Origin of the sequence: Nonomuraea soli (assembly GCF_013761175.1) — a bacterium.
Taxonomy (GTDB): Bacteria; Actinomycetota; Actinomycetes; order Streptosporangiales; family Streptosporangiaceae; genus Nonomuraea; species Nonomuraea soli.
Genome location: NZ_JACDUR010000002.1, coordinates 171,307 through 286,649, shown reverse-complemented (window position 1 = coordinate 286,649; position 115,343 = coordinate 171,307). Strand labels below are relative to the sequence as shown.

The window sequence follows — 115,343 nt, the reverse complement described above, 5'->3', positions numbered from 1 at the left end:
TGGGCGATGCCCAGGCAGGCCCAGGCCTGCACCTGACGCAACCACAGCGGCCAGGCGCGCAGATCGTCGAACGGCAGGGCCGGCGGGTGCACCATGACGCCGAGCAGCTCGTCGAGCGAGGTCGCCGCCAGCCGTACGGCCTGGTCGAACGCGCCGGGAAGGTGCGGCCAGGGCTGCTCGGCCAGCACCGCCACGGCCTGCACCGCCTCCTGGCCGGGCGGCGCGACGGCGGGGACGGCGCCGGTGCCCTCGTAGCGCCACACCCGCTGCGAGACCGAGCGGACCGGCCCGTCGAAACCGGTCTCCGGCACCGGCAGGCGCGGATCCGGCTCGGGCACCGCCTCGACCACCAGCGTGAAGCCCGGCAGCGCCCGCCCGAAGGCGAGCATGGCGCTGGGAGGCTCGGGCGCCGAGACCCGCAGCGAGCCGCCCTCGACCCCCTCCTCCTGCTCCAGCACCTGGAAGAGCACGTTGATGACGGCCTCGGAGGCGTCGGCCGGGCGGCGCAGCCACGGCCGGGTGCCCGACTGGTTGGCCAGCACCGAGTAGGCGTGCGTGTTGCCGGGATGCTCGGCCAGATAGGCGGCCAGGTCGAGCAGGTGGCGCAGGTCGCCGTCGGCCTCGAAGCGCATGCCGCAGGCGGTCGGATAGGCCGACTCGTGACGCGGATCGGCGTCGAGCACCTCTTCCGCCCAGCGCAGCGCCTCCCCCGGACGGCCGGCCCGGTGCACCAGCTCGGCCAGATCGGTGCGCACGTAGAGGTTGCCGGGCTCGATGCGCAGCGCCTCGTGCATCGCCGCCTCCGCCTCCGTCCAGCGCTCCAGGTTGCGGTAGGCGCAGGCCGCCGCGACCGCCGCCTGCAGCGACGGCTCCAGCGCCGAGGAGTGCTCGGCCAGCTTGACCGCCTCCTGCGCGCGCCCCGCCCGGCGCATCAGCATCGAGCCCGCCCACCACAACATCGCCTCGCCCGGATAGGTCTGCGCGGCGTTGCGGACAAGCTGGACGAACGGCTCCAGGGCCGGGCGTTCCTCCTCGTCGACGGGGTCGTGCAGCGCCTGCGCCAGGCCCACGATCACCGTGCACAACGTCGCCGGCGACACCTTGCCCGGCAGGTCGGGCCCGGCCATCCAGGGCACGTCCGCCCAGTGGCCCCGCGGCTCGTGCTGCTGCACCGAGCCGATCAGGGCGAGCGCCTCGTCGAGGCCGCCGCGTGCGGCCAGCAGGTGCGCCCTGGCCAGCGCCGTGCCGAGGAAAAGCGGCTCGGCCAGGGGGAAGTCGTCCAGGCTCAGCCGGGCCAGCAGCAACTCGTGCGCCGCGGGCAGGTCGGGGGCGTGCAGCAGCGCGGTGGCCACGTGCTGGGCGGCATGCCCCAGCTCGCCGTCGTCCAGTGCCAGGCGCGCCATGGACAGCTCGCCCTCGGCCTCCTGGTACGGGTCGTTCAGGCCGTCATGACCGTCTGGTGCCACGTTCGTCTCCCCACGCATGGATCGCGACCCCAAACCCTGCCACAACCCTCGCGTCAGTCGCACCCTTCGAACTGCGGCATGAACGGGGTCAGCTCCAGGCCCGTCGCGCCGAACCGGTCACGCAGCAGTTTCGCCGCGGCGCCGCTCTGGTACATCACGGTGATCGCCCGGTTGATCTCCTCGCAGCCCGCCACGTCGCCCGGCCGTACGGCGATGCCGTACCTCTCCTCGGTGAACGGCGCGTTGACGATGGTGAAGGCGCCCTTCTCGCGGGCGGCGTACCCGGCCAGGATCAGGTCACCGGTCGAGACGGCGTCGACGGCTCCCTTCTTGAGCAGCTCGACGCACTCGCCGTACGTGCCCGCAGGGACCAGCACGGCGGCGACGCCGCGCGCGTCGACGACCCGCGAGGTCGAGATGGAGCCCGACGCCTCGCACAGCCTGCGCCCGGCCAGGTCGCGCACGCCACGGATGCCCCTGGTGCCCTTGCGGACCAGGATGTCCTGGCGGGAGACGTAGTACGGCCCGGCGAACATCACCTGCCGCTTGCGCGGCGGGCTGATGGAGTAGGTGGCCACCACCATGTCCGCCTCACCGGAGCGCAGCTTGTCCTCGCGGCCCTCGGAGGTCGTCTCGACGAAGCGCACCTTCTTGCCCAGGTGGCGGGCGACGTAGGTGGCCACGTCCACGTCGAAGCCCTCGAACGCTCCCCCACGGGTCCTGACGGCCAGGCCCGGCTGGTCGCCCTTGACTGCGACGACGAGCTCGTCGCGGTCGAGGATGGACGCGCCCCCACCGGCCCCGCCCGCGCCGCAGCCCGCCGTCAGGAGCAGCGCGGCGGCCAGGATCGTCCTCATCACCCGCACGGTAGGAGGGGCCGGTGAACGCGGGATGAAGCGCGGCTAGAGGTCCTCGGACAGAAGGGTGACGAGCTCGACGAGCTGCTCCCTGCTGAGGTTCTTGCGCAGCGCCTTGGCGGCGCTCTCGGGGCGGGAGACGGGGACGCTGATCGTGCGGGCGCGGAAGCCCGCGGCGACCATGGCGGCGTGGGTGCTCAGCTCGCCCGCGAGCACCTGGTGGTGCAGGGCGGGAGCCTCCTCGCGCAGCCGCCTGAGCGCCGGGGTCTCCTTGGGAGCGGCGGGCTCGGGCTCCTCGGGCTGTCGGGGAGACTCGGCCTCGATCGCCACCGGCTCCTCGGGCCGCTCCTCGTCGAAGGACTCCCCGTCCGGCGCTTCCTCGCCCAGCGGTCCCTTGTCCGGCGTCTCCTCGTCCGGCGTCTCCTCGTCCGGCGTCTCCTCGTCGGCGGGCTCCCACACCACTTCCTCGACGCCCGGCAACGCACCGGGGGGCAGCGCGCGCAACGTCTGCTCCAGCCGCGCCGCCACCGCCTGGTCGGTGGCCGCCAGCCCCCTGACCAGCCCCAGCGTCACCCCCAGCCCGCGCGGCGGATCGGCGGTCACGAACTCCACGAAGTCGTCGTGCTCCACCAGTTCGCCGCCCGGCCCGGTGAACTCCCGCCAGGCCTCCAGCTTCAGCACGTCACGCAGACCTCGCGTGGCGAGCTCGACGGCCGGTCGCGCCTCGTGGACGACCGCCGACAGCTCCGCCACCCGCTGGCCGTACTCACCCAGAAGGTCCTCACCAGGCACGCTGATCCTCCCCCGCCGCGTGTCAGACCGCTTGAGTATAGGGAGCACGGGCGCCTAACGCGCCGCTGATCGGGCAGTGGGCGAGGCGTGGAATCCAAGGAACGCACTCCAGAGGACCTGCCGCCCGCCGAGGCCGGAGTGGAGGGCGAGAGCGACGTCGTGGCGGAACGCTCGGGCATGAAGCTGCACCGCCCCCGTCGCCCGATCCCCGCCGGCCTCGTCGAGGTCGGCGGCGGTGAGAGTGAGGAAGGAGAGGAGGAGAAGGATCTGTCGTAGGGTGTTTCCTACTGTGTAACGTTGTTTCCCATGGGACCTCATCCGCACGGCTGGTGGATCGTCCTCCACCTCCTCCTGTTCGTCTTCTGGCTCGGCGGCGACCTCGGCGTCTACTACTCCAGTAGGTTCGTCCTGCGCCCTTCCCTCACCCCTGAGGCCAGGACCACCGCACTCAAGATCATGAGTGGGCTGGACCTGTGCCCGAAGATCTGCCTGGTGCTGTTCCTCCCGAGCGGGGTGACCCTGATGGCCCTGGAGCCTCACGGGGCGACCCTTTTCGGGGTTCCGCTCTTCCAGCCGTGGCTGGTGGTGCTGGTCTGGGTCTTCGCGCTGGCCTGGCTCTGGATGACGGTGAGCGACCATCATGCGCCTGGCCGGCGGCGATGGGTGAGGCGGGCCGACTGGACGGTGAGGATCGTGCTCATCGCGGTCATCGCCGGGGCGGCCGCCTACACGATGATCGCCGCGACGCCGTTCGGGGTGGAGACCAACCCCCGGTGGCTGGGGGCCAAGCTGGCGCTCTACGCGCTGGCCATCGGGGCGGGGCTGGGGATCCGGTTGATGTTGCGGCCGTTCGGGGCGGCCTTCGGGATCCTGGTGACGACGGGGTCGACGCCCGAGGTGGAGAAGGCGCTGAAGCGGTCGGTCGACGGCTGCGTGCCGTACGTGTGGCTCATCTGGGGCAGCGTGGTGGTCGCGGCGGTGCTCGGGGTGCTCAAACCGGGCGCGAACCTGTGACCCGCGCCCGGGCGCTCACGCCCGGGCATCAGCCAGGCGCGAGCCCGGGTGCTCACGCCGGAGGCGAGCCCGTGGCACCCGGTCGCGGGGCTTACGGCTCGCGGTCGCCGGTGGTGCCGTGGTAGCCCGTCGCGGGGGCTTACGGCTCGCGGTCGCCGGTGGTGCCGTGGTAGCCGAGCTGGGCCGACAGGCGGGCGGCGGCCTCGACGATGACGGGGGCCTCGGCCTGCATGCGCGGCTTGAAGCGGGCGCCGGGCCCCGACAGGCTGACGGCGGCGATCACGACGCCGTCGTGATCGAAGACGGGCGCGGCGACGGAGGCGGAGCCCTCCTGGCGTTCGCCGAGCGAGGTCGCGTAGCCCCTGCGGCGGATCGCGGCCAGCTCCGTGCGGAGCCTGGCGGCGTCGGTGATGGTGCGCGGCGTGAGCGCGGCGAGCTTGTGCCTGGCCAGGTAGCCCTCGACCTCCTCCTCCCGCAGGAAGGCCAGGATGACCTTGGAGGAGCTGCCCGCGTGGAGCGGGTAGGGGATGCCCAGCGACACCTCCATGCGCAACTCCTGGTCGGGGACGACCTGCTCGACGTACATGCGCGTGTCGCCGCGGCGCACCGACAACGTCGCCGTCTCGTGCACCTGGGCGGCCAGGCGGCGCAGCTCCGGGCCGGCCATGGCGCGCAGGTCGGTGCGCGCCAGGTAGGCGCGGCCGAGCGCGATGGCGGCATGACCCAGGGAGTAGCGCCTGGTCACCGGGTCGAGGTTGATGAGCTCGCGGCTGCGCAGCGCGGTGAGGATGCGATGCACGGCCGCCTTGGTCAGGTCGAGCTCGGTGGCGATCTCGGTCACCCCGAGATCGGGACGGGTGCTGCGTCCGAACAGCAGCAAGACGTCCATCGCCCGTTCCACGGCGGCGATCGAGCGGCTCTGGTTCTCGGAGTCCACCTGCGCGGTCACCGGGACAGTGTATTTCGCTGAGGGAAACATCGTCACGTTGACACCGTGACGGCCTGCTCGTTACCTTCAGCGTGACAGCGTTTCCATTATCGAAACGGTGAGACCGTGGACGGTGAGATCTTCCGCACGGTCATGGCCCAGTGGCCCAGCGGCGTGGTTCTGGTGACGACCGGATCCGGGCAGCAGTGGCACGGCATGACCGCGAGCGCGTTCGCCAGCGTGAGCCTGTCGCCGCCCATGGTCCTGGTGTGCCTGGCGCGGGGCACGCGCACGCACGAGCTGGTGAGCTCCAGCGGGTGCTTCGCGGTGAACATCCTCGGCCAGGACCAGGCGCGGCTCGGGCGCGTCTTCGCCGGGCAGGGCGAGGTGGCCGACCGCTTCGCGCACGGGCGGTGGACCGCGGGGGTGACCGGGGCCCCGCTGCTGGCCGACGCCGCCGGGTGGCTCGACTGCCGGGTGAACCAGGCGCATCCGGGCGGGGATCACACGATCTTCGTGGGTGACGTGCTGGCCGCCGCCTCGCCGCGGCGGGTGGCGCCGGTGCTGTTCCACTCGCGGGCGTGGAGCCGCCTGGCCGATCCGCTGCCGGAACGGGTGGCGGTCGCCGACACCGGCGTGCTCGGGGCGCTCCAGGCTCAGGGCGTCGACGGGGCCCGGCTCGCGGCACTGGCGCGCGGGATCCGGCTGACGGGCGCACGCGTACGGCTCCCGGGCGAGGGCTCGGGTGGGGGCTGGTCGGCGCGTTCGGGCTCCGTCGGGGGCTTCGAGCCGGGCTCGACACCGGGCGCGACACCGGGCTCGCGTGAGGGCTCGAGTGGGGAAGACGACCTTGATCCGGCGACCGCCTCCGTGTTCGTGCGCGAGCCCGGCGACGTACGGCGGGCGGCCGCGAGGGGCGTGGGGGTGGTGGAGTTCGACGCGGGCGCGGGCGCGGACGATGACGGTGCCGTGCCCGAGGCGGCGCGGCGGGCCGGGCTCACGACCGTCGCCCACCTCCGCGACGCCTTCGCGCCGCACCGCGCCGAGCACGTGCTCGCCTCCATCACCCGCCTCGCCGAGGCCGGGTGCGACGAGATCGCGCTCGCCGAGGGCGCGGGCGCCGCGACACCCATGCACGTGCGCGCCCTCCTGGGCGACGCCTGCGCGAGCGCCGCGCTCCGGGTGGGCCTGCGAGGCGGCGACGGCATGGGCCTGGTCAACGCCCTCATCGCCATGAAGAGCGGCGTCAGCCGCTTCGACACCACGTTGGGCGGCCTGGACGGCGCGCTGCCCGCCGAAGACCTGCTCCTGCTGGCCGGCCAGCTCGACGTGGCGTGTACGGCCGACCGCGAGGCGCTCCTCGCGCTGAAGCACTGAACCAAGGAAGGGACCACCCGTGGCTGACCAGTTGACAGGCGAGCGCCTCCTCGACGACATGAGTGAGGCCGAGCGGGCCAGAGCGGAACGGGTCGAGTCCGTGCTGCCCGCGCTGCGCGCCGCCGCGGAACGGGCCGACGCGGAGGGCGACTTCCCCGTCGAGCACGTGGCGTTGCTGCGCGAGGCGGGGCTGCTCGGCCTGGTGGTGCCGCACGAGCACGGCGGGCTCGGCGGGACCCTGCGGGACCTGGCGGCGGCCACGTTCGCCATGGGTACCGCCTGCCCGTCGACCGCGCTGGCGTACTTCTTCCACAACACCAGCGCCTCCCGCGGCCTGCTTCCGCTGGAGGCGATCGAGGCGGGGCTCTTCGACGAGGAGGAGATCCCGCCGGTGCGCGCCTTCGCCGCGAAGGTGCTGGACCGGATGGGGTCGGGGGTGTGGCTGGCCAACTTCGCCTCGGAGTCGGTCAAGAGCTCGGCCGCCAACATCACGATCGCCACCACCGCCCGCCGTACGGACGGAGGCTGGGTGCTGGACGGCGAGAAGTCGTTCGGCTGCGCGACCGGCGTGGCCGACTACTACCTGACCACGGCCAAACTGGAGGGCCACGAGACGGCCGAGGGGCTGGCCACCTTCTTCGTGCCACGCGACGCTCCAGGGGTCTCCACCAGGGCCGCCTGGGACGGGCTCGGCATGCGCGCCACCGCCAACAACGGCATCAGGCTCGACGGCGTCTTCATCCCGGAGGAGGAGGCGCTGACGATTCCCGGCGCGTTCACGCGGATGCTGCGCATGAGCCGCGGCAGTTTCGTCGGCAACCAGCTGGCCATCGCCGCCGTGTACACGGGGTGCGCGCAGAACGTCTTCGACGAGGTGGTGGGGCAGCTGACGCGCAGGACGTTCGCCGACACCGGGCGGCCGATCGCCTCCTCCCCCATGCACCAGCAGCTCATCGGCGAGATGTCGGTGAACCTGGAGACCGCCTACCTGTGGGTGCGGCGGCAGCTGGATCTGGAGACGTCGCAGCCTCCGCTGCGGCCCAAGCCCGAGGTCTTCCGCCAGTGGCGCATGGGCAAGGGGTCGGTGACGGAGGCGTGCTTCCAGGTGGCGCTGGGGGCGTTCAAGGCGTCGGGGACGAGCGGTGCCATGATGGGCGGCGTCGTGGGCCGGGCGCTGCGTGACCTGGCGATGGGGCTGGTGATGACCTTCCCCGCCGAGCGCGGAAGGCTGGAGGTGGCCCAGATGGTGACGCAGGCCAAGGAGAACGAGCTGTTCACGACGGCGGAACGGCCGTGAGCGGCCCCGTGAGTGGCAAGCCGCCGCTGGTGGTGGGGCCGGCCGCCGACCTGGTCGGCGGCGTGTGGGCCGCGGCCACCGAGGACCTCGGCTTCGACCTGGAGTACCCCGCCACCGGCGAGCCCGTCGTCCGCGCGCTCGGCTCGTCCGGCGCCCGCGTGGAGGCGGCGCTGGCCGCCGCCGAGCGGGCCGCGCCGGGCTGGGCCGCCACCTCCGTCGAGGAACGCGCCGCGCTCCTCGACGACGCGGGCGCGGCGCTGGCCGGGCGGGTGGCCGAGATCGTGGCGCTGGAGGCGTTCGCGACCGGCGTCCCGATCCGCCAGACGACCCCGCTCGGCTTCATCGTGCACGGCGCCTTCCCGCTGGCGGCCGCGCAGCTGCGTGCCGGGCTGCTGCTGTCGGAGCGTGACGGCGTCGAGGTGCACCGGCTTGCGCTCGGCCCGGCGTTGTGCCTGGTGCCGTGGAACGCCCCCGCGCCGATGGCCGCGCACAAGGCGGCCAGCGCCCTGGCCGCCGGCTGCCCGGTGATCCTCAAGGTCAGCGAGTTCGCCCCGTACGGCACGCAGCTCCTGGCCGAGGTGCTGAACGAGGTGCTGCCGCCGGGCGTCTTCCAGCTGGTGCACGGCGACGCCCGCACCGGGGCGCTGCTGGCGGCGGATCCCCGCGTCCGTGCCGTGTCCTTCACCGGCGGCCTGGCCGGCGGCCGCGCGGTGGCCGCGGCCTGCGCCGCCCAGCTGCGTCCCGCCCAGCTGGAGCTGGGCGGCAACAACCCGCTGGTCGCCATGCCCGACGCGGACGTGGAGCGGATCGCCCACGCCGCCACCGAGCTGCTGACGACGCTCAACGGCCAGTGGTGCCGCGCACTCGGACGCCTCATCGTGCCCCGCCCGCTGCTGGACGAGGTGGTGGAGGCGACCGGCGAACGGCTGCGGGCGCTGCGTGTCGGGGACCCGCTCGCCCCGGAGACCGACTACGGGCCGCTGGTGCACTCCCTGCATCGGGAGCGGGTGCGCGCCGAGACCGCCCGTGCGGGCGGTCACGCCGTGCCGTACGGCATCATGCCCGGCAATGGCAGCTTCCTCGCGCCCACGCTCATCACCGGCGCCGACCTGCCTGACGAGATCTTCGGCCCGGTCGCCTCGGTCGTGCCGTACGACACCGTCGAGGAGGCCGTCGGCCTCGCCAACGCCACGCCGTACGGGCTGGAGGGCTACGTCGTCGGCGCCGACGAGGAGCGGGCCCTGGCGCTCGCCCGACGGGTGCGGGCCGGCGAGGTCAAGGTCAACGGGTCGAGCGTGATGAGCCTGCACCTGCTCACCCCGCGCCCCGCGTGGGGGCTTTCCGGGCTGGGCGAGGAGGGGACCACCGAGACCATCCTGTTCTTCACCGGCGCGCGCGTCGTCGGCGTCGAGGGGCGGTCATGAGCGACGTGCTCGTGGCCGGGGCCGGGCCGGTCGGGCTCGCCGCCGCGCTGACCCTGGCCAGGGGCGGGGCGTCGGTCACCGTGCTGGAGGCGGGGCCGGGACTGGCCGCCGAGTCGCGCGCCTCGACCTTCCACCCGCCGACGCTGGAGATGCTGGCCGGGCTGGGCGTCCTCGACCGGCTCATGGACAGGGGGCTGGTCGCGCGCACCTTCCAGTATCGCGACCGGGCCACGGGGCCGATCGCCGTGCTGGATCTGGGCGTGCTCGCCGGCGACACGCCGTACCCGTTCCGCGTGCAGTGCGAGCAGAGCAAGCTCACGCCGATCCTGATGGAGGAGCTGGTACGGCACGGCGGGCGGGTGCTGTTCGGCCGCCGCGTCACCGACGTGCTCGCGCACGCGGGAGGGGTGGTGGTGACGGCCGGAGGCGGTCGTCACACGGCGCGGTGGCTGATCGGCGCGGACGGCGCGCACTCGGCGGTACGGCGGAGCCTGGGCATCGCGTTCGAGGGCCTGACGTATCCGGAGCGATTCCTGGTCGCCTCGGTCGAGGAGGACGTGGCGGCGCTGCTGCCAGGGCTGGAGCCGATCAACTACGTGTTCGATCCCGGTGAGTGGCTGGTGGTGCTGCGCACGCCCGACCACTGGCGGGTGCTGCTGCCCACACCTGGGGGCAGCTCCGACGCCGAGGAGCTGGGGAGGCTGCCCGGGCGGCTCCGGGCGGTGGCCGATCCCGGCCGGGACTGGGCGCTGGCGCACGCCTCGCTGTATCGGGTGCACCAGCGGGTGGCGGCGCGGTTCCGTCACGGGCGGGTGCTGCTGGCGGGGGACGCGGCGCACGTCAACAATCCGCTGGGCGGGCTGGGGATGAACAGCGGCATCCACGACGCCGTGCTGATGGCTCGCGCCTTGCTCGGCGACCCCGCAGGGGTCGACGGGGTCGACGGGGTCGCGGCGCGGCGGCGGGAGGTGGCGATCGGGCACGTCCGGACGATCAGCCACGGGAACTGGGAGCGGATGCGGTCCGCCGACCCCGCGGCCCACCACGCCGAGCTTCGCGCCCTGGCCGCGGATCCCGGCAAGGCGCGCGCCTACCTGCTGCGGGCCTGCCTGATCGACTCGCTCAGAGAAACGGGAGGGGGAGCCGCGACGGAATCGGCGACGGCGAGGGGGGCGGGAACGGGGACGGCGACCGGAGCGGCGACGAGAGCGGGGACGGAACCGCCGACCGGAGTGGGGCCCGGGGCTCGGGCGGGGACCTCGTGATCGTCAGGGAGAACCCCGCCCGCGTCACCGAGATCGTCGGGCGCAAGCCCGTCTCCTCCCCCGAGGCGGTCGATGCCGCCGTGCGGCGCGCGGAGGACGCCCGGCACGACTGGGCGGCGCTCTCCCTCGGCCGGCGGATCACCGCCCTGCGCGCGGCCACCGATGCGATCGAGGAGCGCCACGACGAGCTGGCCGTCCTGCTCGCGCGCGAGTCCGGCAAGCCGCTCCCCGACTGCCGGGGCGAGATCGCCTTCGCCCTGACCTATGCCCGATGGGTGTGCGACCAGGCCCCCCGGGTCCTGGCGCCCGTCGAGCTGGACGACGCGGCCGGACGCCTGCTCGTGCGACGCCTGCCGTACGGCGTGGTGGCCTGCCTGACCCCATGGAACGCCCCCGTCATCCTGGCGCTGCTTAAGCTCGTCCCCGCCCTGGTGGCGGGCAACGCCGTCGTGCTGAAGCCCTCGCCGCTGGCGCCGATGGCGGTGAGCGAGGTGGCGGCGGCGCTGCCGGCCACGGAGGTGGTGCACGGCGGGGCGGGAACCGGGCGGGCGCTGGTCGGCCACGCGCTGGTCCGCAAGGTGGCCTTCACCGGCGGCGAGGCGGCGGGGCGGCAGATCGCGGCGGCGGCGGGCGGCATGCTGACCCCGTCGGTGATGGAGCTGGGCGGCAACGACCCCGCGTTGTTCCTGCCGGACTTCGAGCTGTCGGAGCCGGGCTACGAGCGCCTGGTCATGGCCTCCTTCGCCACGAGCGGTCAGGTGTGCATGGCGGCCAAGCGGCTCTACGTGCCGCGCTCGCGTGCCGGGGAGTTCGCCGGGGCCTACCTGGCGGCGGCCTCGCGGGTGCTGGCGGTGGGCGATCCCCTGGCCCCGGGTGTCACGATGGGGCCTGTCGTCTCGGCCGAGGCACGGGAGCGCATCAAGGCGCTGGTGGCCGACGCGGAGCGCAGGGGAGGCACGGCGTTGCGGCTCGGGCGGGCCATCGGCGACCTCGACGCCGGATATTTCGTGACCCCTGTCCTGGTGACCGAGGTGCCGGAGGACGCGCCGCTGGTGCGTGAGGAGCAGTTCGGCCCCGCGGTGCCGCTGCTCGTGTACGACACCGAGGAGGAGCTCCTGGCCAGGGCGAACGCGGGCGAGCTCGGTCTGGCGGCCTCGGTCTGGTCGGCCGACGAGGAGCGGGCCTTCGCGGTGGCCGGGCGCGTCGAGGCGGGCTTCGTGTTCGTCAACACCCACAACAGGACCGGGATGTCGCTGCGCGCCCCCTTCGGAGGGGTCAAGCGCAGCGGCTACGGGCGTGAGTACGGCGAGGAGGGCATGCTGGAGTACGTCCAGAGCGGTGTCGTGCACGCGCCCGCCGCCTTCCGTGCGGGCGGTGCCGGATCGGCGCCCGGCGCCTACCCGCTCTGAGCCACGAGCGCCTCGCACAGCGACCAGGGGCGGCCGTCGACCAGGTCGGTGCCGCGTGACACGTGCCGGTTGACCGCGCGGGCGGGCCAGATCTCGGCGTGCACGATGGTGTCGCCGTTCTTCACCTCGGTGACGATGGGGTGGCTGATGCGGCCGGTGAAGGGTCCCTGCCAGGCGGTCCAGAGGGTGAAGTCGGCGGGCAGGCCGAGGATGGCGCCGGCCTGGCCGTCGGGGCCCTCTCCGCCCGCGGCGACGACGTTCAGCCGGTTCTCCGCCGATCGTTCCAGCAGGCCGAGGCGGAGCTCCCAGGACTCGCGCGGGGTGAAGGGCACGGCCACCACGTCGGCGTCGGCCAGGGCGGCCAGGCGGAACTCCTCGGGATGCCTGGCCGCGTCGCCCGCGATGATCGCCAGCCGGCCCCAGGGGAGCTCGTGGACGGGGCAGGAGGGGTCCGGGGGCGGTGTCGCGCCGTCCTCGCCCACCAGGGCCCCGCCGCCGGTGACCGCGTGGGCGCCGGTGCCGCTCACGGCCAGGCGTGCCTCCGTCTCCGACACGGGTGACCCCTCGGGCAGCACGATGAGCCGCGCGCCCTCCTGCGCCGCCTGCCGTACCGAGGCCGCGTCCCCTCGTACCACCGCGACCTTCAACGACGGCGCTCCTGCGGGGGCGCGGCGTCCGCGGGGGCGCTCGGCGACGGGGCCGTAACGTTCCGGGCGGCGCGTGGCGAACAGGCGTGCCCGCGCGGCGTCGGCCGCGCCGGGGTCGATGTCGGCCACGACGACGGCCTCGCCCTCGCGGGGCGCCTTGGCGACCACGGTGCCGTCGGGCGCGACGATCTGGCTCTCCCCCGCCCCGTGCAGCCACTGCGGCGGCACCTTGAGCCCGGCGCTGACGGCGTCGAGCCGGTCGGCGGGGATCAGCGGCCCGACCTTGTTGGCGGCCACCACCCACACCTTGTTCTCGGCGGCGCGCACCGGGATGTGCAGCGACGCCTCGTCGGTGGCGAAGGAGTTGAGGCTGTTGAGCAGCACCTGGGCCCCGCGCAGCGCGAGCCCTCTGGTGACCTCGTTGATGACGCCCTCCATACACGCGTACAGGCCCAGGCGCCCGAGCGCCGTCCGCACGACGGGACCGGCGCTCACGCCCCGGTCGAGGTGGTCGTTCTCGGCGCCCATGAGGATCTGCTTGTCGGCCTCGCCCAGCAGCGTGCCGTCGGGGCCGTACAGGAGGGAGGCGCCGGTGGTGCGGCCGTCGTCGCGGGCGAGCGTCACGCCGATCTTGACGTGGATCGCGTGGCCGGCGGCACGCCGGGCGATCGCCGTCAGGAAGGCGTCGTCGTGCCTGCACGCCCGCTCCCTGGCCTGTTCGCGGCTTTCGTACCAGGACAGGTGGTTGCAGAACTCCGGCAGGACGACCAGCGCGGCGCCCTGCGAGGCGGCGGCGTCGATCGCTCGGAGGCAGGACGCGAGGTTGGCCGCGCTGTCGGTGCCGACCTCGAACTGGGCTGCTGCGACCCGGACCACATGGCCTCCACGTTACGTCTGGTGAAACTCTGTTTCCATTCTTTAGGATTCCGGCACAAACGTCCAGAGGAGGCCCCCGGTGCTCACCCACGTCGTCCTGATGAAGTTCACCGACCCCGCCGACGCCGCGACGGCCAAGGACCTGCTGGAATCACTGGAGGGCGCGGTGCCGCAGATCGCCGCCATCCACGTCGGGCTCGACGTCGTCGGCTCCCCCGTCTCCTACGACCTGTGCATGACGACCACCCACGACTCGCTGGAGGCGCTGCGCGGCTACCAGGAGCACCCCGCCCACCTGGAACTGGCCGGCTGGCTGCGCCCGCGCCTGGCCGCCCGCGCCGTCGTGGACTACGAGCCGTGATGCCGCTGGTGTACGGCGCGCTGGCCTGCGTCCAGGCCGGGCTCGCCCTGCTGCTGCTCTCCCGCAAGGCGTGGATCCCGGGAATCGTCGGGCTGGGGATCGCCGCCGACTGCGCGATCATCGCCCTGAGCGCCGGGGAGTCGCTCAACTTCGCCAGGTTCGCCATCCACGCGGCGCTGACGCCGCTCCTCATCGTCTACGCGGCGATGCTCCACGGCGTGCTGGTGCGCACCGCCTGGATCGTGGCGGCGGCGCTGATCGTCGTCGACACGGTGGCCCTGGCGGACCTGCGTCTGGAGCCGCGCGCTTGGGCGGGCACCCTGCGCTACGTCTCGGCCGAGTCGTCGCCGCCGGTGGCGGCCCTGATCACCACGGCCGTGCTGCTGGCCGCGGGGGTGGCGACCTGGCGCAGGCACGGCTCGCCGTGGTTGTTCCTCTCGGCGCTGTTCCTGCTCGTGGCCTCGGGAGCGGGCGTGGTCGTGCCGATCCTCGGCAACCTGGGCGAGGCCGTCATGCTGGCCGGGCTCTGGACAGCGGCCACCGTTTCGCGACATGCTGCTGAAAGGAAACAGCGTTCCAGTGAATGAAACAGAGGTGCACGGGTGAAGGAGACGCTCCAGCATGTCGAGCAGATGCTCGACGACTCTCCGGTCATCGACGTCACGCAGACCTTCGAGCAGCTACGCGGCATCCTGGCCGACCTCAAGGCCATGATCGACGCCAGGTTCCGGGTGGAGCGCGACCCCTGCAGCCTCGACAGTTACGGCAGCCCTGACGGTCCGGGCGGCAGCCTGGAGGCCTACAGCGGGCCCGAGGTCGACTGGATGGTCCACTCCTGGCTGGGCAACCCGAAGGCCAGCTTCGCCAACCTGCACCTGACGGTGTGGCTCGGGCCGCAGGTCAGGGTGCCGCACCTGGGCATCGCGCTGCTGGTGTGGCCCGAGGGCTGGTTCTACGTCGACCACCTGCCGCGGGTGAACCTGGTCGAGGACGGCGGCTACTTCGACCGCCACTACGCGGAGCAGGACGCCTCCTGGGTGTCCTTCCGCGAGGAGAACCCCGACTTCACCTGGTTCACCAGCCGCTCGGGCTTCATCAGGGCCAGCCTGTCGCCCACCGCCCACTGCTACTCCTTCCCGCGCACCCAGCCCAACCTGGAGGTGGTGCGCCAGGTGACGCGTGCGAAGGTGGAACAGTGGCTGCGCTGGGTGGACGAGGCAGAACCGGTGCCGGAGGCGGAGCGCCCGGCACTGGCCGCGACCGACCTCGCCATCCGGCGCAACATCGCCGAGCGCGACCCGGCCAACGTCATGGGCGTGCGCTTCTTCGGCCAGGAGCTCACCGACCAGCTGGTGCGGGCCCTGTGGGGCGGCGACCGCACGCTGCCGAGGCCGTCGTGATCAGGTCGCTGTGGTGGGCGGCCGACACAGGAGGCGAGCCGCCGTTCGGCACCGCCCACCTGAAGGTCTACTACCCGGCGCGGGAGCCGGGCAGGCTCACCGGCACGGCCGCGCCGGACGGCGGGCCCTACCCGGTCGTGCTGTTCGTGTCGGGCATCAACGTCGGCCAGGACTCCTACCGCTGGCTGGCCACCGAGGTCGCGCGGGCGGGGTTCGTCTGCGTGACCTTCGACCGGGTGGCCGAGCTGTTCGGTGGCGAGTACGGGCTGACGCCCGGCGTGGACCTGGAGGCGGCGACGCCCGAGTGGTACGGCACGCGCCCGACCTGCCCGGCGATCGGCTCGATCCTGTCGTCGCTGGAGCGGATCCCCCTGCTGAAGGGCGCGCTGGACCTCGACAGGGTGGCGCTCGGCGGCCACTCGGCCGGCGGCTCGGTCGTGCTGCAGTCGGCCAGGCACTTCCCGCAGGTCAAGGCGGTCTTCGCCTACGGCGCCCACACCATGGTGGCCACGATGCTCGGCTGGCCGGCCGGCACGGTCCTGCCCGCGCAGGTCGACTGCCCGGTCCTGCTGGTGGGCGGCACCCGCGACGGGGTCATCATGGGCAGCGCCGACCGCTACGGCGAGCGGCGGCACGCCTCCGACCCGGTGACCCGCACGTTCGAGGAAGCCCTCACCGACCGCGACGGGCAGCACGTGCTGGCGCTGTTCGAGGGCGCCAACCACTTCGCCGTCGCCGACCCGGTCGACCCGACGGCGGCCAGGGCCTTCCTGGACCTGGAACCCGAGACCGAACCACGTTCGGAGATCGCGCAACTCATCACGGCGTTCCTGCGAACACACCTGTACGGCGAGGCCCACAGCCTCCCGGGTGCCTCGCGACGCCGGTAGGAGAGCCCATGCTGAAGAACTTCTGGTACGCCGTCGAGTTCAGCCACGCGGTGCAGCACAGGCCGCGCAAGGTCACCTGCCTCGGACAGGACTTCGTGGTCTGGCGCAGGCGCGACGGCCAGGTGGCGTGCCTGTCCGACCTGTGCGTGCACCGGGGCGGCGCGTTGTCGATGGGAACGCTCACCGACGACCGCATCACCTGCCCCTACCACGGCTGGGAGTACGAAGGCGACGGCGCCTGCGTGAAGATCCCGGCCAACCCGCCCGGCCGGGGCATCCCGAAGAAGGCCAGGGTCGACGCCTACCCGGTGGTGGAGCGCTACGGCATGGTCTGGGCCTTCCTGGGCGACCTGCCCGAGCAGGAGCGGCCGCCGATCCCGCACATCCCCGAGCACGACGACCCGGCCTTCCGCGCCGTCTACTGGGAGACCACGGTCGAGGCCAACTACGAGCGCACGATGGAGAACGTCGTCGACGCCGCGCACACCCCGTTCGTGCACGGGACCGCCTTCGGCAACCCCGACAAGCCGGAGATCCCCGACTTCGAGGTGACCCAGAAGGAGTGGCAGGCCGAGGCCGACATCCTGCTCAGCCCGCCGCTGCCCAAGGGCCTGTGGGGCGCGCTGGCCAGGCGCCGGCCGAGGCCGGAGCACGTCGTCGTCACCAACGGCTGGTACCTGCCCAACATCGTCAAGCTGCACGTGCGCCTGCCGTTCGGCGACCTGATCCTCTACGACTACAACATCCCGCTCAGCCAGGAGCGCACCCTGGTGAAGATCGTGGGCTACCGCAACTTCTTCACCGGCAAGTGGGCCGACGGCAACGCCGTCAAACGCATCCAGAAGATCTTCGAGCAGGACCGGCCCGTGGTCGAGTCGCAGCGGCCCGAGCTGCTGCCCTTCGACCTGGCCGCCGAGCTCCACATCCGCAGCGACGCGCTGCAGGTGGCCTACCGCAGGCGGCGTCAGCAGCTGATCGACCAGGGCTGGTGGGTCGACGGCGACGACATCGTCACCGGCGACGTGCCGCGCCGCCAGGCCACCGTGATCGCCTCACCCGCCCGCCGCGACAACCCCGACCTGGCCCGTGCCTGGGTGCACAAGGCCCGAGGAGAACGAGATGAGCCTGCCGGAAGCGCTGAGTGAGCGCACCCTGGAGCGGCTGAGCGCCGCCCTGGGCCTGGCCGCGTCCGAGGACGTGCCGCTGACCTCACCGATGTCACCGCATCCGGTCGGGCGCCTGCGCGTCCTGCGTGGCGGCGACGACGGGGTCAAGGTCGTCACGGTGGGCCTGGTGGTCGCGCCGATCGGCCTCGACAGCCACATGATCTTCGTGTTCACGCCCCCTGGCTCCGCCGTGCCGCACTTCACGCTGGACGCGGTGGCCTCGGCCGACTACCACGCCATGCACCTCGACCTGATCCCCCGGGCGGAGCTGGCGGTCAACCTGGCCTACCTCGACGCCTGCTTCCTGCCGCTCACGACGCACCTGGAGCAGGCCTGGCAGCTCGACGGCCTGTCCCCCGCCGCCGTGGGACCACGCCAGCGGGCCATGATGTCGCCGTGGATGCTGGTGTGCCGCGCCACCGAGGAGGCCTTCGCCAAGCTCGGGCCGACCGTCGACGCCTACCTCGACCACTGGCTCGACCTGCTCGACCGCGGCGTGCCCGAGGCCGGAGGCGACCTGGCCGAACGCGACCTGGCCGAACGCGACCTGGTCAACCGCGCCAACCTGTTCTCGCCCGACGTCGACCCGGTCTGGCTGCAGGTCACCCGCCTGCTCGGCCAGGAGCAGGCCGAGCGGGTGCGTGGGGAGCTGCTGCGGTGAAGCCCAGCCAGTGGCAGCAGCGTATCCAGGGCGAATGGGTCGGCAGGCCGTCGTTGTTCGACGCCACCGGCACCTGGCAGGGATACGAGGACATCCGCCGCTCGTCGATCTTCGAGGACGGCACGACCACCTACGTCATGGACGGCGGCCTGACCGGCGGCGGCCCGCTGGCCGGGCGTTTCCGCCTGGGCGCGCCGTTCGCCTTCGGCGTGGTCGACTCCGACGCCGACCGGCTCTACACCGGGCCCGACTTCCACGGCAGCGGCCGGCCCTACGGCGCCTTCGTGGACGCCCACTACTACGGGCCCGGCTGGCAGGTCGGGCTCAACACCTGGAACCAGACGATCGGCGACACCCAGGTCTACTCCTCGCTGCTGTCGCAGGGACCCGCGATCGTGGGCTGCTTCAACGGCCTCTACACCCGCGACGCCGCCCTGGTCGACGAGTGGCTGGCCGCCGAGACCACCAACGGGCCGGTGCCGTACATCCTGCCGACCAAGGCGGCGGGCGCCTACTCCGGCGTGTGCGAGGTGTACGGCGCCGACCAGAAGCCGCGCGGCACCCTCGACGTCTCCATCGAGGTCGAGCCCGTCGACCTGCTGCGCGCCAGGCACCGGATGACGCTGGGCGAGCCGTACACGACCGAGGTGCGGCGCGACGGCTTCCGCTCCTTCTACGAGGGCCCGCAGGTGTGGGGCAACGCCCAGGCGTACGGCAGGGCGAGCTACCCGGTGCTGCACCTCGGCGGCGCCCGCAGGGTGCACGGCCGCGAGTTCATGATGGACGCCGCGCCCGGCATGGGCGCCGGATCCATGCTCGCCGTCGTCTACGAGGTCTTCGCCGGCAACCGTCTCGACGAGGTGATTCACGGAGTGCTCACATGGTCATCGTCATAACCGGCGGCACCCGCGGCATCGGCCGCGGCCTGGCCGGGCAGTTCACCGCGATGGGGCACACGGTCGTCGCCTTCGGCAGCGCCACCTGCGACGTCAGCGACCGCGACCAGGTCCAGGCGGCCTGGGACGCGGCCGTCAAGGAGCACGGCCAGGTCGACGTCTGGATCAACAACGCCGGCATCACCCACGACCGGCTCCCGCTGTGGGAGCTCGACCGGCTGCAGGCCGAGCGGGTGGTCGCGGTCAACCTGCTGGGGGTGATCAACGGCTGCGCGGTCGCGCTCGCCGGCATGGCCGCCCAGGGGCACGGGCACGTGTGGAACATGGAGGGCCTGGGCAGCGACGGCCGGGCCGTCGCGGGCATCTCCGTCTACGGCGCGACCAAGAGCGCCCTGACGACGCTGACGAAGGCGCTGGCCAAGGAGGTGCCCGCGGGCGTCTCCGTCGGGCTGCTCAGCCCCGGCATGGTCGTCACCGACCTGCTGGTGCGCGACCTGACCCCGCAGTCGCGCAAGATCTTCGACATCCTGGCCGACCGCGTCGAGACCGTCACGCCCTGGCTGGCCGTCCAGGCCGTGGAGCGCAGGACCAACGGCGCGCACGTGCGGTGGCTGACCCGCCGCAAGGTCATGGCCCGCTTCGCCTCCGCCCCCTTCACCAAGAGGAAGGTGCTCCCGTGACCGACGCGCTCGGCTGGCGCGCCAAGCTGGGCGTCATCGCGCCCTCCACCAACACGATCGTCGAGCCCGACTTCTACCGGATGACCGTGCCCGGCGTGACCGCGCACTTCGGCCGCATCCACATCCGCGACCAGAACATGGACGGCGACGAGGGCATGGAGCGCCTGCTGGAGCAGATCCGCTCCGAGATCGGCGCGGCCTGCGAGCGGGTGCTGACCTGCGAGCCCGACTCCATGGTGATGGGCATGTCCGCCGAGACCTTCTGGGGCGGCGTCGAAGGCAACCGGCAGTTCGTCAGCCAGATCAACGCCATCACCGGCCTGCGGGTCGCCACCGGCGCCGAGGCCTGCGAGCGGGCACTGAAGCTGTACGGCGCGCGCAGGATCGGCGTGGTCACCCCCTACCAGCCGGTCGGCGACGAGAACGTGGTCAGGTTCTTCTCCGAGATCGGCTTCGACGTCGTCGCGATCAAGGGGCTCAAGTGCCCCACCGCGGTGTCGATCGCCCACGTGGGCGAGGACGAGTTGCGCGCCGCCCTGCTCGAGGTGAACTCCGCCGAGGTCGACGCGCTGGTGCAGTGCGGCACGAACCTGTCGATGGTGCGGCTGGCCGATGAGGCCGAGCGGTGGCTGGGCAAGCCGGTGATCGCCATCAACGCGGCCACGTGGTGGATGGCCCTGCGCGACAGCGGGATCACCGACCCGGTGTACGGCGCGGGCAGCCTGCTGCGGGAGCACTGAGGGAGGCTCCGGCACGGCCCGCGTCAGCCGTGCCGTACCAGGGTGCGGCCCCCTTCCGGCGGGCCGGTGTCGCGCGGTGACCAGCGCCAGTCGCCGACGGTGAGCGTCTGCGCCGGCTGCGCCGGAGGGTGGTCGAGAAGCCGGGTCGCACGGCCCAGGGCGAGCCCGCCCGGCGGGACGTCGGCCTCGGCGAGCCTCACGTGCAGGCAGCCTTCTGCGGGCGGCTCGCCCTCGCCCGCCACCCAGCGGGGCGGCGCGTCGAACCAGGCGACGGCGAGGGCGCCGTCCGGTGTCGCGCTGGCGGCGCGGGGCGTGCGCGCGGGCAGCCAGGCGTAGTCGCCCGGACGGTAGCGGCGACCCGACACGTGCAGCTCCCCGTCGAGGAGCACGAACTCCTCCCCCGCCAGGTAGTGCCCCTTCTCCGGACGGCTCCAGCCGGGCGGGAAGCGCACGAGCATCGCGCCGCCGCCGAGCTCGGCCAGGCCGACCGGGGTGGTAGAGCCGGGGATGAGGAAGGGCCGGTCGGCGGCGACGGCCGTGAGCCGGACCGCCACGGGGCCTGGTGCTGTCACCCCGCCACCGTAATCGTCTGACGTTTTGCCGGTCAACGCCGCTTCTCCCGCCATACCGCAAATAACGGGACATTTCCTGCAACCTCCTGCCCGCAAGAGGTCGACATCGCCACAGTTACCTCTCCTTGACGGAGTGTCGCCGCCGGTGGATCGTCCGCATGTCAGCGGTGAGTCGGGGTGGCAGAAAGAGAACCGTCGTGCGACGTATTAACGCACTGCCGAATTACGAGCTCCTCTTCGGAAGCCTGGACTTCCGCCGCGGGGACGAGGCCCGCTCGGCGCTCTCGCCGGCCGCCTACCTCACCGATCTGCTCCGGCTCGTGGAGGAGATCGACGGCAGCGAGCTGCGTCAGCGACGCCCCGACCTGTGGGAGGTCCCGCTGGAGGAGGGGAGCGAGACCGCCTACCTCGACGTGGTGGTCGAGATCCTCGAACGGCTCGTCGGCGAGCAGCCTTACGAGCGGTTGCGGACCATGCGCTTCCCGTTCGACAAGCCGTTCAACCTGGACCATGAGCAGCTCGGGCACTTCCTCAAGGCGCGCGGGGTCGGCAGGGAGGAGCTGCCGCGCCTGTTCGGGGCGGCGCGCGCGCAGCTGGCCCGCGAGTTCCTGGGGCTGTCGCCCGAACTGGCCGGGGAGATCACCCAGGCCAGGACGAGCGAGGCGGATCTGCGCGAGGCCTACCACCTGGGCGACCTGGACAAGCTCGACGACCTCCAGGAGGCGGCGCGCCTGCGCCGGGCGACCGGCCTGTCGGTGCCGGAGCTGGCCGAGCTGACCGGCGGCGGCTACGCGCCCGCCACGGCCGACGGCGGGCGGCTGGTCTTCTCCGCCGACCTCACCCAGGCCGCCTGGCTCGACCGGGCGGCCAGGCTCGTGCGGCTGGCCCGGCGCACCGGGCTGCCGATCGCCCACCTGGACCTGGTGCTGACCGCGCTGTGCTGGTCACGGCTGGACGGCGTCGCGCTGGAACGGCTGGCCGCCGTACGGCACGCGGAGAAGGCCCTGGGCCTGCCGCTCGACGTCGTGGTCAGCCTGGCGGCTCCGATGGCGCCCGCCCTGGCCGCCCAGGTCTTCGCCGGGCAGGGTGCGCCCGGTGAACTGCTGGAGGTGACCGATCCCGAGGTCGCCAAGGCGCTCGGTATCGGGCAGGCCACGCTGGAGCGCCTGCTGGCAGGTCTGCCGGGAGACGCCTCCCGCGACGCGCTGCACCGGGCCGCCCGCTACCTGACCTCGCTCGGGCTGACCGCCGACGAGCTGTTCGGCTTCCTGGACGTGCTCGACGCGAGCCTGCCCGTCCCGTTCGGCCCGCCGCCGCCGAGCGCCGAGGGGCGGCGCATCGTGGCCGAACCCGACCCGGCCACCGGGTTGTGGCTGGCCCAGGCGCTGCCGGCGCTCGTGGCGTGGGCCCGCGCCAACGGGCTGTCGCCCGAGGACGTGGCCGCCTTCGCGGGCGGACCCCGCGCCCTGGAGCAGGAGGAAGGGGACGAACGCGGGGCCGCGGCCCGCCAGGCCCTGGCCGCGCAGGAGGCGGCGCTGGAGCGCGACCTGGCCGAGCGGCTGGCCGAGCGGCTGGCCCAGGTCGCCGACGGCCCGGACCTGTTCCTGTCGCCGCGTTTCGGCCGCCGCGCCTCACGCGCCCTGTTCGAGTCGTTACCCGGCTCCACCCCCTACGAGGCGCTGACCGGCCTGTCGTCGGTCGCCGCCTCCGACCTGCTGGGCGCGGGCCTGGGCGACCGTCTGGCGGCCAAGGTCTTCACCAACCTGGTCCTGCGCGGCCATCTCTCCTCCGACGGCACCCTCCTGGACCTTCCCACCGCCTTGACCACGGACTTCTCCCCCTACCGGGACAAGCTCGCCGAGCTGGTGTCCGGCCTCGACGGCCGCTGCTTCCCCTCCGACCTGGCCACCCTGCCCGGCCTCAGCGCCGGCCAGCGGGCCGAGCTCTACGACAACCTGGTGTTCAACGGCCACGTCGCCCCCGACGGCGAGATCCTCAACGCCCGGGTGCGCCGCCCCAACGCCGACCTGTCGCTCGTCGAGGCCGACGTGCTCGCCCTGATCCGCGGCAACCTCACCCGCTACGCCACCGAACCGCTGCGGGCGCGGGTGCCCGCGGCGACGGCCGACTCCCTGATCCACAATCGCCATCTCACCCCCGCCCTGGACGTCCGCGACAAGGAGGGGCTGCTGGCGCTCACGCCCGCGACCTTCGCCCTCGATCCCCGGTTCGAGGCGGACAAGGCCGACCTGCTGGCCGATCTGCAGGGTCAGGTGGCCGCGCACCGCGCCGCGCTGCTGACCTTCCCCGCCGAGGCGTTCGCCGCCCTGGCCGACAGGGCCGTGGCGCGGCGGATCGTCGCCGCCGGCGAGAGCGACGACCCCGTCGTCGTCGCCCTCGTCCAGGAGATCGCCGAGCAGCAGCGGCCCTACAGCCTCGATCTGGACGCCCTGGCCGGGCTCGGGCTCGGCGCGCGGGAGCGCGAGTACCTGATCACGGTGCTGACCGAGGCGGGCGACCTGGACGAGTCGCTGGCCGTGGCCGAGGACCGGCTCGACTTCTTCACGCGGCCCTCCAGCGTGCTGGACTTCTACCTGCCGGGCATGGAGGACTACATCGCCGAGGTGTTCGGACTGCTGCACTCGGTCGCCGCCGAGTTGCGGGCCGGGGTGGCGGAGATCGAGGCGAAGGTGGCCGCGCGGACCGCCCGCCGGGAGGGCGCGCTGCTCACGGTCGCCCAGGAGGTGCTCGGCGTGCCCGCCGCCGTCGTGGCGGCCGTCTGCGCGGGCGCCGGGGTGAGGCTCGCCGACCTGGCCACGCTGCCCAGGCCCACGCCCGCCGTCCCCGTCCCGCTCGCCGTACCCGGTGTGCCTGCCGTACCCGGTGTGCCTGCCGTACCCGATGTGCTCGCCGTGCCCGGTGCGCCGGGCGGTCCGGCCGGGCCGGGGCTCGCGTTCCGGCGCGTGCGGGCGTTCACGCTGCTGGCCGCCAAGCTAGGCCTGAGCGCCGCCGAGACGGCGCTGCTCTTCGAGGACCTGCGCCTGGCCGACCGTTTCCCCGAGCCGCTCGCCCTGCCCCCGGACGTGCGGCGCGTCGACGCTCTCCTCGACGGCTCCGACGGTCACGTCTACGTCTTCAGCGCCGACCGCTTCTGGCGCTACCGCGACCGCGTGCTCGTCGGCGACGGCACCATCGCCACCCTGGTCCCCGGCCTGAGCCGGGTGGACGCGGCCTTCCGCCACCCCGACGGCTCCGACTGGCTGGTCAGCGGCACCCGCTCCTACGTGCGCGCGCCGGGCGGCGAGCGGTGGGCGCCGCGCGAGCAGGTGTGGGGCCGCATCCGCGACGAGTTCTCCCGCCACCCCGTGCGCGCGGCGATGGTCGACCGCGAGGGCCACGTCCACCTGTTCGCCGGCGACCAGCACGTGCGCTACTCCGGCACCGGCTTCGCGGCCGTCGACGAGGGCTTCCCGCGCCCGGCGAAGGACTTCGGCGAGCTCGGCTTCCACGGCCGCGACGGCGAGTTCCACCCGTTCGACGGCGGGCACGTGTGGGGCGCCTCGGCCGCCGAGGGGCCGCCGGGCGCGGTCTTCTCCGACGCCTCGGGCGTGCACGTGATCAGGGACGGCCACGTCGTACGGCACAGCGACGGCCTGGAGTTCGGCGAGCCGCGTGCCGACGACGGCTACCCGCTGCGCATCGAGACGGCCTTCACCCCGGTGCCCGCCGAGTTCGAGTCGGGTGTCGAGGCGGCCTTCGTCGACGAGCGGGGCGTCCTGCACCTGTTCAAGGAGGGCGACACGGTCGCCCTGACCGGCACGTCGCAGATCGTGCGCACGGCCGCCCGCTGGGGGCGCGGCCGGCCCGCCTTCCCGTCGAACCAGGTGGACGCCGCCTTCGTCGGCCGTGACGGCCGCACCTACCTGTTCAGCGGCGACACCTACCTGCGCTACTCGGGCACCGACTACTCGCGCGTGGACCTCGGCTTCCCTCGCGCGATCGCCCCCGACTGGGGCGGGCTCACGCAGGTCGACGCCGCGATGGTGCTCGACGGCGAGACGTACCTGTTCGGCGGCGGCCGTTTCGTGCGCTACTCCTCCACCGATTACGCCACCCCCGACGAGGGTTTCCCCAAGCCGCTGCCGGGCGACTGGTGGAACCTGCCCGACGCCTTCCGCGGCCGGATCGACGCGGTGTACACCGCGCCCGACGGCCGCACCTACGCCTTCTCCGGCGGCCTGTTCGCCCAGTTCGACCTGCGCCGCCGCTGGTGGTCGGCGCCCAGGCCGCTGGAGGACGGCTGGGACAGCCTGCCCTTCCCGGGCGTGAACTCGGCGTTCGTGGGCCGTGACGGCCGCACCTACGTCTTCCACGAGCGGGAGTACGTGCGCTACAGCACCGCCGACCACAGCCAGGTGGACGACCGTTACCCGGCGCCGGTGGCCTCGTTCTGGGGGCAGGTGCGCGACAACCTGGCCAGGACCGGCCAGGTCGACGCCGCGCTCGCCCTCGGCGGGCACGTCTACCTGTTCTCCGGCGACCAGTACACCCGCTTCACCGGCGAGCGGGCGGACCTGGGCTATCCGCGCGGCCTCGATGCGCTGCGCCAGGAGCCGAGGCTGGCCGCCCTGAAGGCGACGCTCGGCCGGGTCGACGCGGCCTTCGCCGACCGCGGCAACGTCTACCTGGTGAGCGGCTCGACCTGGCACGTCGTCTCCGACCGGCGTTACCGCGTCTACGACGCGCCAGGCGTGGCCTGCGCGTTCGTCGAGGACGGCAGGCTGCTCGCCGAGTCGCCCGCGGGCTGGGCCCGGCGCGGCGCGGTCGAGGGGCTGGGCGAGGTCTCCGAGCCCGTCCAGCCGCGGGTGCTGCGCGACGTGCCCGAGCGCTTCCGCTCCGGGCTCGACGCCGTGCTGATCGGCACCGACGGCGCGAACTACCTGTTCAAGGGCGAGTCCTGCTACGACACGCTGCTCGACCGTGAGTACCCGGTGGCGCAGATGTGGGGGCGTCCGCGCGGTCTCGGCACGGTCGACGCCGCGTTCGCGGGCCGTGACGGCAGGACGTACCTGTTCGGCGGCGAGTACTTCACCGACGGACGCGAGCCGCGCCGCATCGACGAGGTGTGGGGCGGCCTGAACAGCGTCGGCGTCGCCTACGTCTGGAAGGACGCCACGTACCTGTTCGAGAAGCCCGACGCGTCGGGCGTCATGCGGTACCTCGTCTACTCGGGCGAGGACTACTCCGCGCCCGATCCCGGTTACCCGCGCACCACCGACGCGGGCTTCTGGGAGACCTCGGCGATCCCCCGGGCGGTGATCGCCCAGGGCGACACGCTGGTGCTCATGAACGGCGAGACGTTCACGCTGCCGGGCGGCGGGCCCGTGCGCCCGATCAGCCAGGTGTGGCGCGGCTTCGAGGGCACGCTCACCTCCGCTTACACCATGGCCGACGGCTCGACGTGCTTCTTCTTCGGCGACCGCTTCCGCCGTCACGCCGACGGGCAGCTGGGGCCGCTCACCGCGCCCGCCTCGGACTCCTTCACGCGCGTCGACGCGGCCTTCACCTGGGAGGGCACGACCTTCGTCTTCAGCGGCGACCGCTACGCGCGCTACTCCACCGGGGAGTACGGGCAGGCCGACCCCGGCTATCCGCGTCCCGTCGCGGGCAACTTCCGCGCCGAGTGGCCGGGCCTGCCGGAGAGCTTCGAGGACGCGATCACCACCGTGGACGCGGTCGTGGCCGACCGGCGCACCCTCTACCTGTTCATGGGCGGGCGCTGCCACGTCGCCTCCCGGGCGCTGACCGCCTCCTACGACACGCCGCTGGGCCGTACGAGCCCGCTCCAGGGGCCGCTCGACGCCGCCCTGATCGTCGGCGAGCGCACGTACGTGCTGGCCGGCGACCGCTACGCCCGGTACAGCGGCCAGGACTACGCCGCCGCCGACGAGGGCTACCCGCGCTCGCTGGCGCTGCTCCACGACGACCTGGGGGTCGGCCAGCTGCCCGACGCCTTCCTCGGCGGCGTGGACGCGGCCTTCGCCACGTCCGGCGGCATCCACCTGTTCAAGGGGGCCGCGCACGTGCGCGCCGACGACCGCACCCGGCCCTCGCCCGCGTGGGGCAGGGCCAGGAACGCCTTCGACGGCGGGCTCGACGCCGCCTTCGCCTCCCCTGACGGCGCGATCTACGCCTTCCGCGGCGACCAGTACGTGCGGTACGGCTCCGGCACGCTGGCCCTGGCCGATTCCGGCTTCCCCCGCACGATCAAGGACGACTGGGGCGACCTGCCGAGGTTGTTCGAGGACGGGATCGACGCCGCCTTCACCCTGGCCGGCAGGACCTACCTGACCAGGTCGGACGACTACGTCTCGCTCGACGGCGAACGGGCCGGCGGCCCGGCCAGGCGAATGGACGAGGGCTGGTCGGACGGCCCCGACTTCCGGCTGGCCGACCTGGTGACGGTCACCCGCTTCGCCTCGCTCAACCCCGCCGTGGCCACCGCGCTGACCACCCCGGACGAGGATCCCTATGCCACCATGGCGGGCCTGTTCGGCTGGGACACCGCCGAGCTCATGTGGGTGCAGCGCACCCTGCCCGCCGATGGCGACGTGGAGTTCGCGCTCAAGGCGGTCGAGCTGTTCCGCCTGGCCGAGCGGCTCGGGGCGCCGCCGTCACGGCTGGGGCACCTCACCGGCGAGCCCGTCAACACGATCAAGCGCGACGCGCTGCTGTCGGCGGTCCTGTCGCACGGCGACGGCGACTCGACCGACCTGTTCGAGCGGCTGCTCATCGACGTGGAGATGGGCGGGCTCGGCCTGACCACGCGGGTGCGCGAGGCCATCGCCGCCGTCCAGCTCTACCTGCACCGCTGCCTGCTGGACCTGGAGCGGCTGGAGGAGGACGACAGGGAACGGCTGCGCCGCTGGTGGGGCTGGATGCGCAACTACCGGGTGTGGGAGGCCAACCGCCAGGTCTTCCTCTACCCGGAGAACTACCTGCGGCCCGAGCTGCGCGGCACCAAGACGCCCGGCTTCGTGGCGCTGGAGAACGAGCTGATGCAGTCGGGCGTCACCGCGACCACCGCGCAGCGCGCCTACAAGCGGTATCTCGACGAGTACACCGAGGTCTCGCGCCTGGCCATCGCCGGCGGCTACGTGGAGGCGACGGGAGACGGCGCCCGCAGCCTGGTGCTGTTCGGCAGGACCAGGACCGAGCCGCGCCGCTTCTACCATCGCGACGCGCTCTTCCGCGACGGCGACCGGCTGTCGGCGTCGTGGAGCCCCTGGCAGGAGGTGGACGTCCGCATCGACGCCGAGCGCGTGCACCCGGTGCGCGCCTTCGGCAGGACGTTCGTCTTCTGGGCCGGTGTGGAGGCGCTCCAGCCCAGCGAGGGCTCCGCCGTGGTGGCCGTGCGCTCCACGGACGAGAGCACCCAGGAGGTCACCTCGCCGCCGGTGTGGCGGCAGGTGAAGATCTTTTACTCCTTCCTCAACCTCAACGGCGAGTGGGTGCCCGCCCAGGTGCTGGCCTCCGGCGCGCCCAGGATCGACCCGATCACGGCCGTCACGCTGACGGTGCGGACCGGACCGCTGCCCGGCACCGAGCACGACGCGATCATCGTGGCCTACTCCTCGATGACCGTCACGGGGCCGGTCGGCGCGCAGTTCGCTCTCACCCCCGAGCTGTACGCCGTGCCGATCGAGGGCGTGGTGATCCCCCCGCCCGCCGGCGACGTCACCACGATCTTCCACGCGGACGAGGAGGTGAACCCGGCGTCGGTGATCTGGTTCGACAGGCCCGCCGGGTTCGACCGGGGCTCGTGGTTCAGCGTCGACCTCAAGGGCGGCAGCTTCCTGTGCCGTCCGATGCTGCCGCCGCCCGGCGAGATCCCGGAAGACAAGCCCATCCGCGGCAACCGGGAGGGCCTGCCCTCCTGGGACCGGATCGACGCGGCCGTGGAGCTGCCCAACGGCAACCGGCTGATCTGGGACAACGTCGGCAACCAGTACGCCATGCTGGTGCGCGGGCGTGACAGGGTCGAGCGCATCCAGCAGATCGACCACGTGTGGGGCTTCACCGAGGACGAACCACCGCCTCAGCCCGGCGGCTCGACGGTCATCCTCATCGGGCCCGACGGCCAGCCGGTGATCGGCGTCGTCGTGCCGCCGCCCACCCTGCCCTTCCCCGTTCCCACGCAGCCGCCTCCCGGCCGATCGGGCAACCCCCTGAACCAGGACGACGACTTGGGCGGGATCTGGACGCCGCCTCTCCCCGCCGCATCCGCGCAGCCCGCCACCAGCGCCGGCTGGCGCACGGTGGACGCCGCCTGGATGGAGGGCGAGCACCTGTTCGTCACCAGCGGCACCCGCCTGGCCCGCTACAGCCTCGACGACGAAGGCCATCCCAGGGCCGTGATGGACGAGGCCGACGGCTACCCGATGACCATCCCCCGTCCCATCACCGGCGTGATCGGCGGCTACGCCCTGCGCAGCGGCGGCTACGCCAGGGTCGGCGAGTGGATCTTCCGGCCGCTGCGCGGCGAGTGGGCCAACCTGCCCGCCTCCATCAGAGGGATCATGGAGTCGCGCGACGGCCTGTACATCTTCCGCAACACGACCTACCTGCTCTACCGGGGCGACGCGGGCATCCCCTACCCCCTGACCGGCCTGCCGCACGACATCGTGCGCCTGACCAGCAGCACCGCGTCCAAACTCAACCAGCGCCTGCTCACCGGCGGCGTCGCTGCGCTGCTCGACACCACCACGCAGGAGACCGACGAGCTGCCCGCGCTCGACACCGGCACCTCCGACGCGACCACGATCCGGGTCAAGGAGGAGCGGGTCGTCAAGGAATGGCTGCCCGGCCGCTCCCACCTGGACTTCTCCAGCGCCAACGGCTCCTACTACTGGGAGATCTTCTTCCACGCTCCGCTGCTCATCGCCCAGGCGCTCAACGCCGCGCAGCGCTTCGAGGAGGCGCGGACCTGGTTCGAGCACGTCTTCGACCCGACCAGATCCGACCAGTACTGGCGTTTCCTGCCCTTCCTCGGCGCCGACCCCGGCGCCCTGGCCGAGGCGCTGCGGCTGCGCGAGGACAGCGGTCTCGACGACGCGGTGGCGCTGCTGGAGTCGCTGGTGCCGGTCTTCCGCGGCGAGGGCGAGCTGACCTGGGCCGACCGGCAGGCCCTGGCCGAGCTGCCCGACCTGGCCGCAGGGCGCGACCCGTCGGTGGGCGAGGACCTGGCGGTGGCCGCCGGGCTGGCACGCGCCTACGACCTGGCGGGTGACCGGCAGGCGCTGCTGCACGCCTACCTGGAGGATCCGTTCGACCCGCACACGATCGCCGCCCTGCGGCCGGTCGCCTACCGCCGGGCCGTGGTGGCCGGGTACGTCGACAACCTGCTCGACTGGGGCGACCTGCTGTTCCGCCAGTACACGATGGAGAGCGTCGACGAGGCCAGGATGCTCTACCTGCTCGCCCACGACCTGCTGGGCCGCCGTCCGGGCGACCTCGGGGCGCTGCCCTCGGTCGCGGCGCTGCCCTTCACCGGGCTGGACCCCGAGCTCACCGAGGGCGACGCGCTCGGCGGGCTGGTGCGGGCGCACGCCGGAGCGGTCGACCCGTACTTCCACATCCCGGTCAACCCGTCGCTGGGCGGCTACTGGGACCTGGTCGCCGACCGGCTCACCAAGATCAGGGCGTCGCTCGACATCCTGGGCGTGGCCCGGCCGCTGCCGCTGTTCGAGCCGCCCATCGACCCGGCCGCGCTCGTCGTGCGGGCCTCGGCCGACGGGGCCGCGGTGCCGTACGGCGAGACGGTCGCGGCCGAGGTGCCGCACTACCGGTTCACGACGGTGCTGCGGCGGGCCCAGGAGCTGGCCGACCGGGTGCGCGACTTCTCCGGGCTGCTGCTCGACACCCTGGAGCGGCGCGACTCGGAGGCGCTCGGGCTGCTGGCCGACGAGCACGAGGCGGTCCTGCTGCAGATGACGCGTGCCGTACGGCAGGCGCAGGTCGTCATGGCCGAGGAGAACGTGACCGCGTTGCGCGCCGGGCTGACGGCGGCCGAGAACCGGGTGGCCGCCTACGAGGCGATGATCGCGGCCGGTCCCTCCGCGCTCCAGCAGGCGCAGATCGGGCTCATGGCCAGCGCGGCGGCGGCGCACTTCACCGCGAGCGGGCTCAAGATCGGTGCGGCGATCGCGCACGGCGTCCCCCAGGTCCTGCTCGGCCCGTTCATCCTGGGCACGATGTACGGCGGCGACCAGGTCGGCGACGCCCTGGCCGAAGGAGCCGAGGTCGCGGAGTCGCTCGGCGAGGGCCTGCAGGTGCTCGGCGAGGTGCTGGGCGTGCGCGCCGAGCACGAACGCTCGGAGCAGGACTGGCGGCTCCAGGCCGACACCGCGCGCGGCGAGGTGGCCCAGATCGCCGCGCAGGTCGCCGGCGGCGAGGCGGGCGTGATCTCGGCCCGCCGCGAGCTGGAGATCCTGGAACGGCAGATCGGCCAGCAACAGGCCGTCTCGGCGTTCCTGCGCGGCAAGTTCACCGGCGGCGAGCTGTACCAGTGGATGGCCTCGCGCATGGCCGAGCTGAGCTTCCAGGCCTACGGCACCGCCCACGACCTGGCCAAGGCGGCCGAGCGGGCCTTCGAGTTCGAGCGCGGCACGCCCGCCCCGGCGATCAGGCCCGCCGCCTGGGACAGCAGGCGCGCCGGCCTGCTGGCCGGCCAGACGCTCGGCGCCGACCTGGACCGGCTGGCCCGCGCCTACGCCGACTCCGACGGCCGCCGCCTGGAGATCACCCGCCGGGCCTCGCTGCTGGAGGTCGACCCGGTCGCGCTGCTCACCCTGGTCAGGACGGGCTCGTGCGAGTTCGCCCTGTCGGAGGAGTTCTTCGACCACGACTTCCCCGGCCTGTACCGGCGGCAGCTGCGGGCGATGGCGATCTCGTTCGAGACCGCCGACGGCCAGCCGCTCACGCCGAACGCCATGCTCACCCAGCTGTCGCACCGCACCCTGCTCGCGCCCGACCCGCGCGCCGCGCAGTGGCTGCTCAGCCCGCAGGGCCCGGCTCCGGCGCAGGTGCGCTCCGACTGGCGTGCCGGCCAGCGCATCGCACTGTCGCACGTGGCGCAGGGCTGGGAGAACAACGGTCTGTTCGAGCTGCGCTACGACGACGAGCGCTACCTGCCGTTCGAGGGCACCGGCGCGATCTCCACGTGGCGGCTGGAGCTGCCCGGCCTGCGCTCGGCCGACCGGCCCGCCGGCCTGCACGACGTGGTGCTCACCGTGCGCTACACCGCCGAGCACGGCGGCGACACCTTCGCCGCCGCCGTCAAGGGCATGCTCAAGCCGTACGGCGCGGCCGTCTGCTTCGACGTTCCCGCCGCCTTCCCCGACGCGTGGGCCTCGTCCGGGTCCACGCTCACGCTCCCCCTCACCCCGGCACACCTACCGGACCTGCACGGGCGGCAGATCACCGGCCTGTACGCCGTCTACGACGGTGACGCACGGCTGACGCTGGACGGCGCCGCGCTCCCCGACGGCCGGCTGCTCCCCACCCCGGGCCTGTCGCTCGGCTCCGGCGGGCTGCGGCTGGGGTGGTCGGGCGAGCGTACGTCCCTGCGCGGGCTGCGGCTCGTGCTCACCTACCGCGCCGGGTTGCGCTGACCTTTCCCCAGGAGGAGAACCGTGTCCATCACACCGACCGGCTCGCGCAGCCCGTCACGCTCGCGCAGCACATCCCGCTCACCGTCCGGCAGCCGCAAGGCGTCGCCGAGCCCACCGCCGACCCCGGGGCGCAACATCGAGGGCTTCTACGGAGATGACGCGGATCCGATCCAGACCGACGATCCGGACGTCCAGAACGACCCCGACGACCAGGACGAGCAGATGGTCACCAAGCGAGACGGCGATTCCCCCCGCGATTCGCCTCGCGACTCCGACGAGGAGGGCCAGGAGGAGGACGACGAAGGGGATGACGAGGACTCCTCGGCGGGCATCGACACGGCCCAGCAGATGATCGCCGCCGACACCCAGCAGGAGCTCCCCTACACCCGGGCCGACGTGCGGAACTTCCTCGTCAACGACATGAAGGCGACCCCGGCGTCCGACCCGTTCGAGATCCTGCAGGCCATCTCCAAATTCGATCAGCCCGGCCACCCCCTGGTCTGGCAGGCCGTGGCCGACGTGCTCAAGATCACCGCGGGTGGATGGGCGGGCACCCTGGCGGCGGCGACCCTGAACTGCGGGCGGGCGGCGGACATCGACCTGCATGACGCGGTCAAGACGTTCTGCGGCCAGAACGGCCTCGACTACGCCGAGTTCGTGGCCGCGCTCGAGGACGAGGGCCATCCTCTGTTCGGCAAGCCGAGCCGGGCACCGCGCAACCTCTTCGAGGCCGGCTGGCGTGACATGGACGAGAACGTCGCCAAGCTGGTCAAGAAGCAACTGGAGGCGCGGCACGGGTCGATGCGGACCGCGATGAACCGGAACCAGCCGCTGGGCACGTCGCTGACCGCCTCGGGCAGTCCCGAGCAGCACAGCCTCGACCGGCTGGCCTGGGTGCTGGCCACCCTCCACTCCCAGCGCCAGTGCGTGGCCGTCGCCAAGCTCAAGACGCACGAGCTGCGGCTGTTCGCCAACAAGCCGGACGACCGGATGGAGGCGGACTTCCGGCGCCTGCTCCAGGCGGCCGACGATCAGCTGACCGGCGTGCAGGAAATGACGCAGTCGCTGCTCAACGACATGACCAAGAAGCCTCTGCGGGGCATGTCGCAGGAGAAGACCAACCAGACGAGCCTTCGACGGCTCACCAAGACGCTCAAGTACCTCACCCAGCTCAGCCAGGACTGGGCGGACCTGCGCGTCATGGCGCACACCGCGCAGAACCAGCACGGCAAGATGTCCCAGCACGTCCACGCCGAGACCCAGGCGGGCGCGCTCGTGGTCAAGCGCAGGATGGACCTGAGGCGGAACACCGCGACCAAGCCCGTCGTCCAGCTACCGCAGCAGCTCGACCCCGATCTCGCCCAGCTCAACGGCGCGGCGGCGCAGACCCAGCAGATGGTGGCGGCCACGCAGGTCACGAGGGACGTGCAGGAGGCCGAGTTCGCCATCGGCATCTCCAAGCTGTGCTGCTTCTACTGCTGGCTGATGCTCAGCGCCGTGGCGCAGACCGAGGGGCTCGACGTCACCGTCTCCTCGACCCATTTCGACACCTACAAGTGGCCCCTGCCCGCCGAGCTCACCTCGGCCGACATCCTGCGGGCCTTCCTCGGCATCCCCGCCACCGGCGGCACCCCTACGGAGCAGCAGCTCAACGCCACCCTCCTGGATCCGGACGGCCCCAGGAAGATCGCCTCGGCGATCCAGAACATGAAGCTTCCGGCCAAGGCGGACGCCATCTCCGACTACTACTCCAGCGGCGAGGAGGAGGGCGACGACGGGGCCAGTGACGAGGACACGCCGATGTCGCCGATACCGACGGACGACGAGGCCGACGACCCGCAGTCGTCACCCGTCCGGCCCGCGACCCCGCCTCCCTCTCCGCCCCCTACGACGCCGCAGGTGGTGCCCAAGCTCCTCTTCACCATCAAGTTCAACAACAAGCCCGCGGCGGCGGTCCCGGCCACCAAGCCGATCCAGACGGCGATCACCAAGAACTCGCAGAAGCCGACACCCACCGCCGTGTCGACCCGCCGCTCCACCCGGGCCGGCGCGATCCAAGCCAACCTGAACCTCCAGCAGTCGCTGGATGAGGAGAAGAAGCCCGAGACCTGGAACGGCTGACGTGTCCCGCCACCCGAGGCACCCCTGTCCATCCCCAGACCGGGGACCTCGGGTGCGTTTCCTCCCGCCCGATGTGGTTAGCTCGTTTGTGGGTTTCCTACAATGCGGCGGCTCTGTCCTGCGCGATGCGGACATTGGTGAACAGGTAACAAATCGAGCAAGCTATCGAGTAGGCAGGCGACGCTCCGGGACCCGGACGTCGCCTTATGCGTGAGTTAGCTTGGGAGGCTCAACCGGTGTTCAGTCGAGTGGCCATCGTCAACCGCGGAGAGGCCGCGATGCGGCTCATCCACGCCGTTCGCGATCTTTCCGCCGAGACGGGGACCCGGATCGAGACGGTCGCCCTCTACACCGACGCCGACCGCAATACGACGTTCGTGCGCGAGGCCGACATCGCCTACCCGCTCGGGCCCGCCTCCGCCAGGCCGTACCTCGACCTGGCCGTGCTGGAGCGGGCACTGGTGGAGACCGGCGCCGACGCGGCCTGGGTGGGCTGGGGCTTCGTCGCCGAGGACCCCGCCTTCGCGGAGCTGTGCGACAAGATCGGCGTGACGTTCATCGGCCCGAGCGCGGAGGCGATGCGCCTGCTCGGCGACAAGATCGGCGCCAAGCTCATCGCCGAGGAGGTGGGCGTCCCCGTCGCGCCGTGGAGCCGCGGCGAGGTGGCCACGCTCGACGACGCCCTGCGCGCCGGCGACGAGATCGGCTACCCGCTGATGCTCAAGGCGACCGCGGGCGGCGGCGGACGCGGCATCCGCATGGTCGCCTCACGCGAGGAGCTGACCGACGCCTACGAGCGCACCAGCCAGGAGGCGCTGCGGGCGTTCGGCTCCGGCGTGGTCTTCCTGGAGCGCCTGGTCACCGGCGCCCGCCACGTCGAGGTGCAGGTCATCGCCGACGGCCAGGGCACGGCCTGGGCGCTGGGCGTGCGCGACTGCTCGGTGCAGCGGCGCAACCAGAAGATCATCGAGGAGTCGTCCTCCCCCGTCCTGGGTCCCGAGCAGACGAGCGAGCTGAAGGCCGCGGCCGAGCGCCTGGCCCTGGCCGTGAGCTACCGCGGCGCCTGCACCGTGGAGTTCCTCTACCACCCGGGCGAGCGGCTGTTCGCCTTCCTCGAGGTCAACACCCGCCTCCAGGTCGAGCACCCGATCACCGAGATCACCACCGGCACCGACCTGGTCAGGCTGCAGCTGCACGTGGCCTCCGGAGGCAAGCTGGAGGGCCCGCAGCCGGCCGAGCTCGGCCACGCCGTCGAGGCGCGGCTCAACGCCGAGGACCCCGACCGCGACTTCGCCCCCGCCCCCGGCCGCATCGCGCGCCTGGTGCTGCCGGCCGGCCCCGGCATCCGGGTCGACACCGGCGTCGGCGAGGGCGACACCATCCCGGCCGACTTCGACTCCATGATCGCCAAGATCATCGCCTACGGCCGCGACCGCGAGCAGGCCCTGGGCAGGCTGCGCCGCGCCATGTCCGAGACCACCGTGATCATCGAGGGCGGCGCCACCAACAAGAGCTTCGTGCTCGACCTGCTCGACCAGCCCGAGGTCATCGACGCCTCCGCCGACACCGGCTGGATCGACCGTGTGCGTGCCGAGGGCCGTCTGATCAGCCACCGCCACTCCGCCGTCGCCCTGGCCGCCGCCGCGATCGAGGCCTACCTCGACGAGGAGGAGGTCAGCATCCAGCGGCTGCTGTCCACCGCCCACGGCGGGCGCCCCCAGGTGCAGCACGACACGGGCCGCCCGCTCGACCTCAAGCTGCGCGGCGTCGGCTACCGGGTGAGCGTCGCCCGCGTCGGCCACAACCGGTTCCGCGTCGGCGTCTCCGGCGGCGGCGAGGTGCACCCCGCCGACGTCGAGATCGAGCGGTTCGACGAGCACAGCGGCCAGATGACCGTCAACGGCCGCCGTTTCCGCCTGGTGTCCGACACCCACGGCCCCATCCACCTGGTCGAGGTCGACGGCGTCACCCACCGCATCAGCCGCGACGAGGGCGGCGTCGTGCGCTCCCCCGCCCCTGCCCTGGTCGTCGCGACACCCGTCGGGGTCGGTGACGAGGTCGAGGCGGGCGCCGCGATCCTGGTGCTGGAGAGCATGAAGATGGAGACGGTCATCCGCGCTCCGTTCCGTGCCCGCGTGCGCGAGTGCCCGGTCTCCGCCGGCACCCAGGTCGAGACCGGCGCTCCCCTGATGCGGCTGGAGCCGCTGGCCGACGAGGGCGCCGGCCAGGCCGAGTCGGCCGCCGAGACCGTCGAGGTCGAGCTGCCCGCCGAGCCGCAGGCCGGTTCCGCGGCCGAGCGCGTCGAGCGCGGCCTGCAGGACCTGTGCAGCCTCCTGCTGGGCTTCGACGTCGACCCGCTCGACGGCAGGCGGGTACTGTCCGACTACCTGAGCGCCCGCGCCGAGCTGGGCGGGCGCCTGCTCGAAGGCGAGCTGGAGCTGCTCACCGTCTTCGCCGACCTGTCGGAGCTCAGCCTCAACAAGCCGGTCGGCGGGCTCGACCTGGAGCCCGACAGCCCGGTGCACAGCCCGCGCGAGTTCTTCCACGGCTACCTTCGCAGCCTCGACGTCGAGCGCGCCGGCCTCACCGACGACTTCCAGGCCAAGCTCGCCAAGGTGCTGGCCCACTACGGCGTCGACGGCCTCGACCGCACCCCCGAGCTCGAGGCGGCGGTCTTCCGGATCTTCCTGGCCCAGCAGCGCATGGGCGGCGACGTCGGCATCGTCTCCGCGCTGCTGCGCCAGTGGCTGTCCGACTCGCCGCCGCTGGAGTCGCTCAGCGAGCGCGCGGGCCTGACCCTCGAGCACCTGGTCGAAGCCACCCAGGTGCGCTTCCCGACCGTCTCCGACCTGTCCCGCAGCGTCGTGTTCCGCTGGTTCGCCCAGCCGCTGCTGCGCCGCACCCGCGCCACCGTCTACGCCTCCGTCCGCGCCGACCTCGGCTACCTCGACCGCAACCCCGGCGCGCCCGACCGCGCCGAGCGCATCCAGGCCATGGTCGCCAGCTCGGAACCTCTCGTGCGCCTGATCGGCCAGCGCATCGGCCGCGCGGGCACCGACCACGCGCCGCTGCTCGAAGTGCTGACCCGCCGCTACTACGGCAACCGCTCGCTGTCGGAGGTGACCGTCCGCGAGAGCGAGGGCTGCCGGTTCGTCAGCGTCGACCACACCGGCGTGCGCGGCGTCACGCGCGTGGTCACCACCGCCGTCGACATCAGCTCGCTGCCCGCCGCGATCGCCGCCCTGCGCGCCTTCGCCGCCGAGGCCGAGGGCGTGGCCGCGCGCGGGCTGGTCGCCGACCTCTACATCACCTGGGAGGGCCAGCCCGACGCCGACGCCATGGCCGTACGGCTCGGCGAGCTCCTGGCCGAGCACGCCACCTCGGCCGGCATCCGCCGCATCACCACCACGGTCGCCGGGCGCAGCGGCGCCGTCATGCACCACCACTTCACCTACCGCCCCGACGGCGCGGGCTTCGCCGAAGACCGCCTGATCCGCGGCCTGCACCCGCAGATCGCCCAACGCCTGCAGCTGGAGCGGTGGCGCGAGTTCGACCTCACCCGCCTGCCGTCGACCGACGAGGAGATCTACCTCTTCAAGGCCGTCGCCCGCAGCAACCCGGCCGACGAGCGGCTCATCGCCATGGGCCAGGTCCGCGACCTGACGGCGCTGCGCGAGTCCGACGGCCGCCTGGTCGCGCTGCCCTCCGTCGAGGACGCCCTGGCCGCCGGCCTGGAGGCGATCCGCACCATCCAGATGCAGCGGCCGCAGAACAAGCGTTTCGACACCAACCGGATCATGATGTACGTCTGGCCGTCGGCCGAGCTGACAGCCGACGAGCTGAACGCCCTGGTCGAGCGCATCCTGCCGACCACGGCCGGCGCGGGGCTGGAGGAGGTCCTGTTCGTGGCCCGCCAGCGCAACGCCGCCGGCGAGCTCAGCGAGGTCGCCGTACAGATCACCCTCGACCCGGGCCGCGGCGCGAGCCTGCACGTCGAGAAGCCGACCACCGAGCCGGTCCAGCCGCTCGACGCCTACCGCCAGAAGGTGCTGCGCGCCGCCCGCCGCGGCAACGTCTACCCCTACGAGCTGACCGGCATGCTCGCCGGGCCCGAGGGCACCTTCATCGAGCACGACCTCGACGAGCATGGCGTCCTGGTGCCGGTCGTGCGGCCGCGCGGGGAGAACACCGCGGCGCTCGTCGCGGGCGTCATCGCGACGCCGACCTCGCGGCACCCGGAGGGCGTCACCCGCGTGGTGCTGCTCGGCGACCCGACCAAGGCGCTCGGCGCCCTGTCGGAGCCCGAGTGCCGCCGCGTGATCGCCGCCCTCGACCTCGCCGACCGCATGGGGGTGCCGCTGGAGTGGTTCGCCCTCTCGGCGGGCGCGCGCGTCTCGATGAGCTCCGGCACCGAGAACATGGACTGGGTGGCCGCCGCGCTCAAGCGCATCGTCACCTTCACCCAGGCGGGCGGCGAGATCAACATCGTGGTCGCGGGCATCACCGTCGGCGCCCAGCCGTACTGGAACGCCGAGGCGACGATGCTCATGCACACCAAGGGCATCCTGGTGATGACGCCCGACTCGGCGATGGTCCTCACCGGCAAGCAGTCGCTCGACTTCTCCGGCGGCGTCTCCGCCGAGGACAACGTCGGCATCGGCGGCTACGACCGCGTCATGGGACCCAACGGGCAGGCGCAGTACTGGGCGCCCAACCTGGCCGCCGCCCGCGACGTGCTGATGGCCCACTACGACCACACCTACGTGGTGCCGGGCGAGCGGGGCCCGCGCCGCGCCCACACGGCCGACCCGATCGACCGCGACGTGCGCGACTTCCCGCACTCGGCGGCCGGCAGCGACTTCACCACCGTCGGCGAGATCTTCTCGGCCGAGCACAACCCCGACCGCAAGAAGGCCTTCGACATCCGCACGGTGATGCGCGCCCTGTCCGACCAGGACCACCCGGTGCTGGAGCGCTGGGCGCGCATGGCCGACGCCGAGACCTCCGCGGTGCAGGACGTGCACATCGGCGGACAGCCGGTCTGCCTCATCGGCATCGAGTCCCGGCCGGTGCCGCGCCGCGGCTTCCCTCCCACCGACGGGCCCGACACCTATACGGCCGGCACGCTCTTCCCGTTGTCGTCGAAGAAGACCGCGCGGGCGATCAACGCCGCCTCCGGCAACCGGCCGCTGGTGGTGCTGGCGAACCTGTCGGGGTTCGACGGGTCGCCTGAGTCGATGCGCAAGCTGCAGCTGGAGTACGGCGCCGAGATCGGGCGGGCGATCGTCAACTTCGAGGGCCCGATCGTGTTCTGCGTGATCTCCCGCTACCACGGGGGCGCGTTCGTGGTGTTCTCCAAGGCGCTCAACCCGAACATGACCGTGCTGGCGCTGGAGGGGTCGTTCGCCTCGGTGCTGGGCGGCGCTCCGGCGGCGGCGGTCGTCTTCTCCGGCGAGGTGAACAACCGCACCGCCAACGACGCGCGGGTGACCGAGCTGCAGGCGCGGATCTCGCGCGCAGAGGGTGCCGAGCGGGCGGCGCTCACCGCCCAGCTGCCGGAGGTCCAGGCGGCCGTGCGGGCGGAGAAGCTGGGTGAGGTGGCGGCGGAGTTCGACCGGGTGCACAGCATCCAGCGGGCCGTCGAGGTGGGGTCGGTCGACGCCATCATCAGCGCCGCCGAGCTGCGGCCGCGCATCATCGAGGCCATCGAGCGCGGCCTCTCACGCTGACCGCCACCGGCGAGGGCCCCACCGGGCCCTCGCCGAACGCGGTGTCGAGCAGACGGCCCTCGACAGGACCCCGCAGTCAGGGTCCGCCGCCCGAGATCCGCCGCCCGAGATCCGCCGCCCGAGATCCGCCGCTGGGGCCCGCCGTCGAAGGATCTCGTCAGAGGTTCTCGTCGGAGGTCAGCAGGTCGCGGGTGAAGCGGTAGGTGGCCCACCGCATGCCCGTCACCCGCCCGTCACCGTCGCGCACGAGCTCCAGCCGCTCGCCGACCTCGCGGCCCTCGGTGGCGCGCAGCAGGTCGGCGCCCTCCGGCGCGAACACCGTCGTCTTCATCCCCGGCACCCGCATCTCCAGGCGCCCGCCGCTCCAGTGGAAGGCGAAGCGGTGCCCCTCCGACCACCACGGCCCCAGCACCGAGGCGTACTCGGCGGGCGCGGCCTCACCGGGTGTCCACGGGGCGATGTCGACCGGGTCGTGCTCCAGCGAGACGGCGATCAGCCGGTGCGGCAGCGCGGGCACCCCGTCGGCGTTCGACGACGAGCCGAGGACGGCGGCGCCGATCCGGTTGGCCGCGTCGTAGACGACCCCCGCCAGGAACCCGGGCATCGCGCCCCCGTGGCCGGCGTGGGTGCGTCCGTCGTCCTGGCGCTGCACGCTGATGCCCAGCCCCCAGGCGCGGTTCCAGTCGACGAACGCCTGCGGCCTGGCCATCTCGCGTGCCGTCTGCGGCGCCAGCACCGCGGGGTCGGGGTCGGCCAGGAACAGCGCCCACCTGGCCATGTCGCCCGCCGTACTCCACATCTGGGCGGCGGGCGCCAGGCCCGCGGTGTCGAAGTGCGGTTCCGGGCGCACGGCGTCGGTGTAGGCGTCGACCAGGTAGCCCTGGGTGAACGGCGGGCGCGGCAGCACGGTGGTGTCGGCGAGCCCGAGCGGCTCCAGGAGCCGCTCGGCCAGCGCGCGCTCCCAGGTGGTGCCGCGCTTGGCGGCGACGAGGTGGCCGAGCAGGGCGTAGGCGAGGTTGGAGTAGTGCCAGCGGTCGCCGGGCGCCAGCACGGCCTCGGCCTTGTCGAGCTCGGCGATCAGCCGTTCGCCGGCGGGCACGTCGATGGCGTCCCAGACCTGGCCGTACGGCTCGCGCTGCAGCCCGGCCGTGTGCGAGAGCAGGTCGCGGACGGTCAGGTCGCCGTGGGAGGGGACGTCGAGGTGTGCGCCGAGGGGGTCGTCGAGCCGCAGCAGCCCTTCGTCCCTGAGCTGCATCACGAGCACGGCGGTGAAGGTCTTGGTCACCGAGCCGATGCGGAACTGCTCGTGCGGCCCGGCGTTGAGCCCGAACTCCCAGCCGGGGCGATCGGCCCTGACCACTGCCGCGGCGACGGCGGGCACCCGTTCGTCGGCCTGCAGCCGCCGTACGAGCCGTTCGCACTCTCGTGCCGCCGCGTTACCCACGTTTCGTCCCTTCGTCGGCTGGATGGCCTTCAAGGTACCGAATCAGAATCACTCGCGGCGCAGGCATAGTTCTGGGGGTCCTCCTCGTCCTTGGTGGGTGACAGCCAGGGAGGCCGGGTGGATCCAGATCGTGACGAGAGGTTCAGGGTGTTCGTCGTGGAGCGCTCGGGAGCCCTGTTCAGCACCGCCTTCCTGCTGACGGGTGAGCGTCAGGCCGCCGAGGACCTGGTGCAGTCGGCCCTGGCCGGTACCCTCGCCCGCCTGGAGGGGCTGCGTGACACGGCGGCCATCGAGGGTTACGTGCGGCGGGCGATGTACCACGAGCAGGTGAGCCGGTGGCGGCGGCCACGAGGGCGGGTCGTCTACACCGACAGCGTGCCCGAGCGGGCGCAGCGTGGTCACGACGAGGCGAGCGACCTGCGGCTGGTCATGCGTTCGGCGCTGGGCAGGCTGACCCGCCGCCAGCGCACGATCCTGGTCCTGCGCTACTTCGAGGATCTGCCGGAGGGTGCGATCGCCGGGATGCTCGGCATCAGCGTGGGCGCGGTGCGCAGCCAGATCCACCGGTCGCTGGAACGACTCAAGAAGGTCGCTCCGGAGCTGCGGAGCATGAGGGAGCCGGCGTGAACATCGAAGAGCTGGTGAGGGAGACGCTGGCCGACCTGGCGCGTGAGCAGCAGCCGCCGCCGCCCGCGCGGTTCCTGGCAGGTGCCAGGCGCGAGGGGCGCCGGTGGCGGCGGGTCTGGCGGCCGCTGGCAGCGGCAGCGGCGGTGATCGTCGCCGTCGCGGCGACCGTGGCGGTCCTGCGCTGGAGCAGGGACCTGCCGCAGCCGCCGGCGCAGCGTGAGGTCGCGGGTTCGGGCGAGCCGGCGCCGGTGGAGCGGTTGTGGCCGGATGCGGTGCACGAGCTGCCGCTGAAGTTGCCGGGCCAGACCGTGTACCGCCCTGAGCTGTTCCTCGACGCGGGCAGGCTGCTGATCAGGACCGGCAAGGGCGACAGCGCCGACCCGCCGGTCTGGTGGAGCTACGACGTCGAATCGGGGTCGCACCGGCGGCTGGTGACCTTCGAGCCTCCGGCGGCGACGGACCACACCTCGGCCGTCGTCATGGGGGGCGGCCATCTCGCCTGGTTCACGGTGTCGTACGGGAGCATCAAGGGACGCCTCGACCTCTGGGCGGTCCCGGTCACGGGCGGCACGCCGCGCAAGGTCGCCTCCATCCGCCAGAGCATGAAGTACGGCGACATCGACGCTCTGGAGATCGTGGGTGACCGGATCGTGTGGTCGCGCGGCATCGCCGGAGGCGTCTACACGGCGCCGGTCTCCGGCGGCTCGCCACGCCTGGTCGAGGGGGGCCGCAGCCTCCACCTGCTCCGGTGGCCGTGGGCGACCGCCCCGCCGCGAAGGGCGGGGGATCGCGTCGAGCCCCGTCCTATCTTCCGCCGCCTGGTGAACCTCGAGACCGGCGAGGAGCGCGGCAGCCCGTCCGACGCGATCACCTGCTCCCTGTCGTGGTGCACGACGATGAGGGGCGTGCGCGCGCGCGACGGCGGCCCGTTGCTGCTCTGGCCGGGCGACCTGGGGCTTCGGCATCGTCTCACCGCCGACCGCCTCGTCACCGTGTCAAGGAACGGACAGGCATATCTGTGGGACGTCAGGACACGGGCGCTGGCCGATCTCGGCGCCCGCTACCCCCTGACACGCAACGACAAGAGCCTCGGCAACTACACCGAACCGTTCCACTCCGTCACCGATCTCCTCATCTACGACCGGGCCGGAAAGCGGATCGTCATCCACCTGCCCGCCATCCGGTGACGAACGGCCGCCAGCTACGGTTGACCGTGTGATCCACCGCAGCCTTCTCGTGGCCGAGCACCACGGCTTCCGCCCGCTGATGCTGGACCTGATCGTGCCCGACGTCGCCGGACCGCATCCCGTGCTGCTCTACCTGCACGGCGGCGGCTGGCTGGGGGGTTCGCCGCGCATCCGGCCGGGGTGGTGGGGCGAGCACGACCCCATCGCGGCGGCCGTGGCGGCGGGGTTCGCGGTGGCGCTGGTGGAGTATCGCATGAGCGCGGAGGCCGTCTTCCCCGCGCAGCTCGACGACGTGCGGGCCGCGCTGGCGTGGGTGCGCGAGCACGGCGCCGCCTACGACCTGTCGGGCCGGATCGGCACGTGGGGCGAGTCGGCGGGCGGTCACCTGGCAGCGCTCGCCGCGCTGACCGACCCGGGCGTCGGGGCGGCCGTGGCGTGGTACCCGGTGACGAACCTGCTCAGTGTCCAGGCGCAGACGGAGCCGGACTCGGCGCTGGACCACGACGCGGCGGACTCTCCCGAGTCGCTGCTCATCGGCGCGCCCGTGCAGGAGGCGCCCGACCTGGCCAAGGCCGCCAGTCCCGTGTCGTACGCGCACGCTGGAGCCGCCCCGATGCTGCTCGTGCACGGCGACGCCGACCGGCTGGTGCCCTGGCGGCAGAGCCAGGAGCTGGCCACGGCGCTGACGGAGGCGGGGGCACGGGCCGAGCTGGTGATCGTGCGGGGGGCCGATCACTGCTTCGTCGGCGTCGACCTGGGCGAGCCGATCCGGGCCAGCCTGGACTTCTTCGGCAGGCATCTGACCGGCTGACGGACGAACACGGGGGACCTCATGGAGAGCACGGGGCGCATGCCCGCCATCTATCTGAGCCACGGTGCTCCGCCGCTGGCCGACGATCCGGTCTGGCCCGGCGAGCTGGCCGCGTGGTCGGCGGCCCTGCCCAGGCCTTCGGCGATCCTCATGGTCTCCGCCCATTGGGAGGAGGCGCCGCTGGCCCTGGGCGCCACCACCACCGTCCCGCTCGTTTACGACTTCTACGGCTTCCCCGAGCACTACTACCGGGTCACCTATCCGGCGCCCGGCGCGCCGGAGCCGGCCGACTCGGTGCGCAAGCTGCTGCGCGCGCCGGGAACGCCCGTGCAGGACGTCCCGGATCGCGGTCTCGACCACGGCGCCTACGTGCCGCTGGTGGAGATGTATCCGGACGCCGACGTCCCGGTCCTGCAGATCTCCATGCCGACGCTCGACCCGGCGCGGCTGATGGAGGTCGGGCGCAGGCTGGCCCCGCTGCGTGACGAGGGCGTGCTGATCGTGGGCTCGGGGTTCTTCACCCACAACCTGTCCGCGCTGCGATACCCGGGCGTGCCCGGCTGGTCGGCGGAGTTCGACGACTGGGGCAGGCGGGCGCTGGAGGCCCACGACGTCGACGCGCTGCTGGACTTCGAGCACAGCTCGCCGGCCGGCCGCATGGCCCACCCGCGCACCGAGCACTTCGCGCCGCTGTTCGTGGCGATGGGCGCGGCCGACGCGGCCGGAGACCTCGACGTCGACCGCAGCGTGATCGACGGGTTCTGGATGGGGCTGGCCAAGCGGTCGGTCCAGTTCGGCTGAGCCCGTGGAGCTGCCGAAAGCGGTCAAGATCTTCGGTGCCAGGACCCACAACCTGCGTGACCTCGACCTCGAGGTGCCGCTGTGGTCGCTGGTGATGCTGACGGGCCTGTCGGGCTCGGGCAAGTCGTCGCTGGCCATGGGCGTGCTGTACGGCGAGGGCTCGCGGCGTTACCTGGAGGGCCTGTCGGCCTACACCCGGCGGCGCGTCGGCCAGGTGGCCAGGCCCGACGTGGACCGGGTGGAGTTCCTGCCGTCGGCGCTGGCGTTGCGGCAGCGCCCGCCGGTGCCGGGCAGGCGCAGCACGGTCGGCACCCTGACCGAGACGTCCAACGTGGTCAGGCTGATGTTCTCCCGGCTGGGCCACCACCTGTGCCCCAACGGCCATCGCATCACGCCGAACCTGGCCCGCAGCGCCGTCGAGTGGATCGACTGCCCGGTCTGCGGTGTGCGCTTCGAGCATCCGAGCGCCGAGTCGTTCTCGTTCAACACGCTGGGCCGCTGCCCCGGATGCGACGGGCTGGGCGTGCGCGACGACGTCGACCCCGAGGCGCTGGTGCCCGATCCCGGCAAGACCGTCGCCGAGGGCGCGATCGCCCCGTGGAACCTGGCCGGGCGCAGCTACATGCCGAACGTCGCCGCCGACCTGGGTGTACGGCTCGACGTGCCGTACGCCGAGCTGAGCGACGAGGAGCGGCGCATCCTCATCGACGGCCCGCCCGTCGCCAGGACCGTGACGCTCACCAGCAAGGCGGGGCGTGCGGTCACCCTCAACCTGACCTACGAGAGCGCCCGCGCGGCCGTCGAGAACGCCATGGCCTCCTCCACCAGCGAGGTCACGCGGCAGCGGCTGAGCCCGTTCTTCACCTCGCGCACCTGCCCCGACTGCCACGGCACGCGCCTGCGCCCGCAGGCCCTGGACAGCACCCTCGCCGGCCTGACCATCGCGCGGGTCAACGCGTTCACCCTCGACGAGCTGGCCGGGTTCGGCGCCGCCGTGGTGCCCGCGCTTCCCGGGGAGATGCGCCCGCTCGCCGTACGGCTGGCGCAGGAGCTGGACGAGGCGGTGGCGCCACTGCTGCGGCTGGGCCTCGGCTACCTGGCCCTGGACCGGGCGGGTGCGACGTTGTCGACCGGGGAGCGGCAGCGCGTCGAGCTGACCGGGACGCTGCGGGCCAGGTCGACGGGCATGCTGTACGTGCTGGACGAGCCGTCGGTCGGGCTGCATCCGTCGAACGTGGCGGGCCTGCGCTCGGCGTTCGAGGCGCTGGTGGCGGCGGGCAACTCGGTCGTGGTCGTCGATCACGACGTCCTGCTGCTGCGCGGGGCCGAGCACCTCATCGAGATGGGGCCGGGAGCGGGGCGGCTCGGCGGCACGGTCGTCGCGCAGGGCTCCCCGGCGGAGCTGGCCGCCGACCCGCGCTCGGTGACCGGGCCCTACCTGTCGGGCCGGGCCGCCGTGCGGGTGCGTGAGGCCCGCCGGCCCACCGGCTGGCTGGCGTTCACCGTCGACCGGCTCTACACGCTGCGCGACGTCGAGGCGCGTGTCCCGCTAGGCTGTCTCACCCTCGTCACCGGCGTGTCGGGGTCGGGCAAGACCGCGCTGATCCTCGACAGCCTGGTGCCGGCGCTGACCCGGCCGCGCCCGCCCGCCCACGTGCGTCTGGCCGACGCCGGGCCGATCCGCCGCTGCGTCGAGGTCGACGCGACGCCGATCGGCCGCAACGCCCGCTCCACCCCGGCCACCTACAGCGGCGCCTTCGACCCGATCCGCAGGCTGTACGGCAGGGCGTCGGGCCGCAGCCCCGGCCACTTCTCCTACAACACCGCCGCCGGGCAGTGCCCCACCTGCGAGGGGCTGGGCGAGCTCGCCCTCGACATCCAGTACCTGCCCGACCTGACCGTGACCTGCCCCGACTGCCAGGGGGCGCGCTACAACCCGGCGGCGCTGGAGGTCACGGTCGACGGGCTGACCATCGCCGACGTGATGCGGCTGAGCGTGACGGACGCGGTCGACCACTTCGCCGGCCACCCCAGGATCGGCGCCCCGCTGCGGGCGATGGAGGAGGTCGGGCTGGGCTACCTGTGCCTGGGCGAGCCGACGCCGAGCCTGTCCGGCGGCGAGGCGCAGCGGCTGCGCCTGGCCACCGCCCTGCACACCGACCAGAACGGCGTGCTGTACGTCTTCGACGAGCCTTCGATCGGGCTGCACCCGGCCGACGTCGCCACCCTGCTCAAGGTGCTCGACCGCCTGCTGGAGGCCGGGGCCACGGTCGTCGTCATCGACCACGACCTGGACGTCGTCGCCAACGCCGACCACGTCATCGACCTCGGCCCCGGCGGCGGCCCGGACGGCGGGCGCATCGTGGCCACCGGCACGCCGGAGCAGATCGCCGCCGATCCAGCGAGCGTGACCGGCAGGTGGCTGCGATCCCACCTGGACCCGTGAAGAAGGAGACACCGATGCGCCTGCCCGGACTGCCGCCGAGCGACCTCGACCCCGGCCAGCGCGCCGTGTACGAGGCGATCACCGGCGGCCCCCGCGCCGAAGGCCCGCGCCTGTTCGCGCTGACCGACGACGAGGGCCGCCTGCTCGGCCCGTTCAACGCCATGCTGCTCAGCCCGCCGCTCGGCGAGGCGCTGCAAGGGCTGGGCGCGGCGATCCGCTACGAGTCGCGGCTGCCGGCGCGCTCGCGCGAGATCGCCATCCTCGCCGTGGCCGCACACTGGGACAGCGCCTTCGAGTGGGCCGCCCACGCGGCCGTCGGGCGGCACGCGGGGCTGAGCGACGACGAACTCGCCGCGATCCGCTCGGGTGGCCGGCCCGGCGACCCGGCGGAGCGCCTGGTGCTGGAGACCGTCCGTGCCCTGCTCACCCGTTCGACGCTGACCGACGAGGAGTACGGCGCGGCGGCCGGCGGCCTCGGGGAGCGGGCGTTGTTCGAGCTCACCACCCTTGTCGGCTACTACGCGCTGCTCGCCCTGCAGCTGCGGGTCTTCTCGGGCGAGCATCCCGGCTAGGCCTCGGGGTGCATGCGGAAGTCGTAGCGTTCCGGCAGCGGCTCGCCGGTGAGCGCCGCCCAGGTCTCGTGCAGGGCGCTCTCCCCTTCCCGCAGGTCGGTCACCTCGAATCCGGCGTCGAAGATCGCCCGCGCCGCGGCCGTGTCGCCCTGGGCGATCAGTGCCCGCGCCCTGAGCAGGTTCACCCGCCCGGTGTGCGGCAGTGTCGCCAGCACGTCGAGGGCCCGGTCGGCCTGCCCGGCGGCGAGCAGCGCCTGGGCGCCCTCCAGTGCCAGCGCGCCGTACAGGGGCTCGCTCGCCGACTCCAGGGCCTCCAGGTACAGGCCCGACTCGCCGGTCGCGATCGCCAGGCACCGCAGCGCCCACGGCGTGGGGCGCAGGGCGATCGAGCGGCGCCAGGCCCGCTCGGCGGCCTCGCGATCACCGCGGTGCCACAGCGCCACCCCGAGGTGGTAGGCCGTCGTCCAGGTCCGCGGCGCCCGCTCCAGCAGCCGCCGCCACCCGGCCGAGACGAGGCTGGGGCCGGGTCCTGTCTCGCTGTCCGGCATGGCGCCGGTGGCCAGCAGCGCCCGCCACGGTTCCTGCTCCGGCCCCAGCGTGAGCGCGGGGAACGGCGTCCCCGGCGTCGCCGCCCCGGTCCGCGCCACCTCCAGCGCCCCCCACCCGGATCCGGCCGCCAGCGTTTCGGCCGGAGCCCGGTCGGCGCAGCCGAGCCACGCCTTGTAGGCGGCGTCCACCTCCACGGCGGGAAGCCGCCGCTCGAGCGCGTCCTCGGCGGCACGCACCGCCTGCCCCCAGTCGTCGCCGTGCACCGCCCGAGCGTCGGCTTCGAGCGGCCCGTACGCCTCCAGCCACGAGAACGCCTCACCGCCCGGCAGCGGCACGTGCTCCAGCTGGGTGCGGGCCAGCCCGGCCTGGATCTCCAGGTAGCCGCCCGTGCCCGGCTCGGTGAGCCACTCCTGCCAGCGCCGCCCGCCCGCGCCCCTGCCCCACAGGAAGAGCTTGCGCCCCCGCAGGACTGCGGTCGAGGTCTGCACCAGGCCGCGGCCCGAGCCGTCGAGCGCGGCGATCCAGCGCCTGCGCTCCTCCAGCTCGAAGAAGTAGTCGGCGGCCTGCCCCGCGCGTGCCGGGTAACTGCGGTCCAGGCCCTCCCAGGCGGGGATCGGCACGTCGTGCAGCCGTCCCGCGTAGCCGAAGTGCCAGGCGCGCTCGGCGGGGGCCAGGACCCGGGTGTCCTCGGACTCGGGGACCGCGATGTTCGACCACCAGTAGGCCGGGACCTCGTGATCGTGCGGGTTGCGCACGCGCACGCCGACGAACAGGAAGTCGCCGTCGTCGGGCAGCCAGAAGTCGACCTGGTAGGGCAGGTCCCTGGTGCGCTCCCACTCCCACAGGCGCACCATCGGGGTGCCGTCCGGCGCGGGGAGCCGTGCGGCGAACAGCGGGCGGCACGACTGGGCGGTGTGCCCGGTGGAGCCGCTGTTCCACTCCACGCCGCCGGAGAACCAGGCGCCGGTCAGGCCGAAGTTGGCCGGTTGCAGGACGGGGTTGCGGTAGAGCAGCTCGCCGTGGTCGCGGTGGACCAGGGACGCCAGGCGCCCGCCCAGTCCCGGCAGGATGGTGGCGGTCAGCCTGCCGTTGCCGAGCTCGAGCGCCTCGACCTCACGCTCCTGCCGTACTCTGCCGTAGCCGTCCTGCACGAGGTACGGCAGGACGGAGGCGAGCCTGCCGTACCCGAGCTGGAAGGCCATGTCGCCGGGCACGTCCGCGGGCACGGGCGTGGTGTGGACCTCGCCCGGACCGCCCAGCGGCGGCAGGGGGTTGTCGGGTCCCACCCGCGCGACCGGCATCCTGAGCGTGATCTGGCGGACCGTCGTGGTCATTTGCCCATCCCCAAGGTCAATCCGTCGGTGACCCGGCGCCCCACCCAGGCGAACAGCGCGATCATCGGGAGCACGACGACGCAGATGCCCGCGAACATACCGCCCCAGTTGGTGCCGGTGTACTGCTGTTGCTGCGCGAACCCGATCAGCGCCACCGGGAGCGTCTCCCTCTCGGTCTCCTGCATCAGTACCAGCGCCAGCATCGTCTCGTTCCAGGAGACGATGAGCTGCAGGACGAAGACGGTGACCAGGCCGGGCCGGGCGACCGGCAGCACGACCCGCAGGAACGTCGTCCACGCCCCGGCGCCGTCGAGTGCGGCGGCCTCCTCCAGCTCACCCGGCAGCGACCGGAAGAAGCCCGTGAGCAGGAAGACGGTGAAGGGCATGGCGGTGCCGATGTAGGCGAGGGTCAGCCCGGTCAGCGTCGAGGTCAGTTCGAGGCTGCTGAGCATCAGGAAGATCGGCAGCAGGATGACCTGCGTCGGCACGCCGGTGCCGAGCGCGAACAGCAGCGTCAGCGGCCGTCCCGCCCGGTTCATCGTCCGGCTCAGCGCGTAGGCGGCCGGTGCGGCGATCACGACGGCCAGCACCGACGACACCAGGCCGACGATCACGCTGTTGACCGCCGCCCTGCCGAAGTTGCCCACCTCGAGCGCAGTGAGGTAGTTGTCGAGCGTCGGCGGGATCGGCAGCCGCCACGGGTGGTCGAAGACGTCCCTGGTGGTCTTCAGCGACGTGATCACGACCCAGGCCAGCAGGGCCACGTTGGCGGCGACGATCGTCCAGACCGCCGCCCGCATGGGCGCGAGCGAGCGCGTCGTCCTCACGGTTACGGCACCTCCTTCTAGAACTGGATGGCTTCACGGTCGAGGGCGCGCCGCAGCAGCAGCACGATCAGGGCCGCGATGAGGAGGCTGAACAGGGCGCTGGCGGCGGTCATCCCGAGCTCGGGCGGCGAGCCGCTGCCGCCGTAGGTGGCGGCGTAGCTGTACAGCGCGACGGTCCAGGTCTTGTTCGGCGGCATGCCCGCCGTGCCGCCGCCGAAGACCAGGACCAGCTCGAACACCTTGATCGAGCTGATCGTCCACAGCAGGGCGCAGACGCTGAAGACGTCCCAGCTGAGCGGGATCGTGACGTGCCGCATGCGCTGCCAGGCGTTGGCTCCCATGAGGGCGCAGTCCTCGTAGAAGTAGCGGGGGATGCGGTCGACGGCGGCCATGATGATGGTGGTGTAGTAGCCGACGGCCGCCCAGATCGCGACGATCATGATGAGGGCGAAGGTGTTGTCGACCGACAGCCACTTGGGCGGGTCCTCGACGCCGAACACGCCGCGCAGGATCGTGTTGACCAGGCCGTCGGGGTTGAACAGGAATCCCGCCACGATCGCCGGGACCAGCGCGCTGACGATGTTGGGAAAGAACAGCACGTTGCGCGCGATGAGCCTGCCGCGCATCTCCCTGAGCACCATCGTCAGCGCGAAGCCGATGAGGAAGGTCGCCCCTCCCGCGATCACGAGCAGCTTCAGCGTGTTCAGCAGGGCCTGGTGGAAGATCGGGTCTCCCACCAGGCGCACGTAGTTGCGCAGGCCGACGAACCTCGCCTCGCCGTACCCCGCGGTCTCCTGCAGGCTGATCCAGACCGCGTAGAGGGCCGGTCCGAGGACGAACGTCAGCAGGAAGGCGAAGGCCGGGGCGACCATGGGGACGAAGGCGCGCTGCCGGGACCTGGAGATCATCAGTTGCCCTGGTTCTTCCAGAACTCGGCCTGCACGCCGGCGATCTTGTCGACGAACTCCTGAGCGGAGAGCTTGCCGTTGAACAGCTCGCCCAGCGTGGAGTAGTAGACCTTGTCGGCCCAGCCCGGCACGCTCAGGCCCGCGGCGAACGGGTAGGTCGCCGCGACGCCGTCGAGCTGCTTCTTCAGCCCGGCCAGCGCCTCGGGCACGACCGCGTCCTCGCGCGGCGACAGCACCGAGGCGGTCCTGGCGAGGTCGTCGGCGAAGGTCTTGCTCGTGAGGTGGGCGATGAAACGCTCGCCCGCCTCGACGTTCTTCGCCTTGGTGGGCATCGCGAAGCCGAACTGCACGACCTCCTCGCCCTGGGCCGGTCCGCCGACCTTGGGGAAGGGCATCGAGGCGGGCTTGAAGCCGGGCTTGGCGTAGGTGCCCACCTCGCCGGGCAACCACGAACCCATGATCATGAAGGCGGCCTTGTTCTGCGCCCAGTTCTTCTGCTGCTCGGGGTACTTGCTGGCGTCGTAGCCCTTGAGCAGGTAGCCCTGCCTGGCGAATTTCTCGATCTGCTGGGCGGCGGCCAGCACTTCGGGCTTCCTCCAGGCCTCGCCGGTGCGGTCCTCGGCGACGGCCTTGAGGCCGTCGGCGCCGATGGTGCGGTAGAGGTAGTAGTTCATCCAGTAGGAGTCGGACCAGTACTGCTCGCCGTCCGCCGTGATCGGCGCCATCGCGCCGCCGGCCTTGAGCCTGTCGAGCAGGGCGGTGAAGGAGGCCCAGTCCTTGGGCGGCGCCGCGGCCACCTCGGGCAGCGCGGCGGCGTCGTAGAAGAGCCCGATGCCGGCGACGCTGTAGGGCACCATGTACGGCTCGCCGGAGGCCAGCTTGAGTGCGGGGCTCTGGGTGTACTTGGCGGGGATGACGTCCTTGACCTTCTTGCCCGGCTCGCCCGGCACGTCGGCCTCGTAGACCTTGCCCAGCCCGCGCGCCACGCCCGGCGTGACCATGAACGGCCGGATGGTGTCGTCGGACTGGTCGACGACGTCGGGCACCTTGGAGGTGGTCAGCGCGGCGGGCAGCTTCTGCTTGACGACGTCGCGGCCGGCCCATTCGACGCTGACCTTGATGCCGGTGTCCTTGGTGAACCGCTCGATCGCCGCCTGCAGGGCGACCTGCTGGGGTTCGCCCTGCTTCCACATGGACCAGTAGACGAGTTCCTTCGAGGCTGCCTGAGCGGCTCCCTGGGGCGCAGGGTCGCCGCCGCAGGCGGTGACCAGTCCGAGGACCAGGGCGCCGGCGGCGAGACGAGAGGAGATGGGGCTCATGGGGGTACCGCCTGTCTTCTCGTGGGGGGTGTCACGGCTGCCCGGACTGTAGGCCATTTTTTACCGGTCAAACAAGACGGTGATGCAAGTTTGTGACCAAGAGCCCCTGCCACAGCTCAGGAATGCGCATTCCAGCGCGCATGGCCTAGGCTGATCACGCTCCAGCCGTTTGACCGATCAACCGAGGAGGCGAGCGTGGTCACGATGCGGGAGGTCGCCGAGCGCGCGGGCGTCACCAAGCAGACGGTGTCCAACGTGGTCACCGGCCGCGTGCGGGTCAGCCCCGCCACCGCCGCCAAGGTGCGCGCCGCCATCGCCGAACTCGGCTACACGCCCAACATCGTCGCCCGATCGCTGGCCACCGGCACCACCATGACCGTCGGCCTCCTCGTACCCACGGTGACCAGCGCCTTCTACGCGACCGTCGTCGAGGAGGCCGAGAACGTCCTGGAGGAGCACGGCTACCACCTGCTGCTGTGCACCACCCGCCAGGACTCCGAACGCGCGCGCGCCCACTTCGCGAGCCTGTCGAGCCGATCCGTCGACGCGCTGCTGATCGCGGGCGACAACGGGCTCAACGACCACCTGCCGCTGCTGGCCGACGCCCGCTTCCCGGTGGCGCTGTGCGCCTGGGAGACCGAGGTCCCCGACACGCTGCCGGTGATCACGCTCGACTACGAGCAGGCCGGGTACCTGGCCGGGCGCCACCTTCGCGACCTCGGCCACGAGCGGGTCGCGATCCTGTCGAGCCCGGTCCATGCCAGCCGCATCGACGGCTTCGTCCGCGCCTTCGCCCGCGACGGGCTCACCGTGCCTCCCTCGGCGATCTTCACGCCGCCCGAGCCCACGGTCTTCGGGGGCTTCACCGCGGCCAGGGCCGCACTGGCCGCCGATCCCGGGCTGACCGCCATCTTCGCGACCTACGACACCATCGCCCTCGGCGCCCTCGAGGCCGCCCGGCTCTCCGGACGCTCGGTGCCGGGGGACCTGTCGATCGTGGGCCACGACGACATCGAGGAGGTACGGCACACGCACCCGGCCCTCACCACGGTCGCCGCGCCCGGACGCGAGATGGCCAGGCAGGCGATCGAGCTCCTGCTGCGGGCCGTCCAGGAGGGCAGACGACCGGTCAATTCGCTGCAGCTGCTGCGCTCCACCCTCGTCGCCCGCGACAGCAGCGGCCCGGCCCCCGGCCGCTGAGCCCCGCCGTCGTGCCGGTCAACTAGGTAAAAGTACGGGTCGCCTTTCTCATCGGGCCTCATTTCAGCCATCCCAGCTGTATGCGGGACACATGTCGGCTTTAACCGGCCTGCAAGTGTCGCGGGATACCTCTTGCGGGGTCGCACGACGCAGCGTCGCCGCCACGATGCGCCCATCCCCTAGATCGAGGAGTTCCGTTTACCATGCCCGACGAATCCGTCCGCCGGGTGTCCGGCTCGACGAGCCAGGCGCATCACACGCAGGAGCGGCCGCCGCTCACCTACGCCCAGCGCGGCCTGTGGCTGCTGGACCGTCTGCATCCGGACAGCCCGCAGTACAACGTGCCCTTCGCCGTGCGGCTGCGCGGCCCGCTCGACGTCCGGGCGATGCGCAGGGCGCTGACCGGGCTCGTGGCCGCGCACGAGACACTGCGCACCGTCTTCCCCACCCACCAGGGCGAGCCGTACCAGGAGGTGCTGCCGGAGCTCGCCGTCGGCATCCCCCTGGTGGAGGGCGCGCCAGAACTGGCCGGCGAGTGGGCGGCCGAGCCCTTCGACCTGGAGCGGGGGCCGCTGATCAGGGCCCGCCTGCTGCGGCTCGGCCCTGACGACCACCTGCTCGTCGTGGTGCTGCACCACATCGTGTGCGACGGCCAGTCGATGCACCTGCTGTTCGACGAGCTCGCCGACCGCTACTCCGGACGGGCCATCGAGCCGGTGCAGGCGGTGCCGTACACCGAGCACGCGACCCGCGAGCGGGAGATGCCGGTGGACCCGGAGGAGATCGACTGGTGGCGTGACCACCTGGCCGGCGCCCCCACCGCGCTCGGCCTGCCCGCCGACCACCGCAGGCCGGCCGTACGCGGGACGGCGGGTGGCACGCATGCCTTCACCCTGCCCGAGCGGCTGATCACGGAGATGGGCACGCTGGCCCGGAGTGCCAGGACCACCTCCTTCGCCGTGCTGACGGCCGTCTACGCCGTCCTGCTCGGCCGGCTGTCGGGGCAGCGGGAACTGCTGGTCGGCACGCCCTTCTCCGGGCGGCTCGACCCCGACCTGGAGCCGGTGATCGGGCTGTTCGTCACGACGTTGCCGCTGCGGATCGACCTGTCGGGCGACCCGGCTTTCGTCGAGGTCGTGCGCCGGGTGCGCGGGGCGTTGCTGGAGGTCCTGGGACACCAGGACACGCCTTTCGAGGCGCTCGTCGACGGGCTGCGGCTGCCGCGCGACCCGTCCAGGACGCCGCTGATCCAGGCGATGCTGACCTTCGACGGCCGGAGGCTGGCCGATCCGCGGTTCGCCGGGCTGGCCGCCGAGGTGTCGATGCTGACCACCCCGACGGCGAAGTTCGACCTGGACTTCATGATCAACAAGGGCGCGGGCGAGGACTTCGACGTCGCGGTCAACTACAGCGCCGAGCTGTTCGAGCCCGAGACGATCGAGCGGCTGGCCGCCCGGTTCGTCCGGCTCGCGAGGGCGGCGGTGCAGGCCCCCGAGACGCCGATCCGAGCGCTGCCGGTGCTCGACGACGCCGAACGGGCGGTGGTCACCGCCTCCTGGAGCACGACCGCCGGACCGTACCCCACCGCAAGGAGCGTGGCCGAGCTCTTCGCCGAGCAGGCGCTGCGCACGCCGGACGCTCCCGCCGTCGAGGCGGACGGCGTCGTGCTCACCTACGCCGAGCTGGACCGCCGCTCCGCGGGGGTGGCCGCCGGGCTGGAGGCCGAGGGCGTGGGTCCTGAGGACGTGGTCGGGATCTGCCTGCCGCGCGGGCTCGGCTACGCCTGCGCGATGCTCGGCGTGCTGCGGGCGGGCGCCGCGTACCTGCCGCTCGACCCGTCGCACCCGGTCGCCCGGCGGCAGGCGCTGCTGGAGGCGGCCCGCGCCCGCACGCTGATCGCCGAGCAGGTGACCAGCGAGAGCGCTGTTTGGAGCGTTCCAAAGCCTGTCCATCCTGCCGCTCTCGCGTACACGATCTTCACCTCCGGCTCGACCGGCGAGCCGAAGGGCGTCGGCGTCACCCACGGCGCGCTGGCCAACCACGCCCAGGCCATCCGCGACCGCTTCGAGCTCACCGCCGGCGACCGGGTCCTGCAGTTCACCAATCCGGTCTTCGACGTGGCCGCCGAGGAGCTCTATCCGACCTGGCTGGCGGGCGCCTGCGTGGTCCTGTGCCCGGACCCGGTGCCCGCGCCCACGGACCTGACCTCCTTCCTCACCGCCCACCGCGTCACCGTGGCGAACCTGCCCTCCGGCTACTGGCAGGAGTGGGCCGCCACCGTCGGCCACGACGTGCCCGGCCTGCGCCTGGTCGTCATCGGCAGCGAAAGCGTCGACGCCGCCGCGGTGGAACGCTGGGCCCGGCGGGTTCCCGTCCCGCTCGTCAACGCCTACGGCCTCACCGAGACGACCATCACCGCCCTCGCCCACCAGGTCCGATCCGCCGACTGGAACGTTCCAGTCGGACGGCCGCTCCCCGGCCTGCGCGCCCTGGTGCTCGACGGCGAGCTGGAACCCGTCGCGCCCGGCGTCACCGGCGAGCTCTACATCGGCGGCGCCGGGCTGGCCCGCGGCTACCTCGGCCGCCCCGACCTCACCGCCGACCGGTTCGTCCCCGACCCGTACGGCGAGCCCGGCGAGCGGCTGCACCGCACGGGCGACCGTGCCCGCTGGCAGGCCGACGGCACGCTCGAACTCCTGGGCCGCGCCGACGAGCAGCTCAAGGTGCACGGCCACCGCATCGAACCGGCCGAGGTCGAGGCCGCGCTGCACAGCCACCCGGCCGTCGCGCGAGCGGCCGTGGCCGCCTGGGAGGGCAGGCTGGTCGCCTACGTGACGCCCGCCGTTCCCACCGGCCTGCGCGACTACCTGGCGCAGCGGCTCCCCGCGCACCTGGTGCCGACCGTCCTGACCCCGCTGGCCGAGCTGCCCACCACGGCGGGCGGCAAGCTCGACCGCCGCGCGCTGCCCGCCCCCAGGCTGGACCTCGACCGGCCGGTCACGCCGCCCCGCACGGAACTGGAGCGGCTGCTGGCCGCGCTCTGGTCGCGGGCGCTCGACCTGGACCCGATCGGCGTGCACGACAACTTCTTCGACCTGGGCGGCACGTCGTTCTCCCTGGCCACGGTGCACGCCGGGCTCAAGGAGCGGCTGGGCGGAGCAATCCCGCTGGTCACCCTCTACGAGCACCCCACGATCTCCGCCCTCGCCGCGGCGCTGGCCGCACCCGGCCACGACGACGGCGCCACCCCGGCCCCCGCTCCCGCTTCCGGCGAGGGGCTGCGCGCCGGCCGCGCCAGGCTCCGGCGCCGCCGTACCGAAACCCGATGACCACCAAGAGAGGCCTCACCATGTTCGACCACGAGCGCGACTACCAGGTCGTCCACAACGACGAGGGACAGTACTCCCTCTGGCCCGCCGGCCGCCCCGTGCCCTCCGGCTGGAACCCTGACGGGTTCACCGGCCCCAAGGCCGACTGCCTGACGCACATCGCCCAGGTCTGGACCGACCTGCGACCCGCGAGCCTGCGCGCCGCGATGGAGGCCTGACATGAGCCTCTGGCGCAACGGCGACTTCCGCAACCTGTGGCTGGCCCAGTCGGTCAGCCTGGTCGGCACCCAGGTCACCCTGCTCGCCTTCCCCCTGGCCGCGCTGCTGCTGGGCGGCTCCGCCCTCGAGGTGAGCCTGCTGGCGGCGGTCGAGTTCGTCCCGGTCCTGTTACTGGGGCTGCCCGTCGGCGCGTGGGTCGAGCGGCTGCCGCTGCGGCCCGTGCTCATCGCCTCCGACCTGATCAGGGCGGGCGCGCTGGCCGTCGTCCCGCTCGCGTACGTCATGGACATGCTCACCATGCCCCTGCTGTACGGCGTGGCGTTCATGATCGGCCTGGCCACGCTCTTCTTCGACGTCGCCCACCTGTCCTACCTGCCCGACCTGGTGACCGAGGAGCAGCTCACCGACGGCAACGCCAAGCTGGAGACCTCCAGGTCGCTGTCGCAGCTGGCCGGTCCCGGCCTGGGCGGCGGGCTGGTGCAGTTCCTGACCGCGCCCGTCGCCATCGCCCTCGACTCGCTCACCTACCTGGCCTCGGCGCTGTTCCTGACCCGCATCAGCAAGCCGAGCAGGCCGCCGCAGCCCACGGGCGAAGGCGGCCTGGGCCGGCAGATCAGCGAGGGCCTGCGCTTCGTCGCCGGTCACCGGCTGCTGCGCCCGCTCATGCTGTCGGCCGCCGCCGCCGAGCTGGCCTTCGCCGCGGTGCTCGCCCTCCAGGTGGTCTACGCGGTCCAGGTGCTGCACCTGAGCGCGGGCATGATCGGACTGGCGCTGGCCGTCGGCAACGCGGGCGGCCTCATCGGCGCGCTGCTGGCCGGCAAGGCGGTCGAGCGGTACGGCCCCGGCCCGGTGATCGTCGGCTCGATCGCGATGTTCGCGGCCGGTGCCGCGATGTTGCCGATGTCGGGTGAGGTCGTCCTGTTCGGCGGCGGCCTGTTCGTCGTCTACCTCGGTGTCGTGCTGTTCAACGTGGTCCAGGTGACGCTCTGCCAGACGGCGACGCCCCCCGGGCTGCTCGGGCGCATGAACGCGACCTTCCGCTTCGTCACCTGGGGCATGGTGCCGCTCGGCGCCGCCCTCGGCGGGCTCCTGGTCGCCCCGCTCGGCCTGCGCGGCGTGTTGTGGATGGCCGCCGCGATCACCGCTCTGTCCATCGTCCCGCCCGTGATGTCGGCCGTGCGCACGCTCCGGGCCTACCCGGAAGGGGTGACGGTATGAACCAGGAGGAGTTCCTCGCCATCGTCGGCATGGCGGGACGTTTCCCCGGCGCCCCCGACACGGTGCGGTTCTGGCACAACGTGGCCAACGGCGTCGAGTCGCTCGGCGTCGACCCTGACCACCCGGGCACCACAGGCTCGGGCACCACGGACTCGGGTCCCGAGGGCTCGGGCACTACGGGATCGGGCGCCACGGGATCGGGCGCCGGTGGATATGGCGTCGTCGAGGACGCCGACGGGTTCGACGCCGCCTTCTTCGGCTACTCGCCGCGCGAGGCCCTGATGCTCGACCCGCAACACCGCGTGTTCCTGGAGTGCGCGTGGGCCGCCCTGGAGGACGCGGGGCTCGACCCGGCGACCTATCCGGGCGCCGTCGGCGTCTACGCGGGCGGCGGCGACACCGGCCACTTCGCCACCCTGATGGCCAACCGCACGTCCTTCCCCGGCGTCTCGGAGTGGCAGTTGCGGCTGTCGGCCGGAGCCGACTTCCTGACCAGCCGCGTCTCCTACAAGCTGGGCCTCACCGGCCCCGCCGTCACCGTGCAGACGGCCTGCTCCACCTCGCTGGTCGCCGTCCACCTCGCGGGCCAGGCACTGCTGGCCGGCGAGTGCGACGTGGCGCTCGCGGGCGGGGTGACCGTACGGGTGCCCGCGCCCACCGGCGAGTTCGGCGACGAGGGCGTGCTGTCACCCGACGGCCGCTGCCGTGCCTTCGACGCCGGCGCCTCCGGCACGGTCGGCGGCGACGGCGCGGGCATCGTCGTGCTCAAGCGCCTGCCCGAGGCGATCGAGGACGGCGACCACGTCTACGCCGTCATCCGCGGCACCGCCGTCACCAACGACGGCTCGGGCAAGATGGGCTTCACCGCGCCCAGCGTCGCCGGGCAGGCGGCCGCCGTACGCGCCGCCCACGTGGTCGCCGGCGTCGACCCGGCCACCATCGGCTACGTCGAGGCGCACGGCACCGGCACGCCGGTCGGCGACCCGATCGAGGTGCGGGCGCTGACCAAGGCGTTCGCCGAGGGCACCGGCGAGGTGGGCTTCAGCGTGCTCGGCTCGGTGAAGCCCAACATCGGCCACACGGACGCGGCGGCCGGGGTCGTCGGGTTGATCAAGGCGGCGCTGGCGCTCCGGCACGAGCTCATCCCGGGGACGCTGCACTTCCGCACGCCCAACCCGGAGCTGGGGCTGGAGGGGAGCCCGTTCCGGGTCAGCGCCGAGCCGGTGCCGTGGCCGCGCGGCGCCACCCCGCGCCGCGCGGGGGTGAACTCGCTGGGGATCGGCGGCACCAACGCGCACGCCGTCCTGGAGGAGGCGCCGGCGGCCGAGCCGTCGGGGGCGGGGCGGCCGGTGCAGCTCCTGCCGCTGTCGGCCCGCACCCCCGCCGCCCTCCGCACCGCCGCCGCCCGCCTGGCCGCCCACCTCGCGAACGACGACCGCATGGGCGGGCAAGGGGCGGCCGCGAGCCTCGCGGACACGGGCCGCTCAGAGGCGGGCCTCGTAAACGCGGGCCTCGCGGACACCGAGCTCGTGGGCGCGGGCCTCGCGGACACGGGGCTCGGCGATCCTGGACTCGCCGACGTGGCGTGGACGCTGCAGACCGGCCGGCGGGCGTTCGCTCACCGGGCCTTCGTGGTGGCCGCCGACCGGGCGCAAGCCATACAGGCCCTGCGCGACCCCGGCCTGGCGCTCGGCGAGGGCGCGGCCTCCCCCGGGGTGGCGTTCCTCTTCCCCGGCCAGGGCGGCCAGCACGTCGGCATGGGCCGCGACCTCTACGAGCAGGAACCCGTCTTCCGCGCCGAGGTGGACCTGATCGCCGACCTCGCCCGCCCGTCGCTCGGCCTCGACCTGCGCGAGGTCCTGTACGGCGGGGCGCCCGGGGCGGCAGCCGAGATGGCGACCATGCGCGTCGGCCAGCCCGCCCTGTTCGCTGTGGAGTACGCCACGGCGAGGCTGTGGCAGTCCAGGGGCGTCGTCCCCGAGGTCGTCCTGGGTCACAGCCTCGGGGCCTACGCGGCCGCCGTGATCGCGGGAGTGCTGTCGCCCGCCGGCGCTCTGGCCCTGGTGCTGGAGCGGGGCGTGCTGCTCGGCGGGCTCGCGGAGGGCGCGATGCTCGCGGTGCCCCTGCCCGAGGAGCGGGTCGTGCGCCTCGCCGGCGACCGGCTGTCGGTCGCCGCCGTCAACAGCCACGACCAGACGGTTCTGGCCGGGCCCGCGGCCGACATCGCCGAGCTGCGTGAGCGGCTGGCCGCCGACGGGGTGGACGCGCGGGTACTGCACATCAGCGCCGCCGCCCACTCGCGGCTGGTCGAGCCGGTCGTGGCCTGCTTCGAGCAGCGTGTCGCGCGTACGGAGCTCCGGCCGCCGGCGATCACGTGGATCTCCGACCGCACCGGCCTGCCGGTCACCGCCGGGCAGGCGTGCGATCCGGCGTACTGGAGCGGGCACCTGCGTCACACGGTGCGCTTCGCCGACGCGCTGAGCACGTTGCTGAACGGGTCTTCGCGGGTGCTGCTGGAGCTGGGGCCGGGGCGGACGCTCGGGACTCTGGCGCGCAAGCACCCGGGCGCCGGTTCCGGCGTCGTCACGGTGCCGAGCCTGCCGCATCCGGGGGATCCGGCGGGGGCGGACCGCACGATGCTGGCGGCGACCGGGCGGTTGTGGCAGGCCGGGGTGGCGGTGGACTGGCCGGCGCTGCACGAGGGTGAGCGCCGGTTGCGGGTTCCCCTGCCCGGCTACCCGTTCGAACGCCGCAGGTTCCGCCTGGAGCCGCCCGAGCGGCTGACGGGCTCCGCGCCGGCGCAGCGGGAGGTGCTCGCGGGAGCGCTCGACGAGGTCGCCGAACACACCCCCGGCAGCACGCACGGCGGCACGGTCGGCGGCGCGCACGGCGGCGCGCACGGCGGCACGGTCGACGGCACGGTCGACGGCACGGTCGACGGAGCGGGCACGGAGCGGGCCCTGGCCGAGGCCTTCGGTGAGGTGCTCGGCATGGAGCCCGGCGAGCTCACCCCTCACGACGACTTCTTCGACCTGGGCGGCGACTCCGTCGTCGCCACCCAGGTCGTCTCGCTGATCCGCCGCTCGGTCGGCGTCGAGCTCAGCCCCAAGGCGCTGTTCCTGGCGCCGACCGTGCACCGGCTGGCCCGGTTGATCGAGGAAGGACAGGCGGCATGACGGCGACACGATCCCGGTGGCTGCTGTGCAGACGCAGGCGGCCAGGGGCCGCCTCCCGGTTGTACTGCTTCCCGCACAGCGGCGGGGCGGCGGGCGAGTACGTGCGCTGGTCGGACGCGTTACCGGGCACCGAGGTGTGGGGGGTGCAACCGCCCGGCAGGGGCGGGCGCCTGGCCGAGCCCGCGTTCGACTCGATGGCCGCGCTGGTGGAGGCGGTCGTCGGCGAGGCGGCGTTCGAGCCGCCCTACACCCTGTTCGGCCACAGCCTGGGCGCGCTGGTCGCCTACGAGACGGCGTTGCTGCTGCGCGAGCGCGGCCTGCCGGCTCCTGAGCGGCTGATCCTGTCCGCGTACGGCTCGCCGTACCTTCACCGGCCGGGCGAGCCGGTGCACGAGCTCGGCGACACAGCCCTGATGGAGGCGGTGGAACGGGCGTACGGCCCGCTGCCCGACGCGGTGCGGGAGGACGCCGAGCTGCGTTCGCTGGTGCTGGGCGGGCTGCGCGCCGACCTGGCGATCGTCGCCACCTATCGCCCGGCGCCCGCCGTACCGCTGGACATCCCGATCACGGTGGTCGGCGGCGCGGACGACGCCGAGTCGCCCGAGCGGCTCGTCGCCTGGCACGGCCTGACCACCGGCCCCTTCGACCTGCGCCTGTTTCCCGGCGGCCACTTCTACTTCAGGGAGCGATCCGATGAGCTCATGCGATTCCTCGCCGAGCGTGCTTGACGAGCTGTACCGGGGCCGGGTCCGCTGGGACCTGCTGGCCCCCTTCCCCGCCCTGCCGCCCGCACCCCACGCCGTGGAGGAGCTGGCCGCGCTGCTGCGGGCGATGGTCGACCCGGAGGAGGTGGAGCGCACGGGGCAGCTGCCGCCGGCCGCGTTGAAGGCCTTGCGCGAGGAGGGGTTCCTGGCGCTGACGATCGACCGCGAGCTGGGCGGCCTCGGCCTGTCGGACGCGGAGGCCTTCCAGGTGCTGCGGGCGGGAGCCTCGTGGTCGGGCGCGGTCGCCTTCACACTGGGGGTGGGCAACGGCTTCGGCTCGGGGTCCTACCTGCGGGTCCTGCCGCCAGGGCCGCTGCGGGACATGATCTGCGAGCGGGTGGCGGCCGGGATCGTGTCGGGCGGCGCCGACGCCGAGCCCGCGGGCACGGCCAACCGCACCCGCGCCACGGTCGCGGTGCCGGTCGAGGACGGCGCCGCCTACCTGATCAGCGGCGAGAAGGTGTTCATCGGCAACGGCCCGACGGCCGACCTCGTGGACGTCTCGGCGACCATCGAGGGCACCGGCGAGGTGCGGTTGTTCTTCGTCGACACCCGCTCGCCCGGTTTCGAGGTGACGGCCCGGCACGAGTTCATGGGGTTGCGCGGCGCGGCGATCGGCTCGCTGCGGCTGGACCGGGTCCGGGTGCCGGCCGAGTGGCTGATGCCGGAGGACGGCGACGGCTGGCGCATGCGCCCCGACGGGGACGGCGCCGAACAGATCGAGCCTGAAGCGGATCTGGCGGGGCTGGCGCTCCTCGGGCGGCATCTGGTGATCGTCCCGGCGGCGCTGGCGATCGCCCAGCGGTGCCTGCAGTACTCCCGCGACTTCGTCGCCCGCCGCGTGATCGACGGGCGCGGCCTGGGCGAGTACGAGGAGATCCGGCGGGTCGTGGCGGACACGGCGGCCGACGTGTTCACGATCGACTGCCTGTCGCGCTGGGCCCTGCTCGGGCGCGACCGGGCCGACACCCGGCCCGACCTGACCGTGGTCAAGAACCTGGCCTCCCGGCTGTGCTGGAGGGCCGTCGACAGGACGGTGTCGCTGCTGGGCGCGGAGGGCTACGAGAGCGCGGCCAGCAAGGCCAGGCGTGGGGCGCCGCCGCTGCCGGTGGAGCGGCTCTTCCGCGACGCGCGGGCGCTGCGGGTGGCGGGCGGCGTCGACTTCATGCTCGACGCGTGGTCGGCCGAGGCGTCCCTGGCGGCCTTCTACGGGGAGAACAGGGAACCGGCTCCCCAGGTCGCCGGCGGGCGCGCGGTGTTCGTCGAGGAGCAGGCGCGCCGGCTGGCCGAGGTGTGCGGGCGGCTGACCACGGCCCATCCGCGCGAGGAGCTCTTCGCCCGCCAGCGCCTCCTGCGTGTCGTCGGCCGGATCGCGGCCGAGCTGCTGTCCATGTCGGTGGTGCTCGCCGCCGCCGACCCCGAGACGGCCGAGCTGGCCGACATCTCGTGCGCCGGTTCCCGGCACCGGCTGGCCGCGCTCTGGTCGCAGCTGGACCACCCGGAGCCCGGCCGCTCCCCCATCGACGTCCCGCTTCTCACGGAAGGCCTGATCGACCATGCGCGTGCATGAGCTGGTGGCCGCGCACGCGGCCACGGCACCCGGCAACGACGCGATCGTGCACGGAGACACCGTGCTGTCCTACGCCGAACTCGACGCCCGCGCCGAGCGGCTCGCGCGCCGCCTGATGGCGGCGGGCGTCACGCCGGACACGCCGGTCGGCGTGTTCCTGGAGCGTTCACCCGCGTTCGTGCTGGCCGTCCTGGCCGTCCTGAAGGCGGGCGGCGCGTACGTCCCGCTCGACCCCGCCTATCCTCCGGTCCGGCTGTCGATGATGCTGGAGGCGACCGGCGCTCCTGTCGTCGTCACGACGGGTGAGCTGGCCTCCCGGCTGGAGGCGCCCGCGCTGCTGGTGGAGGCCGACGGGCCCGCGGCGGACGGCCCGCTGCCCGCCGTACGGCAGGACAACCTGGCCTACATCATGTTCACCTCGGGTTCCACCGGCGTGCCGAAGGGCGCGTCGATCACGCACCGGGGCATCACCCGCCTCGTCGCCGACCCCGGCTATGTCACGCTCGACGCCGGGGAGAGCGTGCTGCACGCCTCGTCGACGAGCTTCGACGCGGCCACGTTCGAGATCTGGGGCGCGCTGGCCAACGGCGCGCGGCTGGTGGTCGGGCCGGCGGGCCGGCCGTCGGCGCACGAGCTCGGCACGCTGATGCGCGAGCAGGGCGTCACCACGGCCTTCCTCACCACCGGCCTGTTCCACCTGATGGTCGACGAGTGCCTGGACGACCTGGCAGGGCTGCGGCAGCTGCTCACGGGCGGCGACGTGCTCTCGCCCAGCCGCGCCAGGCGGCTGCTGGCCGAGCTGCCGGGCGTCGTGCTGGTCAACGCGTACGGCCCGACGGAGGTCACGACGTTCACCACCTGCCAGGTGCTCACCCCCGAGATGGTGGCGACGGACGCGCCGGTGCCGATCGGCACCGCCATCGACGACACCTGGCTGCGCGTGCTCGACGACGACCTGCTTCCCGCCGAGGTCGGCCACCTGTACGCGGGCGGCGGCGGCCTGGCGCGCGGCTACCTGAACGACCCCGCGCTGACCGCCCAGCGGTTCGTGCCCGACCCGTGGCTGCCGGGCGAGCGCATCTACGCCACCGGCGACCTGGCCAGGATGCGCCTGGACGGGGTCGTGGAGTTCCTCGGCCGGGCCGACCAGCAGATCAAGCGACGCGGATTCCGGGTCGAGCCGGTCGAGATCGAGGAGGCGCTGCGGCAGGATCCGCTGGTGCGTGACGCGGGTGTGGTGGCCGTCGGCGCCGACGCGGAGAGCAAGGTGCTCGTCGCCTACCTGGTGCCGGCCGTGCCCGGCGACGACGTGACGGCCCGCGTCCGTGAGGGCCTGCGCGAGCGGCTGCCCGCCTACCTCATGCCGGACCGCTGGGCGAGCGCCGCGAGCCTGCCGCTGAACGTCAACGGCAAGCTCGACCGCCCCGCCCTGCGCGCCCTCGCGGAGGCGGGCCCGGCGCCCGCTCCGCCGCCGGTCGCCACCGCCGCCCCGCGAGGGGAGGTGGAGACGGAGCTGGCCAGGATCTGGGGCGAGCTGTTCGGGAAGGACCGGATCGGCCGTGACGACGACTTCTTCGAGCTGGGCGGCCACTCGCTGCTGGCCGGACGGCTGAGCGCCCGCCTGCGCGGGAGCCTGGGCAGGCGCATGCCCGTCAGCGCGGTCTTCGACCATCCGACGATCGCGGAGCTGGCCGACTATCTGCGCCGTTCGTGACCTGCCTGGCCAGGGTCAGGGCGGCCAGGAGCGCGATGAAGACCATCCCGTAGAGGGCGGTCAGCGCCGAGGTCTCGTAGATGTCGGCGGTGCGCCAGGTGTGGCCGGCGGCGTCGGTCACGGTGGTGCGCTCGCCGATCAGGTAGGTCAGGAAGAACGGCAGGGCGGTCGCGGCGTACAGCACGAGCGCCTGGACGCGGGTCGCGGTGGCGGCCGGTTCCCGCTCGGGGCCGCGTCGCCGCAGGTACAGGGCGAACAGCTGCAGGAACAGGTAGGCCGTCAGCGACCAGCCCAGGAAGTTGACGAAGGGCACGCCGAAGAACCCGCCGCCGTTCTCCCAGATCCACAACCTGCGCACGGTGGCCAGGGTCGGGTCCATCGCCAGGTCCCAGGCGACCATGGCGAACGACGCCACGACGGGCGTGCCCACGACGGTCAGCGGGCCGCTGCCGCGGCGCACCTCGCCGACGAGCACGGTGGCGACGTTCCACGCCAGGTAGCCGGTGGCCACGTAGGCGGGCCCGATGAAGACGGGCACCAGGAACACCTGGGGGTCCATCGTGTAGTGGTAGACGCCGAACGGGAAGCCGGTCAGGATCGACAGGTTCTCCAGGGCGTTGCTGACCACCAGCGTGACCACGACGAACACGGTGACGGCCGGCCGGCCGTACCTGCGCGCGCCGTGCAGCAGGGTGAACAGCACCTGGGCGAGCAGGAGCAGCGGCACTCCGACGGCCGGCAGGAAGGTCCTGCCGGCCAGCAGGGTCAGGACCAGGCCGGTGAGGATCCACAGGAGCCTGGTGTGCGCCGGGCGCCGGGCGGTGGCGGCGATCGTCTGCGGGGGATGCACGGGTTCGATCCTGCTCCGCCACGCGCGCGGCGGCTTCCGGCAGCGGACGCGGATCGCTACGCAGTTCTCCGTAACCGGCGCGGGACCGGCTACTCCGCTCGGCGTAGGAGGGCACGCGCCTGGGCGGAGTCGTGCGCGCGCGGGGAACCGTACGATCTCGTCATGAGACTCCGCACCGCCTGGCTGCGCCTGCCGGTGCCGGCGCAGGACGCCCTGATCGCCCTCTTCATCACCGCGATGCAGGTGCAGGGCACGATCACGCGCAACGCCGGCGAGGTGGGGTCGCGGTCGCTGGGCGACCTCGGGAACCTGGGGTACGGCCTGCTGATCGCGACGGGTGCCGCCGTGGCCGTACGGCGCCGCTGGCCGGTTCCGGTGTTCGCGGTCACCGCGCTGGCCAGCATCGCCTACTACGCCCTGGACTTCCCCGACGGTCCCGGCTGGCTGGCGCTCTTCGTGGCGCTGTACACCGTGGCCGCCTACGGCGACGGGAACAGGTCGCTTGTGACGGCGGGCGCGGCGATCACCGTGTTGTCGGCCGTCTGGCTGGTCGCGGCGGCCGACATCGAGCCGCGCGCCGCCGTCGGCTGGGTGTTCTTCCGCATCGGCGCGTCGGTCATGAGCGTGGCGCTGGGCGAGTCGGTCAGGTCCAGGAGGGTCATCGCCGCCGAGGCGCAGCGGCGCGCCGAGCTGGCCGAGCGCACCCGCGAGGAGGAGGCGCGGGCTCGGGTCGACGCCGAACGGCTGCGGATCGCGCGTGAGGTCCACGACACCGTCGCCCACGCGATCGCGATCATCAACGTGCAGTCGGGGGTCACCGCGCACGTGCTCGACAAGCGGCCCGACGTGGCGCGCGACGCGCTGAGAACCATCGAGCAGACCAGCTCGCGGGCGCTGCGGGAGATGCGGGCCATCCTCGGGGTGCTGCGCGACGACGGCGCGGGGCGCGTGCCGTACCCGGGGCTGGGGCAGCTCGACGAGCTGGCGGCCGAGGCGCGCGAGGCGGGGCTCGACATCGAGGTCGAGGAGGCGCCGCCGGTGGCGCCGCTGCCGAGCGCGGTGGGGAGTGCCGCCTACCGGATCCTGCAGGAGTCGATCACCAACGTGATCCGTCATGTGGGACCGACGCGCGTGACGGTGGCGCTGAACCCCGGCGCGGAGGTGCTGGAGCTGCGGGTGACCGACGCGGGCCCCTCGATGCGGGTGCCCGTGCCTGGCCGTGCGGCTCCCGGCGAGGACGGGCGCGGCATCGTCGGGATGCGGGAGCGGTGCCGGCTGCTGGGCGGCGACCTCGACGCGGGCCCGCTGCCGGGCGGCGGGTTCGAGGTGCGGGCCCGGCTGCCCCTGGCGCCGAGCAGCGCACTGCCCGCCTGATTGCATCAAATCGGTTTGATGTAATATGGATGGTATGGCGTCGAGCGGCCGACACGAGGTCCCGCTGCTGGTGCGGATGGCTGCGCACCCGCTGCGGTGGGCGCTGCTGACCGAGCTGGCCGGCGGCGACCGCCGGGTGCGCGAGCTGGTGGCCGCGGTGGGCGAGCCGCAGAACCTGGTCTCCTACCATCTGCGGCTGCTGCGCTCCAGCGGGCTGGTGGGCTCGCGCCGCAGCAGCTTCGACGGGCGCGACAGCTACTACCGCCTCGACCTGGAGCGATGCGCTGGCGAGCTGGCGGCCCTCGGGCCCGCCCTCCATCCCGCGCTCGCCACGCGGCCGATTCCCCCGGCGGAGCCGGCATGGCCGTCCGTGCTGTTCCTGTGCACCGGCAACAGCGCCCGCTCGCCCATCGCCGAGGCCCTGCTGCGCCACCGCTCCGGCGGGCGCGCGCCGGTGGCCAGCGCGGGCAGCCGTCCCAAGGACGAGCTGCATCCCCGGGCCGTCGGCGTGCTGCGCCGGACGTACGGCATCGACGTCGGGCGACGGCGACCGCGCCACCTGGACGAGGTCGCCGGCCACCGCTTCCATTACGTGGTCAGCCTGTGCGACAAGGTGCGCGAGGTCGTCCCGGCGTTCGACGGGCAGCCCCGGCTGGTGCACTGGAGCGTGCCGGATCCGGCGCGCACGGGCGGCTTCGACGAGGTCGCCGCCGAGATCGACGCCCGGGTCGGGCAGCTCGTGCCCGTCCTGCTCGCCTCACCTTCGGAGGTTCGGACATGACAGCGCATGAGGAGTTCGCCGGCGTTCGCTACATCGTCGACGACGTTCAGGCGGCGGTCGGCTTCTACACCGGGCAGCTGGGATTCGAGGTGCGGATGAGCGCCGCACCCGCCTTCGCCGACGTCGTGCGGGGGCCGCTGCGGCTGCTGCTGTCGGGGCCGTCGAGCTCCGGCGCCCGCGCCACGCCCGAGGAGCACGCCGTGTCCGGGCGCAACCGCATCCACCTCGTCGTCGACGATCTCGACGCGGAGATCGACCGGCTGAAGGGAGCGGGGGTGCCGTTCCTCAGCGAGCGGGTGACGGGGCCGGGAGGCAGCCAGATCCTCGTCGCCGACCCGGCGGGCAACCTGGTCGAGATCTTCCAGCCCGCCGCCCGCCCCTGAACACTCACCGCGGCGGGGCCGCGGGCAGCGTGAGAAGCAGCAGCGTGACGTCGTCGTCGTGGGCGGCCGGGTCGGGCAGCAGCGCGGCCAGCAGCCGCTCCGCCTGCTGCTCCAGCCCGGCCCCGTCCGCCCGTAGCTGCCCGGCCAGCAGGTCGATCCTGGCGTCGAGGTCGACGCGCGGGATCTCGATCAGCCCGTCGGTGTACAGGGCCAGCAGGGCGTCGCGCGGATAGCCGACCACCGTCTGCCGGTAGCCGCCCTGCCCGAGACCGAGCGGCGTGTTGACCGGCAGGTCCAGCCGCCGCGCCGGCTCCCCCGGCGCGGCCAGCAGAGCGGGCGGGTGCCCGGCCGAGCAGGCCGTCAGCTTCCCCGCCTCCGGGTCGATCACCAGGTAGCAGCACGTCACCAGCCGCTCGGGCAGGTCGCAGGTCAGGTCGTCGAGCGCCGCCATGAGCCGCTCCGGCTCCATCCCGGTCTTGGCCAGGGCGTGCGCCGCCGAGCGCAGGTGCCCCATCACGGCGGCCGCCTCCAGGCCGCGGCCCATCACGTCGGCGATGAGCACCCCGTAGCGACCGCCCTCCAGAGCGATGAGGTCGTACCAGTCGCCACCGACGCCCGCGCCGCCGGTCGCCGGGACGTAGCGCCTGGCGGTCGCCAGGCCCGGCAGGTCGGGCGGCTGGGTCATGAGGCTGCGCTGCAGCGTGAGGGCGATGTGCCGCTGCTGCTCGTAGAGCTGGTGCAGGGCGGCCTGCTGGTGCTTGCGCGCGCTGATGTCGCGGCAGCTGGCCACGATGCCGGTGACCGCTCCCTCGTCGTCGAGCAGCGGCCAGAACGTCAGCTCGACCTCGACGGCCCTGCCGCCCTTGGCCAGCCGTACGGTCTCGACGTTGTCGATGCGCTCGCCCGCGCGCAGCCGGATCAGCAGGCTCTTGGCCTCCTCCAGCCGGTCGGGCGGCACCAGCCGGGTCCAGGGCCAGCCGATGATCTCGTCGGCGGTGTGGCCGAACAGGCGGGCGGCGGCGGCGTTCCAGAAGGTGACAATGCCGTTGGGGGTCTGGGCGAAGACGGCGTCCTGGCTCGACTCCACCATGGCGGCCAGCTCCGCCAGGCGCTGCTCGGCGCGCTCGCGGGTGGTGATGTCGCGGATGGCGGCGGAGATCAGCACGCCGCTGTCGGTCTCCAGCGGCGAGAGGCTGATCTCCACGGGGAAGGCGCTGCCGTCCTTGCGCCTGCCGCGCAGCGGGCGACCGGCGCCCATCGGCCGCATCCGCGGGTGGGCGGTGTAGGAACGCCGGTGGCGCCGGTGGGTGTCGCGGATCTCCTCCGGCAGCAGCATCTCGACCGGGGCGCCGATCAGCTCGTCGCGGCTGTACTCGAACAGCGTCTCCGTCTGGGCGTTGACGAAGGTGATCATCCCGTGGCCGTCGACGATGACCATGGCGTCGGGGGCGGCTTCGAGCAGGTCGGCGAAGCGGCGCTGGAGGCGGTCGCGCTCGCGCTGCTCGGCGGCGCGTTCGGTGACGTCGGTGGCGATGCCGCACACGCCGTAGGCCGTGCCCGCGGAGTCGGCGAGCGGCACCAGCGTGGTGAGGAACTCGTGAACGCCGTCTCCGAGCGGAAGGACCGTGTCGGCCTGGATGGCGCGGCCCCCGCTCTGGGCGCGCAGGTCGTGCTCGCGCAGCCGGTCGGCGGTGGCACGCGGCAGCAGGTCGTGGGCGGTCAGGCCGATCATCTGCTCGGGAGCCCGGCCGACCATGCGGGCGAAGGTGGCGTTGACCGCCAGGAAGCGCCCCGCCAGGTCCTTCATGTAGATCGCGGCGGGCGTGTGGTCCATGAGGGTGCGCAGCCACACCAGCTCGCGGACGGTGTGCTGGGCCCTGGCCCGCTCCCCCTCGATCCTGGCGGCGATGCCCAGCACCGCCAGGCCCACGATCAGGAAGGCCGACACGTCGCCGGCCACGAGCAGTCCGAGGCCGAGCCGGGGGTCGAACCAGCCCATGTCCTGCCCGGTGAGCCGCACCCAGCCGAGGATCGGGGGGACGATCACGGCCGTGCCCAGGAGCCAGCGGCCGATCAGGGCGGTACCGCCGGAGCCTGCCAGCAGCCCGGTCCAGCCCTCGGTGGGGCGGGCGAGGAACGTTCCAGCTCCGAGCAGCAGCAGGCACAACGCCGCCGGTAAGGCCATGCCGGTGTACGGGCCGAACCGTTCGAGCTCGGGCACCTGGTAGGCGAGGCCCACCAGGCGCGCCATCCCGGTCATCATCACCACCAGGGCGAACGCCTGCGCCGTGCGGACCCAGCCCGGCCGCCTGCGCAGCAGCAACAGCAGCGCCACGCCGGTCAGCGCCATCGCCACCGCGACGTTGGGCGCCATCACGGCGGGGGCCCAGTCGCCCACCGTGACGGCGCGGTCGCGCCACAGTTCATCGGCCGGGAGTTCGACGCCGGTCAGGTAACGCAGGAAGGCCAGCACCCCGATCACCGTCGCGGCCCCCGCGCAGATCAGGCCGGTGATCCTGGCGCGCCGCCCGCCCCGGCGAGCGGCCGTGGCCAGCAGCCCGGCGGCCAGCAGCCCGAGGCCCACCGCGGTGTCGGGCTTCATCGTGGCCTGCCCGGCGACCAGGCTGGTGAGCACGAGAGCACCGGACACCCATCCGGCCAGGGCCAGGACGGCCAGCGCCGCCGCGCCGAGCGCCGTCGCCAGCGCCAGCCGCCGGGCATGCGCGACCCGGTGCGCGGCGGGCGGCAGCCAGGCCTCTCCCGCCCGGGAGGAGCCTGGCGCGGCCGTCGTGGAGAGGTACGGCTCGGCCGGACGGCTCGAATGTGCTGACACGGGCTTCACCATGATCTCGTCGACTACAAGCTCGCATCAAAGTCCCCGAAAAGCGGCAATCGGCCGAACACGTCACATAACACACCGCTTGCCGCTATTTACATACAGTCACACCCTACGCTTCCGCATCCCTGTCGACACACCATTCCCTGATGGTCGCCGCGAGGATGTCGGTGAGCTGGTCGAGCGACTCCAGGGTGGCCCACTCGGTCGCCGCGTGCGCGCCCCCGCCGTCCACGCCGATCATCAGGCACGGGATGCCCGCCGCGTCGAGCAGGGCGCAGTCCGTCCAGTACGGCTCCGCGCGCAGGGCCGGAGCACGCCCGAGCACCCGCCGCGCCTGGCCGAGCACGGTTGCGACGATGGGCCAGTCCGGGTCGGCCTCGAACGGCTCGCGCCGCAGCCCCGGCTCGACGCTGGCCGCGAAGCCCGGCACGGTCGCGGCCAGGCCGGACAGGATGTCGTCGAGCTCCGCCCGAGGGTCCTCGCCGGGGACGGTCCGCCTTTCCACGGTGATCCGGCAGGAGGCGGGATAGCTGGAGGCCTCCTCGCCGCCCCTGATGAGGGAGGCGTGCACGCTGCCAGGACCGAGCCGCTCGTGGGCGGGCCCCTCGGCCAGGCGCCCGGCCCAGCGCTCGACCGCGACGAGGAAGTGCCCGGCCTTGGCGATCGCGTCGATGCCGAGGTCGGGCCGCGAACCGTGGGCGGCGCGCCCTTCGACGACCACGTCGAACCAGGCGAAGCCCTTGTGCGCGACCGTGATCTCCAGGTGGGTCGGCTCGCAGACGATCGCGGCGTCGGCGGTGAAGGTCTCCAGCACCTCCTCCGTGCCCAGGCTGTTGTGCTCCTCGTCGGCCACGCAGGCCAGGATCAGGTCGCCCCGCAGCTGCCCGGAGGCGGCCACGCGCGCTCCCGCGACCATCATCGCGGCCAGGCCGCCCTTCATGTCGAAGGCGCCGCGCCCGTAGATGCAGCCGTCGGCGATGCGCGGCGCGAGCGGGTCGCCGTCGTAGCCGGCCAGGGTGACGGTGTCGAGGTGGCCGTTGAGCATCAGCGACCGGCCGCCCCCTGCGCCGCGCGCGACCGCGACGACAGAGGGACGGCCGGGACGCCGCTCCAGCCAGTGGATCTCGAATCCGCGGGCGGCCAGCCAGCCCGCGCACAGGTCGGCGACGGCCGCCTCGCCCGCCCCGCCGGGCACGAGGGCGGGATTGACCGAGTCCAGGACGATGAGCTGCCGCAGCAGGTCGACGGTGATCTCCTCCACTCCCCGACTATCCGTCAGGGAGGGCAGGAGCCACAACGCCGCCGTCAGAAGCCGTCGTTGGTGAAACCCGTGCGGGCGACGATGTCGAGGTAGTTGTTGGCGTCGAAGTCGTCGCTGTAGAACAGGGTGAACCCGGCCGGGCCCGCCGTCAGCGCGGTGTCGCGCTGGCTGCCGAGGGTGGTGGGGTTGAGCCGGACGACCGGCAGGCGCCCGGCCGTGGTCCCGTCCGCGTTGAACCCCCTGGCGTAGACCTCCAGCGAGCGGGCGGAGTTCCACAGGTCCGTCTCGTTCCACCCGACCACGAAGCGACCGGAGGCGTCGGCCGCCACCGACGGCACTCCCTGGACGGCGCAGCCCGCGTTGTGACACAGCGGCGGGTACTCCTGGGCCTGGTCGGAGGGCTGGCCGAGGGCGAAGCGCCCGTAGAAGACGGGCTGTTCCGTGAAGCGCTCGCCGAGCGAGGCCGTCAGACCGCGCATCCGGACACGCCACACGCCCTCGGCGTTGTCGCTCCACACCACGACGCTGTCGCCCGCCGGGGTGGTGGCCACCGCGGGCGCCAGGTGCTGGGTCGCGGTGTTCTCGTGTATCCGGGTGCGCGCCTTGGTCACCGTCCCGCCGGCCGCCAGGCGCAGGCCGTACACCGAGTGGGTGCCCTCCTGCCACACGACGGTGGCCGTCCCCGATCCGTCGACGGCCACGTCCGGCTTGACTCCGGAGCCCAGCTGCAGCGGGCCGAAGACGCGGGAGGTCAGCGACGAGTAGCCGGAGGCCCGCACGACTCCCGCGTCCTCCCAGACCACGGTGAAGGCGCCGGTGCCGCGGACCGCGATGCGGGGCCGTACCTGGTCGCCGGCCCACTGGCCGGCGTTGGCCCAGACGGTGGCGCTCAGCGTGCCGCCCGGCGACAGGCGGCGCACGGCGATGTTGTGCTCGCCGCGGCAGTCGCCGTCCTCGGCCCAGGCCACGTAGGCGTTGCCGGAGTCGTCGACCCCGACCGCGCCGTCGAAGTGGTGGTAGCCGGTGGCGCAGCCGACGCCGCCCATGTCCACCCTGACAGGCCCGGTGACGGGCGCTCCGTCGCGGTAGATGCGGGCGTGGACGGCGTTGCCGCCCTCGGTCCAGGTCACGGCGGTGTAGCCGTTGCGGGTCACGGCGGCCCTGGGCGCCCGCTGGTCCTGCGGGCCGTTGGCGGCCATCTGGAGCGCGGCGCCGGGGTAGGCGGACGGGACGATCTTCACCATCTCGTCCATCATCCGCCGGTAGTCGGCGTCGTAGGCGGCGTAGATCGCCGGGTCGTCGACCCGCACGACGGAGTCGTCTGAGGCGATCAGCGAGCCGTTGTTCAGGTTGTGCGAGCCGGTGTAGACGTAGCGGCGTACCGCTCCGCCCGCGGCCTGCGAAGGCCCGTCGACCAGCAGGATCTTCGAGTGCACTCCGCCGTTGGAGCAGCTGCCGCCCGCGGGGTCGTGGCAGCCGCCCGGACGGAAGGTGTGCACGACGATGCCGTGGGCGGCCAGCCGCTGGGCGACCGGGACGGTCTGGTTGCCCTCGGGGACCATCACCTGGACCGTGCACCCGGCCTGCCGCTTGGCGACGAGCGCGTCGATGACCAGCGGACGGTCGGTGGCGAACTGGGAGTGGACGATCCTGATCGAGCCGGGGCAGGCCACGTCCTCGATCATCGCCGCGATCAGGTCGGGGCTGCCGTAGGTCTGCTCGTCGTAGGCGGTGTCACGCGGCTGCATCCAGACGGCGACCCGGCCGTCCCCCGAGGTGAAGGGCGCCTGGTAGGCCGTGACGACCTGCCCGGCCAGGCTCTCGAAGACCTGGCGGTAGCCGTCGGCCAGGGCGGCGTCGCCCGAGCTGATCAGCATGTTCTGGTTCAGCCCGAAGGAGCGGTCGAGGTTCTGGGAGCTCTGCACGACCACGTCGCGGCGGCCGTCGTCGAGCTCGCCGAAGACGAAGAACTTGTGGTGGCTGACGTCCTTGGCGGTGACGGGGCCGTTGCAGCCGTTGGCGCACCTGACGACGTTCCCCGGCGGCAGGACGGCGGCCAGGTCGTCGAGGTAGGCCTGGTTCGGATCGCTGCCCTCGGCCACCACCCGGACCACGACGCCACGCGCGTGCGCGGCCAGGACGGCGTCCCTGACGGCCACATCGTGCAGGACGTAGGTCGCCATGTCGAGCGTGGAGCCGGGGACCGCGCGGCCGATCAGCTCGATGAGCTCGACCTGCAACGCCGGGTCGGCGACCCCGCTCACGGAGGGCCGGCTGAACAGCACGTCGAGCGCGGGCGCGACGGACTTCTTGGCGTGCGCCGGTACGGCGAGGCCGGCCAGGCACAGCAGGACCACGCATAAACGAGTGAACATGTTCACCTTTCCGCGACGAGGGTGGAGGTCCAGGCGTCGATCTGGGCGTCGACCGTGGCCCGTTCCTTGGGCCAGCCCCGCACGTCGGGGCGGGTCTGCCAGGGCTCCGGGCCGGTGTCCTTGCGATACTCCACACCCAGCGCGGCCAGGCGCGGCTCGTGGTGGCCCAGCCGGGTGCGGAAGTCGTCGAAGTCGCCCCCCGGCGGGCTCCACATCACCTCGGCGAAGGCAGGCAGCCGGGGGAAGGCCATGTAGTCGAGGGCGCGGGGCGAGTCGATGTGCTCGGTCCAGAGCGCGGCCTGGCTGCCCAGGACCCGTCCGGCGTGCTCCTCCTCGAGCCCGGCCGGCACCGGCTCGAAGGCGTGGACGTCGCGCAGCGTGGTGACGCTGCCGATCGGCACCGGCTCGTCGCCGCCCTCGGCCTGGCGGAAGTCGAGGTAGAGCCGGTCGAACGGGCTGGTGACCACGTCGTGTCCTGCGCGCGCGGCCGTGATCGCCCCGGCGCCTCCGCGCCAGGCGGCCACGGTGGCGCCCGGCGGCAGGCCGCCCTCCAGGATCTCGTCCCAGGCCAGCAGCTTCCTGCCCCGGGCGGCCAGGTGCTCGCCGATTTGGCGCACGAACCAGGCGTGCAGCTCGTCCTCGTCGCGCAGGCCCAGCTCGCGGATACGGCGCTGCGCGGAGGGGCTGCGCTTCCACTGCTCCTTGGGGCACTCGTCGCCGCCGACGCAGACGTAGCGGCCCGGGAAGATCTCCATGACCTGGTCGAACACGGTGCGGTAGAAGTCCAGGGTGGAGTCCTCGGCGTTGACCACGTTGCACGACACGCCCCAGCGGGTCGCCACCTCCAGGGGCCTGCGCGTGTTGCCCAGCTCGGGGTAGGCGGCGATGGCCGCCTGGGCGTGGCCGGGCAGTTCGATCTCGGGCACGACGGTGACGAAGCGGTCGGCCGCGTAGGCGACGATCTCCCGCAGGTCGTCCTGGGTGTAGTAGCCGCCGTGCGGGCGCCCGTCGAACACGCCGTGCTGCCGCGCGCCCAGCGGGCTCTCCCTGCGCCAGGCGCCGACCTCGGTCAGCCTGGGCAGGCCCTTGATCTCCACCCGCCAGCCCTGGTCGTCGGTCAGGTGCAGGTGCAGGACGTTGAGCTTGTGGGCGGCCAGCAGGTCGACGTAGCGCAGGAGGTCGTTCTTGGGCAGGAAGTGGCGGGCGACGTCGATGAGCACGCCGCGCCAGCCGTACCGGGGGCGGTCCTCGATCGTGACGGGCGGCAGCGTCCAGCCGGTCTCGCCGATGGAGCCCCGGCGGAAGGCGGCCGGGGGCAGGAGCTGGCGCAGGGTCTGGGCGGCGTAGAAGGCCCCTGCGGCGTCTCCCGCCTCGACCAGCACCGTCGCGGTTCGTACGGCGAGGCGGTAGGACTCGGGGCCGAGGTCGGCGGCCAGGGTGAACTCGATGGCGTGGTCCCCGGGCGGCCCGGGCGGCAGCGGCAGGCCGGTGACGGGTCTCAGGACCTCCCGCAACCAGCCGGCCGCGCGCAGGAGTGGCGCGGGCGCGGCGATCACGGTGTCGGCGGACAGGACGAAGGGCTCGCCGGGCTCCTGGGAGAACCCTGCGGGTCGGGGCAGCAGCACGAGGGGTCCTTACCGGGCGACGGGCACGAGGCGTGGCGTCAGGACGTTGCCCTTGGTGGACACTGGATCATCTCCTTGAGGCGCCTTTATAGTGGAGTCCGCCATTAATATCCGTCAAGAGGGAGCCAGCGTGACTCTCGCCGTGAGCGGCGGCGATCTCCAGCGGCTGCGCAAGCTCAACTCGCTGGCCGTCGTGGCGGCCCTGCGCGCCGGAGGTCCGATGCCGCTGACGCACCTGGCGGAGCGCACCGAACTGGCCAGGGCCACCGTCAAGCAGGCCGTCCACGACCTGATCGAGCAGGGCTGGGTGGCCGAGATGGACCCCAGCGCGGGTGGCAAGGGCCGGCCCGCACGCCGCTACCGCTTCCGCGCGGAGGCGGGGCGGGTCCTGGGGCTCGACATAGGGGCGCACAACGTCAGGGCCGCGCTCGGCGACCTCGACGGCAACGTCGTGCACCTGTCCCGCGTGCCGGTGACGCCCGCGCTGACCAGGGACGAACGGCTGCAAGCCGTCGACCGCGCGATCGACGCCTGCCTGACGGGGGCGGGCGCCACCGAGGACGAGGTCTGGGGGGCCGTGGCCGGCAGCACCGGCTACATCGACCTGGAGGGGCGCATCGTGTTGTCACGCGCCATCCGCGACTGGTCGGGCGCCCCGCTGGCCGAGCACCTGAGCGCCAGGCTCCCGTGCCCCGTGGTGGTCGAGAACGACAGCCGCCTGGCCGCCCTGGCCGAGCACCGCAAGGGCGCGGCGCGGCAGGTCGACAACCTGGTCTACCTGCACCTCGGGCGCCGCCCCGGAGCCGCGGTCATCCTCGACGGCGCGCCCCTGCGCGGTTCGAGCGGAGCGGCGGGCGAGATCGGCGTGCACCCGCTGTTCAACCTGGCCGCCTCCAGCGACCTGCTGCAGGCGTCCGTGTCACCGGTCACCTCGGGGCTGGCGCCCGGCGAGGTGGCGGCCGCGCTGTTCGAGGCGGTACGGCAGGGCGACCCCGGCTCGACGACCGCCGTACTGCGCTACGTGAAGGTGCTGGCGATGGCGACGGCGGCCATGACCCTCACGGTCGATCCCGAGCTGGTGGTGCTGGGCGGCGGCTTCTCACGGTCGGCGGACGTGCTGAAGGAGCCGCTGCGGGCGGAGCTGGAGACCATGTGCCTGCGCACCCCCGAGATCCGCGGCTCGACGCTCGGGGAGGAGTGCGTGGCCGTGGGCGCGGTGTGCTTCGCCGTCGACCACCTGAACGCCCGATTGTTCAACCCCGCACATTAACGACGAGCTTCACCATAATGAGGGGTGCGCCGGAGGACCGCCATCGCGGCGATCGGGAGCAGCATCAGGGTCAGCACGCCTGACAGCACGAGACCCCTGACACTGCCGGCCAGCTCGATGAGCGGGCCGCCCGCCAGGAGGCCGAGCGGAGCGGCCACCGTGGAGCCGGTCGTCCAGAGGGTGACGACCTGCTGCTGCTCCTCGGGGCGCACACCCGACTGCAGGAAGCTGTAGGCCACCGGGGTGAACGGCGCCCACACCAGGCCGCCCAGGGCGAACACGACCAGGGCTGGAGTGAGGTCGTCGACGAACGCCAGGGCGATCGGGCACATCGCCCACAGGCCGACGATCGCGATGAGGACGTGGCGTTGCGGGAGGTTGCGCAGCTGGTTGACCAGGGCGGCGCCGGCGAACGCCCCCAGGCCCAGGGCGCCCCACATGAGCCCCAGCGCCGAGGCGTCGGCATCGAGGCGGTCGCGCACGTAGAGGGGGAGGGCTATCTCGATGGGCATGTAGAGGAAGTTGAAGAAGAACTCGACGACCAGCAGGCGGGCGGCGACGGGGCGACGGCGCAAGATTCGCCACCCCGACTCGACCCCACGCACCCCCCGCCCCGCCCCGGCCCCCCGCTCCTCGGACGAGGCCTCGCGGGACGAGCGGGGGACGGCGAGGAGGACGGCCGCCAGGAGGATCAGCGCCCCCGCCGCATCGCACACCAGCGCCACCCCCGCGCTGGTGGTGGCGACGATCAGCCCGCCCAGCACCGGCCCCACGATGTACAGCGCGAACGTGGCGTTCAGCCCCAGCAGCCCGTTGACCGCGAACTGCCCGCTCTCCCCCGCCAGCGAGGTCGCCAGCAGCCGCCTGCTGCTCGACCCCGCCATCCGGAACACCGACCCCGCCAGCAGCCCGAAGATGAGCACCGGCAGCGTGAGCCGCCCGGTGAGGGCCAGCGCGCCGAGCACGGTGAAGGTCACCGACCTGAACAGGCAGTCGGCGATCAGCAGCACCCGGGGCGCGATCGTGACCCGACCCAGCCCGATGGCCAGCGCGAGCAGGGTCGACAGGATGAACGGCGCCGCCTCCACGAGCCCGATGGCGATCGCCTTGGGCACGTCGCCGTGGATGGCGAGCGTCTGCACCGGCATGGCCACGATGATCATGCCGGTGCCCGCGCCGGCGAGCAGGTCGCCCAGGAGGAGCCCGGCCAGGTGCCGGTTGCGCAGCACGTCGCGGTAGGACCGGTTGGTCTCGCGGCTGCTCGTCTCGGTGGACATGGGACTGGCCTCCTGCCGGGGGTTCTGGGGTTCTCAGTGGCCGACGTAGGCGGCCAGATGCTCGCCCGTCAGGGTGGAGCGGGCCGCGACCAGGTCGGCGGGGGTGCCCTCGAAGACGATCTTCCCGCCGTCGTGGCCGGCGCCGGGACCCAGGTCGATGATCCAATCGGCGTGCGCCATCACCGCCTGGTGATGCTCGATCACGATCACCGACTTGCCCGACTCCACCAGCCGGTCCATCAGCGCCAGCAACTGCTCCACATCGGCCAGGTGCAGCCCGGTCGTCGGCTCGTCGAGCACGTACACCCCGCCCTTGTCGGCCATGTGCGTGGCCAGCTTCAACCGCTGCCGCTCACCGCCCGACAACGTGGTCAGCGGCTGGCCCAGGCTGATGTAGCCGAGCCCGACATCGGCCAGCCGCTCCAGGATGGCGTGCGCCGCCGGGATGCGCGCCTCGCCGGAGCCGAAGAACTCCAGCGCCTCGCCGACCGGCATGGCCAGGACCTCGCTGATGTCCTTGCCGCCGAGGTGGTATTCGAGCACGGAAGCCTGGAAGCGCTTGCCCTCGCACTCCTCGCAGGGGTTCTCGACGCCGGCCATCATGCCGAGGTCGACGTAGACGACTCCGGCGCCGTTGCACGTCGGGCAGGCACCCTCGGAGTTGGCGCTGAACAGGGCGGGCTTGACCCCGTTGGCCTTGGCGAAGGCCTTGCGGATCGGGTCGAGCAGCCCGGTGTAGGTCGCCGGGTTGCTGCGCCGGGAGCCGCGGATGGCCGTCTGGTCGATCGCCACGACGCCGTCCCTGCCCGCGACCGAGCCGTGGATGAGGGAGCTCTTGCCCGATCCCGCCACGCCGGTGACGACGCAGAGCACCCCGAGCGGGATGTCGACGTCCACGTCGCGCAGGTTGTGCGAGCGGGCGCCCCGTACCTCGAGCACGCCGGTGCGCGGGCGGACCTCGGGCTTGACGGCGGCCCGGTCGTCGAGGTGGCGGCCGGTCAGCGTGCCGCTGGCGCGCAGCCCCTCGACGGTGCCCTCGAACACCACCTGGCCGCCGGCGGTGCCGGCGCGCGGGCCGAGGTCGACGACGTGGTCGGCGATCGCGATGGCTTCGGGCTTGTGCTCGACGACCAGCACCGTGTTGCCCTTGTCGCGCAGGCGCAGCAGCAGCTGGTTCATGCGCTGGATGTCGTGCGGGTGCAGCCCGACGGTGGGCTCGTCGAAGACGTAGGTGACGTCGGTGAGGGAGGAGCCGAGGTGGCGGATCATCTTGACCCGCTGAGCCTCGCCGCCCGACAGCGTGCCCGACGACCGGTCGAGGGTGAGGTAGCCCAGGCCGATCTCGGCGAAGGAGTCGAGGGTGTGCCGCAGCGACGACAGCAGGGGCGCGACCGGCGGCTCGTCGAGGCCGCCGATCCACTCGGCCAGGTCGCGGATCTCCATCGAGCAGGCGTCGGCGATGCTCACGCCCTCGATCGTGGCCGAGCGCGCGGCCTCGTTGAGCCGGGTGCCGGAGCACTCGGGGCACGAGGCGAAGGTGACCGCCCGCTCGACGAAGGCCCGCACGTGCGGCTGCAGCGACTCCTTGTCCTTGGAGAGCATCGACTTGCGCAGCTTGGGGATCAGGCCCTCGTAGGTGAGGTTGACGCCGTCCACCTTGATCTTGGTGGGCTCCTTGTGGAGCAGGTCGTGCAGCTCGCGCTCGGTGAAGGACCTGATGGGCTTGCCGGGGTCGAAGAAGCCGCAGCCGGTGAAGATGCGGCCGTACCAGCCGTCGACGCTGTAGCCGGGGACGGTCAGCGCGCCCTCGTTGAGCGACTTGTCCTCGTCGTAGAGCTGGGTCAGGTCGATGTCGGTGACGCGCCCCATGCCCTCGCAGCGGGGGCACATGCCGCCGGCGCGGGAGAAGCTCTCCCGCACGAACGTCTGGTTGCCGCGCTCGACCGTGACGTCGCCGCCGACCCTGACCGAGGCGACGTTGAAGGAGTAGGCGTTGGGCGGGCCGATGTAGGGGCGGGCGAGCCGGCTGAACAGGATGCGCAGCATCGCGCTGGCGTCGGTCACCGTGCCGACGGTGGAGCGCGGGTTGGCGCCCATGCGCTCCTGGTCGACGATGATCGCCGTGGTCAGGCCGTCGAGCACGTCGACGTCCGGCCGCGCCAGCGCCGGCATGAACCCCTGGACGAAGGCGCTGTAGGTCTCGTTGATCAGTCGCTGCGACTCGGCGGCGATCGTGGCGAACACCAGCGAGCTCTTGCCGGAACCGGAGACGCCGGTGAAGGCCGTCAGGCGCCGCTTGGGGATCTCGATGCTGACGTCCTTGAGGTTGTTCTCCCGCGCGCCGTACACGCGGATCGTGTCGTGGCTGTCGGCGGCGTGCTTGGGGGTGGTGCTCATCGTCTCTCTCCGTCCGGAAGGTGCGTCGGGGGTCAGCGCTCGTCGACGACGTGGCCGTCCTGGGTGCTCAGGTCCTTGGTGAGCGCCATGGCCGGCGGCACCTCGGGGAGGCCGGCGACGGCGCGCGAGGCGGCCTCCAGCCGGCCGGTGTCCTCCCAGTGCCAGGTGTCGCGGTAGGTGCCGTCGTCGAGCTGGATGAGCACGGCGTGCGTGAGGCCGGGGCAGATCTCCCTGACGGTGCCGATCAGGCCGGCCCGCCGGGCGAGGAACTCCTCGAGGTCGGCTTCGGCGACGGAGTAGGTGTGCGTGCGCACGACGGACATGTCGGCCTCCTCGTCTCGGGTGGTGTGAGACCAGGGTGGCCGTCCGGATTGATACATCCGCTATGCGCCGGCGATGCGTCCCGTCACGGGCCCAGGCGGATGATCCCCCGGGAGGCGGCGACGGTGACGGCGGCGGTGCGGTCGTCGACGCCGAGCTTGGCGAAGACGTGCAGGAGGTGGGTCTTGACGGTGGCCTCGCTGATGCACAGGTGGGCGGCGATGGCCTTGTTGCTCAGGCCCCGGGCGACGGCGCCGAGCACCTCGATCTCCCGTCCGCTGAGCGCTCCCGGCGGGTCGGAACGTGCCCATGACAGCACCCGCGAGGCGATCGAGGGTGACAGGGCGCTCTCGCCGCGCGCCGCCGCCCTGATGGCGTCGAACAGCTGCTCGCGGCGGGTGTCCTTGAGCAGGTAGCCGATGGCGCCCGCGTCGATGGCGCGCGAGATGTCGCTGTCGGTGTCGTAGGTGGTCAGGACGATCACGCGGGCGCCCGGGTCGTTCTCGCGGATGCGGCCGATCGCTCCGGCACCGTCGAGTTCGGGCAGTTGCAGGTCCATGAGGGTGACGTCGGGGCGCAACGTGCCCGCGAGCCGTACGGCCTCGGCCCCGTCGACCGCCTCGCCCACCACCTCCAGGTCGTCCTGGGTCTCCAGCATCGCGCGGATGCCGTCGCGGACCACGGGGTGGTCGTCGGCGATCAGGACGCGGACGGTCACGGCGCGCCCACGGGCACGCTCAGGGGGAGGCTGGCGACGACGGTCGCGCCCGCGCCGGGCACGCTCTCCACGATCAGCGTGCCGCCGAGCTGTTCCATACGCTCCAGCATGATCGACAGGCCGTGTCCCGAGGCGGCCCGCCCCGGGTCGAAGCCGTCGCCGTCGTCGTGGACGTCGAGCACGACCAGGTCCTCCATGTACGACAGGGTGAGCGTGACCCGCTCGGCGCGGGCGTGGCGGCGCACGTTGGCGGCGGCCTCCTGCGCCACGCGCAGCAGTTCGGCCTGCGCCCGCTCCTCCAGCGGCCGCGGCGTGCCGGTGATCACGGTGCAGGCGTCGACGCCGGTCTCGTCGGACAACCGGCCCGACAGCTGCTGCAGCGCCTCGGGCAGGCCGCACTCGTCGAGCTGTCCTGGTCGCAGCGCCCCCACCACGCGGCGGCTCTCGACGAGGTTCTCCCTGGCGGCGCGCAGCGCCTGCGTCACGTGCCTGTTGCCGGGCAGCGTCGCCTCGGCCGCCTCCAGCAGCATCACCACGCTGGCGAACCCCTGGGTGAGGCTGTCGTGGATGTCGCGCGCGAGCCGCTGCCGTTCGGCGGCCACGCCCGCCTGCCGTTCGGCCGCGGCGCGTGCCTCCTGAGCGGCCTGCAGCTGCTCGATGAGGCGCTTGCGCTCGTCGCTCTGGCGCGCCATGGAGCTGATGTAGCCGACCGCGATGGCGCCGCTGAGCGCGATCAGCGCGGTGGTGGCGATCTCGCTCCAGGTCACCGATCCCGTCGAGTGGTAGCGGTGCCACAACCAGCCGCCGGCGAACGACACGACCGCGACCAGCCCGACGCGCAGGGCGTCCATGCAGTACGGCACCAGCACGCTCAGCGCGACGACCAGGAAGGAGGAGTCGATGGCGAACAGCCCCAGCCACAGCAGCCCGCCGCCGAGCACGTACGGCAGCGGCACCTCGGCCCCCGCCTTGCCGGAGGCGGGCGTGCGCAGCACGAACCACACGGCGTACCAGGCGGCCAGCCCGGCCACCAGCACCACCGGCAGGACCTGGCCGACCTCCACCAGCGGTCCCGCCGAGGTCAGCACCAGCCACGAGACGAAGAAGGCATGCTGCCAGCGGCGTCGGGTCCGCTCCCAGGGCTCCACATCTTCGACGATAGTCAGCCACCAGGCGGCCCGGCATCAACCGGTCGACTGATCGCACGATCGGTGGTCCGCTCGATGTGCGCCCGGCCCCGCGGCGGCCAGACTCGACGCCGTGAGCATTCCGAGCCCGTCCCAGGCCGTGTGGCACCTGGGTCCGATCCCCATCCGCGCCTACGCCCTGCTGATGCTGCTGGCGGTCCTGGTCGGCATCTGGGTGACCCGCCGCCGGTGGGCGGCACGCGGCGGCGATCCGGCCGTCGTGGACACGATCGCCACCTGGGCGGTGCCGCTGGGCCTGGTCGGCGCCCGCATCTACCACGTGGCCACCTCCTGGGACTCGTACTTCGGCCCCGGCCAGGAGGCGTGGCGTGTGGTGGCGATCTGGGAGGGCGGGATCAGCATCTTCGGCGCGGTCGCGGGCGGCGCGGTGGGAGCGTGGCTGGCCTGCCGCCGCCACGGCGCCGACCTGCGTGCCTTCGCCGACGCCCTGGCTCCAGGGCTCGCGCTCGGCCAGGCGATCGCCCGCTGGGGCAACTGGTTCAACCAGGAGTTGTACGGCCGGCCGACCACCCTGCCGTGGGCGCTGGAGATCGACCCCGCCCACCGGCCGCCCGGCCTGGAGTCCACGCCCACCTACCACCCGGCCTTCCTCTACGAGTCGTTGTGGAATCTGGGCGTGGCCGCCTTCGTGGTGTGGGCCGAGCGGCGCTTCCGCCTGGATCGCGGCCGGGTGTTCGCGGTGTACGCCATGGCCTACACCACCGGCCGCGCCTGGATCGAGTGGCTGCGCATCGACCCTTCGCCGTACGTGCTCGGGCTGCGGTTCAACGACCTGGTCTCGATCCTCGGCTTCGCGGCGGCCCTCGCCTACCTGGTGGCCACCCGCAGGACCGGCTCCGCAGCCGCGCGCTAGCTCACCCCGCGAAGGCGGGCGCGGGCAGGCCGCGAACGCCGGGGTCGACCAGGAGCACGCGGCCCGCGAGCTCGTCGGCCGAACCCAGCGACGCGCTGGTGACCGCCAGCACGTCGAGGCCGGGGCCGGCGAAGGCGCACCGCGTCGGGCGCGACACCGGCAGCCTGATGACCCGGTCGACCGTGCCGTCGGGTGCGTACCGCACCACGCGCGAGCCGTCCCACTTGCAGTTCCACACCCCGCCCTCCGCGTCGACCGCCAGCCCGTCGGGGTAGCAGTCGTGGTCGGTCGTGAAGAGCCGCCCGGGTCCCAGCTCGCCGGTCGCGGGGTCGGCGTCGTAGCGGCGGATCACCCGCCTGGAGGAGTCGACGTGGTAGAGCACGTCACCTTCGGGGCTCCAGGCGGGCCCGTTGGAGCAGATGATCCCGCCGAAGACGCGGGTCAGGCCGAGGTCGGGGTCGAGCCGGTAGAAGGAGCCCGACGGCGAGCGTTCGCCGAGGTCCATCGAGCCGACCCAGAACCGGCCCGCCGGGTCCACGGCCCCGTCGTTGAGCCGGTTGCCCTCCGGCTCGTCGACCTCGCGCGCCACCTCGACCGTGCCGAGGTCGACGTCGCAGAAGGCGATGGCGTGGCGCAGCGCGGCGACCAGCCCGCCGCCCGCGCGCAGCGCCACGCTCCCGACCGGTCCGGGAACGGCCAGGCTCCTGGTGGGGCCGCCGTTCCAGTCTCGTGCGTAGATCTGGCCGCGGGTGATGTCCACCCAGTACAGCCGCTCGCCGTCCCACAGGGCGCTCTCGCCCAGCTCGCAGCGCACGTCGCCGAACACGTCAGTCATGGGCTCGAGTCCGTCCGTAGGCGAGGAGAATGACCAGGATCACCAGGCCGTAGATCATCAGCCTGCCGTACTCAGGCACCCGCTGCGCCTGGAGGAACGTGGTCACGGCCACCAGTGTCAGCGCGCCCGCGACGACGCCCGCGTAGTGGCCGCGCCCGCCCAGGATCGACACCCCGCCGACGACCACGGCGGCGATCGACTCGAACAGGTACGGATCACCCAGGCCGAGCGACGGCTGCCCGCCGTACCCGACGAGCATGACGCCCGCCAGGGCGGCGAAGACGCCGCTGAGCGTGTAGAGCGCGACGGTCACGCCCCGCACGCCCACCCCGGCCAGGTAGGCGGCGCGCGGGTTGACGCCGACCGCGTAGACGCGGCGGCCGAACGTGGTGAGCGTCAGCACGACGGTCACCAGCAGCGCCACCCCGGCCCACACGAGCAGCGCGCCGAGCGGGAAGAGCCCGCGCAGCGGCTCGGGCGCGTAGGAGCCGCAGGTCGCGCAGGTCAGCCCTTTGGACAGGCCGAGCGACAGGCCCTGCAGCACGCCGTTCATGCCGAGTGTCATGACGACGGCGGGAACGCCGAGCCAGGCCACGCCCAGCCCGTTGGCGAGCCCCGCCGCCGCGCCGACGGCCAGGGCCACCAGCAGGGCGTACGGCAGGCGGCCCGGCTGCCCGAGCGCCGTGGTGGTCAGCATGATCGCGGCGCCGTTGAGCACCCATGGGATCGACAGGTCGATGCCCCCGACCAGGACCACCAGCATCTGCCCTGCGGCGACGAACCCGGTGAAGCTCGCCACCACCAGCATCGCCTGCAGGCTGGGCCAGGAGGCGAAGCCCGGATGCAGGATCGTGCCGAGCAGCAGCACTCCCCCGGCCGCGCCGAAGGCGTAGAGCACCCTTCTCACGTCGCCCTCCTCAGCAGCATCGCCAGCGAGCCGAGCATGACGGCCACGACCAGGAACAGCCCTTGGAAGAGCGCCTGGTAGAGCGGGTCGATGCCGGCGAAGAACAGCACGTCGATGACGAGTGCCAGGGCGGCGGCCCCGGCGACGGCGCCCACGGCGCTGCCCCTGCCGCCCGTGAAGGCGACGCCGCCGACCACGACCGCGGCGATCGAGGTCAGGATGAACGGCGCGCCGGCGTTGGCGTCGCCCGCGGTGGTGGTCGAGACGTAGAAGACCGCTGCCAAGGCGCAGCACAGTCCCGACAGCGCGTAGACGCCGAAGGTGACGCGCTCGACGGGCACGCCGACCGCGCGGGCGGCGCCCGCGTCGCTGCCGATCGCGTAGACGCGCATGCCGAACCTGGTGCGGCGCAGCACCAGCCAGCCCGCGACGGCCAGGCCGAGCCAGATCAGCCCCGTGGGCAGGTCCGGGTTGGTGAGCACGGCGCGGATCTGGGGAGGGATGCTGCCGCCCGGCACGGGCAGCACCCACAGGGCGGCCCCGGTGAAGATCGGCAGGGTGGCGAGCGTGGCGAGGATGGGCGCGATCCTTCCCGCCGCCACGATGAGCCCGTTGACCACGCCGCAGGCCGTACCGATCGCCAGCACGAGCGGAAGCTGCTCGAAGCCGGTGACGGCCACGGCGGTGACGGCCACGCACAGGCTGACGGTGCCGCCGACCGACAGGTCGATGCCGCCGGTGAGTACCACCAGGCTCTGGCCGATCGCGACGAAGACCAGCGGCAGCGTGGTGTTGAGGATGGACAGGTAGTCGAAGGCCGTGGGCAGGCGGCCCAGTCCCGTCGCGTAGACGGCCAGGTAGGCGACGGCGGTGGCGGCCAGCACCAGGTAGCCGAGCCGCCCGGCGAGGTCACGCATGGGCCTCACCGTCCGCGATGGCCGCCGCCACGATCCGCTCGGCGTCGCGCACCGGGCCGGGCAGCTCGGCGGCCACCCTGCCCTCGCGCAGGACCAGCACCCGGTGGCACAGGTGGGCGATCTCCTCGGTCTCGCTGGAGTAGTACAGGATCGCCTTGCCCGCCCTCGCCAGCTCGGCGACCAGCCGGTACAGGTCGTGCTTGGTGGCCGCGTCGACGCCCCTGGTCACGTCGAACAGCAGCAGGACGCGGGCGTCGGCCAGCAGCCACCTGGCCATGACGACCTTCTGCTGGTTGCCGCCCGACAGGGTGCCGGCCGCCGCGCCTCCTCCGGCGATGCCGAGCCTGCTCACGATCCCCGCCACCTCGGCGCGCTCGGCGCCGCGCCGGACGAATCCGGCCGCCGACCGGCGTCCCAGGGTGGCCAGGGTGATGTTGTCGCGGACGGACAGCGGCAGGAACAGCCCTTCCGCCTTGCGGTCCTCCGGCACGTAGGCGATGCCGAGCCCGGCGCGGATGGCGTCCTTGGGCCGCCTGATCCGGATCGGCCGCCCGTCCACGGTGACCCGGGCGGGGCGGCCCGCGCCGAACAGGGTGAGGAACAGCTCGCGCTGCCCCTGACCGGCCAGGCCGCCCACGCCGAGGATCTCGCCGGGGCGCAGGTCGAAGGAGATCCCGCCCGGATCGCTGAAGGACAGCGCCGGCCCCGCCGTGGCGGGCGGCGGGATCTCCGGATACATCGCGCCCAGCGTGCGGCCGCTCATCAGCGTCACCGCCTCGGCCTCCGCCAGCTTCTCCCTGGTGGCGACGTGGGTGCCGTTGCGCATCACGGTCACCCGGTCGGCCAGCCGCTCGATCTCCCGCCACCGGTGCGAGGTGAAGATGACGCAGCAGCCCTCGTCGCGCAGCCGCCGCATGTGCCCGGCCAGCCACTCCACCTGACGGTCGGGGAGGGCGGCGGTGGGCTCGTCGAGGAAGACCACCCGTGGCTCGGTGGCCAGGACGCGCACCAGCTCCACCACCTGGCGGTGGGAGACGGGCAGGTCGGCGCAGACCGCGCGGCTGTCGATGTGGTCGACGCCGAACCGCTCCAGGATCCGCCTCGCCTCGGGCGCCAGGCGGCCGCGCCGTACCAGGCCGAGCCTGCCGCGCGGCGGGTCGGCCAGCAGCAGGTTCTCGGCCACCGTCAGGTCGGGCAGGAGCGACAGCTCCTGGAAGGCGGTCGCGACGCGGCCGTTGACCTCGACCCGGCCGCGGTCGGGCGCGACCAGCCCGCACAGGACCTTGATCAGGGTGCTCTTGCCCGCGCCGTTCTCCCCGGCCAGGGCGTGGATCTCGCCGGGACGCGCCGAGAACGACGCGTCCCGCAGAGCACGCACCCCGCCGAAGGCCCGGTCCACCCCGGTGGCTCGGACGGCGAAGGTGTGGAGGGTCGGCACCGGCGCCGTCGACGTCATGACGTGCCGAGGTTGACGGTGAGGGTCTTGCCCGGGCACGGGGTGCCGTCCGTGGCGGCCTCCTGGCACAGGATCAGGGCGGCGTCGGGCCCCGAGTCGGTGAAGTCGGCGAAGAAGCTGTCGGGCAGGTCGGGGAAGACCGTCTCGCCCGGCTTGAGCGACTCCGAGGTCACCACGGGGAACGGGATGGTGATGCTCTCGCGGGGGTGCTCCTTCTTGATGACCGCGCGCGCCAGCTCCAGCGAGATCACCGACAGGTACGGCGGCTGCCCGATGGACATGCCGGTGACCTTGGGCGTCAGGATGCCCGCCATGTACTTGCGGAAGCCGTTCTCCGCCTCGCCGCCGAAGACCGGCATGGGACGTTTGGCCGCGCCGAAGGCCTTGATCACGCCGTCGGTGCCGCCGGAGACCCACACCCCGTCGACCTGGGGCAGGGCGGGCAGCTGGGCGGAGGTGGCCCGCTGGGCGGTCGCCGAGTCCCACATGCCGCTGTAGGTGGCCACCACCGTGATCCCGGGGTTGGCGGCGAACACCTCCTTGGCGCCCTTGTTGCGGTCGTTGTCGGCGCCGGTGCCCGCCACGCCGGTCACCATGACCACGTTGCCCTTGCCGCCGAGCTGGTCGACGATGAACTGCGCCAGCTGCTTGCCGAAGGCGATCTGGTCGGTGTTGACGGTCAGGCCGCAGGCGGCGTCGACCGTGTTGTCGAAGGAGACCACGACGATGCCGCGGTCGCACGCCTGCTGCACGACGCCGTTGAGCCCGCTGGTCGAGGCGGCGTTGATGACGATGCCGTCGACGCCCTGGGAGATGAGGTTGGCGATCTGCCGCGACTGCGTGGAGACGTCGTTGCCGGCGTTGTAGATGCTGCACTCCACCTGGGCGAGGTACGGCGGCATCGCGCAGGCGGCCTTGAAGACGTTCTCCATCTCCACGCGCCACTGGTTGCCGATGAAGGAGTTGGACAGCGCGATCTTGAGTTTCCTGTCCGGCGCCGGGGTGTTGCCCGCCGTGCTCTGGGGTGCCTGGCCGCAGGCGGCCGCGAGCAGCAGGATCACCGCGGCGGACGCTAACCGATGTAGATTCATGGTTGCTCCACAGTGCGAGACCGCCACGGGCCCACCCCGTGGCGTACAACCGGTCCGGCCGCGGTTGCCGCCGCGGCCGCACCGCTCAGACGTGCGGCAGAGGGAAGGCCTCGGCGTCCCTCAGCACCGCCGCGGCGGCTCCGAGCACCACGACCGTGTGCTCGTCGAGCTCGCCGACGATGAAGGGCGGCAGCACCTCGCCGGCGTGGATCGCACGCCTGGCCATCGACTCCCGCAGGGGTCCGAGCAGGATCTCCCCCGCGGGTGCGAGGTTCCCGCCCAGGACGATGAGTTCCGGGTCGAGCAGGTTGTACATGTTGGCCGCCGCCAGGCCGATGTGCCGGCCGGCGTCGGCGATGACCCTGCGGCAGCCCACGTCGCCCTCCTGGGCCATCGTGATCACCTCCGCGATGGTCAGCCGGTCGCGGTGGCTGCGGCGCAGCTTCTGGGTGATGGAGTCGGCGTTGGCCAGCGTGTTGAGGCAGCCGCGGCCGCCGCAGGCGCAGACCTCGCCGTTCTCGTCGATGGTGGTGTGGCCCAGCTCGCCCGCCGTGCCGTTGGCGCCTGCGTACAGCGCCCCGTTGAGGATGAATCCCACGCCGATGCCGGAGGCGGTGTAGACGTAGGCCACGTCGCGCAGGCCGCGCGCCGCGCCCCAGGTGAGCTCGGCCAGGGCGGCGAAGTTGGCGTCGTTGCCGACCGTCAGCGGCAGGCGCAGCAGCTTGGCCGAGAGGGTGGCGGCGTTGACGTTCACCCACGGTTTGAGCGTGGTGGCGCGGCCGTTGAGCCCGGTGTTGCGCTGGATCGGCCCGGGTACGGCCACGCCGACCCCGATGACGTCGCCGCGCGAGGCGCCGAGCCGGTGCAGCATGCCGTCGAGCAGGGCGCTGACCCGCTCCAGCGCCGCCTCCGGCGTGGTGCGGTCGTCCATCGGCTCGCTGTCGTGCAGCAGCAGTTCCTGGGAGGTGTCGCAGATCGCGGCCCGGATGACCCCGTTGGCGATCTCCACCCCGGCCGCCAGGCCGAGGTCTCCGCTGAGCGTCAGGAGCGTGGCCGGGCGGCCGGCGCTCCTGTTGTCCTTGGGGGCCGGGCGCTCGCGCACCGTCCCCGCCTCTATCAGCTCGTCGACCACGCTGCGCACGGTCGAACGCGACAGGCCGGTCACCGCGAGTTCACGCCGGCTCTGCGCGCCCCGCTCGCGCAACACGCTGACCACCCTGGCGCGGTTGGCGGCTCTCTGGGACATGGCGTGGTCCGCTCTCTCGGTGCCCCGAGTATCAGCGGCCGGGTCATACCAGTCAATACTCGGCCTTCCAGGCTGCCGATTACGACTTCATTAAGGCTGTTTCATGCAAAATGCCCGCTTGCTCAGGGGCCTTCCGCCGACCAGCCGAAGTGGGACACAATCAGGGTCGTGTTCCAGCCGGAGCGGACCCCCGCGTGGCGTTACGCCATAGGCATGTTCGGCACGTCGATCCCGATCAACATGATCAAGGGATCGATGATCCTCTACTACGTCGACATCCTCGGACTGGACGTCCGGGCCTACGGCGTCGTGATGGTGATCTACGCCGTCATCGACGCGATCGACAACCCGTTGCTCGGCCACCTGTCCGACCACACCAGGAGCCGCTTCGGGCGGCGGCGCCCCTGGCTCGTCGTCGGCGCCCCGCTGCTCGCGGCCTCCATGATCGCGTTCTTCTCGGCGCCGGAGTCGCTGGACGGCATGGGACTCGTCCTGTGGTTCGCGGTGTTCGCGATCCTGTGCGAGGCGTTCGACTCCATGCTGAACGCCAACTACGGCGCGCTCCTGCCCGAGCTCTACCCCCGCGAGCGCGACCGGGCCGTCGCCAACAGCCTGCGGCAGGGTTTCCAGCTCGTGGCGCTGGTGATCTCACTGGCGGTCACCCCGCTGCTCACCACCCAGATCTTCGGCAGCGAGAACTCGACCGAGGGCTTCCGGACGACCGCGGTCGTCTACGCCGTCATCGCGGTCGTCGTGATCGTCTTCATGGCGCTCAGCGCCAGGGAGAACCCCCGCTACTCCACGCGGGAACGGCTGCTGCCGAGCGTCTGGTCGATCGTGCGCAACCCGCTGTTCTGGAAGGTCGGGCTCACCGGCGCCTGCTACGGCATGGCCATGGCGCTCGTCCTGGCCGGGCTCCAGCTGTACGTGCGCTACTCGCTCGGGCTCCCTGTCTCCAACGCCCTCTACCTCCAGGGGATCGTCATCCTCCTCTCGGCGGGCGGCCTGGCGATCTGGACGCGGGTCGTCGCCCGGCGCGGAGCGTTGTGGACGTGGCGGATCTCGTTCGTCGTCCTCGCCGCCGGATTCGCCGCCCTGTTCTTCGCCACCGGCCTGGTCTCCGCGATCGCCGCCGGGGCGCTGCTCGGCGCCGGATGGTCGGGCATGCTCGCCACCAACGACCTCATCGTCGCCCGCGTGCTCGACGCCGACGCGGCCCGCAACGGCACACACCGCGAAGGGCTGTTCCTGTCGGCGTTCGGGTTCTTCGGCAGGCTCAACGGCATCGTGACCGGCCTCGCGCTCACCTCGCTGGGGGTGTTCTTCGGCTACAACTCCGGCGACGACCCCGGCTCCGATCCCGGCCTGGCCTTCCGGGTGTACCTGTGCGTGTACCCGTTCGTGCTGGCCACGATCGGCGCGCTGGCGGCGCGGTTCATCTCGATCCCGGTCGAGCCCGCGCCCGCCGCCGACGAACCGGGTGTGGAGCAGCCCCGGTGACCCGCCGCGTCGTGATCACCGCCGACGACCTGGGCCGTGAGCCGGGCAGCACCGAGGTCATCCTCGCCCTGCTCGCCGAGGGCCTGGTCAGCGCGAGCACCCTCATCTGCGTCTCGCCTGCCTCCTCACGCGCTGCGGCAGGGGCCATGGCGCTCGGGGTCCTGCCGCGGCTGCACGTGACGCTCACCGGAGAGGGCGGCCTGCCGTCCTGGCGCCCGCTCAGCGCGGCGGCCACGGTCGCCGAGCCCGACGGCGCGCTCAGCGTCGACCCGTTCGCGCTCGGGGCCAGGGGCGAGACGAAGGACGTGATCGAGGAGTCGCAGGCGCAGCTGGAGTGGATGAGCGAGCGCGGCCTGGTCCCCGAGGCGGCCGACTCGCACGCGGGCACCCTGTACGGCCTGCACGGGCGGTCCTGGCTGGCCGAGGCGCTCCAGTGGTGCGCCGGCCACGGGCTGGCCTTCCGCCTGCCGCGTGACGCCGGGCCGTACTTCGGCGGGCCGCTCCCGCCGCCCCTCGCGGCGGCGCACGAGCAGGCGGTAGCGCTGGCGGACTCGCTCGGCGTGAGCATCCCGCGGACGATCGCCACCAACCGGCGCACGGCCGCCGAGCTCGGCTCCTACGAACGGTTGCGCGACGACTACCTGCGGCGGCTGGGCGAGTTGCCCGAGGGCACGAGCGAGCTGTTCCTGCACCCGTCGCGAGAGGACGCGGTCGCCGGCCCCGACGGCATCGTGCGCGCCTGGGAGACGCGCCTGCTGCGCGACCCGGTCTGGCACCGGGCCCTGGAACGCGAACAGGTCGAGGTCGTCAAGGACTGGTGGAGCTGAAGAACGCGACGCTCTCCGCGTCCGTCGGGTAGTACGACTCGATCGCGATCTCGTCGAGGGTGACGTCGGCGGGAGTGCCGAACCGGGTGGTGGTGGAGAACAGGCGCACCTCCCTGCCGTCGAAGCGGAAGATCATCGGCGTCGCGACCTCCTGGTGGACCGGCTCCTCGTGCACGCCCGCCAGGAACTCCTCGTACAGGACCGCGAGCCGCGCGTCGGGAGCCGAGGCCAGCTGGCGGGCGATTCTGACGCGCAGCAGCGAGCGCACCTCGGCCAGGTTGACGATGTGCGGGGCGAGCCCGCGCGGGTCCAGTCCGAGCCGCACCATGTTGACCGGCGGCTCCAGCAGGCCGGGATGGGCCAGGGCGAGGAACGGGTCGAGGGCGCGGTTGGCCATCACGATGTTCCATCCGCGGTCGATGACCAGCGCGGGGTACGGCTCGTGCGCGCGCAGGACCCTGGCGACCGCCTCCCACGCCGCCGCCAGCGCGTCCCCGTCGAGGGGACGCTCGGGGTAGCGGGGTGCGAAACCGGCGGCGAGCAGCAGGTGGTTGCGCTCGCGCAGCGGCACGTCGAGGTGGTCGGCCAGGCGCAGGATCATGCGGACGCTCGGCCGGGACTTGCCGGTCTCCACGAGGCTGACGTGGCGGGCCGAGACCTCGGCGGCGATCGCCAGGTCGAGCTGGCTGAGCCTGCGCCGATGCCGCCACTGCCGCAGCAACTCCCCGACGGTGTTCACGGGTGCCGATGCTACTCCTCGGCGGGCAGAACGCCATGACATGGGATTTCATCGACAAACGCCGCACCGGGCGGGAAAACTGCCCGGCATGACTACGGAGAACAACAAGCTCATCGTCCAGCAGGCGCTCGGGGCACTGGTCGCGACCGGTGACGTGGAGGCGCTCGCACCGCTGCTGAGCGACGGTTTCGTCCATCACCGCCCGGACGCCAACGACCGCGGCAAGGCCGCCTGGCTCGATGCCGTGCGCGCGGCGCTCGTCCCGCTGGAGGGCATGCGAGTGGAGATCAAGCACGTCCTGGCCGACGGGGATCACGTGGTGATGCACTCGCGGCGCGGCCTGCCCGGCGGGGCGGACATCGTCGTGGTCGACGTGTGGCGGCTCGACGACGGGCTGATCGCCGAGGCGTGGGAGATCATCGAGCCGGTGGCCGAGGCGGACGCGCACCTGTCGTGGTGGGAGGAGCCGGCCGGCCGGTGACGCCACCCACGCCCACCCGGCGGCGGTACGGCTCAGCGGGACAGCGGTAGGGCTCCTATTCCCGGGAGTTGCCCGCCGGGCCGCCGACGAGGAAGGGCGTGGTGATCCCCTCGTACATGAGGTGCACCATGAGCCCCTCGCGGGCGTGCGGCAGGTTGTGGCAGTGGTCGGCCCAGACGCCGGGGTTGCCGGCACGGAAGGCCACCTCGTAGGACTCGCCGTCCTCGACGTTGAGCGAGTCCGTCCACCAGGGGCTGCCGGTGGCGGGCACGCCGTCGCGCGACAGCACCAGGACGCGGTGACCGTGCAGGTGCATGGGGTGGACCTCGCCGCTGGTGTTGGCGATCGTCATGCGGACGACGTCGCCCTCGGCGACCGTGAAGACCGGGATGTCGGGGTAGAGGCGGCCGTTGACGGTCCAGAACAGACCGGGGACGCCGTCGAGGAAGCCGGGGCGGCGGCCGATCTCGTAGCGGAAGGCGCGGTCGGGCCGGGCGTCGGCCAGGGGCCGCGCGGCGGGCGTGCCGTACGTCAGCAGGTCGAGCGTCGCGGCCGGGCGTCTGGCCGGCGGCAGCGTGCCGCCGCCCAGGACCACCGAGAGCGGCCCGCCGATCTGCACGCGGACGGGGCTGCCGTCGGCGGGCATGCGCACCTCGAGGTCGGCGCGCGCTCCGGAGGTGACGAGGATCGCCGCCCGTTCGACGGGGCCGGGCCCATTGAGGTCGGTGCCGTCGACGGCCACCAGGCGCGGCGCGGTGTCCGGCGTGCCGGTCACCCACATCGGGATGGGCCCGTTGTCGGTGTTGATCACGCGGACTCTGGCGGTCGCGCCGGGCGGCGCGGGCACGGACAGGTCGGTGTCGGAGCCGTTGATCGTGCGCACGCCCTGGTAGAGGTGGGTCAGCGCCACCACGTCGATCGCCTTCGCGGGGCGCTCGGGCCGCACGACCACGGCGCCGAGCAGCCCTCCGATGACCTGCTCGTGCGACATCTGGTGGGAGTGGTACCAGAACGTCCCCGCCCGGTCGGCGACGAAGCGGTAGGTGAAGCTGGCTCCTGGAGCGACAGCGTCCTGGGTGACGCCCGCGACGCCGTCCATGGCCGCAGGGACGTCGATGCCGTGCCAGTGCAGCGTGATGCCGTCGGGCACCGACGCGTTGACGAGCGTCACCTGGACGAGCTGGCCCACCTCGGCGGTGATCTGCGGGCCCGGCGAGCGGCCGTTGAGCGTGTACCCGTCGACCTGGCGCCCCGAGGCCAGCCGGAACCGTTCCCGGCGAGCGGTCAGCGTCAGCTCGACGTCGGCTTCGCGGGAGGGGTCGGCGATCAGGGAGGTGAGGTCGCGGCCGTCGTGATGCGACCCGTGCCCCTGCCCGTGCCCGTGGTCGTGCACGGAGTAGGTCGAGGGCAGCAGGCTGGCCTGCCACAACCACGCCAGCGGCCCGATGACGGCCAGCGTGGCAGCGCCGGCCGTCATCAGGCGCAGGCGAGGGCTGATCTTCATGCCGCCGCCGTGGCGGGCGCCTGCGCGGGAGCGGTCTTGGCCACCCTGCGCCCGGTGTACAGGGCCGCGGCGAACAGCAGCAGCGCGTTGAAGCCGTGCACGGCGCCCATCCACGGGATGCCGCCCCTGCTGAACCCTCCGAGCAGGGCCTGGGCGGCGACCAGCGCCAGGACCAGTCCCGCGAACTTCGCGCCTCCCGGGATCCTGGCGAAGAACGAGACGATCAGCAGGATGAGCGCCAGGGCGGGGATGACGATGTGGCCGTTGACGCCGTGCAGCATGAGCCCGATGACCTCGGGGAAGGGCAGGTCGCCCTCGCCCTCCATCACGGACTTCTCGAAGATGTTGCCCTCCGAGACCCACTTGCCGAGTCCCGCGATGCCCAGGGCGATGAGCATCGACTGGATGGCCACCTCGGCGGCGATGACGTAGGCGAGGATCTTGTAGGTGGTTTTCATGGTCTCCGTCCTGTGGTGTTCCCTGCGAGCAGTGCGAGGCCGAGCGGACCGGCGCCCAGCACGTATGGGGCGCCCGGGTGGGCGGTGAACAGGCTGAGCGTCGCCAGCACCACCACGGCGGCGCCGGCGGCCGGCCGTACGAGAGCGGCGCGCCGGCAGGCGTGGGCCAGGGCGGCGATGCCCCCGGCGGCGGCGAACAGCAGGGCGAGCCGGGTCCCTGGCACGGCGGTGACCGGGAGGCTGGCCGTGACCGTCCCCGCCGAGGCGGCCGCGGCCAGCAGGGCCAGCGCGCACGCGGCCGGGCGGCGGCTGTCGCGCCGGGCCAGCTCGCGGTGGAGGAGCGCGACCGCGACGGCCGCCGGCCACGCGGACACCGGCTGGAAGGGGGGCACCGGCTCGAAGGCGAGCACCGGCTGGAAGGCGGGCACGACGTCGGCGAGGCAGGCGGCCAGGCAGAGGATGGCCGAGGCCACCAGGCCCAGCGCGCCGCCCCTCCGCTTCCCCATGACCGCCAGGGTCGGCGGACGGGCGTCCCGGCGTCATGGGGCAGATGTCCCAGGACTGCGGGGAAGGTGCGCGGTTACTCCGTCGCGCCGCCCAGGCCGGCTTCGCGGGCCCGCACGATCGCCGCGGAGCGGTCGCTCACCTGCAGCTTCGTCAGCACGCTCGACACGTGGTTGCGCACGGTCTTCCCGCTGACGCCCAGCCGCCGCGCGATCGTCCCGTTGTCGAGCCCGCGCGCCACCAGTTCCAGCACCTGCTGTTCCCGCTCGGTGAGCTGCGGGAAGGGCGCCGCCGCGGCGGAACGCGCGAAGTGGGCGAGCATGCGCCCGGCCACGCCCGCCCCGAAGACCGCCTCGCCGCGCGCGACGGCCCGCACGGCGGCCACGATCGCCTCGCCGTCTGCGCCCTTGAGCACGTAACCGTACGCCCCGGCCCGCAGCGCCGCCAGCACGTTCTCGTCGCCGCCGTCCATGGTCAGGATGAGCACCCGGGTGGCCAGCCCGGCGCCGCGCATGCGGGCGGTGACCGTCAGCCCGTCGCCCGCGGGCATGGTGACGTCGAGCACGGCGACGTCGGGGCGGTGCTCCAGGGCGAGCCGCAGCGCCTCCTCCCCGGTGGCCGCGACGCCGCGCACCTCCAGGTCGTCCTCGGCCTCCATCACCGCCCGCAGGCCGGAGGCGAAGACGGGGTGGTCATCGGCGAGGATCAGGGTGATCATCGTGGCCTTCCGGTCTCGCGGGCAGCAGGGCCCGTACGGCGGTGCCGCCGCCCGGCGCGGAGGCCATCGACCAGGTGCCCGCCACCTCGGCCGCCCGTTCCCTCATCGAGTGCAGGCCCACGCCGGTGGTGCGGCCGGGCCGCGGTCCGTGGCCGTCGTCGGTGACCAGCACCTCCACGTCGCCGCCGACCAGCGTGATCCGCACCTCGCACCTCGTGCCGCCGCTGTGGCGCACGGCGTTGGTGACGGCCTCGACGGCGATGCCGTAGGCGGCCGCCTCGACCGCGGCGGGCAGCGCGGGCATCGGCTCGGTACCGGTGACCTCGACGTCCAGCTCGACCGCGAGGGCCTGCGCCTTGGCCCTGACCGCGCCGACCACGCCGAGCTCGTCGAGGGCGGGCGGCCGCAGCGCCTCGACCAGGCGTCTGACGTCGTCGATCGACGCGGAGGCCTCGGCGCAGACCTCGTCCAGCAGCCGCCGCGCGGGTGACTGCGCGGGGACGGCGCGCCTGGCCAGGCCGCTCTTGAGCCCGATCGCGGCCAGTGTCGGGCCGAGCCCGTCGTGCAGGTCGCGGCGGAGCCTGCGCCGTTCGGCCTCGCGGGAGGCCACGACCTCGGCGCGTGACCTGACCAGGTCCTCGTGCAGCCGTACGGCCTGCACCGCGGTGCCCACCTGCTGCGCCAGGGAGCCGATGAGCCGCACGTCGACGGGTTCGAGTGGGTCGTCGTGGCCGCGCGCCGACACCCGCAGCCGCCCGATGAGCTCGCCGTGGTGGAGCAGCGGCTCGGCGTGGACCTGCCCGATGGGGACGCCGTGCTGGGCGGCCTGCCGCAGGGTTCCCGCGCCGTCCGCCAGGTCGATGGCGGCGTACGGCACGCGCAACGAGCGGGCGACCGTCTCGACGATCGCGGGGAGCACCTCGGCCGGCAGCGGGACGGCCTGCAGCCGGGCGCCGAGCCTGGCCAGCGCCGCGGCGGGGTCGTGGCGGTCGCCGTACATCATCCGGTTGACCGTGCTCTGCGCCAGCCCGCGCAGGGGCGCCAGCGCGAGGGCGGCTCCGGCTGCGGCCAGCCCCGCCGCGGCGGTCTGCGACAACCGCACCCCGCTGACCAGTAGCGTCACCATCGCGGCGTACCCGGCGACGAGGCACGCGACCACGACGGAGTAGACGAGCGACCGGTTGGCCAGCCTCTCGATGTCGAACAGGCGGTGGCGGCGCAGCGCGATCCCGATGCCCGCCACGAACGGCAGTCCCGCCAGGCCCATCGCGCCCCAGGGCAGGGCCTGCGCCCCGGTGACCAGCTCGGGCAGGTGCCAGCCGGAGATGGCCAGCAGGCCGGACACCACGCCTCCGCCGAGCATCCACCGCATCCTGGCGCGCATCGCGGGGTCGGGGTTGCCGCGGAAGGTGAGGTAGCCCCACGTCATCCCGATGATCAGGCTCAGCGCCACGACGGCCGTCTGGCCGGTGTGCACCAGCCCGAGCCAGCCGAGCGGGTGGGGGGCGAGCAGCGTGGCAACGGCGCTCCACAGCGCCATCGCCGCCGCGGGGCCGCAGTACGCCAGGCGGGCCGCCCGCCTGGTGCGGCGGGCCAGCGGCCGCCGGGCGGTGAAGACGATGACGAACGCCAGCAGGCCGCCCCAGGAGATCGAGTAGGCGACGATCGTGTTGAGGTGGAACAACCACAGGTACGGCCCGCCCGTGGCCAGCGTGAGCGCGGGCAGCCCGGCCGCGACGGTGATCGTACTGCCGAGCAGCCCGGACGCGAGCACGAGCAGCGGCGCCGTGGCGGGCTCCTCCGGCCGCCGCAGGCGCAGAGCCACGGCCAGCGCGGCCAGCGCCACGACGAAGACGAGGTTGCCCCAGCCCTGGAGCAGCAGGGGGTAGGGGTCGGAGCGTTCGATGCGGACGGAGACCGTGCGCGGGCCGTCGCGGACCACGTCGTACGGCACGACCTGACCCGCGCGTGGCGGCTCGATCGTGCCCGGCCCTTCGGACAGCGGCCGTCCGCCGACGCCGGTCACCAGATCCTCGGCGGCCAGCCCTGAGCCGCCCGAGGGGCCGGGGACCTCGACCGTGACGCCCTGGGGGTGCCAGCCGAGGCGCACGCCGGAGCCGTCGGACGGGGTGTCCAGCCGTACGGTCGTCGCGAGCACGCCCAGCATCACCAGGGCCGCGGCGACCACCGCAGGGGTCCTGCGCATGCCTCCATCCTCACTGGTCCCGGCGACCTCGACCAGGTGGGACTTTCCTGTAGACGACCGCTCGGCCGGTGCGATTCCTGTCGCGTCTTGATACGGTTTCGACGGGTGTGCCGGGAAGTCTGGTCGGCGGTCCTGCCGTCGACCCCCGAGGACACGAGACCCCGTGAGCACGATCGCCTGGCTGTCCGTCGCCGTCTTCCTGTGCGCCTACACCCTCATCGCCACCGAGAAGGTGCACCGGGTCGCCGCCGCGCTCGGCGGTGCGGGGATCATGCTGCTGGTCCATGCCACCGATGCCGGCGCCGCCTTCTACTCGGCGTCATCGGGCATCGACTGGAACGTCATCTTCCTGCTGCTCGGCATGATGGTCATCGTCGGCGTGCTCAGGCGGACCGGCGTCTTCGAGTACCTGGCCATCTGGGCCGCCAAACGCGCCAGGGGGCGGCCGTACCGCCTGATGGTCCTGCTCGTCGTCATCACCGCGGGCGCCTCCGCCCTGCTCGACAACGTCACGACCGTCCTGCTGGTCGCGCCGATGACCCTCCTGGTGTGCCGGCGGCTGGAGCTGCCGGTCGCGCCGTACCTCATCGCCGAGGCGATGGCCTCCAACATCGGCGGCGCCGCCACGCTGATCGGCGACCCGCCGAACATCATCATCGCCAGCCGCAGCGGGCTGACCTTCAACGACTTCCTCGTCCACATGGCGCCCATGGTCGTCGTGCTGATGGCCGTCTTCGTCGTGCTGTGCCGGGTGCTGTTCCGCCACGCCTTCCGCTACGACGCCGGCCGGGCCGCGCAGATCATGGCCCTCGACGAGCGGGAGGCGATCGCCGACCGGCGGCTGCTGTGGCAGTCGCTGGCGGTGCTGGCCGTGGTGCTGGCCGCGTTCGTGCTGCACCCGGTGCTGCACTACGAGCCGTCGGTGGTGGCCATTCTGGGCGCGGGCATCCTGGTGGCGGTCACGTCGGTCACCACCGAGGAGGCCATCGCCGATGTGGAGTGGCCGACGCTGGTGTTCTTCGCGGGGCTGTTCGTCATGGTCGGCGCGCTGGTCAACACCGGCGTGATGGGGCAGATCGCCGAGGCCGCGACGGACGCCACCGAGGGCAGGCTGGAGCTGGCCACGATGGGGCTGTTGTGGGTGTCGGGCGTGTTGTCGGCGATCGTGGACAACATCCCCTACGTGGCCGCGATGAGCCCGATCGTCTCTGAGCTGGTCGCGGCCAACGGGGGAACCGGTCCCGCGCAGGTGCTGTGGTGGGCGCTGGCCTTCGGCGCCGACCTGGGCGGCAACGCCACCGCGGTCGGCGCCGCCGCCAACGTCGTGGTCCTGGGCATCGCCGCGCGCAACGGCACGCCGATCAGCTTCTGGCAGTTCACCAGGTACGGGCTGATCGTCACGCCGATCACGATCGCGTTGTGCGTGCCGTACCTCTGGTTCAGGTACCTGTGACGCCCTTGGCGGCCTCGGCCGCGATCAGTCCGGCGCCGAGCTGCACGGCGACCAGGGTGCGCAGCGGGATCGGCGTGGCCCGCGCCTCCGCCTCGGCCTCGGCGAACCACTCCTCGAAGCGGGCACCGAGCCTGGCACGCTCGGACCTGATGGCGGGCGTCCGGTTGCCCGCGCCGAGCTCGGCGTCGAGCATGCGCAGGTAGGTGCCGCAGTATCGCAGCCGCATGAGGTGCACGACCTGCCGGTTGCCGACCACCTCGGCCACGGTGGCGGGCCGGTCGGTGTCCGGCATGCCCTCCCATTCGCCCATGAACTCCTCGTGGGCCCCGACGAAGTCCTCCAGGGCGCGGCGGAAGGGCGAGGCGATCTTCAGGTCTCCCTTGACGGCGGCCAGCGATCGGGCCAGCTCGCCGATCAGCTCGCGCTGGCCGTCGAGGCAGGCCTCGATCGTCCTGCCGTACGGCTCGCCGGTCGTGCTCTGGTCGGAGACGCGGTGATCGGCCCAGTAGGGCAGCTCGGTAACGAGGTGGAGGGCCCCGAAGCGGTCGGCGTAGTCGACCGAGCCGCCGCCGATGCCGTACACGGAGCCGATCTGGGCGCCGCGGGGCGTCACGTAGGCGGCCGGGCCGATTCGCACGGCGCTCGGCACCTCGGGCGGCCCCATGTGCAGCGGCAGCCCGTGGCTGCCGGCGAGGGCGGCCAGGCGGGCGGCGAGCTCGGCGTCGGGCCTGCTGAGGTAGGAGAAGGCGCCCTGGAGCTCGCCGTTGTGCAGGGAGTAGACGAAGGCGGGCCTGGTCTCGTCCATCAGCCGCATCAGGGCCTGGGTCTCCGGCAGGGTGCGGTCGAAGAAGTAGTCCTCGCCGGTGAGCGGGAAGGTCCACTCGACCTGGTCGGCCTCGGCGGGACGGTAGAAGTTCTCGGCGTAGGCGCGGCGGTCGCTGGGCCGCCCGTACCAGCCCTCGTTGAGGCGCGCGCCGTCGGGATCCACGCACGGGACGAGGTGCCAGCGGTAGCCGAACTCCTCGCGCAGGGGGGCGTCCTCGATCAGCAGGCGCAGCAGGGCGCTGACGGTGAGGGCGCCGATGGGCTCGTTGGGGTGCGGCCCGCCGATGATCACGGCGTCGAGCGGTCCCGCGCCGATGGTCGCCACGCGCATCGGCTCCCCGAGGCGTGAGGTGCCGATGCGGCGCAGCCGTACCAGGCCGGGGTGGGCGGCGGCCAGCTCGTCGAGCTCGGCATGCATCTCGTCGACGGTGGGGAAGGCGGTGTATTCGGGCAACCGGCTCAGGTAGGGGGTGACGTCCATCGGAAAAGCCTCCCGATAATCTGGATTATTCTAATAATGCAGATTATCGTTACGGCATGCGTCTGACGAGAGCGGAGAGCAAGGCGGCCAACAGACGCGCGCTGATCGAGGCGGCGCGCGAGATCGTCGGCCGCGACGGCTCCAGGGCGAAGCTGGAGGACATCACCGAGCTGGCCGGGCTGACCACCGGCGCGGTGTACTCCCTGTTCGGCGGCAAGGACGGCCTGATGGTCGCCATGGTCGACGACTACACGGGACCGCTCGACCTGTCACTGCTGGCGCGGACCGATCCCGGTGTGGGGCTGGAGGAGGTCGTGGCCGAGGTCGCCCGAAGGTACCTGGAGATCTCGGCGGACCCGCAGGCCGCCGTGAAGATGCTGTTCGAGGCGCGCGTGCTCGATCTCGTCCTCAACGAGGCCGGGCTGCGCGCCAAGCTCACCGCCTCGATGAGGTCGACCGAGGTCGCTCTGGCCGGGATGTTCGCCGGCCGCCGGAACGACGGGACCGCCATCACGCACGGCCAGGCGCTGCGCCTGGCCCGCGCGCTGACGGCCCTGCTGTCCGGGCTCGGCCAGGGCGTCGTCCTCGGCGCCCACGAGGCCTCGGAGGAGTTCTTCGTCGAGGCCGCCCTGTCCCTGATCTCGCCGAGAGTGCTCGGCCCCGCCTAGTGGCCCGGGGGACCACACGGCACCACACCCCCACCCGAAAGGCACCACCATGCCCAGATCCGGCTTCGGCATCATCGGCGCGCCGGTGTTGTTCATCGGCGTCCTCCAGGCCATGGAGATGACGCTCTCCCCTGCCCTCCCGCTCATCCAGCAGGACCTGTCGGCCACCCCCGGCGCGCTCGCCTGGATCTTCACCGGCTCGCTGATCACCTCGGCGATCGCCACCCCGGTCGTCGGCCGCCTGGCCGACCTGTACGACAAGCGGCGGCTGCTGCTGGCCCTGATGGCGATCAGCGGCGCCGGCATCCTGCTGGCCGCCCTGGCCCCCAGCATCACCGTGCTGATCATCGGCATGGCGATCGAGGGTGTCTGGCTGGGCGTGCTGCCGCTCACCGTGGGCCTGTTCCGCGACACCCTCGAACCCGAACGCGCCGCCACCGGCAACGGCCTGGTCATCGGCGTCGCCTCGCTGGCCGGCGCGCTCGGCCTCATCCTCGCGGGACCCGTCAGCGACGCGCTCGGCTACCGGTGGCTGTTCCTGCTCGGCCTGATCGGCACGGCGGTGGCCGCGCTCTGGGCGTGGCGCGCCGTGCCGTCCACGCCCAGGGCCGCCTCCGGGCGCGTCGACTGGCCCGGCGGCCTGCTGCTCGGCGGCGGCCTGGCCATGCTCATGCTCGGCCTGAGCCTCGCCCCTGCCTGGGGCTTGACGGCACCCGCCACGCTCGCGCTGTTCGTCGGCTCCGTGCTCACGCTCGGCCTGTGGGCCCGCGTCGAGCTGCGCTCCCCCGATCCGCTCCTGGACCTGAGGCTCCTGGCCGGACGCACCCCGGCAGGAGTGACGACCATGGGCTTCGTGTTCGGCTTCGCCTCCTTCGGGCTCGTGGTGGCCCTGCCGACCATGCTGGCCGCGCCCGTCGAGACCGGCTACGGCCTGGGCGCCAGCACCCTGTGGATCGGGATCTACCTGTTCCCGCTGGGCGTCGCGGGCACCCTGGCCGCCCCGCTGGTCGGGCCGCTGACCAGGCGGGTGGGACGGCGTGCCGTCCTGGTGTCGGGCGCCGCGCTCGTCTGCGCCGGCACCACCGTCCTCGGCCTCTGGCACTCCTCCCCCTGGCTCATCGTCGCCGGGCTCACGATCATCGGCGTCGGCGGCTCCCTCCTGCTCACGGCCGGGCTCAACGCCGTGGCCGCCGACGTGCCCGACCACGCGGCGGGGGTGAGCGGGGTGGTCTTCGTCGCCAAGAGCGTGGGAGGCACGTTCGGCGCGCAGCTCGGAGCCATGGTGCTGGCCGCCGGAGGCGCCAGCGCGTCGGCCTTCACCGGCACCTACCTGTTGTCGGCCGCGATCGGCCTGCTCGCCGTCGCCGCCGCCTTCGTCATCCCCTCCACCGCGCGAAAGGACCGCACATGGACCTCGGTCAGCTAGAGAACGTCGTCGCCGGCGTCGATCCCGGCGGCCCCGGCCTGGCCGTGGGCGTGTACGCCGACGGCAAGCTGCTGCACTGGGCCGCCAGGGGCGTGTCCACCGTCGAGTTCGGAGTGCCGATCGACTCGCGCACCCGTTTCGACATCGCCTCCATCAGCAAGCAGTTCACCGCCGCCTGCCTGCTCCTCCTGGCCGGGGAGGGCAAGCTGAGCCTGACGGACGACGTGCGCTCCCACCTGCCCGACCTGCGGCTGCAGACCCCCGTCACGCTCGGCCAGTGCCTGCGTCACACCGGCGGCCTGCCGGAGTGGTACGGCGTGCAGGGGCTGACCGGCATCCCCCTCCAAGGGCTCGACGAGGAGCACCTGATGGCGGTCCTGTCGGGCGTGCGCCGCACCGCCTTCGAGCCCGGCACCGCCTTCTCCTACTCCAACACCGGCTACGTCCTGGCCTCCGCCGTCGTGAGACGCGTCAGCGGGCAGTCCCTGGCGGACTTCGCCCGCGACCGGCTGTTCGGCCCGCTCGGCATGGACGACACCGCCTTCCGCGACGACGCCGCCGTGCCGATGCCCCGCATGGCCTTCGGCTACGACCGCGACGGCCGCCGCGCCGACACCCAGGAGAGCGTGGTCGGCGACGGCGGCGTGGTGACCAGCGTCAGCGACCTGGCGCCCTGGTTCGGCTTCCTGGCCGACGGCCGCGTGCTGGGCGCGGGCCTGCGCGAGGCGCTGCTCGAAACCGCTCCCCTGGCCGACGGCACCCCCTCGCCGTACGCCCACGGGATCTACCATCTGTCGGTGGGCGAGCTGCAGGGGTACGGCCACGCGGGCGGCATGCACGGCTACGTCGCCAACCTGCTCTACCTTCCGGGGCCCGGCCTCGGCGTGGCCGTCCTGACCAACCACAGCGGCCTGGACCCCGTCGGCCTCAGCACGCGCCTGGCCCGCGGGCTCACCGGCCAGGAACCGCAGCCCTCGCCCGCCCTCGCGGGACCGGGCGCGGGCGAGGCGGCCAGGACGGCGCTGCTCGGGCACTGGCACGATCCGGCGAGCGGATCCACCCTCACCCTCACACCGGACGAGGAGGGCATGATCCGCGTGACCGACGTGTCCGACGCCGTGGTCGCCCTCGGCTCCGACGGCCGGTGGCACGACCTGGCCGCCACCCGGCGGGCATGGCTGGCGCTGGAGGGAGAGCGCCTGATCCAGGGCGACACGCTCTCGATCCGCCCACCCGTCAGCTTCGTCCGGTGCGAAGGGCCGGGCGAGGATCCCGCACCCGAGGGCGCCTGGCTCAGCGACGAGTACGGCGTGCTCGCCGTCGTGCGGGAAGGCGTGCTGCGGGTCGGCCTGACGCTGCGGGCCCCCGTCGTGCCCGCCCCCGCCGGGGCGTGGAGCGCGGGACCGTTCACGCTGCGCCTCGACACGGACGGCGACCTGCTGATCAGCGGCTTCGGCCTGCGCGAGTCGCGCTTCACCGCCCAGCCGCCGGGCACCGCGCCTCTCGGCATCCCGCCAGGCCTGGTCTAGGCGACGGCCTCGCGGTCGCGGTGGCGTTGAACCTGACGCGTGCCCGCCCCGTCCAAGGAGGGTGAGCACACCATCGCCTGTACGGCCGGCCGACTGGCCCATGCTGCACGACCTTCCCGACGCCGCCACCGTCGACCTGAACGAGGTCTGGCCGGCGCTGCTGATGAGCGACCCCGATGTCCGCGGCATGGCGGCGGTGCGGGAGCTGGACAGGCGGGCGGGAGGGGCGGCGCGGCGGCTGCTCTTCGGAACGCGCTCCCTGTTCGACCGCGCCGACCGCGACATGCTGGTGCACGTTGTCGTGGCCGAAGGCATGCTGGAGCTCGCCGCCTGGTCTCCGGGGTGCCCGCTGAACCCCGACCGTAGCTGGTGGCTTCGGAGCACCCTGAGCGTCGAGACGGAGCTCGGGTTCGAGGGCGCCGGAGCCAACGGCGTCCATGTGCGCGGATACCGGACCACCTTCGCGGTCGGCGGGACCGACGGGGTGACCGTCTTCAGGGAGGACAACGGGGAACTGAGCGCCATCGCGGCGGCGTTCTACCTGGCCTGGGAGGGACGCCGGGCGGTTGCCGGCCGTCTGGGGTGGGCACCGGCCGAGCTGCCGTCCGAGGCACTGGAGCTGGAGGAGTTCCTCCGGCAGGCGCTGTCGCGGGTGTGGGCCTGACCGCCGACGCGGGTTATGGCCGGCCTTCCCTCGATCAGGACGGCTGACCGTGGTGTGAACGGCCGTTTCGCGGCGAGAGTCCAGGTATGGACATCGACGCCTACTGGCGAGCGGCCAACTACCTGTCCGTCGGCCAGATCTACCTCCTGGACAACCCGCTGCTCACCGAGCCGCTCAAGCCCGAGCACATCAAACCCCGCCTGCTCGGCCACTGGGGCACCACGCCAGGGCTGAACTTCTGCTTCGCCCACCTCAACCGGATCATCGCCGAGCGCGACCAGGACATGATCTACATCGCCGGCCCCGGACACGGCGGACCGGCGGCGGTGGCGCACGCGTGGCTGGAGGGCACCTACAGCGAGAAATACCCTGATATTTCAAGAGATGCGGCCGGGATGCGGCGCCTGTTCCGCCAGTTCTCCTTCCCCGGCGGCATCCCCAGCCACGCCGCGCCCGAGACGCCCGGCTCCATCCACGAGGGCGGCGAGCTCGGCTACTCCCTGGCCCACGCCTACGGCGCCGCCTTCGACAACCCCGACCTCGTCGTGGCATGCGTCATCGGCGACGGCGAGGCGGAAACCGGCCCGCTGGCCGCGAGCTGGCATTCCAACAAGTTCCTCAACCGCCACCGTGACGGGGCCGTGCTGCCGATCCTGCACCTGAACGGCTACAAGATCGCCAACCCCACCGTGCTCGCCCGCATCCCGGAGTCCGAGCTGCTCGACCTCATGCGCGGGTACGGCTACCGCCCGCACGTGGTCGGGCCCTCCCATGACGAGATGGCGGCGACGCTCGACACCGTCTTCGACGAGATCGCGGGCGACGGCCCGCCTCCCATGATCATCCTGCGCACGCCGAAGGGCTGGACGGGACCCGCCGAGGTCGACGGCCAGCGCGTCGAGGGCACCTGGCGCTCCCACCAGGTCCCCCTGGCGGGCGTGCGCGACAATCCCGAGCACCTGGCGATGCTGGAGGAGTGGATGCGCTCCTACCGGCCCGAGGAACTGTTCGACGCCGACGGGCGCCCACGGGAGAACGTGCTGCGTGCCGTACCCACCAGGACCATGAGCGGCTCACCCCACGCCAACGGCGGCGAGATCCTGCGCCCGCTGGTGCTGCCCGACTTCCGCGAACACGCCGTCGAGGTCAAGGCGCCCGCCTCCCACGAGAGCGAACCCACCCGCGCGCTCGGCGCCTTCCTGCGCGACGTGATCACCGCCAACCCCGACAGCTTCCGCCTCATGGGCCCCGACGAGACCGCCTCCAACCGGCTGCAAGCCGTCTTCGAGACCACCGACCGCACCTGGAACGCCGACCTGGAACCCGGCGACGACCACCTCTCCCCCGACGGCCGCGTCATGGAGGTCCTCAGCGAGCACCTGTGCCAGGGCTGGCTGGAGGGCTACCTGCTGACCGGCCGCCACGGCCTGTTCAACTGCTACGAGGCCTTCATCCACATCATCGACTCCATGTTCAACCAGCACGCCAAATGGCTGGACACCAGCCGCGACATCCCCTGGCGCAGACCGATCGCCTCCCTCAACTACCTGCTGTCCTCCCACGTGTGGCGCCAGGACCACAACGGCTTCTCCCACCAGGACCCCGGCTTCCTCGACGTCGTGGTCAACAAGAAGGCCTCCGTCGTGCGCGTCTACCTCCCGCCGGACGCCAACACCCTGCTCTCGGTGGGCGACCACTGCCTGCGCTCCCGCGACTACGTCAACGTGATCGTCTCCGGCAAGCAGCCGGTCCTCGACCTGTTCACCATGGACGAGGCCATCACCCACTGCACCCGCGGCCTGGGCATCATCGACTGGGCCTCCACCGACGCCGGCCAAGAGCCCGACGTCGTGCTGGCCTGCGCGGGAGACGTACCCACCCTGGAAACCCTGGCCGCCGCCGCCCTCCTGCGCGAACACCTGCCGCAGCTGAAGGTGCGCGTCGTCAACGTCGTCGACCTGATGCGGCTGCAGCCGCCGAGCGAGCACCCCCACGGACTATCGGACGCCGAGTACGACGCCCTGTTCACCGCCGACAAGCCGATCATCTTCAACTTCCACGGCTACCCGTGGCTGATCCACCGCCTCACCTACCGCCGCACCGGCCACGCCAACCTGCACGTGCGCGGCTACAAGGAGGAGGGCACCACGACCACGCCCTTCGACATGGCCATGCTCAACGACATCGACCGCTACCACCTGGTCATGGACGTCATCGACCGCGTGCCCGGCCTGGCCGTGGAGCAGGCTCACCTGCGCCAGCACATGGCCGACGCCCGCCTGCGGGCCCGCGCCCACACCAGGGAGCACGGCGAGGACGCACCCGAGATCAGGGAGTGGACATGGCCGTACTCGTCCTGAACATCGGCTCCTCGACCGTCAAATACCGCCTGGGCGCCGAGGGCGGGACGATCGACGGCCACGACGGGCTCGACGACCTGCTGCGCGGCATCCGCCCGGCGCCCGAGGCCATCGGGCACCGGGTGGTGCACGGCGGCGACCGCTTCCACGAGCCGGTGCTCGTCGACGACGACGTGATCGCCGCCATCGCCGACCTCGAACCGCTGGCCCCGTTGCACAACCCGGCCAACCTGCGCGGCGTCCTGCGCTGCCGCGAGCTGTTCCCCGGCGTGCCGCAGGTCGCCGTCTTCGACACCGCCTTCCACGCCACGCTGCCCCCCGAGGCCCGCACCTACGCCGTTCCGCGCGAGTGGGGTGTGCGCCGCTACGGCTTCCACGGCATCTCGTGCGCCTCCGTCACCCGCAGGCTGCCCGGCGTGGCCAACCTGATCGTCCTGCACCTGGGCAACGGCGCCAGCGCGACCGCGATCTCCCACGGCCGCAGCGTCGACACCTCCATGGGGCTCACTCCCCTGGAGGGCCTGGTCATGGGCTCGCGCTCCGGCGACGTCGATCCGGGCCTGGCCGGCTATCTCGCCCGCGTCAAGGGCATGGACGTCGCGACGTTCACCGACGCCCTCACGCACGAGTCGGGGCTGCGCGCGCTGGCGGGCACCGGCGACCTTCGCGAGGTACGGCAGAGCCTGGCGCTGGAGGTGTACTGCCGGGCCGTCCGCAAGTACGTGGGCGCCTACTACGCGGTCCTCGGCACCGTGGACGCGATCGTGTTCACGGGCGGGGTCGGCGAGCACGACGCGAGGGTCAGGGCGATGGCGCTGTCCGGGCTCGAACGGCTCGGCATCGCAATCGACGCCGGGCTCAACGAGCGGGACGCGCCGGAGATCTCACCGCCCGGCTCGCAGGTGAGGGTCCTGGTGATGCCCGCGGACGAGGAGGAGGAGATCACCCGCCAGACCCGTCAGGTGCTCACGCGCGTCTAACCGCCGCTCGCCGTACGCCGGTCGAGGGTCCAGGTAAGCGCCGCCGCGACCGCGACGGCGGGCAGCCATGCCACGGCCGGCCAGCCGAGCCGCAGGAGCGCGGCGGTTGTCGCCGCCCCGCCGGCCATGGCGGCCACGACGAGGAGACGGCGCAGCGCGGACACGTCGGGCCTGACCAGGTCGGCGAGCTGCCCGACGAGGGCGATGATCGCCCCCGTGACGTAGGTGGTGGCCGGTCGCCCCGCCACGCGGGCGACGACCGCGCTCTGCACGCCCATCGCCAGGCCCGCCGCGCAGATCGCCACCCAGGCGGGCAGGCCCGCGCTCACGGCGGCCGCCATCACGACGAGCAGGGCCACCTCGATGCCGAGCGCCGCCTGGGCCCGTCCCCGCCAGACCGGCCGCCGCTCGACGAGGAACGATCCCGCGAACGCCCCGGCCAGGAAGCCGCCGAGCACCAGACCGGAGTGCAGGGCGGCGGTCCCGGCCCGGCCGCCGACTGCGGTGGCCAGGAAGACGATGTTGCCCGACTGCGCCGCGGCCAGGACCTGCCCCAGGACGATCAACGTGAGGGCGTCGACCATCCCGGCCGCCGCCGCCAGCACGACGAGCAGGCCCGTCGTGCTCCTTCCTGCCATGCGTCGTCCATGCCCGTCCTGGCGGGCTTCCACGTGGGCCTTGCCGCCCTCGTGAACCAATCAGTGATCATTCGTGACTTCTCGTGAAGTGAATCAAGGGCACAACCCGTTCAACTGGACACCACGGAGAAGGCCGGAACCTCTACATGACCAGCACCGAGCCCGACGCCCTGCTGCTGAGAGCCGGGCGGTTCCTGACGCGCGGCGAGCCGTCGGCGGACCTGCACAGCATCTCCATCGTCGGCGGCAGGGAGGGCGACTCCTTCTACCGCGACCGCTGGAGCCACGACAAGGTCGTGTACTCCACGCACGGGGTGAACTGCACGGGCTCGTGCCGCTGGAAGGTGTACGTCAAGGACGGCATCATCACCTGGGAGACGCAGGCCACCGACTATCCCTCGGTGGGTCCCGACCGGCCGGAGTACGAGCCGCGCGGATGCCCGCGCGGCGCCGCCTTCTCCTGGTACACCTACTCGCCGACGCGGGTGCGATACCCGTACGTGCGCGGCGTGCTGCTGGAGATGTACCGCGAGGCCAAGGCGCGGCTGAAGGACCCGGTGCTGGCCTGGGCCGACATCCAGGCCGATCCCGAGCGCCGCCGCACCTACCAGCGGGCGCGCGGCAAGGGCGGCCTGGTGCGCGCCGAGTGGGACGAGGCCGTCGAGATCATCGCCGCCGCCCACGTGCACACGATCAAGACGCACGGGCCCGACCGGGTGATCGGTTTCTCCCCCATCCCGGCCATGTCGATGGTGTCGCACGCGACGGGCGCCCGGTTCATCGAGCTGGTCGGCGGCGCGATGGTGTCGTTCTACGACTGGTACGCCGACCTGCCGGTCGCCTCGCCGCAGGTGTTCGGCGACCAGACCGACGTGCCGGAGTCCGGCGACTGGTGGGACGCGGCCTACCTGATGATGTGGGGCTCCAACGTGCCGGTCACCCGCACGCCCGACGCGCACTGGATGGCCGAGGCCCGCTATCGCGGCCAGAAGGTCGTGGTGGTCGCGCCCGACTACGCCGACAACGCCAAGTTCGCCGACGAGTGGCTGCATCCGCACCCGGGCACCGACGGCGCGCTGGCGCTGGCGATGGGGCACGTGATCCTCAAGGAGTGCTTCGTCGATCGGGAGGTCCCCTTCTTCACCGACTACGTCAAGAAATTCACGGACCTGCCGTTTCTTGTGACGCTTCGGGAGAAGGACGGGGCGTTCGTCCCGGACAAGTTCCTGCGCGCCGGCGACCTCGGCGACACCGGCGAGGGCGCCGAGTGGAAGACGGTCGTCTGGGACGACGGCCCGAAGGTGCCCAACGGCTCGCTCGGCTTCCGCTGGAGCGAATCCGGCAAGGGCAGGTGGAACCTCGACCTCGGCGACGTCAGGCCCGTGCTCTCCCTCGACGGCGACCCCGTCGAGGTCCTGCTGCCGCGCTTCGACGAGGAGGGCATCACGCGTCGCGGGGTGCGCGCGACCCGCGTCGGCGGCCACCTCGTCACGACCGTCTTCGACCTGATGCTGGCGCAGTACGGCGTGGCCAGGCCCGGCCTTCCCGGCAGCTGGCCCGCCTCCTACGACGACGCGAGCGAGCCGGGCACGCCCGCCTGGCAGGAGATCCACACCTCGGTGCCCGCCGCCCAGGCGGTCAGGATCGCCCGCGAGTTCGCCAGGACCGCCGAGAAGACCAACGGCCGCTGCATGATCCTCATGGGCGCCGGCACCAACCACTGGTTCCACAGCGAGACGATCTACCGCACCTTCCTGGCGTTGCTGACGCTGACCGGCTGCCAGGGCCGCAACGGCGGCGGCTGGGCGCACTACGTCGGCCAGGAGAAGTGCCGCCCCTCGACCGGCTGGGCCACGCTCGCGATGGGGCTCGACTGGCACCGGCCGCCCCGCCAGATGATCGGCACCGGCTTCTACTTCCTCAACGCCGACCAGTGGCGCTACGACCAGTTCCAGGCCGACGCGCTCGCCTCGCCGCTGGCGGAAGGGCGCCTGGCGGGCATGACCGGGGCCGACTGCCTGGCGCAGGCGGCGCGGTCGGGCTGGATGCCGAGCTACCCGACCTTCGACCGCAACTCGCTCGACCTGGCCGAGGAGGCGGGCGACGATCCTGGACGTTACGTCGCCGAGGAGCTGAAGGCGGGCAGGCTCGGCTTCGCCTGCGAGGACCCGGACGCGCCGGAGAACTGGCCGCGGGTCATGACGCTGTGGCGGGCCAACCTGCTGGGCTCCTCCGCCAAGGGCGCCGAGTACTTCAGCAAGCACCTGCTGGGCACACACCACTCGCTCCGCGCCGAGGAGGCGCCCGCGGGCAGGCGTCCGCGCGACGTGAAGTGGCACGACGAGGCCCCCGAGGGCAAGCTCGACCTGCTGCTGTCGCTCGACTTCCGCATGACCTCCTCCACCCTGCTGTCGGACATCACGCTGCCCGCCGCGACCTGGTACGAGAAGCACGACCTGTCGTCGACCGACATGCACCCGTTCGTGCACTCCTTCAGCCCCGCCGTCGACCCGGCCTGGCAGGCGCGCACCGACTTCGAGACCTTCCACCGCATCGCCCAGCGCTTCTCGCAGCTGGCCGCGGGCCACCTCGACACCCGCCGCGACCTGGTGGCCACCGCGCTGCAGCACGACACGCCAGGAGAGATCAGCCAGCCGGGCGGTGTGGCCCTGGACTGGAAGCGGGGGGAGTGCGAGCCGCTGCCGGGCCGTACGATGCCGCAGATCACGGTCGTCGAGCGCGACTACACCGCCGTCGGCGCGAAGATGGCCTCGCTCGGCCCGCTGGTCGAGCAGCTCGGACTGCCGGCCAAGGGCATCACCCTGCGGCCCGACGTCGAGGTCGACAAGCTCAGGGCCCGCAACGGCGTCGACGCGGCGGGGCGTCCGCTGCTCGACACCGCCGTGAAGGCCTGCGACGCGATCCTGGCTCTGTCGGGCACGACGAACGGCCGGCTGGCCGTCCAGGGTTTCGAGACGCTCACCCAGCGCACCGGCCAGGAGATGGCGCATCTGGCCGCCGAGCAGGAGGGCAAGCTCATCACCTACCAGGACACGCTGGCCGCTCCGGTGCCGGTGATCACCTCGCCGGAGTGGTCGGGCAGCGAGGCCGGCGGGCGTCGCTACACGGCGTTCACGCTGAAC

The 115,343-nt window shown here is 72.9% G+C and carries 84 protein-coding genes (2 of these 84 only partly in view); 49 read left to right on the top strand and 35 right to left on the bottom strand.

Annotated elements, in window-relative coordinates; genetic code table 11:
* The 3 genes in view from HNR30_RS08545 to HNR30_RS08535 are tightly spaced (at most 53 nt apart) and all read right to left on the bottom strand, a layout consistent with a single transcriptional unit that may run on beyond the window.
* Positions 1–1,466 carry the 5' portion of a tetratricopeptide repeat protein gene (locus HNR30_RS08545; protein ID WP_312894292.1) on the bottom strand. 319 nt of this gene lie to the left of the window's left edge, so only the first 1,466 of its 1,785 coding nucleotides appear in the window; the start codon lies at positions 1,464–1,466; its stop codon lies beyond the left edge, outside the window.
* Between the two features lie 53 nt (positions 1,467–1,519).
* Complete coding sequence (locus HNR30_RS08540; protein WP_181609205.1) at positions 1,520–2,323, bottom strand: glutamate ABC transporter substrate-binding protein; 804 nt, start codon at positions 2,321–2,323, stop codon at positions 1,520–1,522.
* 45 nt (positions 2,324–2,368) lie between these two features.
* Entirely contained in the window at positions 2,369–3,115 is a 747-nt protein-coding gene (locus HNR30_RS08535; RefSeq protein WP_181609204.1) for a hypothetical protein, read from the bottom strand.
* A gap of 87 nt (positions 3,116–3,202) precedes the next feature.
* Between HNR30_RS08535 and HNR30_RS08530 the strand changes: the two genes are divergently transcribed.
* Both HNR30_RS08530 and HNR30_RS08525 read left to right on the top strand, forming a co-directional pair.
* The gene (locus tag HNR30_RS08530; RefSeq protein WP_181609203.1) at positions 3,203–3,391 is read left to right on the top strand and encodes a hypothetical protein; all 189 of its coding nucleotides are present in this window, start codon (positions 3,203–3,205) and stop codon (positions 3,389–3,391) included.
* 30 nt (positions 3,392–3,421) lie between these two features.
* Positions 3,422–4,129 (top strand): hypothetical protein, encoded by a 708-nt coding sequence (locus HNR30_RS08525; protein WP_181609202.1) that lies wholly within the window; start codon positions 3,422–3,424, stop codon positions 4,127–4,129.
* A gap of 139 nt (positions 4,130–4,268) precedes the next feature.
* On the opposite strand, the gene HNR30_RS08520 is transcribed toward HNR30_RS08525, so the two are convergent.
* Positions 4,269–5,078, bottom strand: a complete 810-nt coding sequence (locus HNR30_RS08520; RefSeq protein WP_312894291.1) for an IclR family transcriptional regulator — start codon at positions 5,076–5,078, stop codon at positions 4,269–4,271.
* A 105-nt stretch (positions 5,079–5,183) separates the two neighbouring features.
* Here HNR30_RS08520 and HNR30_RS08515 point away from each other — a divergent pair, with 105 nt between their 5' ends.
* From HNR30_RS08515 to HNR30_RS08495, 5 genes are read left to right on the top strand one after another with little or no spacing between them, the layout of a single operon-like run.
* Positions 5,184–6,434, top strand: a complete 1,251-nt coding sequence (locus tag HNR30_RS08515) for a flavin reductase (RefSeq protein ID WP_181609201.1) — start codon at positions 5,184–5,186, stop codon at positions 6,432–6,434.
* Positions 6,435–6,453: 19 nt separating this feature from the next.
* Entirely contained in the window at positions 6,454–7,731 is a 1,278-nt protein-coding gene (locus HNR30_RS08510; RefSeq protein WP_312894290.1) for an acyl-CoA dehydrogenase family protein, read from the top strand.
* On the top strand, positions 7,728–9,155 hold the full coding sequence (locus tag HNR30_RS08505) for an aldehyde dehydrogenase family protein (RefSeq protein ID WP_312894289.1): 1,428 nt from the start codon (positions 7,728–7,730) through the stop codon (positions 9,153–9,155). The genes HNR30_RS08510 and HNR30_RS08505 overlap by 4 nt, the downstream gene beginning before the upstream one ends.
* Entirely contained in the window at positions 9,152–10,420 is a 1,269-nt protein-coding gene (locus HNR30_RS08500; protein ID WP_181609200.1) for an FAD-dependent oxidoreductase, read from the top strand. The genes HNR30_RS08505 and HNR30_RS08500 overlap by 4 nt, the downstream gene beginning before the upstream one ends.
* Entirely contained in the window at positions 10,417–11,829 is a 1,413-nt protein-coding gene (locus HNR30_RS08495; RefSeq protein ID WP_181609199.1) for an aldehyde dehydrogenase family protein, read from the top strand. The genes HNR30_RS08500 and HNR30_RS08495 overlap by 4 nt, the downstream gene beginning before the upstream one ends.
* Here the strand turns inward: HNR30_RS08495 and HNR30_RS08490 are convergent.
* Positions 11,817–13,352, bottom strand: a complete 1,536-nt coding sequence (locus tag HNR30_RS08490; RefSeq protein WP_181609198.1) for a carbon-nitrogen hydrolase family protein — start codon at positions 13,350–13,352, stop codon at positions 11,817–11,819. The genes HNR30_RS08495 and HNR30_RS08490 overlap by 13 nt on opposite strands.
* Positions 13,353–13,431: 79 nt before the next feature.
* Here HNR30_RS08490 and HNR30_RS08485 point away from each other — a divergent pair, with 79 nt between their 5' ends.
* The 9 genes from HNR30_RS08485 to HNR30_RS08445 are packed head-to-tail and all read left to right on the top strand — an operon-like array spanning position 13,432 to position 20,146.
* Positions 13,432–13,713, top strand: coding sequence for a Dabb family protein (locus HNR30_RS08485; RefSeq protein WP_181609197.1), 282 nt, complete (start codon positions 13,432–13,434; stop codon positions 13,711–13,713).
* On the top strand, positions 13,710–14,300 hold the full coding sequence (locus HNR30_RS08480) for a hypothetical protein (protein ID WP_181609196.1): 591 nt from the start codon (positions 13,710–13,712) through the stop codon (positions 14,298–14,300). The genes HNR30_RS08485 and HNR30_RS08480 overlap by 4 nt, the downstream gene beginning before the upstream one ends.
* 15 nt (positions 14,301–14,315) lie before the next feature.
* Positions 14,316–15,113 carry an oxidoreductase gene (locus HNR30_RS08475; RefSeq protein ID WP_181609195.1) on the top strand — a complete coding sequence of 266 codons (798 nt, stop codon included), beginning with the start codon at positions 14,316–14,318 and terminating at the stop codon, positions 15,111–15,113.
* Positions 15,110–16,003, top strand: coding sequence for an alpha/beta hydrolase family protein (locus tag HNR30_RS08470; RefSeq protein WP_181609194.1), 894 nt, complete (start codon positions 15,110–15,112; stop codon positions 16,001–16,003). Before HNR30_RS08475 ends, HNR30_RS08470 begins: the two co-directional genes overlap by 4 nt.
* Positions 16,004–16,011: 8 nt before the next feature.
* The gene (locus tag HNR30_RS08465; protein ID WP_181609193.1) at positions 16,012–17,148 is read left to right on the top strand and encodes an aromatic ring-hydroxylating dioxygenase subunit alpha; all 1,137 of its coding nucleotides are present in this window, start codon (positions 16,012–16,014) and stop codon (positions 17,146–17,148) included.
* Complete coding sequence (locus tag HNR30_RS08460; protein WP_181609192.1) at positions 17,123–17,830, top strand: hypothetical protein; 708 nt, start codon at positions 17,123–17,125, stop codon at positions 17,828–17,830. The genes HNR30_RS08465 and HNR30_RS08460 overlap by 26 nt, the downstream gene beginning before the upstream one ends.
* Positions 17,827–18,726 (top strand): hypothetical protein, encoded by a 900-nt coding sequence (locus HNR30_RS08455; protein ID WP_181609191.1) that lies wholly within the window; start codon positions 17,827–17,829, stop codon positions 18,724–18,726. Before HNR30_RS08460 ends, HNR30_RS08455 begins: the two co-directional genes overlap by 4 nt.
* Entirely contained in the window at positions 18,711–19,406 is a 696-nt protein-coding gene (locus HNR30_RS08450; protein ID WP_181609190.1) for an SDR family NAD(P)-dependent oxidoreductase, read from the top strand. The genes HNR30_RS08455 and HNR30_RS08450 overlap by 16 nt, the downstream gene beginning before the upstream one ends.
* Positions 19,403–20,146, top strand: coding sequence for a maleate cis-trans isomerase family protein (locus HNR30_RS08445; protein WP_181609189.1), 744 nt, complete (start codon positions 19,403–19,405; stop codon positions 20,144–20,146). Before HNR30_RS08450 ends, HNR30_RS08445 begins: the two co-directional genes overlap by 4 nt.
* Positions 20,147–20,169: 23 nt before the next feature.
* Here HNR30_RS08445 and HNR30_RS08440 read toward each other — a convergent pair whose 3' ends face one another.
* Positions 20,170–20,718: a cupin domain-containing protein gene (locus HNR30_RS08440; RefSeq protein ID WP_181609188.1), complete on the bottom strand. Its 549-nt coding sequence runs from the start codon at positions 20,716–20,718 to the stop codon at positions 20,170–20,172.
* A 197-nt stretch (positions 20,719–20,915) separates the two neighbouring features.
* Here HNR30_RS08440 and HNR30_RS08435 point away from each other — a divergent pair, with 197 nt between their 5' ends.
* From HNR30_RS08435 to HNR30_RS08425, 3 genes are all read left to right on the top strand, one after another.
* Positions 20,916–32,390 carry a Tc toxin subunit A-related protein gene (locus tag HNR30_RS08435; protein WP_181609187.1) on the top strand — a complete coding sequence of 3,825 codons (11,475 nt, stop codon included), beginning with the start codon at positions 20,916–20,918 and terminating at the stop codon, positions 32,388–32,390.
* A gap of 21 nt (positions 32,391–32,411) precedes the next feature.
* A complete protein-coding gene (locus HNR30_RS08430) occupies positions 32,412–34,511 on the top strand; it encodes a hypothetical protein (RefSeq protein WP_181609186.1) in 2,100 nt (699 codons plus the stop codon).
* A gap of 236 nt (positions 34,512–34,747) precedes the next feature.
* Complete coding sequence (locus HNR30_RS08425) at positions 34,748–40,240, top strand: ATP-binding protein (protein WP_181609185.1); 5,493 nt, start codon at positions 34,748–34,750, stop codon at positions 40,238–40,240.
* A gap of 157 nt (positions 40,241–40,397) precedes the next feature.
* On the opposite strand, the gene HNR30_RS08420 is transcribed toward HNR30_RS08425, so the two are convergent.
* Positions 40,398–41,684: a serine hydrolase domain-containing protein gene (locus HNR30_RS08420; RefSeq protein ID WP_181609184.1), complete on the bottom strand. Its 1,287-nt coding sequence runs from the start codon at positions 41,682–41,684 to the stop codon at positions 40,398–40,400.
* 117 nt (positions 41,685–41,801) lie between these two features.
* Between HNR30_RS08420 and HNR30_RS08415 the strand changes: the two genes are divergently transcribed.
* The 6 genes from HNR30_RS08415 to HNR30_RS08390 are packed head-to-tail and all read left to right on the top strand — an operon-like array spanning position 41,802 to position 48,128.
* Positions 41,802–42,311: a SigE family RNA polymerase sigma factor gene (locus HNR30_RS08415; RefSeq protein WP_181609183.1), complete on the top strand. Its 510-nt coding sequence runs from the start codon at positions 41,802–41,804 to the stop codon at positions 42,309–42,311.
* Entirely contained in the window at positions 42,308–43,498 is a 1,191-nt protein-coding gene (locus HNR30_RS08410) for a TolB-like translocation protein (RefSeq protein WP_181609182.1), read from the top strand. The genes HNR30_RS08415 and HNR30_RS08410 overlap by 4 nt, the downstream gene beginning before the upstream one ends.
* Before the next feature lie 28 nt (positions 43,499–43,526).
* Positions 43,527–44,309 (top strand): alpha/beta hydrolase, encoded by a 783-nt coding sequence (locus tag HNR30_RS08405; protein ID WP_220133380.1) that lies wholly within the window; start codon positions 43,527–43,529, stop codon positions 44,307–44,309.
* Between the two features lie 39 nt (positions 44,310–44,348).
* Positions 44,349–45,110: a dioxygenase family protein gene (locus HNR30_RS08400; protein WP_220133379.1), complete on the top strand. Its 762-nt coding sequence runs from the start codon at positions 44,349–44,351 to the stop codon at positions 45,108–45,110.
* 4 nt (positions 45,111–45,114) lie between these two features.
* Entirely contained in the window at positions 45,115–47,556 is a 2,442-nt protein-coding gene (locus HNR30_RS08395) for an excinuclease ABC subunit UvrA (protein WP_312894288.1), read from the top strand.
* 14 nt (positions 47,557–47,570) lie between these two features.
* Positions 47,571–48,128, top strand: coding sequence for a carboxymuconolactone decarboxylase family protein (locus HNR30_RS08390; protein ID WP_181609180.1), 558 nt, complete (start codon positions 47,571–47,573; stop codon positions 48,126–48,128).
* On the opposite strand, the gene HNR30_RS08385 is transcribed toward HNR30_RS08390, so the two are convergent.
* The 4 genes from HNR30_RS08385 to HNR30_RS08370 are packed head-to-tail and all read right to left on the bottom strand — an operon-like array spanning position 48,125 to position 53,065.
* On the bottom strand, positions 48,125–50,011 hold the full coding sequence (locus HNR30_RS08385) for a DUF5107 domain-containing protein (RefSeq protein ID WP_181609179.1): 1,887 nt from the start codon (positions 50,009–50,011) through the stop codon (positions 48,125–48,127). The genes HNR30_RS08390 and HNR30_RS08385 overlap by 4 nt on opposite strands.
* The gene (locus HNR30_RS08380; RefSeq protein WP_181609178.1) at positions 50,008–50,838 is read right to left on the bottom strand and encodes a carbohydrate ABC transporter permease; all 831 of its coding nucleotides are present in this window, start codon (positions 50,836–50,838) and stop codon (positions 50,008–50,010) included. Before HNR30_RS08380 ends, HNR30_RS08385 begins: the two co-directional genes overlap by 4 nt.
* Positions 50,839–50,855: 17 nt before the next feature.
* Positions 50,856–51,746: a carbohydrate ABC transporter permease gene (locus tag HNR30_RS08375; RefSeq protein ID WP_181609177.1), complete on the bottom strand. Its 891-nt coding sequence runs from the start codon at positions 51,744–51,746 to the stop codon at positions 50,856–50,858.
* Positions 51,746–53,065 (bottom strand): ABC transporter substrate-binding protein, encoded by a 1,320-nt coding sequence (locus HNR30_RS08370; protein ID WP_181609176.1) that lies wholly within the window; start codon positions 53,063–53,065, stop codon positions 51,746–51,748. Before HNR30_RS08370 ends, HNR30_RS08375 begins: the two co-directional genes overlap by 1 nt.
* Positions 53,066–53,269: 204 nt before the next feature.
* On the opposite strand from HNR30_RS08370, the gene HNR30_RS08365 reads away from it, so the two are divergent.
* The 8 genes from HNR30_RS08365 (at position 53,270) to HNR30_RS08330 (ending at position 66,255) form a co-directional block, all read left to right on the top strand.
* On the top strand, positions 53,270–54,265 hold the full coding sequence (locus HNR30_RS08365; RefSeq protein WP_246378180.1) for a LacI family DNA-binding transcriptional regulator: 996 nt from the start codon (positions 53,270–53,272) through the stop codon (positions 54,263–54,265).
* A gap of 203 nt (positions 54,266–54,468) precedes the next feature.
* A complete protein-coding gene (locus tag HNR30_RS08360; protein ID WP_181609174.1) occupies positions 54,469–57,594 on the top strand; it encodes a non-ribosomal peptide synthetase in 3,126 nt (1,041 codons plus the stop codon).
* Positions 57,591–57,812 carry an MbtH family protein gene (locus HNR30_RS08355; RefSeq protein ID WP_246377958.1) on the top strand — a complete coding sequence of 74 codons (222 nt, stop codon included), beginning with the start codon at positions 57,591–57,593 and terminating at the stop codon, positions 57,810–57,812. The genes HNR30_RS08360 and HNR30_RS08355 overlap by 4 nt, the downstream gene beginning before the upstream one ends.
* Before the next feature lies 1 nt (position 57,813).
* A complete protein-coding gene (locus HNR30_RS08350; RefSeq protein WP_181609173.1) occupies positions 57,814–59,031 on the top strand; it encodes an MFS transporter in 1,218 nt (405 codons plus the stop codon).
* Positions 59,028–62,207, top strand: coding sequence for a type I polyketide synthase (locus HNR30_RS08345; protein ID WP_181609172.1), 3,180 nt, complete (start codon positions 59,028–59,030; stop codon positions 62,205–62,207). Before HNR30_RS08350 ends, HNR30_RS08345 begins: the two co-directional genes overlap by 4 nt.
* Complete coding sequence (locus tag HNR30_RS08340; RefSeq protein WP_181609171.1) at positions 62,204–62,935, top strand: thioesterase II family protein; 732 nt, start codon at positions 62,204–62,206, stop codon at positions 62,933–62,935. Before HNR30_RS08345 ends, HNR30_RS08340 begins: the two co-directional genes overlap by 4 nt.
* A complete protein-coding gene (locus HNR30_RS08335) occupies positions 62,901–64,541 on the top strand; it encodes an acyl-CoA dehydrogenase family protein (RefSeq protein ID WP_181609170.1) in 1,641 nt (546 codons plus the stop codon). The genes HNR30_RS08340 and HNR30_RS08335 overlap by 35 nt, the downstream gene beginning before the upstream one ends.
* Positions 64,528–66,255, top strand: a complete 1,728-nt coding sequence (locus tag HNR30_RS08330) for an amino acid adenylation domain-containing protein (protein ID WP_181609169.1) — start codon at positions 64,528–64,530, stop codon at positions 66,253–66,255. The genes HNR30_RS08335 and HNR30_RS08330 overlap by 14 nt, the downstream gene beginning before the upstream one ends.
* Here HNR30_RS08330 and HNR30_RS08325 read toward each other — a convergent pair.
* Positions 66,194–67,105, bottom strand: coding sequence for a carotenoid biosynthesis protein (locus tag HNR30_RS08325; RefSeq protein ID WP_181609168.1), 912 nt, complete (start codon positions 67,103–67,105; stop codon positions 66,194–66,196). The two genes, HNR30_RS08330 and HNR30_RS08325, sit on opposite strands and share 62 nt — an antisense overlap.
* A gap of 162 nt (positions 67,106–67,267) precedes the next feature.
* Between HNR30_RS08325 and HNR30_RS08320 the strand changes: the two genes are divergently transcribed.
* From HNR30_RS08320 to HNR30_RS08310, 3 genes are read left to right on the top strand one after another with little or no spacing between them, the layout of a single operon-like run.
* Entirely contained in the window at positions 67,268–68,479 is a 1,212-nt protein-coding gene (locus tag HNR30_RS08320) for a sensor histidine kinase (protein ID WP_181609167.1), read from the top strand.
* Positions 68,480–68,513: 34 nt separating this feature from the next.
* Complete coding sequence (locus HNR30_RS08315) at positions 68,514–69,260, top strand: arsenate reductase/protein-tyrosine-phosphatase family protein (RefSeq protein WP_181609166.1); 747 nt, start codon at positions 68,514–68,516, stop codon at positions 69,258–69,260.
* Positions 69,257–69,643 carry a VOC family protein gene (locus HNR30_RS08310; protein WP_181609165.1) on the top strand — a complete coding sequence of 129 codons (387 nt, stop codon included), beginning with the start codon at positions 69,257–69,259 and terminating at the stop codon, positions 69,641–69,643. Before HNR30_RS08315 ends, HNR30_RS08310 begins: the two co-directional genes overlap by 4 nt.
* Positions 69,644–69,647: 4 nt before the next feature.
* On the opposite strand, the gene HNR30_RS47480 is transcribed toward HNR30_RS08310, so the two are convergent.
* From HNR30_RS47480 to HNR30_RS08290, 4 genes are all read right to left on the bottom strand, one after another.
* Positions 69,648–72,476, bottom strand: a complete 2,829-nt coding sequence (locus tag HNR30_RS47480; RefSeq protein ID WP_181609164.1) for a SpoIIE family protein phosphatase — start codon at positions 72,474–72,476, stop codon at positions 69,648–69,650.
* 115 nt (positions 72,477–72,591) lie between these two features.
* Positions 72,592–73,743, bottom strand: coding sequence for a M20/M25/M40 family metallo-hydrolase (locus tag HNR30_RS08300; RefSeq protein ID WP_312894287.1), 1,152 nt, complete (start codon positions 73,741–73,743; stop codon positions 72,592–72,594).
* Between the two features lie 44 nt (positions 73,744–73,787).
* A complete protein-coding gene (locus HNR30_RS08295; protein WP_181609163.1) occupies positions 73,788–76,118 on the bottom strand; it encodes a phospholipase D-like domain-containing protein in 2,331 nt (776 codons plus the stop codon).
* Positions 76,119–76,120: 2 nt separating this feature from the next.
* A complete protein-coding gene (locus HNR30_RS08290) occupies positions 76,121–77,740 on the bottom strand; it encodes a beta-N-acetylhexosaminidase (RefSeq protein ID WP_220133451.1) in 1,620 nt (539 codons plus the stop codon).
* A 133-nt stretch (positions 77,741–77,873) separates the two neighbouring features.
* Between HNR30_RS08290 and HNR30_RS08285 the strand changes: the two genes are divergently transcribed.
* On the top strand, positions 77,874–79,013 hold the full coding sequence (locus tag HNR30_RS08285) for an ROK family transcriptional regulator (protein WP_181609161.1): 1,140 nt from the start codon (positions 77,874–77,876) through the stop codon (positions 79,011–79,013).
* Here HNR30_RS08285 and HNR30_RS08280 read toward each other — a convergent pair.
* From HNR30_RS08280 to HNR30_RS50010, 5 genes are all read right to left on the bottom strand, one after another.
* A complete protein-coding gene (locus tag HNR30_RS08280; protein WP_220133378.1) occupies positions 79,010–80,290 on the bottom strand; it encodes an MFS transporter in 1,281 nt (426 codons plus the stop codon). The two genes, HNR30_RS08285 and HNR30_RS08280, sit on opposite strands and share 4 nt — an antisense overlap.
* Positions 80,291–80,323: 33 nt before the next feature.
* The gene (locus HNR30_RS08275; RefSeq protein WP_181609160.1) at positions 80,324–82,687 is read right to left on the bottom strand and encodes an ATP-binding cassette domain-containing protein; all 2,364 of its coding nucleotides are present in this window, start codon (positions 82,685–82,687) and stop codon (positions 80,324–80,326) included.
* 32 nt (positions 82,688–82,719) lie between these two features.
* On the bottom strand, positions 82,720–83,010 hold the full coding sequence (locus HNR30_RS08270) for a hypothetical protein (protein WP_181609159.1): 291 nt from the start codon (positions 83,008–83,010) through the stop codon (positions 82,720–82,722).
* 83 nt (positions 83,011–83,093) lie between these two features.
* The gene (locus HNR30_RS08265) at positions 83,094–83,726 is read right to left on the bottom strand and encodes a response regulator (RefSeq protein ID WP_181609158.1); all 633 of its coding nucleotides are present in this window, start codon (positions 83,724–83,726) and stop codon (positions 83,094–83,096) included.
* The gene (locus HNR30_RS50010; protein ID WP_181609157.1) at positions 83,723–84,874 is read right to left on the bottom strand and encodes a sensor histidine kinase; all 1,152 of its coding nucleotides are present in this window, start codon (positions 84,872–84,874) and stop codon (positions 83,723–83,725) included. Before HNR30_RS50010 ends, HNR30_RS08265 begins: the two co-directional genes overlap by 4 nt.
* 112 nt (positions 84,875–84,986) lie before the next feature.
* Here HNR30_RS50010 and lgt point away from each other — a divergent pair, with 112 nt between their 5' ends.
* Complete coding sequence (gene lgt, locus HNR30_RS08255; protein WP_181609156.1) at positions 84,987–85,787, top strand: prolipoprotein diacylglyceryl transferase; 801 nt, start codon at positions 84,987–84,989, stop codon at positions 85,785–85,787.
* 1 nt (position 85,788) lies between these two features.
* Here lgt and HNR30_RS08250 read toward each other — a convergent pair whose 3' ends face one another.
* From HNR30_RS08250 to HNR30_RS08225, 6 genes are all read right to left on the bottom strand, one after another.
* Positions 85,789–86,622, bottom strand: a complete 834-nt coding sequence (locus HNR30_RS08250; RefSeq protein ID WP_181609155.1) for an SMP-30/gluconolactonase/LRE family protein — start codon at positions 86,620–86,622, stop codon at positions 85,789–85,791.
* Positions 86,615–87,529, bottom strand: coding sequence for an ABC transporter permease (locus HNR30_RS08245; RefSeq protein ID WP_181609154.1), 915 nt, complete (start codon positions 87,527–87,529; stop codon positions 86,615–86,617). The genes HNR30_RS08250 and HNR30_RS08245 overlap by 8 nt, the downstream gene beginning before the upstream one ends.
* On the bottom strand, positions 87,526–88,446 hold the full coding sequence (locus HNR30_RS08240; RefSeq protein WP_181609153.1) for an ABC transporter permease: 921 nt from the start codon (positions 88,444–88,446) through the stop codon (positions 87,526–87,528). The genes HNR30_RS08245 and HNR30_RS08240 overlap by 4 nt, the downstream gene beginning before the upstream one ends.
* A complete protein-coding gene (locus tag HNR30_RS08235; protein ID WP_181609152.1) occupies positions 88,439–89,902 on the bottom strand; it encodes a sugar ABC transporter ATP-binding protein in 1,464 nt (487 codons plus the stop codon). Before HNR30_RS08235 ends, HNR30_RS08240 begins: the two co-directional genes overlap by 8 nt.
* On the bottom strand, positions 89,899–90,963 hold the full coding sequence (locus tag HNR30_RS08230) for a sugar ABC transporter substrate-binding protein (protein ID WP_220133377.1): 1,065 nt from the start codon (positions 90,961–90,963) through the stop codon (positions 89,899–89,901). The genes HNR30_RS08235 and HNR30_RS08230 overlap by 4 nt, the downstream gene beginning before the upstream one ends.
* A 115-nt stretch (positions 90,964–91,078) precedes the next feature.
* A complete protein-coding gene (locus tag HNR30_RS08225) occupies positions 91,079–92,239 on the bottom strand; it encodes an ROK family transcriptional regulator (RefSeq protein WP_181609150.1) in 1,161 nt (386 codons plus the stop codon).
* Positions 92,240–92,407: 168 nt separating this feature from the next.
* Here HNR30_RS08225 and HNR30_RS08220 point away from each other — a divergent pair, with 168 nt between their 5' ends.
* Both HNR30_RS08220 and HNR30_RS08215 read left to right on the top strand, forming a co-directional pair.
* Entirely contained in the window at positions 92,408–93,739 is a 1,332-nt protein-coding gene (locus HNR30_RS08220) for an MFS transporter (protein WP_312894286.1), read from the top strand.
* On the top strand, positions 93,736–94,566 hold the full coding sequence (locus HNR30_RS08215) for a ChbG/HpnK family deacetylase (RefSeq protein WP_181609149.1): 831 nt from the start codon (positions 93,736–93,738) through the stop codon (positions 94,564–94,566). Before HNR30_RS08220 ends, HNR30_RS08215 begins: the two co-directional genes overlap by 4 nt.
* Here HNR30_RS08215 and HNR30_RS08210 read toward each other — a convergent pair.
* Positions 94,547–95,305, bottom strand: coding sequence for a helix-turn-helix domain-containing protein (locus HNR30_RS08210; protein WP_181609148.1), 759 nt, complete (start codon positions 95,303–95,305; stop codon positions 94,547–94,549). The genes HNR30_RS08215 and HNR30_RS08210 overlap by 20 nt on opposite strands.
* An 88-nt stretch (positions 95,306–95,393) precedes the next feature.
* On the opposite strand from HNR30_RS08210, the gene HNR30_RS08205 reads away from it, so the two are divergent.
* Complete coding sequence (locus tag HNR30_RS08205; RefSeq protein WP_181609147.1) at positions 95,394–95,786, top strand: nuclear transport factor 2 family protein; 393 nt, start codon at positions 95,394–95,396, stop codon at positions 95,784–95,786.
* A gap of 55 nt (positions 95,787–95,841) precedes the next feature.
* On the opposite strand, the gene HNR30_RS08200 is transcribed toward HNR30_RS08205, so the two are convergent.
* The 5 genes from HNR30_RS08200 to HNR30_RS08180 all read right to left on the bottom strand — a co-directional run bounded on the left by HNR30_RS08200 (position 95,842) and on the right by HNR30_RS08180 (position 101,176).
* Positions 95,842–97,290, bottom strand: a complete 1,449-nt coding sequence (locus HNR30_RS08200; RefSeq protein ID WP_181609146.1) for a multicopper oxidase family protein — start codon at positions 97,288–97,290, stop codon at positions 95,842–95,844.
* Positions 97,287–97,748, bottom strand: a complete 462-nt coding sequence (locus tag HNR30_RS08195; protein WP_181609145.1) for a hypothetical protein — start codon at positions 97,746–97,748, stop codon at positions 97,287–97,289. The genes HNR30_RS08200 and HNR30_RS08195 overlap by 4 nt, the downstream gene beginning before the upstream one ends.
* Positions 97,745–98,254, bottom strand: a complete 510-nt coding sequence (locus tag HNR30_RS08190; protein WP_181609144.1) for a hypothetical protein — start codon at positions 98,252–98,254, stop codon at positions 97,745–97,747. The genes HNR30_RS08195 and HNR30_RS08190 overlap by 4 nt, the downstream gene beginning before the upstream one ends.
* Positions 98,255–98,328: 74 nt before the next feature.
* Entirely contained in the window at positions 98,329–98,970 is a 642-nt protein-coding gene (locus tag HNR30_RS08185) for a response regulator (RefSeq protein ID WP_181609143.1), read from the bottom strand.
* On the bottom strand, positions 98,945–101,176 hold the full coding sequence (locus HNR30_RS08180; RefSeq protein WP_181609142.1) for a GAF domain-containing sensor histidine kinase: 2,232 nt from the start codon (positions 101,174–101,176) through the stop codon (positions 98,945–98,947). Before HNR30_RS08180 ends, HNR30_RS08185 begins: the two co-directional genes overlap by 26 nt.
* A gap of 163 nt (positions 101,177–101,339) precedes the next feature.
* Between HNR30_RS08180 and HNR30_RS08175 the strand changes: the two genes are divergently transcribed.
* Positions 101,340–102,629 (top strand): ArsB/NhaD family transporter, encoded by a 1,290-nt coding sequence (locus HNR30_RS08175; RefSeq protein WP_181609141.1) that lies wholly within the window; start codon positions 101,340–101,342, stop codon positions 102,627–102,629.
* On the opposite strand, the gene HNR30_RS08170 is transcribed toward HNR30_RS08175, so the two are convergent.
* Positions 102,616–103,935: a M14 family zinc carboxypeptidase gene (locus HNR30_RS08170; protein WP_181609140.1), complete on the bottom strand. Its 1,320-nt coding sequence runs from the start codon at positions 103,933–103,935 to the stop codon at positions 102,616–102,618. The genes HNR30_RS08175 and HNR30_RS08170 overlap by 14 nt on opposite strands.
* Before the next feature lie 56 nt (positions 103,936–103,991).
* Here HNR30_RS08170 and HNR30_RS08165 point away from each other — a divergent pair, with 56 nt between their 5' ends.
* The 6 genes from HNR30_RS08165 (at position 103,992) to HNR30_RS08140 (ending at position 111,562) form a co-directional block, all read left to right on the top strand.
* A complete protein-coding gene (locus tag HNR30_RS08165; protein WP_220133375.1) occupies positions 103,992–104,603 on the top strand; it encodes a TetR/AcrR family transcriptional regulator in 612 nt (203 codons plus the stop codon).
* A 49-nt stretch (positions 104,604–104,652) separates the two neighbouring features.
* Positions 104,653–106,029 (top strand): MFS transporter, encoded by a 1,377-nt coding sequence (locus HNR30_RS08160; RefSeq protein ID WP_181609139.1) that lies wholly within the window; start codon positions 104,653–104,655, stop codon positions 106,027–106,029.
* On the top strand, positions 106,011–107,558 hold the full coding sequence (locus HNR30_RS08155) for a serine hydrolase domain-containing protein (RefSeq protein WP_181609138.1): 1,548 nt from the start codon (positions 106,011–106,013) through the stop codon (positions 107,556–107,558). Before HNR30_RS08160 ends, HNR30_RS08155 begins: the two co-directional genes overlap by 19 nt.
* A gap of 61 nt (positions 107,559–107,619) precedes the next feature.
* Positions 107,620–108,222, top strand: a complete 603-nt coding sequence (locus HNR30_RS08150) for a hypothetical protein (protein WP_181609137.1) — start codon at positions 107,620–107,622, stop codon at positions 108,220–108,222.
* Positions 108,223–108,308: 86 nt separating this feature from the next.
* On the top strand, positions 108,309–110,582 hold the full coding sequence (locus HNR30_RS08145; RefSeq protein WP_181609136.1) for a phosphoketolase family protein: 2,274 nt from the start codon (positions 108,309–108,311) through the stop codon (positions 110,580–110,582).
* Entirely contained in the window at positions 110,564–111,562 is a 999-nt protein-coding gene (locus tag HNR30_RS08140; protein ID WP_181609135.1) for an acetate/propionate family kinase, read from the top strand. The genes HNR30_RS08145 and HNR30_RS08140 overlap by 19 nt, the downstream gene beginning before the upstream one ends.
* Here the strand turns inward: HNR30_RS08140 and HNR30_RS08135 are convergent.
* Complete coding sequence (locus HNR30_RS08135) at positions 111,559–112,200, bottom strand: YoaK family protein (RefSeq protein ID WP_181609134.1); 642 nt, start codon at positions 112,198–112,200, stop codon at positions 111,559–111,561. The genes HNR30_RS08140 and HNR30_RS08135 overlap by 4 nt on opposite strands.
* A 146-nt stretch (positions 112,201–112,346) precedes the next feature.
* Between HNR30_RS08135 and HNR30_RS08130 the strand changes: the two genes are divergently transcribed.
* Positions 112,347–115,343 carry the 5' portion of a nitrate reductase subunit alpha gene (locus HNR30_RS08130; protein ID WP_181609133.1) on the top strand. Its footprint extends 618 nt past the window's final position, so 2,997 of the gene's 3,615 nt are visible here — the first part of the coding sequence; the start codon lies at positions 112,347–112,349; its stop codon lies beyond the right edge, outside the window.

Bases quoted from the DNA above. Each gene is read 5' to 3' on its own strand.
- HNR30_RS08170 (WP_181609140.1), bottom strand. From the start codon at position 103,935: ATGGACGTCACCCCCTACCTGAGCCGGTTGCCCGAATACACCGCCTTC.
- HNR30_RS08160 (WP_181609139.1), top strand. From the start codon at position 104,653: ATGCCCAGATCCGGCTTCGGCATCATCGGCGCGCCGGTGTTGTTCATC.
- HNR30_RS08500 (WP_181609200.1), top strand. From the start codon at position 9,152: ATGAGCGACGTGCTCGTGGCCGGGGCCGGGCCGGTCGGGCTCGCCGCC.
- HNR30_RS08185 (WP_181609143.1), bottom strand. From the start codon at position 98,970: ATGATCACCCTGATCCTCGCCGATGACCACCCCGTCTTCGCCTCCGGC.
- HNR30_RS08195 (WP_181609145.1), bottom strand. From the start codon at position 97,748: ATGAAAACCACCTACAAGATCCTCGCCTACGTCATCGCCGCCGAGGTG.
- HNR30_RS08320 (WP_181609167.1), top strand. From the start codon at position 67,268: ATGAGACTCCGCACCGCCTGGCTGCGCCTGCCGGTGCCGGCGCAGGAC.
- HNR30_RS08370 (WP_181609176.1), bottom strand. From the start codon at position 53,065: ATGAGCCCCATCTCCTCTCGTCTCGCCGCCGGCGCCCTGGTCCTCGGA.
- HNR30_RS08345 (WP_181609172.1), top strand. From the start codon at position 59,028: ATGAACCAGGAGGAGTTCCTCGCCATCGTCGGCATGGCGGGACGTTTC.
- HNR30_RS08190 (WP_181609144.1), bottom strand. From the start codon at position 98,254: ATGGGGAAGCGGAGGGGCGGCGCGCTGGGCCTGGTGGCCTCGGCCATC.
- HNR30_RS08180 (WP_181609142.1), bottom strand. From the start codon at position 101,176: ATGCGCAGGACCCCTGCGGTGGTCGCCGCGGCCCTGGTGATGCTGGGC.
- HNR30_RS08460 (WP_181609192.1), top strand. From the start codon at position 17,123: ATGAGCCTGCCGGAAGCGCTGAGTGAGCGCACCCTGGAGCGGCTGAGC.
- HNR30_RS08155 (WP_181609138.1), top strand. From the start codon at position 106,011: ATGGACCTCGGTCAGCTAGAGAACGTCGTCGCCGGCGTCGATCCCGGC.
- HNR30_RS08235 (WP_181609152.1), bottom strand. From the start codon at position 89,902: ATGACGTCGACGGCGCCGGTGCCGACCCTCCACACCTTCGCCGTCCGA.
- HNR30_RS08270 (WP_181609159.1), bottom strand. From the start codon at position 83,010: ATGTCCGTCGTGCGCACGCACACCTACTCCGTCGCCGAAGCCGACCTC.
- HNR30_RS08275 (WP_181609160.1), bottom strand. From the start codon at position 82,687: ATGAGCACCACCCCCAAGCACGCCGCCGACAGCCACGACACGATCCGC.
- HNR30_RS08385 (WP_181609179.1), bottom strand. From the start codon at position 50,011: ATGACCACGACGGTCCGCCAGATCACGCTCAGGATGCCGGTCGCGCGG.
- HNR30_RS08465 (WP_181609193.1), top strand. From the start codon at position 16,012: ATGCTGAAGAACTTCTGGTACGCCGTCGAGTTCAGCCACGCGGTGCAG.
- HNR30_RS08250 (WP_181609155.1), bottom strand. From the start codon at position 86,622: ATGACTGACGTGTTCGGCGACGTGCGCTGCGAGCTGGGCGAGAGCGCC.
- HNR30_RS08330 (WP_181609169.1), top strand. From the start codon at position 64,528: ATGCGCGTGCATGAGCTGGTGGCCGCGCACGCGGCCACGGCACCCGGC.
- HNR30_RS08390 (WP_181609180.1), top strand. From the start codon at position 47,571: ATGCGCCTGCCCGGACTGCCGCCGAGCGACCTCGACCCCGGCCAGCGC.
- HNR30_RS08335 (WP_181609170.1), top strand. From the start codon at position 62,901: ATGAGCTCATGCGATTCCTCGCCGAGCGTGCTTGACGAGCTGTACCGG.
- HNR30_RS08145 (WP_181609136.1), top strand. From the start codon at position 108,309: ATGGACATCGACGCCTACTGGCGAGCGGCCAACTACCTGTCCGTCGGC.
- HNR30_RS08365 (WP_246378180.1), top strand. From the start codon at position 53,270: ATGCGGGAGGTCGCCGAGCGCGCGGGCGTCACCAAGCAGACGGTGTCC.
- HNR30_RS08135 (WP_181609134.1), bottom strand. From the start codon at position 112,200: ATGGCAGGAAGGAGCACGACGGGCCTGCTCGTCGTGCTGGCGGCGGCG.
- HNR30_RS08400 (WP_220133379.1), top strand. From the start codon at position 44,349: ATGCCCGCCATCTATCTGAGCCACGGTGCTCCGCCGCTGGCCGACGAT.
- HNR30_RS08360 (WP_181609174.1), top strand. From the start codon at position 54,469: ATGCCCGACGAATCCGTCCGCCGGGTGTCCGGCTCGACGAGCCAGGCG.
- HNR30_RS08310 (WP_181609165.1), top strand. From the start codon at position 69,257: ATGACAGCGCATGAGGAGTTCGCCGGCGTTCGCTACATCGTCGACGAC.
- HNR30_RS08450 (WP_181609190.1), top strand. From the start codon at position 18,711: ATGGTCATCGTCATAACCGGCGGCACCCGCGGCATCGGCCGCGGCCTG.
- HNR30_RS08280 (WP_220133378.1), bottom strand. From the start codon at position 80,290: ATGTCCACCGAGACGAGCAGCCGCGAGACCAACCGGTCCTACCGCGAC.
- HNR30_RS08200 (WP_181609146.1), bottom strand. From the start codon at position 97,290: ATGAAGATCAGCCCTCGCCTGCGCCTGATGACGGCCGGCGCTGCCACG.
- HNR30_RS08315 (WP_181609166.1), top strand. From the start codon at position 68,514: ATGGCGTCGAGCGGCCGACACGAGGTCCCGCTGCTGGTGCGGATGGCT.
- HNR30_RS08375 (WP_181609177.1), bottom strand. From the start codon at position 51,746: ATGATCTCCAGGTCCCGGCAGCGCGCCTTCGTCCCCATGGTCGCCCCG.
- HNR30_RS08350 (WP_181609173.1), top strand. From the start codon at position 57,814: ATGAGCCTCTGGCGCAACGGCGACTTCCGCAACCTGTGGCTGGCCCAG.
- HNR30_RS08355 (WP_246377958.1), top strand. From the start codon at position 57,591: ATGACCACCAAGAGAGGCCTCACCATGTTCGACCACGAGCGCGACTAC.
- HNR30_RS08165 (WP_220133375.1), top strand. From the start codon at position 103,992: ATGCGTCTGACGAGAGCGGAGAGCAAGGCGGCCAACAGACGCGCGCTG.
- HNR30_RS08140 (WP_181609135.1), top strand. From the start codon at position 110,564: ATGGCCGTACTCGTCCTGAACATCGGCTCCTCGACCGTCAAATACCGC.
- HNR30_RS08525 (WP_181609202.1), top strand. From the start codon at position 3,422: ATGGGACCTCATCCGCACGGCTGGTGGATCGTCCTCCACCTCCTCCTG.
- HNR30_RS08205 (WP_181609147.1), top strand. From the start codon at position 95,394: ATGACTACGGAGAACAACAAGCTCATCGTCCAGCAGGCGCTCGGGGCA.
- HNR30_RS08295 (WP_181609163.1), bottom strand. From the start codon at position 76,118: ATGTTCACTCGTTTATGCGTGGTCCTGCTGTGCCTGGCCGGCCTCGCC.
- HNR30_RS08225 (WP_181609150.1), bottom strand. From the start codon at position 92,239: ATGTCCCAGAGAGCCGCCAACCGCGCCAGGGTGGTCAGCGTGTTGCGC.
- HNR30_RS08540 (WP_181609205.1), bottom strand. From the start codon at position 2,323: ATGAGGACGATCCTGGCCGCCGCGCTGCTCCTGACGGCGGGCTGCGGC.
- HNR30_RS08240 (WP_181609153.1), bottom strand. From the start codon at position 88,446: ATGCGTGACCTCGCCGGGCGGCTCGGCTACCTGGTGCTGGCCGCCACC.
- HNR30_RS08340 (WP_181609171.1), top strand. From the start codon at position 62,204: ATGACGGCGACACGATCCCGGTGGCTGCTGTGCAGACGCAGGCGGCCA.